The 113,284-nt window shown below is 70.1% G+C and carries 109 protein-coding genes and 1 pseudogene (3 of these 110 only partly in view); 50 read left to right on the top strand and 60 right to left on the bottom strand.

Annotated elements, in window-relative coordinates:
- A protein-coding gene (locus tag AW274_RS10885) for an FAD binding domain-containing protein (protein WP_062430914.1) crosses the window boundary here: on the top strand, window position 1 shows a 1-nt sliver of it. The gene continues 980 nt to the left of window position 1, outside the view; a 1-nt sliver of its 981-nt coding sequence is all that appears in the window; the start codon falls outside the window, past its left edge; its stop codon straddles the left edge of the window (only 1 of its three bases is visible, at window position 1).
- Window positions 1-2,205 carry the 3' portion of a xanthine dehydrogenase family protein molybdopterin-binding subunit gene (locus AW274_RS10880; protein WP_062430913.1) on the top strand. It extends 3 nt beyond the left edge of the window, so the window shows 2,205 of its 2,208 coding nt (coding positions 4-2,208); its start codon lies off the left edge, out of view; its stop codon occupies window positions 2,203-2,205. The genes AW274_RS10885 and AW274_RS10880 overlap by 4 nt, the downstream gene beginning before the upstream one ends.
- A gap of 57 nt (window positions 2,206-2,262) precedes the next feature.
- The gene (locus tag AW274_RS10875) at window positions 2,263-3,030 is read left to right on the top strand and encodes a hypothetical protein (RefSeq protein WP_062430912.1); all 768 of its coding nucleotides are present in this window, start codon (window positions 2,263-2,265) and stop codon (window positions 3,028-3,030) included.
- On the opposite strand, the gene AW274_RS10870 is transcribed toward AW274_RS10875, so the two are convergent.
- Entirely contained in the window at window positions 3,027-4,349 is a 1,323-nt protein-coding gene (locus AW274_RS10870; RefSeq protein ID WP_198169128.1) for a serine/threonine-protein kinase, read from the bottom strand. The two genes, AW274_RS10875 and AW274_RS10870, sit on opposite strands and share 4 nt — an antisense overlap.
- A gap of 80 nt (window positions 4,350-4,429) precedes the next feature.
- On the opposite strand from AW274_RS10870, the gene AW274_RS10865 reads away from it, so the two are divergent.
- Entirely contained in the window at window positions 4,430-5,032 is a 603-nt protein-coding gene (locus AW274_RS10865) for a TenA family protein (RefSeq protein ID WP_062430910.1), read from the top strand.
- On the opposite strand, the gene AW274_RS10860 is transcribed toward AW274_RS10865, so the two are convergent.
- From AW274_RS10860 to AW274_RS10835, 6 genes are all read right to left on the bottom strand, one after another.
- Window positions 5,029-5,532 carry a hypothetical protein gene (locus tag AW274_RS10860; RefSeq protein ID WP_232320067.1) on the bottom strand — a complete coding sequence of 168 codons (504 nt, stop codon included), beginning with the start codon at window positions 5,530-5,532 and terminating at the stop codon, window positions 5,029-5,031. The genes AW274_RS10865 and AW274_RS10860 overlap by 4 nt on opposite strands.
- A gap of 10 nt (window positions 5,533-5,542) precedes the next feature.
- Window positions 5,543-6,082: a hypothetical protein gene (locus tag AW274_RS10855; RefSeq protein WP_062430908.1), complete on the bottom strand. Its 540-nt coding sequence runs from the start codon at window positions 6,080-6,082 to the stop codon at window positions 5,543-5,545.
- Window positions 6,083-6,099: 17 nt separating this feature from the next.
- A complete protein-coding gene (locus AW274_RS10850) occupies window positions 6,100-6,942 on the bottom strand; it encodes a PhzF family phenazine biosynthesis protein (RefSeq protein ID WP_062430907.1) in 843 nt (280 codons plus the stop codon).
- An 8-nt stretch (window positions 6,943-6,950) separates the two neighbouring features.
- Window positions 6,951-7,400, bottom strand: coding sequence for a DUF3307 domain-containing protein (locus AW274_RS10845; protein ID WP_157520008.1), 450 nt, complete (start codon window positions 7,398-7,400; stop codon window positions 6,951-6,953).
- A gap of 84 nt (window positions 7,401-7,484) precedes the next feature.
- On the bottom strand, window positions 7,485-8,141 hold the full coding sequence (locus AW274_RS10840; RefSeq protein ID WP_062430905.1) for a Crp/Fnr family transcriptional regulator: 657 nt from the start codon (window positions 8,139-8,141) through the stop codon (window positions 7,485-7,487).
- The gene (locus AW274_RS10835) at window positions 8,138-9,019 is read right to left on the bottom strand and encodes an LLM class flavin-dependent oxidoreductase (RefSeq protein WP_062430904.1); all 882 of its coding nucleotides are present in this window, start codon (window positions 9,017-9,019) and stop codon (window positions 8,138-8,140) included. Before AW274_RS10835 ends, AW274_RS10840 begins: the two co-directional genes overlap by 4 nt.
- 82 nt (window positions 9,020-9,101) lie before the next feature.
- On the opposite strand from AW274_RS10835, the gene AW274_RS10830 reads away from it, so the two are divergent.
- Window positions 9,102-10,241, top strand: coding sequence for an MFS transporter (locus AW274_RS10830; RefSeq protein WP_062430903.1), 1,140 nt, complete (start codon window positions 9,102-9,104; stop codon window positions 10,239-10,241).
- A gap of 17 nt (window positions 10,242-10,258) precedes the next feature.
- Here AW274_RS10830 and AW274_RS10825 read toward each other — a convergent pair whose 3' ends face one another.
- The gene (locus AW274_RS10825; RefSeq protein WP_157520006.1) at window positions 10,259-11,164 is read right to left on the bottom strand and encodes a hypothetical protein; all 906 of its coding nucleotides are present in this window, start codon (window positions 11,162-11,164) and stop codon (window positions 10,259-10,261) included.
- 25 nt (window positions 11,165-11,189) lie between these two features.
- The gene (locus tag AW274_RS41900; protein ID WP_232320131.1) at window positions 11,190-11,471 is read right to left on the bottom strand and encodes a hypothetical protein; all 282 of its coding nucleotides are present in this window, start codon (window positions 11,469-11,471) and stop codon (window positions 11,190-11,192) included.
- On the opposite strand from AW274_RS41900, the gene AW274_RS10820 reads away from it, so the two are divergent.
- From AW274_RS10820 to AW274_RS10810, 3 genes are all read left to right on the top strand, one after another.
- Window positions 11,352-12,329: an NAD(P)-binding domain-containing protein gene (locus AW274_RS10820; protein ID WP_232320122.1), complete on the top strand. Its 978-nt coding sequence runs from the start codon at window positions 11,352-11,354 to the stop codon at window positions 12,327-12,329. The two genes, AW274_RS41900 and AW274_RS10820, sit on opposite strands and share 120 nt — an antisense overlap.
- Before the next feature lie 77 nt (window positions 12,330-12,406).
- Window positions 12,407-13,357 carry an ATP-binding cassette domain-containing protein gene (locus AW274_RS10815; protein ID WP_062430900.1) on the top strand — a complete coding sequence of 317 codons (951 nt, stop codon included), beginning with the start codon at window positions 12,407-12,409 and terminating at the stop codon, window positions 13,355-13,357.
- 13 nt (window positions 13,358-13,370) lie between these two features.
- Window positions 13,371-14,195, top strand: a complete 825-nt coding sequence (locus AW274_RS10810; protein WP_062430899.1) for an ABC transporter permease — start codon at window positions 13,371-13,373, stop codon at window positions 14,193-14,195.
- On the opposite strand, the gene AW274_RS10805 is transcribed toward AW274_RS10810, so the two are convergent.
- Window positions 14,177-17,164: an AfsR/SARP family transcriptional regulator gene (locus AW274_RS10805; protein ID WP_198169127.1), complete on the bottom strand. Its 2,988-nt coding sequence runs from the start codon at window positions 17,162-17,164 to the stop codon at window positions 14,177-14,179. The two genes, AW274_RS10810 and AW274_RS10805, sit on opposite strands and share 19 nt — an antisense overlap.
- Window positions 17,165-17,255: 91 nt before the next feature.
- Between AW274_RS10805 and AW274_RS10800 the strand changes: the two genes are divergently transcribed.
- Entirely contained in the window at window positions 17,256-18,116 is an 861-nt protein-coding gene (locus AW274_RS10800) for a DUF4429 domain-containing protein (protein WP_062430898.1), read from the top strand.
- A 10-nt stretch (window positions 18,117-18,126) separates the two neighbouring features.
- Complete coding sequence (locus AW274_RS10795) at window positions 18,127-18,993, top strand: aldo/keto reductase (protein WP_062430897.1); 867 nt, start codon at window positions 18,127-18,129, stop codon at window positions 18,991-18,993.
- On the opposite strand, the gene AW274_RS10790 is transcribed toward AW274_RS10795, so the two are convergent.
- Window positions 18,977-19,435, bottom strand: coding sequence for an NUDIX domain-containing protein (locus tag AW274_RS10790; RefSeq protein WP_062430896.1), 459 nt, complete (start codon window positions 19,433-19,435; stop codon window positions 18,977-18,979). The two genes, AW274_RS10795 and AW274_RS10790, sit on opposite strands and share 17 nt — an antisense overlap.
- Window positions 19,436-19,539: 104 nt before the next feature.
- Here AW274_RS10790 and AW274_RS10785 point away from each other — a divergent pair, with 104 nt between their 5' ends.
- Window positions 19,540-21,747 carry an MMPL family transporter gene (locus AW274_RS10785; RefSeq protein ID WP_062430895.1) on the top strand — a complete coding sequence of 736 codons (2,208 nt, stop codon included), beginning with the start codon at window positions 19,540-19,542 and terminating at the stop codon, window positions 21,745-21,747.
- Between the two features lie 49 nt (window positions 21,748-21,796).
- On the opposite strand, the gene AW274_RS10780 is transcribed toward AW274_RS10785, so the two are convergent.
- The gene (locus AW274_RS10780; RefSeq protein WP_062430894.1) at window positions 21,797-22,648 is read right to left on the bottom strand and encodes a PD40 domain-containing protein; all 852 of its coding nucleotides are present in this window, start codon (window positions 22,646-22,648) and stop codon (window positions 21,797-21,799) included.
- A 58-nt stretch (window positions 22,649-22,706) separates the two neighbouring features.
- Here AW274_RS10780 and AW274_RS10775 point away from each other — a divergent pair, with 58 nt between their 5' ends.
- Window positions 22,707-23,915 (top strand): MFS transporter, encoded by a 1,209-nt coding sequence (locus AW274_RS10775; RefSeq protein ID WP_062430893.1) that lies wholly within the window; start codon window positions 22,707-22,709, stop codon window positions 23,913-23,915.
- Here AW274_RS10775 and AW274_RS10770 read toward each other — a convergent pair.
- Both AW274_RS10770 and AW274_RS42605 read right to left on the bottom strand, forming a co-directional pair.
- Window positions 23,867-24,601, bottom strand: a complete 735-nt coding sequence (locus AW274_RS10770; protein ID WP_062430892.1) for an MBL fold metallo-hydrolase — start codon at window positions 24,599-24,601, stop codon at window positions 23,867-23,869. The genes AW274_RS10775 and AW274_RS10770 overlap by 49 nt on opposite strands.
- Before the next feature lie 37 nt (window positions 24,602-24,638).
- Window positions 24,639-24,770, bottom strand: a complete 132-nt coding sequence (locus AW274_RS42605) for a hypothetical protein (RefSeq protein WP_269750554.1) — start codon at window positions 24,768-24,770, stop codon at window positions 24,639-24,641.
- Window positions 24,771-24,823: 53 nt separating this feature from the next.
- Here AW274_RS42605 and AW274_RS10765 point away from each other — a divergent pair, with 53 nt between their 5' ends.
- The 3 genes from AW274_RS10765 to AW274_RS39060 all read left to right on the top strand — a co-directional run bounded on the left by AW274_RS10765 (window position 24,824) and on the right by AW274_RS39060 (window position 28,806).
- Window positions 24,824-25,603 carry a putative RNA methyltransferase gene (locus AW274_RS10765; protein WP_062430891.1) on the top strand — a complete coding sequence of 260 codons (780 nt, stop codon included), beginning with the start codon at window positions 24,824-24,826 and terminating at the stop codon, window positions 25,601-25,603.
- Window positions 25,604-25,741: 138 nt separating this feature from the next.
- Window positions 25,742-27,514 (top strand): S9 family peptidase, encoded by a 1,773-nt coding sequence (locus AW274_RS10760; protein ID WP_062430890.1) that lies wholly within the window; start codon window positions 25,742-25,744, stop codon window positions 27,512-27,514.
- Window positions 27,515-27,591: 77 nt separating this feature from the next.
- Window positions 27,592-28,806 (top strand): MFS transporter, encoded by a 1,215-nt coding sequence (locus tag AW274_RS39060; protein ID WP_083973998.1) that lies wholly within the window; start codon window positions 27,592-27,594, stop codon window positions 28,804-28,806.
- Here AW274_RS39060 and AW274_RS10755 read toward each other — a convergent pair.
- Window positions 28,693-30,231, bottom strand: coding sequence for a PP2C family protein-serine/threonine phosphatase (locus AW274_RS10755; protein WP_232320065.1), 1,539 nt, complete (start codon window positions 30,229-30,231; stop codon window positions 28,693-28,695). The two genes, AW274_RS39060 and AW274_RS10755, sit on opposite strands and share 114 nt — an antisense overlap.
- Window positions 30,232-30,333: 102 nt before the next feature.
- Between AW274_RS10755 and AW274_RS10750 the strand changes: the two genes are divergently transcribed.
- Window positions 30,334-34,530, top strand: coding sequence for a HAMP domain-containing protein (locus AW274_RS10750; protein ID WP_062430889.1), 4,197 nt, complete (start codon window positions 30,334-30,336; stop codon window positions 34,528-34,530).
- A gap of 3 nt (window positions 34,531-34,533) precedes the next feature.
- Window positions 34,534-35,160, top strand: a complete 627-nt coding sequence (locus AW274_RS10745; RefSeq protein ID WP_062341043.1) for a response regulator — start codon at window positions 34,534-34,536, stop codon at window positions 35,158-35,160.
- On the opposite strand, the gene AW274_RS10740 is transcribed toward AW274_RS10745, so the two are convergent.
- Both AW274_RS10740 and AW274_RS10735 read right to left on the bottom strand, forming a co-directional pair.
- Entirely contained in the window at window positions 35,157-36,326 is a 1,170-nt protein-coding gene (locus AW274_RS10740) for an NYN domain-containing protein (RefSeq protein ID WP_062430888.1), read from the bottom strand. The two genes, AW274_RS10745 and AW274_RS10740, sit on opposite strands and share 4 nt — an antisense overlap.
- 120 nt (window positions 36,327-36,446) lie before the next feature.
- Entirely contained in the window at window positions 36,447-36,986 is a 540-nt protein-coding gene (locus tag AW274_RS10735) for an RNA polymerase sigma factor (protein ID WP_232320064.1), read from the bottom strand.
- Between the two features lie 126 nt (window positions 36,987-37,112).
- Between AW274_RS10735 and pyrE the strand changes: the two genes are divergently transcribed.
- On the top strand, window positions 37,113-37,649 hold the full coding sequence (gene pyrE, locus AW274_RS10730) for an orotate phosphoribosyltransferase (protein ID WP_062430886.1): 537 nt from the start codon (window positions 37,113-37,115) through the stop codon (window positions 37,647-37,649).
- On the opposite strand, the gene AW274_RS10725 is transcribed toward pyrE, so the two are convergent.
- Window positions 37,621-38,013: a hypothetical protein gene (locus tag AW274_RS10725; protein ID WP_232320063.1), complete on the bottom strand. Its 393-nt coding sequence runs from the start codon at window positions 38,011-38,013 to the stop codon at window positions 37,621-37,623. The genes pyrE and AW274_RS10725 overlap by 29 nt on opposite strands.
- Before the next feature lie 121 nt (window positions 38,014-38,134).
- On the bottom strand, window positions 38,135-38,842 hold the full coding sequence (locus AW274_RS10720; protein ID WP_062431876.1) for a DedA family protein: 708 nt from the start codon (window positions 38,840-38,842) through the stop codon (window positions 38,135-38,137).
- 119 nt (window positions 38,843-38,961) lie between these two features.
- On the opposite strand from AW274_RS10720, the gene fbaA reads away from it, so the two are divergent.
- The 4 genes from fbaA (at window position 38,962) to AW274_RS10700 (ending at window position 42,938) form a co-directional block, all read left to right on the top strand.
- Window positions 38,962-39,984: a class II fructose-bisphosphate aldolase gene (fbaA, locus tag AW274_RS10715; RefSeq protein ID WP_062430884.1), complete on the top strand. Its 1,023-nt coding sequence runs from the start codon at window positions 38,962-38,964 to the stop codon at window positions 39,982-39,984.
- Window positions 39,985-40,170: 186 nt separating this feature from the next.
- The gene (locus AW274_RS10710) at window positions 40,171-40,587 is read left to right on the top strand and encodes a DUF3151 domain-containing protein (protein ID WP_062430883.1); all 417 of its coding nucleotides are present in this window, start codon (window positions 40,171-40,173) and stop codon (window positions 40,585-40,587) included.
- Window positions 40,588-40,686: 99 nt separating this feature from the next.
- On the top strand, window positions 40,687-41,970 hold the full coding sequence (locus AW274_RS10705; RefSeq protein WP_062430882.1) for an adenylosuccinate synthase: 1,284 nt from the start codon (window positions 40,687-40,689) through the stop codon (window positions 41,968-41,970).
- Window positions 41,971-42,038: 68 nt separating this feature from the next.
- Complete coding sequence (locus AW274_RS10700) at window positions 42,039-42,938, top strand: glycerophosphodiester phosphodiesterase family protein (protein ID WP_062430881.1); 900 nt, start codon at window positions 42,039-42,041, stop codon at window positions 42,936-42,938.
- Here the strand turns inward: AW274_RS10700 and corA are convergent.
- Window positions 42,935-44,038: a magnesium/cobalt transporter CorA gene (gene corA / locus AW274_RS10695; protein WP_062431874.1), complete on the bottom strand. Its 1,104-nt coding sequence runs from the start codon at window positions 44,036-44,038 to the stop codon at window positions 42,935-42,937. The genes AW274_RS10700 and corA overlap by 4 nt on opposite strands.
- A 260-nt stretch (window positions 44,039-44,298) precedes the next feature.
- On the opposite strand from corA, the gene purD reads away from it, so the two are divergent.
- From purD to AW274_RS10680, 3 genes are all read left to right on the top strand, one after another.
- A complete protein-coding gene (gene purD / locus AW274_RS10690; RefSeq protein WP_062430880.1) occupies window positions 44,299-45,516 on the top strand; it encodes a phosphoribosylamine--glycine ligase in 1,218 nt (405 codons plus the stop codon).
- 452 nt (window positions 45,517-45,968) lie between these two features.
- On the top strand, window positions 45,969-47,240 hold the full coding sequence (gene murA / locus AW274_RS10685) for a UDP-N-acetylglucosamine 1-carboxyvinyltransferase (RefSeq protein ID WP_062430879.1): 1,272 nt from the start codon (window positions 45,969-45,971) through the stop codon (window positions 47,238-47,240).
- 212 nt (window positions 47,241-47,452) lie between these two features.
- Window positions 47,453-48,745 (top strand): transcriptional regulator, encoded by a 1,293-nt coding sequence (locus AW274_RS10680; protein WP_030456307.1) that lies wholly within the window; start codon window positions 47,453-47,455, stop codon window positions 48,743-48,745.
- A 585-nt stretch (window positions 48,746-49,330) separates the two neighbouring features.
- Here AW274_RS10680 and AW274_RS10675 read toward each other — a convergent pair.
- Entirely contained in the window at window positions 49,331-49,933 is a 603-nt protein-coding gene (locus AW274_RS10675) for a TetR/AcrR family transcriptional regulator (RefSeq protein ID WP_062430878.1), read from the bottom strand.
- Window positions 49,934-50,005: 72 nt separating this feature from the next.
- Here AW274_RS10675 and AW274_RS10670 point away from each other — a divergent pair, with 72 nt between their 5' ends.
- Window positions 50,006-50,692 carry an SDR family NAD(P)-dependent oxidoreductase gene (locus tag AW274_RS10670; RefSeq protein ID WP_062430877.1) on the top strand — a complete coding sequence of 229 codons (687 nt, stop codon included), beginning with the start codon at window positions 50,006-50,008 and terminating at the stop codon, window positions 50,690-50,692.
- Between the two features lie 30 nt (window positions 50,693-50,722).
- On the opposite strand, the gene AW274_RS10665 is transcribed toward AW274_RS10670, so the two are convergent.
- Entirely contained in the window at window positions 50,723-51,529 is an 807-nt protein-coding gene (locus AW274_RS10665) for a hypothetical protein (RefSeq protein ID WP_062430876.1), read from the bottom strand.
- Window positions 51,530-51,815: 286 nt separating this feature from the next.
- Between AW274_RS10665 and AW274_RS10660 the strand changes: the two genes are divergently transcribed.
- The 3 genes from AW274_RS10660 to AW274_RS10650 are packed head-to-tail and all read left to right on the top strand — an operon-like array spanning window position 51,816 to window position 53,227.
- On the top strand, window positions 51,816-51,992 hold the full coding sequence (locus tag AW274_RS10660; protein WP_157520002.1) for a hypothetical protein: 177 nt from the start codon (window positions 51,816-51,818) through the stop codon (window positions 51,990-51,992).
- Window positions 51,989-52,273 carry a hypothetical protein gene (locus tag AW274_RS10655; protein WP_062430874.1) on the top strand — a complete coding sequence of 95 codons (285 nt, stop codon included), beginning with the start codon at window positions 51,989-51,991 and terminating at the stop codon, window positions 52,271-52,273. Before AW274_RS10660 ends, AW274_RS10655 begins: the two co-directional genes overlap by 4 nt.
- A 60-nt stretch (window positions 52,274-52,333) precedes the next feature.
- Complete coding sequence (locus tag AW274_RS10650; protein ID WP_062430873.1) at window positions 52,334-53,227, top strand: EamA family transporter; 894 nt, start codon at window positions 52,334-52,336, stop codon at window positions 53,225-53,227.
- Here the strand turns inward: AW274_RS10650 and hisC are convergent.
- A complete protein-coding gene (gene hisC, locus AW274_RS10645) occupies window positions 53,202-54,275 on the bottom strand; it encodes a histidinol-phosphate transaminase (RefSeq protein ID WP_062430872.1) in 1,074 nt (357 codons plus the stop codon). The two genes, AW274_RS10650 and hisC, sit on opposite strands and share 26 nt — an antisense overlap.
- Before the next feature lie 101 nt (window positions 54,276-54,376).
- On the opposite strand from hisC, the gene AW274_RS10640 reads away from it, so the two are divergent.
- Entirely contained in the window at window positions 54,377-55,087 is a 711-nt protein-coding gene (locus AW274_RS10640; protein ID WP_062430871.1) for a polysaccharide deacetylase family protein, read from the top strand.
- Between the two features lie 60 nt (window positions 55,088-55,147).
- On the opposite strand, the gene AW274_RS10635 is transcribed toward AW274_RS10640, so the two are convergent.
- From AW274_RS10635 to AW274_RS10610, 6 genes are all read right to left on the bottom strand, one after another.
- A complete protein-coding gene (locus AW274_RS10635; protein WP_063813219.1) occupies window positions 55,148-56,239 on the bottom strand; it encodes an acyltransferase family protein in 1,092 nt (363 codons plus the stop codon).
- Window positions 56,240-56,351: 112 nt separating this feature from the next.
- A complete protein-coding gene (locus tag AW274_RS10630) occupies window positions 56,352-57,008 on the bottom strand; it encodes an NUDIX hydrolase (RefSeq protein ID WP_062430869.1) in 657 nt (218 codons plus the stop codon).
- A 26-nt stretch (window positions 57,009-57,034) separates the two neighbouring features.
- Window positions 57,035-58,810 carry a DUF4434 domain-containing protein gene (locus tag AW274_RS10625; protein WP_232320062.1) on the bottom strand — a complete coding sequence of 592 codons (1,776 nt, stop codon included), beginning with the start codon at window positions 58,808-58,810 and terminating at the stop codon, window positions 57,035-57,037.
- Between the two features lie 79 nt (window positions 58,811-58,889).
- On the bottom strand, window positions 58,890-59,978 hold the full coding sequence (locus AW274_RS10620; RefSeq protein WP_198169126.1) for a glycosyltransferase: 1,089 nt from the start codon (window positions 59,976-59,978) through the stop codon (window positions 58,890-58,892).
- A gap of 13 nt (window positions 59,979-59,991) precedes the next feature.
- Window positions 59,992-61,254: a nucleotide sugar dehydrogenase gene (locus tag AW274_RS10615; RefSeq protein ID WP_062430867.1), complete on the bottom strand. Its 1,263-nt coding sequence runs from the start codon at window positions 61,252-61,254 to the stop codon at window positions 59,992-59,994.
- 105 nt (window positions 61,255-61,359) lie between these two features.
- Window positions 61,360-62,928, bottom strand: coding sequence for a glycosyltransferase family 4 protein (locus AW274_RS10610; protein WP_232320061.1), 1,569 nt, complete (start codon window positions 62,926-62,928; stop codon window positions 61,360-61,362).
- 143 nt (window positions 62,929-63,071) lie between these two features.
- Between AW274_RS10610 and wecB the strand changes: the two genes are divergently transcribed.
- Both wecB and AW274_RS10600 read left to right on the top strand, forming a co-directional pair.
- The gene (wecB, locus tag AW274_RS10605) at window positions 63,072-64,223 is read left to right on the top strand and encodes a non-hydrolyzing UDP-N-acetylglucosamine 2-epimerase (protein ID WP_062430865.1); all 1,152 of its coding nucleotides are present in this window, start codon (window positions 63,072-63,074) and stop codon (window positions 64,221-64,223) included.
- 76 nt (window positions 64,224-64,299) lie between these two features.
- Window positions 64,300-66,375 carry a glycosyltransferase family protein gene (locus AW274_RS10600; protein ID WP_062430864.1) on the top strand — a complete coding sequence of 692 codons (2,076 nt, stop codon included), beginning with the start codon at window positions 64,300-64,302 and terminating at the stop codon, window positions 66,373-66,375.
- A gap of 688 nt (window positions 66,376-67,063) precedes the next feature.
- Here the strand turns inward: AW274_RS10600 and AW274_RS10595 are convergent.
- The 6 genes from AW274_RS10595 to AW274_RS10575 all read right to left on the bottom strand — a co-directional run bounded on the left by AW274_RS10595 (window position 67,064) and on the right by AW274_RS10575 (window position 73,110).
- Window positions 67,064-68,380, bottom strand: a complete 1,317-nt coding sequence (locus AW274_RS10595) for an acyltransferase family protein (RefSeq protein ID WP_083973991.1) — start codon at window positions 68,378-68,380, stop codon at window positions 67,064-67,066.
- Between the two features lie 305 nt (window positions 68,381-68,685).
- On the bottom strand, window positions 68,686-68,844 hold the full coding sequence (locus AW274_RS41895) for a hypothetical protein (protein WP_232320060.1): 159 nt from the start codon (window positions 68,842-68,844) through the stop codon (window positions 68,686-68,688).
- A 278-nt stretch (window positions 68,845-69,122) separates the two neighbouring features.
- Complete coding sequence (locus AW274_RS10590) at window positions 69,123-70,442, bottom strand: alpha/beta hydrolase (protein WP_062430863.1); 1,320 nt, start codon at window positions 70,440-70,442, stop codon at window positions 69,123-69,125.
- Between the two features lie 80 nt (window positions 70,443-70,522).
- Window positions 70,523-70,987 (bottom strand): hypothetical protein, encoded by a 465-nt coding sequence (locus AW274_RS10585; RefSeq protein ID WP_062430862.1) that lies wholly within the window; start codon window positions 70,985-70,987, stop codon window positions 70,523-70,525.
- A complete protein-coding gene (locus AW274_RS10580) occupies window positions 70,984-72,285 on the bottom strand; it encodes an alpha/beta hydrolase (protein ID WP_157519998.1) in 1,302 nt (433 codons plus the stop codon). The genes AW274_RS10585 and AW274_RS10580 overlap by 4 nt, the downstream gene beginning before the upstream one ends.
- A 27-nt stretch (window positions 72,286-72,312) precedes the next feature.
- Window positions 72,313-73,110, bottom strand: a complete 798-nt coding sequence (locus AW274_RS10575; protein WP_062431870.1) for an SDR family NAD(P)-dependent oxidoreductase — start codon at window positions 73,108-73,110, stop codon at window positions 72,313-72,315.
- A gap of 177 nt (window positions 73,111-73,287) precedes the next feature.
- On the opposite strand from AW274_RS10575, the gene AW274_RS10570 reads away from it, so the two are divergent.
- The 4 genes from AW274_RS10570 to AW274_RS10555 are packed head-to-tail and all read left to right on the top strand — an operon-like array spanning window position 73,288 to window position 77,015.
- The gene (locus AW274_RS10570) at window positions 73,288-75,690 is read left to right on the top strand and encodes a sensor histidine kinase (protein WP_198169125.1); all 2,403 of its coding nucleotides are present in this window, start codon (window positions 73,288-73,290) and stop codon (window positions 75,688-75,690) included.
- Entirely contained in the window at window positions 75,687-76,094 is a 408-nt protein-coding gene (locus tag AW274_RS10565; protein ID WP_030456327.1) for a roadblock/LC7 domain-containing protein, read from the top strand. Before AW274_RS10570 ends, AW274_RS10565 begins: the two co-directional genes overlap by 4 nt.
- Complete coding sequence (locus tag AW274_RS10560) at window positions 76,091-76,459, top strand: DUF742 domain-containing protein (RefSeq protein WP_062341071.1); 369 nt, start codon at window positions 76,091-76,093, stop codon at window positions 76,457-76,459. Before AW274_RS10565 ends, AW274_RS10560 begins: the two co-directional genes overlap by 4 nt.
- The gene (locus AW274_RS10555; protein WP_061296721.1) at window positions 76,440-77,015 is read left to right on the top strand and encodes a GTP-binding protein; all 576 of its coding nucleotides are present in this window, start codon (window positions 76,440-76,442) and stop codon (window positions 77,013-77,015) included. The genes AW274_RS10560 and AW274_RS10555 overlap by 20 nt, the downstream gene beginning before the upstream one ends.
- A gap of 62 nt (window positions 77,016-77,077) precedes the next feature.
- Here AW274_RS10555 and AW274_RS10550 read toward each other — a convergent pair whose 3' ends face one another.
- The 5 genes from AW274_RS10550 to xylA all read right to left on the bottom strand — a co-directional run bounded on the left by AW274_RS10550 (window position 77,078) and on the right by xylA (window position 82,735).
- A complete protein-coding gene (locus tag AW274_RS10550; protein ID WP_062430860.1) occupies window positions 77,078-77,440 on the bottom strand; it encodes a DUF742 domain-containing protein in 363 nt (120 codons plus the stop codon).
- Entirely contained in the window at window positions 77,437-79,299 is a 1,863-nt protein-coding gene (locus AW274_RS10545; protein WP_198169124.1) for a sensor histidine kinase, read from the bottom strand. The genes AW274_RS10550 and AW274_RS10545 overlap by 4 nt, the downstream gene beginning before the upstream one ends.
- Window positions 79,300-79,421: 122 nt before the next feature.
- The gene (locus AW274_RS10540) at window positions 79,422-80,099 is read right to left on the bottom strand and encodes a DUF998 domain-containing protein (RefSeq protein ID WP_062430858.1); all 678 of its coding nucleotides are present in this window, start codon (window positions 80,097-80,099) and stop codon (window positions 79,422-79,424) included.
- A 132-nt stretch (window positions 80,100-80,231) separates the two neighbouring features.
- A complete protein-coding gene (gene xylB, locus AW274_RS10535) occupies window positions 80,232-81,593 on the bottom strand; it encodes a xylulokinase (protein WP_062430857.1) in 1,362 nt (453 codons plus the stop codon).
- The gene (gene xylA / locus AW274_RS10530; protein ID WP_062341077.1) at window positions 81,593-82,735 is read right to left on the bottom strand and encodes a xylose isomerase; all 1,143 of its coding nucleotides are present in this window, start codon (window positions 82,733-82,735) and stop codon (window positions 81,593-81,595) included. Before xylA ends, xylB begins: the two co-directional genes overlap by 1 nt.
- Before the next feature lie 119 nt (window positions 82,736-82,854).
- Between xylA and AW274_RS10525 the strand changes: the two genes are divergently transcribed.
- Window positions 82,855-84,057 carry an ROK family transcriptional regulator gene (locus AW274_RS10525; RefSeq protein WP_062430856.1) on the top strand — a complete coding sequence of 401 codons (1,203 nt, stop codon included), beginning with the start codon at window positions 82,855-82,857 and terminating at the stop codon, window positions 84,055-84,057.
- Here AW274_RS10525 and AW274_RS10520 read toward each other — a convergent pair.
- The gene (locus AW274_RS10520; protein WP_062341079.1) at window positions 84,026-84,238 is read right to left on the bottom strand and encodes a hypothetical protein; all 213 of its coding nucleotides are present in this window, start codon (window positions 84,236-84,238) and stop codon (window positions 84,026-84,028) included. The two genes, AW274_RS10525 and AW274_RS10520, sit on opposite strands and share 32 nt — an antisense overlap.
- Window positions 84,239-84,336: 98 nt before the next feature.
- On the opposite strand from AW274_RS10520, the gene AW274_RS10515 reads away from it, so the two are divergent.
- Complete coding sequence (locus AW274_RS10515) at window positions 84,337-84,840, top strand: VOC family protein (protein ID WP_062430855.1); 504 nt, start codon at window positions 84,337-84,339, stop codon at window positions 84,838-84,840.
- On the opposite strand, the gene AW274_RS41205 is transcribed toward AW274_RS10515, so the two are convergent.
- From AW274_RS41205 to AW274_RS40170, 6 genes and pseudogenes are all read right to left on the bottom strand, one after another.
- Window positions 84,832-85,593, bottom strand: coding sequence for an aldo/keto reductase (locus tag AW274_RS41205; RefSeq protein WP_062431868.1), 762 nt, complete (start codon window positions 85,591-85,593; stop codon window positions 84,832-84,834). The two genes, AW274_RS10515 and AW274_RS41205, sit on opposite strands and share 9 nt — an antisense overlap.
- Before the next feature lie 42 nt (window positions 85,594-85,635).
- Window positions 85,636-86,040: pseudogene (locus AW274_RS41200) on the bottom strand (GNAT family N-acetyltransferase); the annotation flags it as partial.
- 2 nt (window positions 86,041-86,042) lie between these two features.
- Complete coding sequence (locus AW274_RS10505; protein ID WP_062430854.1) at window positions 86,043-86,573, bottom strand: DUF305 domain-containing protein; 531 nt, start codon at window positions 86,571-86,573, stop codon at window positions 86,043-86,045.
- Between the two features lie 60 nt (window positions 86,574-86,633).
- Window positions 86,634-87,485 (bottom strand): lytic polysaccharide monooxygenase auxiliary activity family 9 protein, encoded by an 852-nt coding sequence (locus AW274_RS10500; RefSeq protein ID WP_232320059.1) that lies wholly within the window; start codon window positions 87,483-87,485, stop codon window positions 86,634-86,636.
- A 185-nt stretch (window positions 87,486-87,670) separates the two neighbouring features.
- On the bottom strand, window positions 87,671-88,150 hold the full coding sequence (locus AW274_RS10495; protein WP_062430852.1) for a hypothetical protein: 480 nt from the start codon (window positions 88,148-88,150) through the stop codon (window positions 87,671-87,673).
- A complete protein-coding gene (locus AW274_RS40170) occupies window positions 88,147-88,329 on the bottom strand; it encodes a hypothetical protein (RefSeq protein ID WP_157519994.1) in 183 nt (60 codons plus the stop codon). Before AW274_RS40170 ends, AW274_RS10495 begins: the two co-directional genes overlap by 4 nt.
- A 282-nt stretch (window positions 88,330-88,611) precedes the next feature.
- Here AW274_RS40170 and AW274_RS10490 point away from each other — a divergent pair, with 282 nt between their 5' ends.
- Complete coding sequence (locus tag AW274_RS10490; RefSeq protein WP_062430851.1) at window positions 88,612-89,499, top strand: helix-turn-helix domain-containing protein; 888 nt, start codon at window positions 88,612-88,614, stop codon at window positions 89,497-89,499.
- Between the two features lie 122 nt (window positions 89,500-89,621).
- Window positions 89,622-89,819: a DUF397 domain-containing protein gene (locus AW274_RS10485; RefSeq protein WP_062430850.1), complete on the top strand. Its 198-nt coding sequence runs from the start codon at window positions 89,622-89,624 to the stop codon at window positions 89,817-89,819.
- On the opposite strand, the gene AW274_RS10480 is transcribed toward AW274_RS10485, so the two are convergent.
- Window positions 89,816-91,045: a ferredoxin reductase family protein gene (locus AW274_RS10480; protein WP_198169123.1), complete on the bottom strand. Its 1,230-nt coding sequence runs from the start codon at window positions 91,043-91,045 to the stop codon at window positions 89,816-89,818. The two genes, AW274_RS10485 and AW274_RS10480, sit on opposite strands and share 4 nt — an antisense overlap.
- 287 nt (window positions 91,046-91,332) lie before the next feature.
- Entirely contained in the window at window positions 91,333-91,899 is a 567-nt protein-coding gene (locus tag AW274_RS10475; RefSeq protein WP_062430848.1) for a DUF305 domain-containing protein, read from the bottom strand.
- 151 nt (window positions 91,900-92,050) lie between these two features.
- Between AW274_RS10475 and AW274_RS10470 the strand changes: the two genes are divergently transcribed.
- Window positions 92,051-93,862: a sigma-70 family RNA polymerase sigma factor gene (locus AW274_RS10470; protein WP_062430847.1), complete on the top strand. Its 1,812-nt coding sequence runs from the start codon at window positions 92,051-92,053 to the stop codon at window positions 93,860-93,862.
- On the opposite strand, the gene AW274_RS10465 is transcribed toward AW274_RS10470, so the two are convergent.
- Window positions 93,859-95,466, bottom strand: a complete 1,608-nt coding sequence (locus AW274_RS10465) for a TROVE domain-containing protein (protein WP_062430846.1) — start codon at window positions 95,464-95,466, stop codon at window positions 93,859-93,861. The two genes, AW274_RS10470 and AW274_RS10465, sit on opposite strands and share 4 nt — an antisense overlap.
- Before the next feature lie 467 nt (window positions 95,467-95,933).
- On the opposite strand from AW274_RS10465, the gene AW274_RS10460 reads away from it, so the two are divergent.
- Both AW274_RS10460 and AW274_RS10455 read left to right on the top strand, forming a co-directional pair.
- Window positions 95,934-96,701 (top strand): putative protein N(5)-glutamine methyltransferase, encoded by a 768-nt coding sequence (locus AW274_RS10460; protein WP_062430845.1) that lies wholly within the window; start codon window positions 95,934-95,936, stop codon window positions 96,699-96,701.
- Between the two features lie 41 nt (window positions 96,702-96,742).
- Window positions 96,743-97,102: a PASTA domain-containing protein gene (locus tag AW274_RS10455; RefSeq protein ID WP_062430844.1), complete on the top strand. Its 360-nt coding sequence runs from the start codon at window positions 96,743-96,745 to the stop codon at window positions 97,100-97,102.
- On the opposite strand, the gene AW274_RS10450 is transcribed toward AW274_RS10455, so the two are convergent.
- Genes AW274_RS10450 through AW274_RS10440 form a run of 3 tightly spaced genes read right to left on the bottom strand, consistent with a single transcriptional unit; the run spans window position 97,099 to window position 99,132 of the window.
- Entirely contained in the window at window positions 97,099-97,722 is a 624-nt protein-coding gene (locus tag AW274_RS10450; protein ID WP_062430843.1) for a class I SAM-dependent methyltransferase, read from the bottom strand. The genes AW274_RS10455 and AW274_RS10450 overlap by 4 nt on opposite strands.
- 52 nt (window positions 97,723-97,774) lie before the next feature.
- Window positions 97,775-98,164 carry a DUF8820 family protein gene (locus AW274_RS10445; protein ID WP_062430842.1) on the bottom strand — a complete coding sequence of 130 codons (390 nt, stop codon included), beginning with the start codon at window positions 98,162-98,164 and terminating at the stop codon, window positions 97,775-97,777.
- Complete coding sequence (locus AW274_RS10440; protein WP_062430841.1) at window positions 98,161-99,132, bottom strand: DUF6745 domain-containing protein; 972 nt, start codon at window positions 99,130-99,132, stop codon at window positions 98,161-98,163. Before AW274_RS10440 ends, AW274_RS10445 begins: the two co-directional genes overlap by 4 nt.
- A gap of 58 nt (window positions 99,133-99,190) precedes the next feature.
- On the opposite strand from AW274_RS10440, the gene AW274_RS10435 reads away from it, so the two are divergent.
- The gene (locus AW274_RS10435) at window positions 99,191-99,619 is read left to right on the top strand and encodes a hypothetical protein (protein WP_062430840.1); all 429 of its coding nucleotides are present in this window, start codon (window positions 99,191-99,193) and stop codon (window positions 99,617-99,619) included.
- On the opposite strand, the gene AW274_RS40165 is transcribed toward AW274_RS10435, so the two are convergent.
- Complete coding sequence (locus tag AW274_RS40165; RefSeq protein WP_157519992.1) at window positions 99,604-99,810, bottom strand: hypothetical protein; 207 nt, start codon at window positions 99,808-99,810, stop codon at window positions 99,604-99,606. The genes AW274_RS10435 and AW274_RS40165 overlap by 16 nt on opposite strands.
- 309 nt (window positions 99,811-100,119) lie before the next feature.
- Between AW274_RS40165 and AW274_RS40160 the strand changes: the two genes are divergently transcribed.
- The 3 genes from AW274_RS40160 (at window position 100,120) to AW274_RS10425 (ending at window position 105,934) form a co-directional block, all read left to right on the top strand.
- Window positions 100,120-100,290, top strand: coding sequence for a helix-turn-helix domain-containing protein (locus AW274_RS40160; RefSeq protein WP_157519990.1), 171 nt, complete (start codon window positions 100,120-100,122; stop codon window positions 100,288-100,290).
- A gap of 179 nt (window positions 100,291-100,469) precedes the next feature.
- On the top strand, window positions 100,470-104,819 hold the full coding sequence (locus tag AW274_RS10430; RefSeq protein WP_062430839.1) for a galactose-binding domain-containing protein: 4,350 nt from the start codon (window positions 100,470-100,472) through the stop codon (window positions 104,817-104,819).
- A 56-nt stretch (window positions 104,820-104,875) separates the two neighbouring features.
- On the top strand, window positions 104,876-105,934 hold the full coding sequence (locus AW274_RS10425) for a threonine synthase (RefSeq protein ID WP_083973976.1): 1,059 nt from the start codon (window positions 104,876-104,878) through the stop codon (window positions 105,932-105,934).
- A gap of 3 nt (window positions 105,935-105,937) precedes the next feature.
- Here the strand turns inward: AW274_RS10425 and AW274_RS10420 are convergent, their stop codons facing one another.
- Both AW274_RS10420 and AW274_RS10415 read right to left on the bottom strand, forming a co-directional pair.
- Window positions 105,938-106,384 (bottom strand): ester cyclase, encoded by a 447-nt coding sequence (locus AW274_RS10420; RefSeq protein ID WP_062430837.1) that lies wholly within the window; start codon window positions 106,382-106,384, stop codon window positions 105,938-105,940.
- A 116-nt stretch (window positions 106,385-106,500) separates the two neighbouring features.
- Window positions 106,501-107,052, bottom strand: coding sequence for a TetR-like C-terminal domain-containing protein (locus AW274_RS10415; RefSeq protein WP_062430836.1), 552 nt, complete (start codon window positions 107,050-107,052; stop codon window positions 106,501-106,503).
- A 60-nt stretch (window positions 107,053-107,112) separates the two neighbouring features.
- Between AW274_RS10415 and AW274_RS10410 the strand changes: the two genes are divergently transcribed.
- Window positions 107,113-108,066: an NAD-dependent epimerase/dehydratase family protein gene (locus AW274_RS10410; RefSeq protein ID WP_062430835.1), complete on the top strand. Its 954-nt coding sequence runs from the start codon at window positions 107,113-107,115 to the stop codon at window positions 108,064-108,066.
- A gap of 43 nt (window positions 108,067-108,109) precedes the next feature.
- Here the strand turns inward: AW274_RS10410 and AW274_RS40155 are convergent, their stop codons facing one another.
- Entirely contained in the window at window positions 108,110-108,280 is a 171-nt protein-coding gene (locus AW274_RS40155; RefSeq protein ID WP_157519988.1) for a hypothetical protein, read from the bottom strand.
- A gap of 204 nt (window positions 108,281-108,484) precedes the next feature.
- Between AW274_RS40155 and AW274_RS10405 the strand changes: the two genes are divergently transcribed.
- Together AW274_RS10405 and AW274_RS10400 are read left to right on the top strand one after the other, a co-directional pair.
- Window positions 108,485-110,011, top strand: a complete 1,527-nt coding sequence (locus tag AW274_RS10405) for a glycosyl hydrolase family 18 protein (RefSeq protein ID WP_157519986.1) — start codon at window positions 108,485-108,487, stop codon at window positions 110,009-110,011.
- A gap of 17 nt (window positions 110,012-110,028) precedes the next feature.
- On the top strand, window positions 110,029-110,631 hold the full coding sequence (locus AW274_RS10400; RefSeq protein ID WP_062430833.1) for a DUF1275 family protein: 603 nt from the start codon (window positions 110,029-110,031) through the stop codon (window positions 110,629-110,631).
- Here the strand turns inward: AW274_RS10400 and AW274_RS10395 are convergent.
- The 3 genes from AW274_RS10395 to AW274_RS10385 all read right to left on the bottom strand — a co-directional run.
- Window positions 110,579-112,381, bottom strand: coding sequence for an elongation factor G (locus tag AW274_RS10395; RefSeq protein ID WP_062430832.1), 1,803 nt, complete (start codon window positions 112,379-112,381; stop codon window positions 110,579-110,581). The genes AW274_RS10400 and AW274_RS10395 overlap by 53 nt on opposite strands.
- Window positions 112,382-112,612: 231 nt before the next feature.
- A complete protein-coding gene (locus tag AW274_RS10390; RefSeq protein WP_062430831.1) occupies window positions 112,613-113,278 on the bottom strand; it encodes a response regulator in 666 nt (221 codons plus the stop codon).
- A protein-coding gene (locus AW274_RS10385) for an ATP-binding protein (RefSeq protein WP_063813211.1) crosses the window boundary here: on the bottom strand, window positions 113,275-113,284 show its end. Its footprint extends 1,553 nt past the window's final position; 10 of the gene's 1,563 nt are visible here — the last part of the coding sequence; the start codon falls outside the window, past its right edge; its stop codon occupies window positions 113,275-113,277. Before AW274_RS10385 ends, AW274_RS10390 begins: the two co-directional genes overlap by 4 nt.

The following is a 113,284-nucleotide window of genomic DNA, read 5'->3' as shown; positions in this document are numbered from 1 at the left end:
ACGACTATCCAGCAGCCGCGCATCCTGGGAGCGGGGGTCGACCGCGTCGACGGGCCGCTCAAGGTGACCGGCCAGGCCAGATACCCCAACGACTTCAACCTGCCCGGCATGGCCTACGCCGCCGTGGTGCGTTCGACCATCCCGTCGGGGCGGATCAGGCGCATCGACACGACGGCCGCCGTGAAGTCGCCCGGCGTGCTCGAAGTGATCACCCACGAGAACGCCGACCACCTGGGCGAGGCGCCCGCGACGTTCATCAAGAACCCGCAGCCCCCGCTCCAGGACGACCAGATCCGCTTCTACGGCCAGTACGTCGCCGTGGTCGTCGCCGACACACAGCAGAACGCGACCGCCGCCGCGCGGCTGATCGACGTCGAGTACGACAACCACGAGGCCATCCTCGACCCGCACGACCCCAGGGCCGAGCGCATCAAGGACCCGTGGGGCGAGGACACCGCCTGGGGCGACGTCAGGACGGCGCTCAAGCGGGCCCCGGTGATGATCGACCAGACGTACACGACCTCGGAGAACACCAACAACCCGCTGGGGTTGTTCACCACCCTCGCGTCGTGGGACGGCGACACGCTGACCCTGCACGACTCCAACCAGTGGCCGAACATGATCCAGCAGGTGGTGGCCGCGATGTTCGGCGTCCCGCGAGACGCCGTGCGGGTGCTGACGCCGTTCGTCGGCGGCGGGTTCGGCGCGGGCTTGCGGTGCTGGTCGCACATCCCGCTCGCGGTGATGGCCGCCCGGCACGTCGGCCGCCCGGTGAAGCTGGAGCTGACCCGGCCCGAGATGTTCACCGGCCTCGGCCACCGGACCAGCAGCATCAACTGGATCAGGCTCGGCGCGACCCGCGACGGCCGGCTGACCGCGATCGAGCACGAGAGCCTCACCACGCTCCCGCTCGACGGCGACGAGTACGAACCCTGCTCCTCGGTGTCGGCCTCGGCCTACGCCAGCCCCAGCGTCACCACCCGCGACCAGCAGGTCAGGCTGAACATCCCGTGGACGAACTTCATGCGCGCCCCCGGCGACGCGCAGGGCAACTTCGCGCTGGAGTCGGCCATCGACGAACTGGCCTGGGAGGTCGGGCTCGACCCGCTGGAGATACGGCTGCTGAACTACGCGGAGGTCGACCCGAAGACCGGGCGTCCGTGGTCGAGCAACGCGCTGCGCCAGTGCCTCGAAGTGGGCGCGCGGCGGTTCGGCTGGTCGAACCGGAACCCCGAGATCGGGTCGATGCGCGACGGGCACGAGCTCGTCGGCTACGGCGTGGCCGGGGTGAGCTTCTTCTGGTACCAGCAGCCGTGTTCGGCCAAGGTGATCGTCAGGAGCGACGGGTCGGCGTACATCCGCAGCGCCGTCACCGACATCGGGACCGGCACGTACACGATCATGTCGCAGCTGGCGGCCGGGCTGCTCGGGCTGGAGGTGAGCCAGGTCGAGATGCAGCTCGGCGACTCCTCGATGCCGGTGGGCACCGCCGCCGGCGGCTCCGGCCTGACGGCGGCGCTCGGCAGCGCCGTGCACGACGGGTGCGGGCGGCTGATCCAGAAGTTCGTCGACCTGGCCGGGACCGACCCGTTCTCGCCGCTGGCCGGCGTGCCGTTCGAGGACGTCGAGGTGTCGGAGGGCCGCCTGTTCCGCAAGGGCGAGCCGACGCGCGGGGAGTCGCTGGCGCGCATCCTGGCCGTCCACGGCCTGACCGAGCTGTCGGCCGACGGCAGCTCGACGCCGAACACGCCCGAGCAGATGGGCATGACCCCCGCCGGGGCGCGCGGCGCCCGGTTCGTGGAGGTGCGCGTCGACGAGGACCTCGGCCGGGTCAGGGTCGCCCGGATCGTCACGGTCAACGACGGCGGCCGGATCCTGAACGAGAAGCTGGCCCGCAGCCAGATCCTCGGCGGGACCGTCGGCGGGGTCGGCATGGCGCTGTTCGAGGACACGGTGACCGACAAGGACACCGGCCGCATCGCCAACGCGACCTTCGGCGACTACCTGATCCCGGTCAACGCCGACATCCCCGACGTGCACGTCGAGTTCGTGGGGGAACCCGACGCGTTCAACCCCATCGGGGTGAAGGGGGTCGGCGAGATCGGGCTGGTCGGAGTAGCCGCCGCCATCGCCAACGGCATCTTCCACGCGACCGGCAGGCGCATGAGGTCCCTGCCGATCACGATGGACGCCGTCATGGAATGAGCGCAGGGAGGGCGGCCGGAAAGCCGACTGCAAGCCGGATTGAGCACCATTGGTGACATGAAGGCCGCTCTCCCCCTCGCCGTCGTCTTCCTCGCACTGACCGGCTGCGCCGCCGTCTCCGGCGAACAGCCCGCCACCACCACCGTCGTCAGCACCGCCACGCCGGAACCCGCCTCCTCGCCCGAGGAGTCGGCCGCGCCCGATTCCCCGGCCGTCGTCGCCGACGGCGCCGAGATCTCCGCCGAGCTCACCCGCGCCGGACAGCGTGACAGCTACCCGCTCGACCTGGGCGAGGCCCGCGAGTTCTACGTGACCGACATGTCCGGCGACGGCATCGAGTTCCAGATCGTCTCCGAGGTCGACGGCGAACCGATCAGCCCCTCCGGCTTCGCCCTGTCGTGGGGCTCCACCGTCGTGAAGCTGACCAAGACCGGAACACACCGTCTTGAGGTGTACGGCCAGACGAACGTCGTCGGCCCCTACAGCTTCCGGATCGCCACGGTGAAGGTGCGCGACATCCCCACCACGATCGGCCTGAACATCAACGGCCAGCTCGACGTGCCCGGCCGGATCGACCGCTACGAGTTCGACTCCGACGGCGCGAAGGCGATCAAGCTCATCGGCGGCAACGGCGCGTGCCAGGCCATCGAGGTCGAACTCGTCGACGCCGCCGACAAGAGCATCGCGACCGCGCGCCAGCCGATCCCGCTGTGCGGCTACGAGGCGCCCATCCCGCTCGCCAACGGCGACGGCGCGTACGCGCTGGTGGTCAGGTCGGGAGCGGCCAAGACCGGCGGGTACACCTTCCAGCTCGCGCGGGCCTAGCCCTTCTGCAGAGCGCCCTTGTAGAGGGCGGAGCCGCCGCCCTCCTGGCCCTCGAACTTCATCATCGCCGGATCGGCCAGCACGAGGGTGATGTCGCCGCCCACGCACTGGCCGGCCTGCACGATGGACATCTCCAGGACGGCGCCGTTCTCGCGGGTCGAGCGGAGCCGCACGTCCTGCTCGCAGTCGGCCCGCCGCCAGGTGCCGCTCTGCTCTCCGCCGTCGAGCGTGAGGGTGACGGGGAACGTGGTGGACCCGTCGCGGACGACGTCGCCGCTCCAGGTCCCGGCGAACGACTCGGGGATGCCCTCGGCCGGGACCGGGGCCGGAGCCGGGCCGGTCTGGCTCTCGACGGCCGGTTCGGGGCCGGTCTGGGCGCCGGTCTGGGCGCCCGTCTCGGGGGAGCCGTTCAGGGCCGTCCAGAGGATGCCGGCCGTCACCGCGACGGCGAACCCGACACCCGCGGCGGCGGCCAGCCGCGACGCGGGGCGGCGGCGTTTCGGGGTCAGCACGGCCGTCTGCGGCCCGACGCCGATCAGCATCACCCACAACTCGTGGGCCGTCGGCCGCGCCTCGGGGTCTTTGGCCAGGCAGTGGGCCAGGGTCTCGCGCAGCGGCGACGGCACGCCGTCGAGGCGGGGGGCGGTGTTGAGGATGCGGCTGAACACGGCCGCGACGGTGTCGTTGCCGAACGGCGGCTCGCCGGTCGCGGCGTAGACGATGGTCGCCGCCCACGAGAACACGTCGGCGGCGGCCGACCCGTGGACGCCGCCCAGCTGCTCAGGGGCCATGTAGGGCGGCGTGCCGGAGATGGAGGTCGGCATCGTGCTCGCGTCGGCCAGCTGGGCGATGCCGAAGTCGACCACGCGCGGGCCGTCGGGCCCGAGCAGCACGTTGGCCGGCTTGAAGTCGCGGTGCACCACCCCGGCGCTGTGCACGGCCGCCAGGGCGGCGGCGGTGTTCACGGCCAGCCGGTCGAGCTCGCCGTCGCGCAGCGGCCCCCGCTCGCGCACCCGGTCGTAGAGCGACGGGCCGTCGATGAACTCGCTCACCACGAAGGGGGCGGCGGCGTCGAGCTCGGCGTGCAGGATCCGGGCGGTGCAGAAGTGCGCCACCCGCCGCGCCGAGTCGAGCTCGCGCGCCAGTCTCCGCCGGATGGCGGGGTCGCTGCCGCCGCGCACCAGCTTCACGGCGACGCGCTCACCCGCGGGGGAACGGGCGTCGTACACGATGCCCTGACCGCCCTCGCCGAGACGCCCCACGAGCTGGAAATCGCCCAGGACGTGCGGGTCTCCGGGCTGCAACGGGCCAGCGGGCATGCGTCCTCCCCCGGGCGCTCGTGACGTCCACACCATAGCGCCCGGCGGAATCGTCGGACGTGGCGGGTAAAAATGGGAGCGTGTCGCTTTCCACCGAACTTCACAGCCTCGGCCGTCCCCTCGTGGAGCGGCAGCTCGCCCATCCGACCGTCCGGGGGATCGCCGACGGCAGTCTGCCAGAGGCCGCCTTCCGGGCCTGGCTGGAACAGGACTACCTGTTCCTGCTCGACTACGTCCGGGTCTTCTCCCGGCTCGCCTGGCAGGCCCCCGACGCCCATCTGGGCGACCTGGTCGACCTCGCCTACTCGACCTTCCACGACGAACTCTCCCTGCACCGGTCGATGTCGGCCCGCTACGGCGCCGACCTCAACACGGCCGCCAAGGGCAAGGCGTGCGCCGCCTACACCGAGTTCCTCATCGACAGCGCCGCCCACTACGGCGAGGGCCTGGCGGCGCTCTACCCGTGCATGTGGGGCTACTCGACCCTGGGCCAGGCCCTGGCCGAGACCGCAGCGCCGCGCTACCGCGCCTGGGTCGAGACCTACGCCGACCCGGGCTTCGAGGCCCTCACCGAACGCATCGCCAAGATGATCGACGAAGCCGACGTCCATCCGGGGCGGGCCAGGGAGCTGTTCCTGCGCGGCATGGAACACGAGATCGCGTTCTGGGACGTCACGACCTAGTCCGCGAGCGGGTCGACGTTCCACGCCTCGGGGAGGTCGGCCTCGCAGAAGACGCAGACGAAGTCGTCCTCCCGCACGATGTTGAGCTCCCGGCACCGGGGACATCCGCGGAAGACGACGGCGTGCGTGAAACCGGGAGGGTGCGCCAGCCCGGCACGGTCCAGCGCCTCGGCGACGGCCGGCCACGAGCTCGTGTCAGGGCAGTAACCGGTCGACTGGTTGCTCACTTCGGCGACCACCCAGTGGCCCGCTTCGCGGCTGAACCTCATCTCGCCCGCGCTCAGCACCCGGCGGCCACCCGCGCACACCACGTGCTCACTGCGGCGGGACGCCACCCGCAGCAGCCCGTCGAGATCGACGACGAAGGTGACCGGCTCGGCCGGCTCACCGGCCCAGTCGTCGAGGTCGGCCACCGAGCGAATGAGTCGGCCCTCGGCGTCCGGCCTGACCAGGGCCGCGAGTTCGGGCGGCCCGACATATCGGTAGCTTCGGCGTCGCACGGTGGACAACCTAGAACGACTCCCACCAGCGTGGCGCTTCGTCGTCAGGCCTGTCAGGGCTGGCGAAGAAGAACGGCACACCGAGCCTGCGGGCCACCGCCTGGCCTTTGTCGACGGCTTCGGCGGCATGGTCGAACGCGGCCAGTTGCCGCTCGCCGAAGCTGCCCGGACGCCGGACGATCGCGAGCAACCGTACGAACCAGCCCTGTGTGTCGCCGTCCCACAGCGCCTCGATCGCGACCACGGGGTCGCTGATCGTGTTGGCCGCTTCGATCAGCCGCGGCGCCTGGACCGGCGGTTCTTCGGGATCGACCAGGCCCTGTTCGGCCAGCCACTCGAATCGTCGCCGCAGCATCTCCTGCGCGTCATGAAGGCCGGGCACGGGATCCAGCCCGCCTTCGCGACGCAACAGGCCGACGCCTGCGATCAGCCGCCGTCGCCGGAGGTGCTCGTCGAGCTGATCACGGACCCGGGCGGGCAGCGCCGCCCAGTCGGTCGTCGGCGACTGCCAGGGCCCCGCCGACCAGGGCCGCGACAGTGCCGGTTTCAAGAATGCCTCACTTCTTGTCAAATCTCCGTGAAGCGGACGGCGCGGCCGCTCACTCTGATGCGCTGGTCGTCTGGGAGCGGGGCGGCGGTCAGCAGGCTGGGGCGGCCCATGTCGGCGCCCTGGTGGATGGTGACGACGTCGTCTTCCTTGATCAGGGCCAGGTCGCGGAGGTAGCCCGTGAAGGCCGCGGCGGCGGCGCCGGTGGCCGGGTCTTCGACCACGCCGCCGGGCGGGAACGGGTTCCTGGCGTGGAAGATCACGGGTGACTCGGCCCAGAAGAGGTTGACGGTGATCCAGTCGCGGGCGGCCATCAGGGCGCCGAGGGCCTCGAAGTCGTAGTCGAGGGCGGCCAGGAGTTCGCGCGAGGCCAGGCCCACGACCAGGTGGTTCATGCCGGCGTTGGCGACGTGGACCGGGAAGGCCGGGTCGAGGTCGGCCGGGGTGTAGCCGAGGGCTCGCAGGGCCGCTTCGACGTCGGCGGGGTCGGCCGGGCGGGTGGTCGCGGGGGGCGAGGTGAGGGTGGCGGTGACGGGGCCGCCGTTCGGCTCGGCGACCACGTCGACGTCGACCGGGCCGGCCTTGGTCGTCAGGTGGATGGTGCCGGAGCCGGTGCGTTCGCCGATCGCGACCGAGGTGGCGATGGTGGCGTGGCCGCAGAAGGCGACTTCCGCCAGGGGGCTGAAGTAGCGGATCGTGTAGGCGTCGCCGCCCTCGGGGAACAGGAACGCGGTCTCGGAGTAGCCGACCTCGGCGGCGACGGCGAGCATCTCGGCGTCGGTGCTGCCCGTAGCGTCGAGGACGACCCCGGCCGGGTTGCCTCCTGACGGGTCGGCGGTGAAGGCCGCGTACCTGAGGATCATGACGCCCCCTAGACGATGATCAGTGCCGAGACGAAGAGCCAGGCGAGATGCCAGGTCTGGTCAAGAACATACGCCCCCGTCCCGATCGACGGGTTGTCGTCGTGGCCGGGGCGCGGCACGCCCAGCGTGGCGAAGCGGCCTCGGCCGGTCTTGGCGGCGAGCCACTGGATCGGCCAGCGGCGGTCGGCGATCCAGTGGGTGACGCCCGTGACGGCCAGGCCGATCGCGAGGTCGGCGGGGGCGAAGACCGCGCCCAGTTGCCAGACCAGCACCATCAGGCCGACGAAGGCGAGCACGACGTGCGTGAGCACGTGCCACGTGTTGGCCAGCCGGCCGGCCCAGCCGGGCTGGATCTTCGTGCAGGCCTGGTGGTCGGTCTGGATCCAGTGGTCCACCAGCATGTGGGTCGTGTAGAGCGTGACATAGACGGCGGCGAACTCCGCCAGGCGGTCGCTCATGTCCACATCCGTCCTTCCCGCACCAATCCGCAACATGATCGACAGTAGGGCGGGCTGCCGGGAAGTTCTGTGAACCAGTACTCACTACGACTGACGTGCGCGGCGCCGCAGTCCGTCCATGTCATTGATAAGTACGCGCCGGCGGCCCGTCTCGATCAGACCTCGGTCACGCAATCCGCGCAGCGCCTTGTTGACGGCCTCCCGGGAGGAGCCCACCCAGCTGGCCAGTTCGTCCTGCGAGAGCGGCAGTTCGAGGCTGACCCCGCCCGGCACCGGCTCCCCGTAGCGCTCGGCCAGCTCCACGAGCCGGTTGGCGACCCGGACGGCGGTGTCGAGCACGCCGTACTCGATGCGCTTGCGGTCGGCGTCGCGCAGGCGTTCGGTGACCGTGCGCATGATCAGCACCGCGACCCGCCCGTTTTCGCGGAGGAACCCGGCGAAGTCGCGGATGGCCAGGCCCTCGACCGGTTCGACCGCGGTGACGGTCGCCGAGCGGGGCTCGCCGTCGATGGAGGCCATCTCGCCGACGACCGCTCCGGGACCGCGTACGGCCAGCACCACGTCGGTGCCCGACTCGGACGCGGCCGAGATCTTCACCTTGCCCGACAGGACGAGCAGCACCCACGTCGAGGGGTCGCCCTGGGTGAAGACGATCTCGCCCCGGGCCCAGGTGCGGGTCCGGCCGCGGGTCCGCAGGTCGATCTGTTCCTGGGGGGTGAGCTTGTCGAACAGCTCGGTCATGACGCCCTTCTGAGTTCCGGCAGCACGTCTGCCGCCACCGCGTCGAGGACCGATTCGTCCCCGGCCCAGATTCCAGTCTCGCGCGGCCAGGGCGCGGCCATGTCGGTGTAACCGAGTTCGGCAGACCTTCCTACAAAATCGCGATAACACTCGACACTCGACAACGAATAGACAGGGGCGGAGTCCGACTGCAGGAACCGCCGCACCCCCTCGCGCGGACGCCCCGCGTCGGCCAGCGCGTCGTCGAACCGGCGCGCGGATTCGGCGACCGCGTCCCACCACGCGTCGAGCGTGTCGAGGCCGCGTCCGCCGAGGGTGACCCAGCCGTCGCCGAAGCGGGCGGCCAGCGCCATCGCCTTCGGCCCGTCGGCGGCCACCAGGAACGGCAGCCGGGGACGCTGCACGCACCCCGGCGCGTTGCGGGCCTCGACCGCCTCGTAGTAGTCGCCCGACCACGACACCCGCCCCTCGCGCAGCAGCAGGTCGAGCAGTTCGACGAACTCGGCGTAGCGGGCGTACCGGCTGGCGGGTTTCCAGCCCATGACGGCGTCATCGTAGCCGCCCCCGCCGCCCGCGCCGATCCCGAGCGTGAAGCGGCCCTGCGAGAGGTCGTCGAGGGCGGTGAGCTCGCGGGCGAACGGCACCGGGTGGCGGAAGTTGGGCGAGGCGACCAGCAGGCCGATCTCGATGGTCGAGGTCACCATCGCCGCGGCCGACAGGGTCGGCACCGAGCCGAACCACGGGCCGTCGATGAGGGTGCGCCAGCCGAGGTGGTCGAAGGTCCAGGCGTGGGCGAAGCCGTAGGCCTCGGCGGCTCGCCAGCGGCGTTCGAGCTCGGGGCGGCGGTGTTCGGGCAGGATCGTGATTCCGGCACGCATGTAACCATCGTGACATGCGGGCCAATTCCCCACATTTCCGATCGGTCTTCTAACCTGGCGGGACCGATCGAAAGGACCCCTGTTGGCCCCCGACCTGACCCGGGCCCGATTAGGAACGACGTCGTCCTTCGTGTTGTGCGGCATCATGTCCGGCACGCTGACGGTCCGCGTCCCGGCCATGACCGACACGATCAATCTCAGCAAATCCCAGCTCGGCATCGTGCTGCTCGCGTGGGCGGTCGGCGGCCTGCTGGCCATGCAGGGCTCCCGGCCGATGCTGCGCCGCCTGGGCAGCGGCCGGTCGCTCACCCTGGCGATGCCGCTCAGCGCGCTCACCCTCGCCGGGGTGGCGCTGGCGCCCGACTACCTCGCGCTGATCGTCGCGGCCGCCGCGTTCGGCGTGGCCGTGGGCCTGTTCGACATCTCGATGAACGCCCAGGGCGCGGTCGCGGAGAACGCCTCCGGCCGGTCGCTGATGAGCGGGTTCCACGCCGGGTGGTCCATCGGGGCCATCGCGTCGGGGGCCATCGGGATCGGCGCGATCAGGCTGGGCCTGTCGTTCCGCGACCACCTGATCGTGGTGGCGCTGGCCAGCCTGCCGGTCGCGGCGGCGCTGGCGCGCACGTACCTGCCCGACCCCGGCGCCGACGACGGCGGCGCGGCGGTACGCCGGCGGCTGCCGCCCGTGGTCTACGTGCTGGGCGTGGTGGTCTTCGCCGCGTTCATGATCGAGGGGATGGTGGGCGACTGGAACGGTCTCTACCTGCGCGACGTGCTCGGCGCGCCCGAGTCGCTGGCCGCCCTCGGCTATCCGCTGTTCGCCGGCGGCATGCTGGCCGCGCGGCTCGCCGGCGACCGGCTGCGCAGGCGTTACGGCGCCGCCGCGTGCCTGCGCTTCGGCGGGCTCGTGGTGGCATTGTCGTTCGGGGTGGTGATCAGCGCGCCGGTGGCCGAGGTCGCGCTGGTCGGGCTGCTGGTCGCCGGGGTGGCGATGGCCACCGTGATCCCGTTCGCGTTGTCGCTCGCGGGCGGGGCCGACCCGGCGCAGTCGGGGCCTGCCATCGCGCAGACGGCCGCCATCGGCTACGCCGGGCTGCTCCTCGGACCAGTCCTCATCGGGTTCCTCGCCGACGCGACGTCGCTTCGGCTGGCCCTTTCTGTGGGACTGGTCCTCGGAGCGGTGATCTGGTTGTCAACCCGCTATCTACCGGCCGACTCCTGAGAAATCAGGAGTGAATCTCAGGAGTGGGCCAGGCAGCTCGACGAGACCGTGACGACGGTCGGCAGGCTGCCGGTGTTCATGAACTGCATCTGCCACTGCGTGCCGCTGGCGGCACTGCGGATGGGCGCCATCGGGACGCCCTGGCTGAGCAGCGGAACGGTCCACGAACCGCCGACCAGCGTGCTACCCGCGGGGCAGCTGCCGCCGCTGACCTGAGCGTTCAGCTGCGGAAGCAGGGTCACCGGCTTGCCGGCGACGTGCACGACGCCGGTGATGGTGGTACCCGCGACGGCCGGACCGGCCGAGCCGCCGGTGGCGCCGCCACCGAACTCGTCGTCGAAGCCGTCTTCGTCGTCGAGGCCGTCATCGCCGGTCTCGTCGTAGAAGTGGCCCTCGACACAGTGACGGTCGTGGTGACCCGACGCACCGACAGCCAGACGCTGCGCCGACCCGGGGGCGACGTTCGCGCCCTCGAGGCCCTCGAAGCCGTTCATCGTCGGCGGCTCGAGCGGAACCAGCGGACGCTGGTGGTGGTGGTGCGGACGGTGGTGGTGCTTGCGCGGCTTCTTCAGGTGCTCGTGCTCGTGGTGGATGTGCTTGTTGAAGCAGCGGTCGTGGATGATGTGGTTGTCGTGCTTGTGGTGGTGGTGCCTGTGCACGAAGTGGCGCCTGTGGTGGTGGTGCTTGTGCAGCCAGTGCTTCGTGTGGAAGATCCGGTGGTAGTGGTGGATGTGGTGCCATTCAATCTTCGGGCGAATGCGGATGTGCCGCTTCTTCACCCGGTACTTGATCACCTTGACTCTCTTGGCTTTCTTGTACTGCTTAACCGGTGCGTGGCCCATGATCTGGGTGTCGGAGACCGGGGCAGCTTGCGCGGGAAGCGCGACGCCCATGAAACCGAGGCCCATGATTAGGGCGATCATGTACGTTCCGTACCTCATGTGCCGATCATGCAATATCCGGACGGATCTCCTTTAGCAGCACACACAAAGCCACGGGAAAGCTCGGCCAGTAAATGCCCGTTAAATCGGGAAGTTTCACGGGGTTGCCTTGGTTGAGTAGGTCGTGATCGATGTCGATGTTGTGGTGATCGGGGCTGGTCAGGCCGGATTGTCCGCTGCGTACCACCTGCGGCGGTTCGGTTTGTCGCAGGTCGTGCTCGACGCGGAGGACTCCCCCGGCGGGGCGTGGCGGCACCGATCCCCCACGCTGACAATGGATCGGGTGCACGGCATCTTCGATTTGCCGGGCATGGCGCGCCCTTCCGTCGACCCGGCGCGACCGGCGGCGGAGGCCGTACCGGAATATTTCGCCGCTTATGAAAGTCAAATGGGTTTGGACGTCATGCGGCCGTACAAAGTGGGAAAAGTCGAGCCCGGATTCACGGTCGACGGGAAATGGCGCGCCCGGGGAATCGTGAACGCCTCCGGCACGTGGACCCGCCCGCACTGGCCCTTCTATCCCGGGCGTTTCGACGGCAGGCAGCTCCACTACGCGTCCTATGATGGCCCGGCCGATTTCGCCGGCCGCAACGTCGTGGTCGTCGGCGGCGGGCATTCCGCGATGCACGTCCTGTCGGAGGTCGGCGCGGTGGCCGCCTCGACACTCTGGACGACACGCCGGGAACCCGACTTCCGCCCCGAGGGCTTCGACGGCCGCGACGCCGTGGCGCTCGTCGCCGACCGGGTGCGCGCCGGGCTGCCGCCGCAGAGCGTGGTGAGCGTGACCGGCCTGACCTACACGCCCGTCGTCCTTGCCGCCCTCGAACGCGGCGTGCTGACCCGCCGCCCGATGTTCACGCATCTCGTGCCCGGCGGCGTGTCGTGGGGCGAGGAGGTCTTCCCCGCCGACGTCATCGTCTGGGCCACCGGCTTCCGCGCCGACCTTCGCCACCTGGCCCCGCTGAAGTTGCGCGAACCCGGCGGCGGCATCCGCGTCGACGGCACGCGGGTCGTGCGCGAGCCGCTCGTCCACCTCGTCGGCTACGGCCCCTCGGCCAGCACGGTCGGCGCGAACCGGGCGGGTCGCGACGCGGCCCGCGACCTGGCCCGCCGGCTGGCTCCGCACACCTCGCTGAGAGCGGGCTGAGACGCCGCTGAGGCCCAGCTGAGGCGTGACAGCCCGCTGTGCGCGGGATGACAGCGGCGGGCTCCACCCTGGGAGGCATGGAATACGCATTCGAGGCCCGGGGCCTCGTGAAACGCTACGGGAAGACGACCGCCCTGGCCGGGCTCGATCTCTCCGCCCCGCAGGGGACCGTGCTCGGGGTGCTCGGCCCCAACGGGGCCGGCAAGACCACCGCCGTCCGCATCCTCGCCACGCTGCTGCGCCCCGATGAGGGCCGCGCGTTCGTGGGCGGCCTCGACGCCGTCAAGGACGCCGCCAAGGTCCGCCGCCTGATCGGCCTGACCGGCCAGTACGCCTCCGTCGACGAAGACCTGACGGGCATGCAGAACCTGGTCCTCATCGGCCAGCTGCTCGACCTGCGCAAGAGCGAGGCGATCGCCAGGGCCACCGAGCTGCTGGGCGAGTTCGGGCTGGCCGAGGCGGGGGCACGGCAGGCCAAGACCTACTCGGGCGGCATGCGCCGCCGGCTCGACCTGGCCGCCAGCCTCGTCGGCCGCCCCGACGTCATCTACCTCGACGAGCCCACCACCGGCCTCGACCCGTCGAAGCGCGACGACGTGTGGAACATCGTGCGCGGGCTGGTCAAGGACGGCGTGACCGTGCTGCTCACCACGCAGTATCTGGAGGAGGCCGACGCGCTGGCCGACGAGATCACCGTCGTCGACCACGGCCGGTCGATCGCCCACGGCACCCCGGCCCAGCTCAAGCAGATCGTCGGCGGCCAGACCATCCTCGCCCGCCCGGCCGACCCGGCGCGCCTCGCCGAGACCGAGGCCATCCTCACGGGCGTCTCCGGCCGTCCGGCCGAGTCGCCCAGCCGCGGCGTGGTCACCGTGCCCGTCGACGGCGACGCCCAGTTCACCGAGGCGGTGGCGCGGCTCGCCCAGGCCGGCGTGTCGGTCACCGAGCTCTCCCTGCGTCTGCCCAGCCTCGACGAGGTGTTCTTCACCCTCACCGGCCAGCGCGCCACCGACGAAGAAGCGGCCTGAGAAGGAGTCCCCCATGACCACGACCACGCTCTCCCCTGTACAGCCCCCCAAGCCCGCCCCCACCCGCGCGCAACCACGCCCTTTCGGGCTGGTCAGACATAGTCTCGCCCTCGCGCGGCGGAGCTTGATAAAGACGATCAGGACACCCGAGCAACTGCTCGACGTGACCCTCCAGCCGATCATCTTCGTGGTGCTGTTCGTGTTCCTGCTCGGCGGCGCCATCGCCGGCGACACGCACCAGTACCTGCAGTTCCTGCTGCCGGCGATCCTCGTGCAGACCGTCGTGTTCGCCTCGGTCGCGACCGGCGTGAGCCTCAACACCGACCTCAAGAAGGGGGTCTTCGACCGGTTCCGCAGCCTCCCGATCGGCCGGTCGGCGCCGCTGATCGGGTCGGTGCTCGGCGACCTGATCCGCTACGTCGTCGCCACGCTCTCCCTCGCGATCTGCGGGCTGGTGCTCGGCTTCGACCTGGTCAACGGCATCGTGCCCGCGCTCGCGGCGGTCGTCATGACCATCGCGTTCGCGTTCTGCCTGAGCTGGGCGTTCGTCCTGCTCGGGATGGTGCTGCGGGAGCCGGGCGCGGTGCAGGGCGTCGCGTTCCTGACCATGTTCCCGCTGACGTTCGGCACCGGCATGATGGCCCCGGTCGACACCCTGCCCGGCTGGCTCCAGTCGTGGGTGCAGATCAACCCGGTCGCCCACGCGATGGAGGCCGCCCGCGGCCTCATGATCGGCGGGCCGGTGGCCTCCCACGTCGTGTGGGTCGCGGCCTGGGGCGTCGGCCTGCTGGCGGTCTTCGCGCCGCTGGCGGTGCGGGCCTACCGGCGCAGGACCTGATCGATCGCGGCCGCCCGGTCGAGGGCCGCGCCCTTGCCGTAAGCCTGCTGATAGGCCTCGTCTCCGAGGGCCTCCCGCAACTGCACGGAGATCCGGAAGACGTCGGGGTTGTACGCGTCGGGGGCGCCCCGGAGCTGCTCGCTCGCGCCGAGCATCCGGGCCGCCCCTTCGGCGTTCCCGCGGACGCCCTCCACCTCGGCGGCCAGCACCCCCACCCGGGCCAGCACCGGCCGGTCGCGTACCGAGTCGGCCAGCACGGCGGCCTCGGCGGCGGCGGAGGCGGCGGCCTCCAGGTCGCCCTCGGCGACGGCCAGGTGGCCCAGGCACGTCAGCACCAGCGCCCGGAACTGCGGCGAGACGATCCCCGACTCGTCGACGGCGACGGCCGCCTCTTCGTACTGGAAGCGCGCCTCGGCCAGGTCGCCCACCTCGCGGGCGAGGTCGCCGAGCCCGATGCGGGAGAACGCGGCGTCCCTGATCGACCACTCGTTGCGGCTCGACTCGGCCATCAGCCGCAGTTCATGGCGGGCGCCGTCGACGTCGCCCTGGCGGCTGCGGGCGGTGGCCAGGTACATGCGCTGGTGCCCGGCGTCGTCGTCGGGGTTGAGCAGCCGGGTCAGTTCGATGGCCTCCTCCAGCGACTTCACCACCAGGTCGAAGTCGCCGAACAACATGGCCGCGTCGGCGATGAACGTCAGCGCCTGGGCCAGCCCCCAGCGGTCGCCGACCTCGCGGAACCCGGCGGCGGCCTCGCGCAGGTCGGCCAGCATGCCGTTGGGGTCGCCCTCGTTCTCCAGCATGAACGCCCGGAACATCTGCAGCATGGCCCTGCTCCACGGCTCGGCCACGGCGAGAGCGCGGTCGATCGCGGCCAGGCCCCCGTCGGTGTCGTCCTGGAACAGGTGGTAGATCGGGGTGATCAGGCAGAGCAGCGGGTCGTCGTCGATCTCGGCCTGCCGGGAGATCTCGCCGAACCGGGCGATCAGGCCCTCGACGTCTTCGACCGGCTGGCTCATCAGCGAGTTCAGCAGGTACATCATCGTGGTGATCAGCCACGCGTTCCGGTCGATCTCGCCGTCGAGGTCGAGCGCCGACTTGAGCCAGGGCACCGACTCCGACCGGCGGCCGGTGATCATCCAGAACGTGCCGAGCGCGGCGGTCATCCGGGTCGCGGTGGCGGCGTCACGGCGCTCGATGGCGTAGTGGAAGGCGGCCAAGAGGTTGTCGTGGTCGGTGCCGAGGACGCGGATCCAGGTCAGCTGCCCGTGGCCGCGCATCTGGTCGGCGCCCTGTTCGGCCAGGTCGAGGAAGTAGCGCGTGTGGGCGCCGCGCACCGCGTCGACCTCGCCGCGTTCGGCCAGGCGTTCGAGGCCGTATTCGCGGATGGTCTCCAGCATCCGGTAGCGGGGGCCGTCGATGAGCTGGAGCAGCGACCGGTCGACCAGGCCGGCCAGCAGGTCGAGCGAGCCGCCCACCGCCTCGGCCGCCTCGGCGGTGAAGCCGCCGGGGAACACCGCGAGCCGTTCGGCCAGGTCGCGCTCGTCGTCGCCGAGCAGGTCCCAGCTCCAGGCCACCACCGCGCGGAGCGTCTGGTGCCGGGCCATCGCGGTCCGGCTGCCGCCCGTCAGCAGCCGGAACCGGTCGTCGAGCCGGGCGGCCACCTGCTCGACGGTGAGCGAGCGCAACCGGGCCGCGGCCAGCTCGATCGCCAGCGGCAGGCCGTCGAGGCGGCGGCAGATCTCCCGTACGACCGGCGTGTTGGCCTCGGTGAGGGCGAACCCGGGACGCACCGCCTCGGCGCGATCGAGGAACAGCCGGACCGCCGGTTCGTCGGCCAGCGGCGGCACCGGCCAGAGCGACTCGCCGAAGATCCCGAGGGCCTCGCGGCTGGTGGCCAGCACGGTCAGCCTGGGGCACAGGCCGAGCAGTTCGTCGGCCAGCCGGGCGGCGGCGTCGATGAGGTGCTCGCAGTTGTCGAGCAGCAGCAGGCCCTCGACGCCCGACAGCACCTCGACGATGCGGGCGACGGTGCCCTCCTGCGCCTTGGTCTGGCCCGCGCCCACGGCGGCCAGCACCGCCTGCGGCACGTCGTCGGGGTTGGTGACGGGGGCCAGCTCGACCAGCCAGACCGGCCGGTCGAGGCCGGCGGCGACCGTGCTGGCGAGCCGGGTCTTGCCGGCGCCGCCGGGGCCGACCAGGGTGACCAGGCGGCTGTCGGCCAGCCGCCGGGCGATCTCGGCCATGTCGTGGTCGCGGCCGACGAAGCTGGTCAGCGGGGCGCGCAGCACCGGCCGTCCCCGGCGCGGCGCGGGCTCCTCGCGCAGCACGGCCAGGTGGGCCTCGCGCAGTTCGGCGCCGGGGTCGACGCCGAGTTCGTCGGCCAGGGAGTGGCGCACCTCCTCGAAGACGCTCAGCGCCTCGGCCCGCCGTCCCGAGGCGGCCAGCGCCCGCATCAGCAGGGCGTGCACCCGTTCGCGCAGCGGATGGCGGGCCGCCAGGTCGCGCAGCTCCGAGACGACCGGCTCGGCTTCGAGGCGGTCTTCGGTGGCGGTCAGCCAGGCCTCGTCGAGACCGGCCACGGCGGCGTCGGCGAACGGCGCGTCGGCGACGTCGGCCAGCGGACGGCCCCGCCAGAGCGCGGCGGCCTCGCCCAGGAGCCCGGCCGCCCGCCGGTGGTCGCCGGCGGCCAGCGCGGCGCGCCCGCCCGAGGCCAGGGCGGCGAAACGGTGGGCGTCGACGTTCTCCTTCGGGAGCGTCAGCCGGTAGCCGCCGGGTTCCGATCGCAGCGCCGCCGGGTCGGGCAGCACCCGGCGCAGCCGCGACACGAGCGATTGGAGGGCGTTGGCCCGGTCGGCCGGGGGCGCCGCGCCCCAGAGGGCTTCGGCCAGCTCGTCGTGGGTGATCAGACGGCCGGGGTCGAGCGCGAGCCGTACCAGCAGAGCACGGAGGCGGGCTCCGCCGATCGTCACGGCTTCGCCCCTGTCGGACCGCACTTCGAGCGGTCCGAGAATCCCCACGTGCATATCACCCACTGTGCCACCAGATGCGTAAGATCCGGCCATGACCGAGGTGTTGGTACGGGACGGCACGTGGACCTTCAACGGCGACATGATCCGGATCGTGCCGGCCAGGGACCGCAGCGTGAACAAGCTTCGCCAGGCCCTCGGCGAGCTCGTGGTGCCGCTGGCGGCGGTGGCCGGAATCGCCTACCAGCCCGGCCGCAAGGGCGGCCTGCTGAAGTTACGCATGCGTGAGGGCGCCGACCCGTTCACCCAGGCCACCGGCGGACGCCTCCCCGAGGCCGCCGACCCCTACCGGCTCACGATCGACGCCAACCGGTCGGGCGCGGCCGAGTACTTCGCCGACGAGGTCCGCGCCGCGCTGCTGGCCGAGGGGGTGCCCGACGGCCCCTGCGTCCGCTACCTGATGGCCGGGCCGCCGGTGCCGCTGACCGCGAACGCCTCCGACGGATTGATCACCTTCGACGGCGACGTGATCATGATCGAGCGCAACTGGGCGGCCGACGGCACCAAGCAGAAGGCCGGGCCGCAGCGGATCCCGCTGGCCGACGTCGCCGGCGTCGAGTGGATCCCCAACAGCGGCGTGGAGAACGGCTGGCTCAGGTTCGCCCGCAAGAGCGAACCGGCGGCCCGGCCGCCGATCAAGCACGACCCGTCGGCCCTCACCCTCTGGGGCATCAGCAGCAAGAAGACCGGCACCGTCGCCCTGCTGGTGACCGCCGTGCTGGCCCGGCTGCCCCATCCGCTGGCCGAACCGCCCGCGATCGAGCCCGCGCCCGCGGAGGACGACCACGACGTCGTGCTGCGCCGCCTGCGGGAACTGGGCGCGCTGCACCGCGACGGCGTGCTGACCGACGAGGAGTTCGCGACCGCCAAGCAGGCGCTGCTGAAGCGTCTGTAAAGCTGGACTCATGAATACCCGTCGCATCGGAAGCCGTCAGGTCAGCGCCCTCGGGCTTGGCGCGATGCCCATGTCCACCGCCGGCCACATGCCCGACGAGGCCCAGTCGATCCGCACCATCCACGCGGCCCTCGACGCCGGGGTCACCCTCATCGACACGGCCGACGCCTACACGCCCTCGCACACCGACGTCGGCCACAACGAGCGCCTGGTCGCCAAGGCCCTGCACAGCTGGGGCGGCGACGCCGGGTCGGTCCTGGTCTCCACCAAGGGCGGGCACACCCGTACGCCCGGCGGCGGCTGGGGCAGGGACAGCCGCCCCGAATACCTGTTCCAGGCGTGCGACCGTTCGCTGAAGGCCCTCGGGGTCGACTCGATCGGCCTGTACTTCCACCACCGGCCCGACCCGCAGGTGCCCTACGAGGTGGCGATCGGCGCGATCAAGGACCTCGTCCAGGCCGGGAAGGTCCAGATGGCGGGCGTCTCCAACGCCAATCCCGAGCAGCTGCGGGTGGCGCGGGAGATCCTCGGCGACGACCTGGTGGCCGTGCAGAACGAGTTCTCACCCCGGTTCCGCACCAGCGAGCCCGAGATCGACGTCGCCGACGAGATCGACATCGCGTTCCTGTCGTGGTCGCCGCTGGGCGGCATGGGCTCGGCGTCGGAGCTGGGCAGCCACCACGCCGCGTTCGGCGAGATCGCCGCCGCCCACGGCGTGTCGCCGCAGCAGGTCTCGCTGGCCTGGCAGCTGGCGCGCAGCCCGCGCATCGTGCCGATCCCGGGGGCCAGCCGCCCCGAGAGCATCCTCGACTCGCTGAAGGCGCTCGACCTGGAGTTGTCGGCCGACGAGCTCGACCGCCTCAACTCAGATAAGTGAACCCGCCCGACGCGCGCGCGGCGACGGAGGCGTGCAGCCGCCGGGCCTGCCACTCGGGCAGGATCTTGTCGGCCTCGGCCGGGGTGAAGAACCCCCAGTCGTCGAGCTCCTCCTCCTGGATGGTGATCCGCGCGCCGTCGGGCAGGGCCCCGCAGTCGAAGGTGAAGTGCACGAGCGGGAAGGGCCGCTCGTCCATCTCCGGCACCCAATGGACGACGAGCAGCCGCCCCACCGGGAGCGTCAACCCGACCTCCTCCCTGAGTTCCCGGGCGCAGGCCTCCTCAGGGGTCTCGCTCTCGTCGACGTGCCCCCCGGGCCAGCCCCACAGGTCGCGGTAGTTGGGTTTCACGAGCAGCACCCGGTCGTCGGCGTCGGTGACGAACCCGGCGGCGGCGGGGATCACGCGGTGGAGCCGGGCGTAGAACACGTCTGCGGGGATCACAGCCCTGAGGTTAGCCGGGGTTGTCCCCTAGCTCTCCGGAAGGAGGGCCGATCTCCCATCCACGCAGGAGGTTCCGGCGCCGATCGATTTCTACGGTCGTAGGCATGGTTCGGAATCGGAACATCGCCGCCCGGGTGGGCGGCTGGAGCGCACGCCACCGCTGGTGGGCGCTGTTGATCTGGGTGGCGTTCGTGGCCGGGGCCACGTTCGTCGGGGGCGCCGTCGGCACGGCGGAGATGAAGTCCTACGAGAGCGCCAACGGCGACTCGCGCGCCGCCGGGCAGATCCTCGACGGCGCCGGGTTCGTCGACCCGGCCAGTGAGGTCGTGCTGGTGCAGAGCACCAGGGTGACCACCGACGACCCCGCCTTCCAGCGGGCGATCGACGACGTGAAGCGCTCGATCACCGCGACCGGCCAGGTCGGCGAGATCACCTCCCCGGGGCCGGTGACGCCCGACGGCCGCACCACCCTGATCCAGTTCACCATGAAGGGCGACGCCGACACCGCCGCCGACCGGGTGAAGCCGCTGCTCGACGCGGTCGACGGCGTCCAGGCCCGCCACCCCGACCTGCGGATCGAGCAGGCCGGCGGGGCCAGCGCCGACAAGCTGATCGGCGAGGCCATCGACGCCGACTTCGTCCGGGCCGAGCAGCTCTCGCTGCCGATCACGCTGGGCATCCTGCTGGCCGCGTTCGGCGCGATCCTGGCCGCGATCATCCCGGTGGCGCTCGCGCTGACCGCCATCGTCGCCGCGACCGGCCTGCTCGCCCTGACCAGCCAGCTCCTGGCCGTCGACGCCGCCACCAGCAACGTCATGCTGCTGATCGGCCTGGCCGTGGGCGTCGACTACTCGCTCTTCTACATCATGAGAGAGCGGGAGGAACGGGCGAAGGGCCGCAGCAAGCAGCGGGCCATCGAGATCGCCGCCGGCACCTCCGGCCGCGCGGTGCTGATCTCGGGCATCACCGTGATCGTCGCCATGGCGGGCATGTTCCTGACCGGCAACGGCATCTTCATGGGCTTCGCCGAGGGCACCATCCTGGTCGTGCTGACCGCCGTGGTCGGCTCGCTGACCGCGCTGCCCGCGCTGCTGTCGCTGATCGGCGACAAGGTCGACGCCCGCGCGTTCCACGGCACCGTCCGGGTGCTGACCCGGGGGCGGGTCACCTGGCGGCGCATCCTGGGCGTGCGGGGCGGCGAGAGCCGCGTGTGGGGGGCGATCCTGCGGCCCGTGCTGCGCCACCCGATCATCTCGGTCGTGATCGCGGGCGGCTTGATGATCGCGCTGGCGGTGCCCGGCCTGAGCCTCAAGCCCGGTCCGCAGACGATCGACGAGCTCCAGGGCGACTACAAGATCGCCGAGACCTTCAAGGCGATCGACAAGGCCTTCCCCGGCGGCAACGAGCCGGCCGTGGTGGTCGTCAGGAACCCCGACACCGCGGCGATCGAGCGCCTCAAGGAGCGGGCGCTGACGTCCGGCCACTTCAACGAGCCGTTCACCGTCGACGTCAACCCGCGCGGCGACGTCGCCCGCATCAGCATCGGCATCAAGGGCACCGGCACCGACGCGGTCTCGGAGAACGCGATCCACGAGCTGCGCGACACGATCATCCCGGCGACCCTGCCGGGCGCGCACGTCACCGGGTCGACCGCCGGGTCGATGGACTTCAACGACCAGATGTCGGCCACCCGGCCGCTGGTCTTCGGGTTCGTGCTGCTGCTCGCGTTCCTGCTGCTGCTGGTCTCCTTCCGTTCCCTGGTGGTCGCGGTCAAGGCGATCCTGCTCAACCTGCTGTCGGTCGCGGCGGCCTACGGCGTGCTCGTGCTGGTCTTCCAGTGGGGGTACGGCGAGGGCGTGATCGGCTTCCAGTCGACGGGCACCATCACCGACTGGTTGCCGATGTTCCTGTTCGTCATCCTGTTCGGCCTGTCGATGGACTACCACGTGTTCATCCTGAGCCGGATCAGGGAGGCGTACGACAAGGGCATGCGCACCGAGGACGCGGTCGCCCACGGGATCCGCTCGACGGCCGGGGTGGTCACCAGCGCCGCCCTGATCATGGTGGCCGTGTTCGCGGTCTTCGCCACCCTGTCCCTGCTGACGTTCATGCAGATGGGCGTGGGTCTCGCGGCGGCGATCCTGATCGACGCGACGATCGTCCGCGCGGTGCTGCTGCCGGCCACGATGCGCCTGCTGGGCGAGTGGAACTGGTACCTGCCGCGCTGGCTGGACTGGCTGCCGACGTTGTCGCACGGCGACGACGACGATGACGAGCTGCCCGCTCCGGTCAAGGAGCCCGCGCTCGTCTAGGCAGGCCGCGGAACGGCCCGGCTCCGAGGGGGAGCCGGGCCGTTTTCCGTCAGAGCACCCGCAGCAGCGCGTACTTCCGGTACTGGAACGGCTCGGAGATCTTCCTGACGACCTTGAAGCCGGGGGAGAGGATCACCACCGTGTTGCGGGTCGCGCCCTTGACCCTGACGGCGAGGTTGCCGTCGTTCAGGTACATGGCCCCGATCAGGGTGCCCTTGACCGGCGGCGTCACCCGCTTGCCCGTCACGGTGTCGACGATGCGCGGGGTGTGCCAGAGCGGCCAGGTGCCGTCGCCGCCCTCGGTGTTGCGGCCCAGCGCGCGGTAGACCACCTTGCGCCCGTCGGGCGACAACGACTGCACGTGGTTGGCCCGGCCGACGCCCCTGGCCTTGCGCGATTTGCCGGTCGTGACGTCGAGCACGTGCACGCCGTCGGTGGTGCCGGTGTAGCCCGCCAGATAGCGGCCGTTGCCCGACCAGGCCAGGTGGCAGACGCCGTAAGTCCGGCCGACCGTCTTTCGGCCCCTGCCGTCGGCGCCGACGACGGCGATCGGGGCGGTGCCCTCGGTCGACATGACCGCGTAGGCGACCTTCGTGCCGTCGGGCGACCAGGCCGGGGTGGCGCACGGCGTGCCCGCCACCGCGCCCGACGCGACGACCTTGTCGGCCGAGCCGACCTTCACGTGCACCTTGCCGTCGATGTCGACGTAGGCCACCTTGCGGCCGTCCTGCGAGACCGAGAACTGGCCGTTCGGGTCGATGGTGTGCCTGGCGTAGGGCGTGTGGATGGTCACCCCTTGCTCGTACCGGTAGAACACCAGCCCCGACGGGAGAGCGGCCGCGGCGGGCGCGGCGGGAATGATCGCGACCAGGGCGGCGGCGACGGCGAGCAGTCTCTTCATGGCATGCGATCTTCGCACCGCTTCAAGGGCGAAAACGGTCCAAAGGTAAAATCCACCCATGCCGGGGACGCGGAAGGCCTACCTCTACTGGGGCGCCGGAGTCGTCGCCTACCTCGTCGCGGTCTTCCACCGCCAGACCCTCGGCGTCACCGGCCTGGAGGCCGCCGCCCGCTTCGACCTGGGCGCCGCCGGCCTGTCGGCGCTCGCGATGCTCCAACTGCTCGTGTACGCCGCCCTCCAGGTCCCCGTCGGCATCCTCGTCGACCGCCTGGGCTCCAAGAAGATGCTGCTCGCCGGGGCGCTCGTGCTGGCGGCCGGCAACCTGGTCTTCGCCTTCGCGGGCGGCGCGGCCGGGGCGGTCGCCGCGCGGATGCTGATCGGCGCGGGCGACGCGGCGACGTTCATCAGCGTGATCCGCATCGTGAACCTGTGGTTCCCGCCCGGCCGCAACCCTCTGATGGTGCAGACCACGGGGCTGCTGGGGGCGCTGGGGGGCATCCTGGCGGCCGTACCGCTGATCTCGGCCCTGCACGCCTTCGGCTGGCGCGACACCTTCCTCGGCGCGGCGGGCCTGAGCGCGGTCGCCTTCGCCGTGGTGGTCGTGCTGCTGCGCGAGGCCCGCCCGGGGAGGAACGCGGAGGCGCGCGGGCTGCGGGCCGCCTGGGCCGAGCCCGGCACCCAGCTCGGCCTGTGGTCGCACGCCGCCACCCAGTCGTCGATGGCGGCGTTCCTGCTGCTCTGGGGCTACCCGTTCCTGATCCAGGACCAGCGCCTGTCGCCGAACGCGGCCGGGGCGCTGCTGACCACGGTCACCGTCGTGTCGCTGGCCTGCAACCCGCTCTTCGGCTGGGTCGCCGGCCGCCGGCCGCACCGCCGCTCATGGTTGATCCTCGGCATCGTCGGCACGACCGCGGTCGTCTGGACGGCCGTGCTGCTCTGGCCTGGCCCGGCACCGTGGTGGCTGATCGTGCTGCTCATGGTGGTGCTGGCGACCAACGGGCCCGGCTCGGTGATCGGGCTCGACTTCGCCCGCACGTTCAACCCGGCCGAACGCATCGGCGTGGCGACCGGCATCGTCAACGGCGGCGGCTTCCTGGCCACGGTCTCGCTGCTCGGGCTGATCGGCGTCGGCCTCGACCTGCACGGCGACTTCCGGTGGGCGCTGGCCGCGCAGTATCCGATCTGGGCCCTCGGCGCGTTCCAGGTGCTGCGTTACCGTCAGCGCACCTTCGTGAAGGGCTCGGCCAAGTGGGAGGTCGCCAGGTAGGTCGCCCGGCCGAGCACGACCTGGCGGCTGGTCAGCGCCCGCTCGGCGTCGTCGTCGTAGTGGTAGCCGATCGTCGGGTCGGCCAGCTGCGCAGAGTGGTGCAGCACGTCGCCAGAGACGATCAGGTCGCCGACCAGGACGACCTGGTGGCCGGGGGTGTGCCCGGGGGTGTGCGCGACCCGGACGTTCTCGAAGAGGTCCCGCGAACCGTGGATGATCTGGAGCTGGTCGCCGAGCGGCTTGACGATGCGGTCGCGCATGAGCCCGCCGCCGGGCCAGTCGAGCTCGGCCTCCTGGAGCACGTGGCGCGCGTTGGCGAACACCGGCGCGCCGTCGGCGACGCAGCCGCTCACGTGGTCGCTGTGCAGGTGGGTGAGGATCACCGTGTCGACGTCGGCCGGGGCCACGCCCACCGCGTCGAGTTCCTGGAGCAGCCGGCCCGGGATGGGCGCCCAGCCCGCCGCGGGGCCGGTAAGGTCGCCGACGCCGGTGTCGACCAGGATGGTGTGCTCGTCGGTGCGCAGCAGGAAGCAGTGGAAGTGGAGAATCCACTCCTCGCCGTCGGCGAACGACCCACCGGGGAACAGTTCGGGCAGCGGCCGGGCGATGCTCGGCCCCATGGGCCCGACGGCATCACACAGCGGCGTGACCTCGACCCCGGCGAAGGTCATCGGTTCGTACGGCATTACCGCACTTTATTCTCCTACATGCTGTCATCGTGCATCATCGCGCCGAATAATCGAAGTTCACGTCGGCGGCGTACACGGCGCGCTGGCACTTGGCGCAGCGGTAGACGATCGGGCCTTCGTCCAGAACGGTCCGACAACTCGGGCAGTTGCGTCTCTTCTTCGTCATACGGACAGTTCACCCCAGACCGGTTGCAGACGACTTGACGGGATACTGGTCGGATGCTTGGAGACGTCATCGACCTGCTGGTCTGCCCCGTCTGCCGCGACGACCTGGCCCTCGCGGAGGCCGCCGCCCGCTGCCCGCGCGGCCACTCCTTCGACGTCGCCCGGCAGGGTTACCTCAACCTGCTGAGCACCCCGGTGAAGGGCGACACCCCGGAGATGGTCTCGGCACGTGAGACGTTCCTCGCGAGCGGCGCCTTCGCCCCGATCGCCGAGACGGTGGCCGCGCATGCGAAGGGCGTCGTCGGCGACGCCGGCGCCGGGACCGGCTACTACCTGGCGCGGGCGGTCGGCGAGCGGGGCCTGGCCCTCGACGTCTCCAAGCACGCGCTGAAAAGGGCCGCGAAGGCCCACCCGAGGATCGGCGCGGTCGTCGCCGACGTGTGGAAACCGCTTCCGGTCCGCGATGCGGCGTTTGACACGCTTCTCAACGTGTTCGCCCCCAGGAACGCCCAGGAGTTTCACCGTGTCCTGAAACCAACGGGAACGCTGATAACGGTCACGCCGAACCCCGACCACCTGGCGCCGATCGTCGAGCGTTTCGGTCTGTTGTCGGTCGACGACGAAAAGGAACGGCGGCTGTCCGACACCCTCGGCGACCGCTTCGCACGCGACGTGACCGAGCCGGTGGCCGGCTGGCTCGACCTGACGGCGGCCGAGGTCATGTCGGTGATCGCGATGGGTCCGAGCGCCTGGCACGGACGCGCCGGCGGCGTGTCGGAAGGGGCCCGTGTGCGGATGTCGGTGCAGGTCACGGTGTGGCGTCCGAAAAGCTGAAAATGGTGCCCGCAGCACTAGTGACCAATGGGGTTTTTCACCGTAAATTCCCACCTGAGATCCCCTGTTTGTCGGCCATTCCGGGGGCTGACGGGACATACTTGACCGCGACCGACGGCGGACCCGGGAGGAAAGCCGATGAAGGCCGAGGAACGCTGGCAGACCAGGTTCCGTTCCCCGCGTATGACGCTGCCCACCTGGGCGCGTCAGGCCCCGCACCACGCGGTCTACCGCAGTAACGCCTCAGGCACCTGGGAGATCTACGCCTGGGACCGCGCCACCGGCCAGAGCCGCCAGGTGACCGACCGGCCCAACGGCACCGCCCACGGCGACATCGACCCGACCGGCCAGTGGATCTGGTGGTTCGCCGACACCGACGGCGACGAATACGGCGTCTGGATCCGCCAGCACTTCCACGGCGGCGCGGCCCGCCCGCTCGACATCTCCCCCGGCCACCCGGCCGGTCTCGCGCTGGCCGCCAACGGCACCGCCGCCATAGGGCGTTCGTGCCGGCTCGGCTTCCAGATCCTGCTGATGGGCGAGGACTCCGAGCCCACCGTGCTCTACCAGCACAAGGAGTCGGCCTCCGTGGCCGGCATCTCCCTCGACGGCTCCCTCATCGCCGTCGACCACAGCGAGCACGGCGACGCCCGCCACCCGGCCCTGCGTGTGGTGAAGAAGAACGGCTCGGTCGTCGGCGACCTCTACGACGGCCCCGGCAAGGGCGTGCGCGGCATCCGCTTCTCCCCCGTTTTGGGCGACCGCCGCCTGCTGGTCCTGCACGAGCGCAGGGGCCGCCACGAGCCGCTGGTCTGGGACCCGCTGACCGGCGAGCAGCGCGAGATCTACCTCCGCGACCCCGGCGAGGTCACCGCCGACTGGTACGACGACGGCCGCGCCCTGCTGATCGTCAACCACCACCGGGGCCGCACCCAGCTGTTCCGCTACGACCTCGTCGGCGGCGCGATGACCCCGATCGAGACGCCCCACGGCGTGATCGAGTCGGCCGCCACCCGCCCCGACGGCACGGTCGAGTACTCCTGGTCGAGCGCCGCCCACGCGCCCGTGATCCGGTCGAGTCACGGCCACGTGGTGATGAGCCCCGGCCCGACCGCGCCCCCGTCGGTCCCGGTCGAGGACGTCGACGTCGAGGGCCCCGGCGGCTGGATCCACGCGATGATCTCCCGCCCCACCGGCCAGGCGGCCCCCTACCCGACCGTGTTCCTGCTGCACGGCGGCCCGTCGGCGCAGGACAACGACTCGTTCCTGCCCCACGTGGCGGCCTGGGTCGACAGCGGCTTCGCGGTCGTCCGGGTCAACTACCGGGGCTCGATCGGCTACGGCTCGGCCTGGCGCGACGCCCTCCACGGCGAGATCGGCCACATCGAGCTGGCCGACGTGTCGGCGGTGCGCGACTGGGTGGTCAACCGGGGCATCGCCGACCCCGACCGGCTGATCCTGGCGGGCGGCTCGTGGGGCGGCTACCTGACCCTGCTCGGCCTCGGCACCCAGCCCAAGGTGTGGAGCGCCGGCATCGCGGCGGTCCCGATCGCCGACCACCGCGCGGCCTACGAGGACGAGTCGGAGGGCCTGCGCTCCCTCCACCGCGCCCTGCTCGGCGGCTCCCCCGAGGAGGTCCCGGAACGTTACGCGGCCTCCTCCCCGATCACCTACGCCGACATGGTCGAGGCCCCGCTGCTGATCCTCGCGGGCGAGAACGACCCCCGCTGCCCGATCAGGCAGATCGAGAGCTTCATCGAGGCGGTGCCCGGCCCGTGCCAGGTCTACCGCTACGACGCGGGCCACGCCTCCCTGGTCGTCGAGGAGCGCATCCGCCAGATGCGCACCCAGATCGAGTTCGCCACCCGCGTCATGGACGGCAGGAAACAACCGGCGACCCCCGGCCTCTGAGCCTTCGGAACAGCGCGCGAGGAAATCCGGGCGCAGCGGGTGAAATAGCCGCATATGCCCGCGACGCTGTTCCGCTCATGCACATCGCTCTTCTCGCCCTGGCGATCAGCGCGTTCGGGATCGGGGTCTCCGAGTTCGTGATCATGGGCCTGCTGCCCGTGGTCGCGGCCGACCTGGACACCTCCGTGCCCGTCGCCGGGAACCTCGTCGCCGCCTACGCCATCGGCGTGGTGGTGGGCGCGCCCCTGCTCGCCGCCGCGGGCGTGCGGCTGTCGCGCAAGCGGCTGCTCATGGCCCTGATGGCGTTCTTCGTGGTGGGCAACCTGCTCTCGGCGCTCGCGCCGGGCTTCGGGTGGCTGGTCGCCGGGCGGTTCGTCGCCGGGTTGCCGCACGGCGCGTTCTTCGGCGTCGCCTCGGTCGTGGCCGCGCGGCTCGCCCGCAAGGGCCGCGAGGGCCGGGCGGTGGCGAGCATCCTGCTCGGCCTGACCCTGGCGAACATCGTCGGCGTGCCCGGCGCGACGCTGCTCGGGCAGCATCTCGGCTGGCGGGTCACCTTCCTGGTCGTCACCGCCATCGGGCTGCTCGCGCTGGTCGCGCTGGTGCTCCTGATTCCGTACACGCCGCCCGAACCGCACCAGAGCCTGCGGCGTGAGCTGCGGGCCTTCCGGAACCGCAAGGTCCTGCTCTTCCTCGGCACCGCGATCTTCGGCTTCGGCGGGGTCTTCGCCTCCTACGCCTATCTGGCGTCGATCACCACCGAGGTCATGGGCCTGCCCGAGAGCTCGGTCATGTGGATCCTGGCCCTGGCCGGCGTCGGCATGACCATCGGCGTGGCCGCCGCCGGGCCGCTGACCGACCTGGCCGCCCGCCCGACCGCCTACGCGAGCCTCGCCGGGCTGGCCGCCGTCTTGGTGATCTTCGCGGTCTGGCCCGCGCCGGTGATGGTGGTCGTGATCCTCGCCGTCGGGTTCCTGATGACCGCGCCGCTCCAGACCATGGTCATCCGGTACGCCGACGACGCCCCCACCCTGGCCGCCGCGTCGAACCACTCGGCCTTCAACCTCGCCAACGCGGGCGGGGTTTACCTCGGCGGCCTGGCCATCGCGGCGGGCTGGGGCTGGATGTCCTCGGCCCTGGTGGGCGCGGCCCTGGCCGTGGTCGGCCTGGGGGTGATGCTGCTAGAGCGGCTCGACCGGCGCCCGGAGCACGAGGATGGCCAGGTCGTCGGCGCTGGGCTCGGGCGCGAAGTCCTGGACGGCGCGCCTGATGCGCTCGGCGACCGCGCGGGCTGACAGGTCGACGCACTCGGCCAGCAGCTTGGCCAGCCCGCTCTCGTCGTCGAGCAGGCGCGACCCCTGCCGCCGCTCGGTCACCCCGTCGGTCACCCCCAGGAGCACGTCTCCCGGCTCCAGGTGGATCGAGTCGGCCTCGAACTCGACCTCGGGGAACACTCCCAGCAGCGACTGCGGCGAGCCGACCACGTCGACGACCCCGCTGGGCCGCAGCCGCAGCGCCTCGGGGTGGCCGGCCGACACCAGCCGCATGTCGAGGCCGTCGGCGGCGATGGTGATCTCGCCGTGCAGCAGGGTCAGGAACCGGGCCCGTTCGCCCTCTTCGAGGATCGCCTGGTTCAGCCGCTCGACCACGGCCGCGACGCCGTAGCCCTCGCGGGCCAGCAGCCGGATGGTGTGCCGGGCCAGGCCGGTCACGGCGGCGGCGACGGGGCCGGTGCCGCAGACGTCGCCGATGGCGAAGCGCCAGACGCCGTCGCCGATCGGGAACAGGTCGTAGAAGTCGCCGCCGACCTCGTTGGTCTCGCCCGCCGGTTCGTAGATCACATAGGAGTCGAGGCCGGGGGTGCGGGGCTCCTCGGGCGGCAGCAGGCTGCGTTGGAGCGCCCGGTTGGCCGCCGCCTGCTGGGCGTAGAGGCGGGCGTTGTCGAGCGCCAGCGCGGCCCGCCGGGCCAGGTCTTCGGCCAGTTGCAGGCTCTCGTCGGGGAACCGGTCGCGGCGCCCCAGGCACATCACGCCCAGCCGCCGCCCTCGCGCGGTCAGCGGGAACCCGAGGGCCTGGGTGCCGTCGACGCTGAGCACGGCCGGCCCGTCGGCCGACGGCAGCACCACGTCGGCCAGCCGCGCCCGCAGCGCGTCGCTCTGGGCCTCGTCGGCGTGCCAGAGATAGTCGAGCCGCAGCGGCCCGGTGCCCTGGTCGGCCGTGTAGACCGCGCACCAGGAGGCCAGCCGGGGCACCACCATCTGGGCGATGATCGCCGGCACCATGCCGGGGTCGAGCGTGCCGGCGAGCAGGTCGCTCGCGTCGGCCAGGAACCCCAGCCAGCCGGGGCTGGGCGTGGGTTCGGTCCAGGCCTCCTCCTCTGGTACGCCGCCACCCCCCGGCAGGTCGAGCCGCGCCCAGCGGACCCGGGAGTTGCCGGAGAACGAGACCCCCCAGTCGGCCGCGTCGAGCGGCGGACCGTAGTCATGACCGCGCTCGATGACCTCAAGCTGGATAGAGTCGCCTTGGTGGAGCCATCTCACCTCGAACGACTCGCCGGAGACCCCTTCGACGAGCGCCCTGGTGAGCCGCTCGGCCTCGGCGCCGACGGGCATGGCGGCCCACGCGGTCATCACCTCTTGGGTGAACCGCTTCGCCGCTGGAACGGCCGTCTCACCCGTCGTGAACGACGCCGCGAGCACGGCACGTGGAGAATTCGCCACTGCACACGTGCTTACCACAATTCGCTCTGACGCGCGGTCAATCAACGGCCGGTAGAGCTACCACGGAACGTGACAGACTGGGCAGACACGTAAGGAGGCCCCATGACGCGTGCGGACGTCGAACCGGCCCGGACCGAACGCAGCTACACCGAGTCTGATCTGAAGCCGCTCCTGGACACGCTGACCGTGTGGCGAGACGGAGACTTCCGCCGGAGAGTCCCGCACGCCCCGCCCGGCATCCTGAGCGAGATCAGGCTGCTGCTCAACGAGGTGGCCGACCGCCGGGAACACCTGGCCAACGAGCTGGCCCGGGTCCGCCGCGAGGTGATCAAGGAGGGCCGCTTCGGCGAGCGCCTGACCCCCGGGCCCGGCGTGGGCTCCTGGGCCGAGAGCGTTGAATCGGTGAACGGGCTGATCGACGCCCTGGTCACGCCGGTGACCGGCGCCGCCGACGTGATCGACGCCGTGGCCAAGGGCGACCTGTCGCAGCGCATCGACCTCGACCGGGCCGCCCGGGGCGAGGTGCGCCGCCTGGGCAAGGCGATCAACGGCATGGTCGACCAGCTGGCCCTGTTCACCGGCGAGGTGACCCGGGTGGCCCGCGAGGTCGGCACCGAGGGCAAACTCGGCGGCCGGGCCAACCTGCGCGGCATGTCGGGCAGCTGGCGCGATCTGACCGAGGCCGTGAACACGATGTCCAGCCGCGTCTCCGCACAGGTGCGCGACATCGGTGAGGTCACCACGGCCGTCGCCAACGGCGACCTGTCACGCAAGGTGACCGTCGACGCCGTCGGCGAGATGTTCGAGCTCAAGATCACTGTCAACACGATGGTGGACCAGCTTTCCGCCTTCGCCGAAGAGGTGACCCGCGTGGCCCGCGAGGTCGGCACCGAGGGCAAGCTCGGCGGCCAGGCCCAGGTGCGCGGCGTGTCGGGGGTCTGGAAGGACCTCACCGACAACGTCAACTTCATGGCCAACAACCTGACCAGCCAGGTCCGCCAGATCGCCGCCGTCTCCACCGCCGTCGCCCAGGGCAACCTCACCAAGAAGATCACGGTCGACGCCCAGGGCGAGATCCTGGAGCTGAAGGAGACCCTCAACACGATGGTCGACCAGCTCTCGGGCTTCGCCGACGAGGTCACCCGCGTGGCCCGCGAGGTCGGCACCGAGGGCCGCTTGGGCGGCCGCGCCGAGGTGAAGGGCGTGTCGGGGGTCTGGAAGGACCTCACCGACAACGTCAACTCGATGGCCAAGAACCTGACCTACCAGGTCCGCAACATCGCCCAGGTCACCACGGCCGTCGCGGGCGGCGACCTGACCCGCAAGATCGACGTCGACGCCCAGGGCGAGATCCTCGAACTCAAGTCGACCATGAACACGATGGTCGACCAGCTCTCGTCGTTCGCGGCCGAGGTCACCCGCGTCGCCCGCGAGGTCGGCACCGAGGGCCGGCTGGGCGGCCAGGCGCAGGTGCGCGGCGTGTCGGGCGTCTGGAAGGACCTCACCGACAACGTCAACTTCATGGCCAACAACCTGACCAGCCAGGTCCGCCAGATCGCCGCCGTCTCCACCGCCGTCGCCCAGGGCAACCTGACCAAGAAGATCACCGTGGACGCCCAGGGCGAGATCCTGGAGCTCAAGGACACGATGAACACGATGGTCGACCAGCTCTCGTCGTTCGCCGACGAGGTCACCCGCGTCGGCCGCGAGGTCGGTACCGAGGGCAAGCTGGGCGGCCAGGCCCGCGTACCGGGCGTGTCGGGGGTCTGGAAGGACCTCACCGACAACATCAACTCGATGGCGACCAACCTGACCTACCAGGTCCGCAACATCGGCGAGGTGACGACGGCGGTCGCCGGCGGCGACCTGACCCGCAAGATCGACGTCGACGCCCAGGGCGAGATGCTGGTCATGAAGACCACGATCAACACGATGGTCGACCAGCTCAGCTCGTTCGCCTCCGAGGTGACCCGAGTCGCCCGCGAGGTGGGCTCCGAGGGCCAGCTGGGCGGTCAGGCGCGCGTCGAGGGCGTCGAGGGCTCCTGGAAGCGGCTCACCGAGAACGTCAACGAGCTGGCCGGGAACCTGACCACGCAGGTGCGCGCCATCGCCGAGGTGACCAGCGCGGTCGCCCGGGGCGACCTGACCCGGTCGATCACCGTCGAGGCGCCGGGCGAGCTGGCGCAGCTGAAGGACAACATCAACACGATGGTGTCCAACCTCCGCGACACCACCAACGCCAACCAGCAGCAAGACTGGCTGAAGTCGAACCTGGCCCGGATCTCCCGCCTGATGCAGGGCCACCGCGACATGATCGAGGTCGCCCGCCTGATCATGAGCGAGCTGACCCCGCTCGTGTCGGCCAGCTACGGCGCCTGCTACCTGGTCGTCGACGGCGAGCTGACGCTGATCGCCGGTTACGGCATCCAGCCCGGCCGCAGCCCCCGGCAGCGCTTCGCCCTCGGCGAGGGCATCGTCGGGCAGGCCGCCCTGGAGGCCAAGCAGATCATCATCCACCAGGTGCCGCCCAACTCGTTCACCATCGACACGGCGCTGACCTCGTCGCGGCCGGCCCAGATCGTGGTGGTGCCGATCCTGTTCGAGAGCCACGTGCTGGGCGTGCTGGAGATGGCCTCGTTCGCCAGGTTCTCCGACGTGCACCTCGACCTGCTGACCCAGCTCGTGGAGTCGATCGGGGTCACGATCAACACGATCATCGCGAACTCGCGTACAGAGGATCTGCTGAAGGAGAGCCAGCGGCTCGCGACCGAGCTCCAGGAGCGGTCCGACGAGCTCCAGCGGCAGCAGGAGGAGCTGCGGCGCTCCAACGCCGAGCTGGAGGACAAGGCGGCGCTGCTGGCCAAGCAGAACCGTGCGATCGAGATCCAGAACTTCCAGATCGAGCAGGCCCGCCGCACGCTGGAGGAGCGCGCCGAGCAGCTGGCCGTCTCCAGCCGCTACAAGAGCGAGTTCCTGGCGAACATGTCCCACGAGCTGCGCACCCCGCTGAACAGCCTGCTCGTGCTGGCCAAGCTGCTGACCGAGAACTCCGAGGGCAACCTGACCGACCAGCAGGTCGAGTTCGCCAAGACCATCCACGGCGCGGGTTCGGCCCTGCTCCAGCTGATCAACGACATCCTCGACCTGTCGAAGGTCGAGGCCGGCCGGATGGACATCCACCCGGCCGAGTTGTCGCTGCCGAAGCTCTACGACTACGTCGACGCCGCCTTCGCCCCGCTGGCCCAGGACAAGGGCCTGTCGTTCGCGATCGACGTCGACGACGCGGTGCCGACCGAGATGCGCACCGACGAGCAGCGCCTCCAGCAGGTGCTGCGCAACCTGCTCTCCAACGCGGTCAAGTTCACCCCGCGCGGCGAGGTGCGGCTGCGGGTCGGCCCGGCGGGCGACGTCGCCTTCGTCGACGAGACCCTGCAGACCAGCGACAACATCCTGGCCTTCTCGGTCGTCGACACCGGCATCGGCATCGCCCCCGACAAGCTCGACGTGATCTTCGAGGCGTTCCGCCAGGCCGACGGCACCACCAGCCGCAAGTACGGCGGCACCGGCCTCGGCCTGTCGATCTGCCGCGACATCGCCCGCCTGCTCGGCGGCGAGATCCACGTCGACAGCGAACCGGGCCACGGCAGCGCCTTCACGCTCTACCTGCCCACCACCTACGCGGGCCCCCTGTCGGCCCGCGACGGCGGCGCGGCCACCTCCCTGGCGGGCGTCGAACGCCCCGAGCAGACGCTCCAGGTGACCACCGACGAGGTGCTCCCGGAGCTGCCGCTCCCGGCCAGCCTGCCCGCGGCCCGGCCGGCCGAAGACGTCAACGGCCGCGACTGGGTCGGCGACGACCCGCTGACCGGCGCCAAGATCCTCATCGTCGACGACGACATCCGCAACGTCTTCGCGCTGACGAGCGTCCTGGAGCGCCACGGCACGACCGTGGTCTACGGCGAGAACGGCCGCGAGGGCATCGAGCAGCTCGAACGCAACGAAGACGTCGCTCTGGTCTTGATGGACATCATGATGCCCGAGATGGACGGTTGGGCCACCACGTCCGCGATCAGAAGGATGCCCCAGTTCGCCGACCTCCCGATCATCGCGCTGACCGCTAAGGTCATGCGGGGCGACCGCGAGAAGAGCATCGCGTCGGGCGCCTCCGACTACGTGCCCAAGCCGGTCGACGTCGACCGTCTTCTCGAACGTCTGCGCGGCTGGCTCATGCGAGGGCGTGTATCGGGTAGTTCTGGTCGGGCAGACTCGGATGTGACGGATTCCACTGAAGGTGCGTGATCGATGCCAGACCGGGCGAAGATCCTCATGGTCGACGACCGCGAGGAGAACCTCATCGCACTCGAGGCCATCCTCAGCTCCCTCGACCTGACCCCCGTGCGCGCCCGCTCCGGGGAAGAGGCCCTCAAAGCCCTGCTCAGCACCGAGTTCGCGTTGATCCTCCTCGACGTCCGCATGCCCGGCATGGACGGCTTCGAGACGGCCGCCCACATCAAGCGCCGCGAACGCACGAGGAACATCCCGATCATCTTCCTGACGGTCGTCGACAGCGCCCCCGACTACGCCTTCCGCGGCTACCAGGCGGGCGCGGTCGACTACCTGACCAAGCCTTTCGACCCGTGGGTGCTCCGGGCCAAGGTGGCGGTCTTCGTCGAGCTCTACAACATGAACCGCCGCCTGACCGAGCAGGCGACGCTGCTGCGCGAACGCCTCGCCACCGAGCTGCCCGGCAACGGCGACCAGCCCGCTGTTCTGCCGGAGCTCTCCCGCCGTCTCACCGCGGTCGAGGAAGAACTGGGCCGCGTACGCGACCTCGCGCGCAAGAACGGCGACTCACCCCTGAGCGGCCCCCTGTCCGACCTGGGGCAGCGCATCGCCAACCTGAGGGCTGGCTTCGACGCCCTGAGCTAGCGGCGGGCGCGTTCGAGCGCGTCCCAGAAGCCGCGCCGCAGGGCGTGGCGCACCTCGTCGTGGAGCAGGAAGTCGATCGGGAGCGACGAGCCCTGGAGGAGCCGCGCCTCCAGGTCGGAGGGCATGCGGGGCTTGCGGGCCAGCACCGCCTCCAGCCACAACGCGGGCGCGTCACGCGCTATCGAGTCGCCGAAGTCGTGGCCTTCTTTGTGGGCCGCCTTGACCGCGTCGGCCAGGGTGGTCGTCGCGCCGCTGTGGGCGGCGACCGGGGCGGCCTGGGGGCCCGTGTAGGGGCCGAGCTGGGCGGCGGGGAAGCCGCCCGTGCTGGTGTCGCGGTAGCCGCTGTCTCTGCTGCCGTGGGAGCCCTGATATTGCGGCTGCGGCTGGGGCGGCGCGGCCGGAGGCGGCGGGGCGGGCTGCGGCGGCGGCTCGGGGTTGGGGTTGTAGGTGTAGGTCGGCGTCGGCTGCCTGGGCGGCGGGGCCGCGTGGGAGCCCTTCGACTGCGGCTGGGCCATCGGCGGCGGCGGAGCGGGCGCGGGGGCCGGGGCGGGGGGCGGCAGGGCCGCCTGGGCGCCGTTGAGGGCCGGGAGGGCGCCGGTGGTGCGGGTGCCGTTCTGGGCGGCTTCGGCGCCGGTCGACAGGGCCACGAAGGGGCGCAGGTGGCCGCCGCTCATCTCGACCAGGTCGTCGCACTCCTGGCGGAGGGTGCGCGAGGCGGCCCAGTTGCCGTCGGCGGCGATGGAGATCACGGTGACCCGGACGCCGAGGTCCTGCGCGTCGCTGACCACCTGGGCCAGGTCTTCGTCGCCGCTGACCACGACCGCGTCGCAGACGGCGTTGTTGCGGGCCAGGGTCATCAGGTCGCGGTGGACCTGGGCGTCGACGCCCTCGCGGCGGCCCGGCCGGATGCGGGCCAGGCGGAGCTTGAGGCCGGGGATGTCGGCCAGCACGTCGTGTTCGGGGGTGCGCCGGCCCTCGACCGTGGCCTCGTACCAGTAGCAGCGCAGCAGCGGCAGGCCGGTGCGCTCGCGGGCGAGGTTGGTCAGCAGTTGGAGCAGGCCGGGATAGTCCCAGGTGACGGCCTCACGGTGGCGGGTCCCGTGAACGGCCATCGCCCCATCGGCCAGCAGATAACCGGCGTCGACGAAGAGCGCGCAGCGATCCACGCGACACCGCCTTCCTTAACGTGGCCATCTCAGGGTAATCGGGTGGCTGATGGCGCGAGGATGAATCCCGCCGATTCTCTCCTCCGCGACCGTACCAGTTTGTCCCGTTATTGCCTCCTGTCACGTGCGCAGGTAGGCGTCTCGCAGACCCCTTCTGGCCCGGTAGGCGAGCGCCGCCACGCCGTTGGCCGTCAGCCCCATGAGCGGGGCGATCTCGGCCGCCTGATGGTCTTCGACGGCGGTGTGCCACAGGACCATGCGCCACCTTTCCGGCAGCGACCGGAACGCGCGGGCGACGTCGGCCCGCTCGCAGCGCGCCAGCGCCGGATCGACGAAGGGCTCGCCGGGGTCGTACCGCTCGATCTCGTGGGTCGGGACGTCGCGGCGGTCGGCGCGGTCGTAGACGGCGCGGCGGACGGCGACGAGGAGATAGGGGCGGAACTCCCCCCTCGGGCCGCCGCCCCGGCGGATCAGGTCGAGGATGCGGGTGAAGGTCTCGGCGACGATGTCGTCGGCGTCGTCGATCGCCCCGTGGCGGAGCAGGTGGCGCGCGACGGCGCGGGCGGCGGGGCGGTGGCGTTCGTAGAGGGCGCCGTAGGCGGCGGAGTCGCCGGCCCGGAGGGCGTCGAGCAATTGCGCGTCGCTTTGCCCGATTTGCACACTCAATGTTACCTCTCGATTACCTGGGGTTGACCGCCTGATGATTCCGCGTCCAGGGCGTCTCCTAACACGACTGAGCCGAGTCAGGAAAACTGACTTACCCAGAGGGTCAATACGCTGGGCCCCATGACTGACCGAGAGCTTCTGCTGGACGAGATCAAGAACAAGGCCGTCGTGCACGGCCGGGTGACCCTTTCCTCGGGCAAGGAGGCCGACTACTACGTCGACCTGCGCCGCGTGACCCTCGACGGCACGGCGGCGCCGCTGGTGGGCCGGGTGATGCTCGACCTGACCCGCGACCTCGGCTTCGACGCGGTCGGCGGGCTGACCCTGGGCGCCGACCCGGTGGCGACCGCGATGGTGCACGCCGCCGCCGCGCGGGGCGAGCGCCTCGACGCCTTCGTGGTGCGCAAGGAGGGCAAGGCCCACGGCCTCCAGCGCCGCATCGAGGGCCCCGAGGTGGCCGGACGCCGGGTGCTGGCCGTGGAGGACACCACCACGACCGGGGGGTCGGTGCTGACCGCCGTACAGGCGTTGAACGAGGCGGGGGCGGTGGTCGTCGGCATCGCGACGATCGTGCACCGGGGTGGCGACGAGAACCTGGCGGCGGCCGGGGTGCCCTACCGGTCGGCGTTCAGCTTGGCTGACCTTGGCCTCGGGTGACGGTGAAGGAGGCGGGCTCCCCGGCTTGCACCGGGGGGCGCGGCTTCCCGTTCTCCCAGATCTTCACGAGTGAGGCGTCGTCGAGCACGACGTCGAGTTTGCCGTCGAAGTAGGCGACCTGCTCCCCCTTGGAGAGCTGCCCGTTGATCAGCACGTCGCCGCCCGGGATCCGGACGAAGACCGGGCAGTGGTCGGCCTGGCAGGTGATCTGGAGGGTCGCGGGGGCGGTCCGGGCGGCCTGGGCGGAGGCGGCCGGGGGGACCGGGGTGTCGGGGGCCTCGATGGGGTCGGTGGCGGTGAGCAACCCTACGACCCCCACCACGATCAACGACAGCAGTGCGCCCACCGCGAGCACGATGAGCACGATCCGAGCGATCCCCAACGGATCGGACCTATGTCGTCCCACTCTTCTGACGGTAACCGGTTAGGAAGACCGAGCTGTCCCAAAAAGTAAGATTATTACGATCGGCTATCGGCCGGAGGTGTCAGGCCGTCTCGCGGTGGTGCTTGCCCTTGGGGCCGGGCGGCGGCGGCACCGGGAGCCCCAGAGCGGCGGCCTTGGCCGCCTTACGGTTCTTCATGACCTCGCGGATGATCGGGATCACCGACAGCAGGATGATCACCGCCGCGCCGGGCAGGATGTAGCGGTCGACGTTGGGCACCAGCTTGCCGACGTAGTAGCCGAACAGCAGCAGGCCGTCGGTCCACAGGACGCCGCCGACGATGTTCCAGATCAGGAACCGGCGCGGCTTCATGCCGAGCATGCCGGCGACCGGGTTCAGGAAGGTCCGGACGATCGGGATGAACCGGGCCAGCACGACGGCCTTCTCCGGGCCGAACTTCTCGAAGTAGTACTGCGCCTTCTCGACGTACTCCTGCTTGAACAGGCGCGAGTCGGGCCGGGCGAACAGGCGGGGACCCGCCTTCGCGCCGATGTAGTGGCCCAGTTGCGCGCCCGCGATGGCGCAGACCGGCGCGCCGACGAGCAGGACCGGCAGCGGGAACGGCGTGTCGAGCCCGACCGCCGAGGCCACCTCGGCCGACGCGCCCATGCCGGCGACCACCAGCAGCGAGTCGCCGGGCAGGAAGAAGCCGATCAGAAGCCCGGTCTCGGCGAAGATGATGGTGAGAATGCCGATGAGCCCGAAGGTGACGATCCACCATTCGGCGCTGAGAAGATTCGTGACGTCCATCGCGAGAAGAGCGTACCCCGGCATGATGAAGACCGGCGGCAACCCGGGGCGCTTCACACATCCGGGCACGCTTCGGAATACTGGTCTACACCAATCCCCATCATTGGAGCTGACTTTCGATGCCTATCGCAACCCCAGAGGTCTACGCCGAGATGCTCGACCGGGCCAAGGCCGGCGGGTTCGCCTACCCGGCGATCAACGTGACGTCGTCGCAGACGCTGAACGCTGCGCTGCGCGGCTTCGCCGAGGCGGAGAGCGACGGCATCATCCAGGTCTCCACCGGCGGCGCCGAGTTCGCCTCCGGCACCACCGTCAAGGACATGGTGATCGGCGCCACCGCCCTTGCCGAGTACGCCCGCGTGGTGGCCGCGAAGTACAACGTGACCGTGGCCCTGCACACCGACCACTGCCCGGCTGACAAGCTCGACGGGTTCATGCGCCCGCTGATCGAGATCTCGCGCGAGCGGGTCGCCCGCGGCCAGGAGCCGCTGTTCCAGTCGCACATGTGGGACGGCTCGGCCGTGCCCATGAAGGAGAACCTCGACATCGCCTCCGAGCTCATCGACAAGTGCGCCGAGGCGCGCGTCGTCATGGAGATGGAGATCGGCGTCGTCGGCGGCGAGGAGGACGGCGTCTCCCACGAGATCAACGACAAGCTCTACACGACCCCCGAAGACGCCATCGCCACCGCCGAGGCCGTCGGCCTGGGCGAGCGCGGCCGCTACCTGCTCGCCGCCACCTTCGGCAACGTCCACGGCGTCTACAAGCCCGGCGCGGTCAAGCTGCGCCCGTCGGTGCTGAAGGACCTCCAGGACGCCGTCGGCGCCAAGTACGGCAAGGACAAGCCGTTCGACCTGGTCTTCCACGGCGGCTCGGGCTCGCTGCTCGAGGAGATCCACGAGGCGATCTCGTACGGCGTCATCAAGATGAACATCGACACCGACACCCAGTACGCCTTCACCCGCCCGGTCGCCGACCACTTCTTCAAGAACTACGACGGCGTGCTGAAGGTCGACGGCGAGGTCGGCAACAAGAAGGCCTACGACCCGCGCGCCTACGGCAAGCTGGCCGAGGCCGGCATGGCCAAGCGCATCGTCGAGGCCTGCCAGCACCTCAAGTCGGCCGGCACGAAGCTGAGCTAAGCGAGACGCGGACGGCCGAAGGCCGGCCGTGGCTCGCGCTCGGAACCTGCCTCGGAGAACACACCCACGTGCGAAGGCCCGGATCGCGGAGATTCGGGCCTTTGGCATAGGCGGGAGTAAATGATTACGGTTTGCCGCTACTGGTAAGACAGTGTTCAAAGACCGATCACGAGAACGGGAGCCGCTGTGGAAACGCACGAGAACCTGCTGGCCGGCCCACCCCCCACGCAGCTTCCCGACAACGCCGAGGCGCGCAAGATGATGGAGAGCGGGATCAAGGCGGCCGACGTCGCGGCCCGGTTCCCCACCTACTCCGCGGCCTGGGCCACCCTGGCCGACGACTACTTCGCGGCGGGGCACGCCATCACGTCGTACGCCTTCGCCCGCACCGGCTACCACCGGGGCCTCGACCAGTTGCGCCGTGCCGGGTGGAAGGGCCATGGCCCGATCCCCTGGGACCACGCGCCCAACCGGGGGTTCCTGCGCTGCCTCAACGCCCTGGCCCGCGCGGCCAACGCGATCGGTGAGAAGGACGAGGCCGAACGGTGCCAGCAGTTCCTGCGTGACTCGTCCCCAGAAGCGGCCGACGCGCTGTCGAACTGACCGGAGATCCCTTTTTTCCGGCAGCTCAGGTAGTCTCGGTTTGCAAGAGCCCCTGTCGCTTGCGTCAGGGGCTTTGGTTTTTGTTCCGGGAGATTGACCATGCCGGCTGTCGTTCTCGTGGGCGCCCAGTGGGGCGATGAGGGCAAAGGGAAGGCCACCGACATCCTCGGTGGCGTCGTCGACTACGTCGTCCGTTACCAGGGCGGCAACAACGCGGGTCACACCGTCGTCATCGGCGACCAGAAATACGCCTTGCATCTGCTGCCCACGGGAGTGCTGTCCCCCAACGTCACACCCGTGATCGGAAACGGCGTCGTGATCGACCCGGGCGTGCTGCTCGGCGAGATCGACGGGCTGGCCGCACGGGGCATCGACTGTTCACGGCTGCTGATCTCGTCGAACGCGCATTTGATCATGCCCCACCACAAGGCCCTCGACAAGGTCACCGAGCGCTACCTCGGCAAGGCCAAGATCGGCACCACCGGGCGGGGCATCGGGCCGGCGTACGGCGACAAGATCTACCGGATGGGCATCCGGGTGCAGGACCTGCTCGACCCGGGCATCCTGCAGAAGAAGATCGAGGCCGCGCTCAACGAGAAGAACCAGATCCTCACCAAGATCTACAACCGCCGCGGCCTCGACCCGGCGAAGGTCCTGGAGGAGTACCTCGGCTACGCCGAGCGGCTGCGCCCCCACATCGCCGACACCGCGCTCATCCTGAGCAAGGCCCTCGACGACGACAAGTTCGTGCTGCTCGAAGGCGGCCAGGGCACCCTGCTCGACATCGACCACGGCACCTACCCGTTCGTCACCTCGTCGTCGCCGACGAGCGGCGGCGCGTGCGCCGGTTCCGGCATCCCGCCGACCCGCCTCAACCGGGTGATCGGCATCGTGAAGGCGTACACGACCCGGGTGGGTTCGGGCCCGTTCCCGACCGAACTGCTCGACGAGACCGGCGAGTGGCTGCGCAAGACCGGCCACGAATACGGCACCACCACCGGCCGCAACCGCCGTTGCGGCTGGTACGACGCCGTGATCGCCCGCTACGCCTCGCGTGTCAACGGCGTGACCGACTTCTTCCTCACCAAGCTCGACGTGCTGTCGGGCCTGGAGAAGATCCCGGTCTGCGTCGCCTACGACGTCAACGGCGTGCGCCACGACGAGATCCCGATGACCCAGACCGACTTCCACCACGCGAAGCCGATCTACGAGGAGTTCCCGGGCTGGGAGGAGGACATCACCTCCGCCAAGACCCTCGACGACCTGCCGCCCAACGCGCAGGCCTACGTCAAGGCGCTCGAAGACATCTCGGGCGCGCCGATCTCCGCGATCGGCGTCGGCCCCGGCCGAACCCAGACGTTGCAGATCAGGTCCCTGGTCTGATTTCGAGGCACGCCGATCGGAGCCCCAATACAAGGGACCGGTCGGCGTGCCTTGTAGGGTTCGCGGTTGTGCACCGACCTGTTGAGTTGCACGGGCACCGGGGCGCCCGCGGCCTGCGGCCCGAGAACACCCTGCCCGGTCTCGCCTACGCGCTGGAGATCGGCGTCGACGCCATCGAGTTCGACGTCGTGCTGACCGCCGACCACCAGCTGGTCCTGAGTCACGACCTGACCGTCTCCGCGGTGACGAGCCGCGACACCGGCGCCGAGCAACTGGTCGGCCGGCCGATCAACCAGCTCACCCTGGCGCAGCTGCGCACCCTCGACGTGGGGGTGCGCCGGCCCGTCCGCGACGACGACCCGTTCATGCGCACCCAGGTCGGCCGGCCCGACACCCGCATGCCCACGCTGGGCGCGGTGCTCGGGCTCGTCAGCGCCTACGGCGCCGACCACGTGCGGCTGAACGTCGAACTCAAGTCAGACCCGACCCGGCCCGAGTTGTCGGCCGACCCGAAGGTCTTCACGAACCTGGTCTTGGACGAACTGGCGCGGCACCGCCGGATCGACAACTCGGCCATCCTGAGTTTCGACTGGCGCATCCTGGCGGCGGCGCGAGACGCCGTGCCGCAGCGATACGCGCTGGTCGAGGCGGCGACCATCGACCCGGTGTGGATGGCGGGCTTCGACATCCGCGACTTCGAGGTCGACATCGCGGGCGCGGCCGAGGCCGTCGGGGCGACCGTGTTGTCGCCCGACCGGGTGCTGGTCGACAAGCAGCTGATGACGGGCGCGGCCCGGCGCGGCCTGCCCGTGGTGGTCTGGACGGTCAACGACCCCGTCGAGGCGGCCGAACTGCTCGACCTCGGCGTGGCCGCCATCGTCACCGACTACCCCGACCGCATGCGGGAGTTGTGGAGCGCTCGCGGCATTCCGCTGCCGCGTTCGGTGAAGGCCGTCGCCGCCGTCTAGAGCCAGCCGTTGCGCCGGAACGCCCGGTGGAGCAGGGCGCAGGCGACCACCATGACGCCGACCACCACCGGGTAGCCCCAGACGGCGTCGAGCGCGGGCATGTGCTCGAAGTTCATGCCGTAGATGCCCGCGATCATGGTCGGCACGGCCAGGATCGCCACCCACGAGGAGATCTTGCGCATGTCCTCGTTGGCCAGGGCGTTGGTGCGGGCGAGCGCGGCCTGCAGGATCGAGTCGGAGAGCTCGTTGCTCGACTGCACCTGCTCGCACACGCGCGACAGGTGGTCGGAGACGTCGCGGAAGTACTCCCGCATGTCGGAGGGGATGATGCGGCGCTGCGGCAGCTGGGAGAACGGGGTGTGCAGCGGCGCGACGGCCCGCTTGAGCTCCAGCATCTCCCGCTTGAGGTGGTAGATCCGGTTGATGTCGCGCGAGCTGACCTCGGCGAACACGGCGGCCTCGACCTCTTCGAGCTCGGCCTGCATCTGGTCGGCGACGTAGAGGTACTTGTCGACGACGTGGTCGGCGATGGCGTGGAGCACGCCGGTCGGGCCCCGGTTGAGCAGCTTGGGCTTGTCTTCGAGCTTCTCGCGCACGTCGCTGAGCGGGCTGTGGGCGCCGTGGCGCACGGTGACGACGAAGTCGGGGCCGACGAACACCATGATCTCGCCGGTGGCGATGATCTCGGCCGACTCGGTCAGCACCTCGTGGTCGAGGAAGGCGACCGTCTTCAGCACCACGAACAGGGAGTCGCCGTAACGTTCCACCTTGGGCCGCTGGTGGGCCTTGACCGCGTCTTCGACGGCGAGGGGGTGCAGGCCGAACGTCTCGGCCAGCCACTCGACCTCGGGCGCCTCGGGCTCGAAGAGCCCCACCCAGACGTAGGCGTCGGGCTTGGCGGCGTCTTCGTTGTGCTGCCGGACCAGCTGGACGGCCTGCGCGATCCCGTCGGCCGCGACCTTCCGGCCGCCGATGTAGGCGCCGAAGGTGATGAGCGAGTCGCTCGACGGAACGCAGGGGAACTTCTTGTGCTCGCGCACCGGGGAGACCGCGGTGGCGGAGCGGGTGTAACGACGGGGGAAAAGCGTGGCGGAGCGCATGTCGGTCCCTTCGAAGGCCGAGCTCACATGCTCCACGCGAACAGCGGAGTCACCCCTTACACGGGCGCGGGCATGCGGGCGGCGTGCATCTGGAAATGGAGAGGGATGTCGCGCACGTCAGACGTGCGCGTGCACGTACTGACGGGATCGCCAGAAGACACCCGTACCACCTCCAATCGCCACTTGACACCGCAAAGCCAACCCAAAATATCACAGGGTCCCAGGATAACCGTGGTTGCCGGGCCTGAGAGAATGCGTGGGTGCGAGTTCTGGTGATCGGTTCAGGAGGCCGTGAGCACGCGATCTGCCGTGCTCTCCGACCCGCCGAGGTGCACTGCGCGCCCGGCAACGCGGGCATCGCGGAGGTGGCGCGGCTCCACGACGTGTCGCCGCTCGACGGCTCGGCCGTCGCGGCGCTGGCCCTCGACCTCGCGGTCGACCTGGTGGTCGTCGGGCCCGAGGCGCCGCTGGTCGCCGGGGTGGCCGACGCCGTGCGCGCGGTCGGCGTGCCGTGCTTCGGCCCGTCGCGCGAGCCCGCCGCGATCGAGGGCTCCAAGAGCTTCGCCAAGTCGGTGATGGAGTCGGCCGGCGTGCCGACCGCCCGCGCCTTCACCTGTACGACCCCAGAAGAGGCCCTCGACGCCCTCGACACCTTCGGCCCGCCCTACGTGGTCAAGGACGACGGCCTGGCCGCCGGCAAGGGCGTCGTCGTGACGTCCGACCGCTCGGCCGCGCTGGCCCACGCCGCGGCGTGCGGGCGCGTGGTGATCGAGGAGTACCTCGACGGCCCCGAGGTGTCGCTGTTCGCCCTCTGCGACGGCAAGACCGCCGTCGCCCTCCAGCCCGCGCAGGACTTCAAGCGCGCCCACGACGGCGACGAGGGCCCCAACACGGGCGGCATGGGCGCCTACACCCCGCTGACGTGGGCCCCCGAGGGCCTGGTCGACGAGCTCATGACCACCGTGGTCACCCCGACGGTCAACGAGCTGGCCCGCCGGGGCATGCCCTACACCGGCGTCCTCTACGCCGGTCTGGCCCTCACCAGCAAGGGCCCTAAGGTCATCGAGTTCAACGCGCGTTTCGGCGACCCCGAGACCCAGGTCGTGCTCGACCGCCTGGAGACCCCCCTCGCCGACCTGCTGCTGGCCTGCGCGACCGGCGAGCTCGCCGCGCAGCCTCCCGTGTCCTTCCGTTCGGGCGCGGCCGTCACCGTGGTGATCGCGGCCGAGAACTACCCCGACACCCCGGTGAAGGGCGACGCCATCGAGGGCCTGGCCGAAGAGGTCGAGGGCGCCTACGTCCTGCACGCCGGAACCGCGCTGAACGACGGCCGGGTCGTCTCCAACGGCGGGCGGGTGCTCAACGTGGTCGGCACCGGCGAGACGGTGGCCGAGGCGCGGGAGCGGGCGTACGAACTCGTGGGGCGCATCGAGATGCGCGGTTCCTTCCACCGGAACGACATCGCCGCGGGGCGTTAGTCACAGGAGTCACTGTTTTCCCTGTTCCGGGCGCTGTCTCCTGACAAAATGGGACAAGTGCAAGGGTGCTATTCCGGTAAGGCGCGCCGTGGCCATGGGGTCGCGGCGTGTCTGATTTCGGGCGTTGAAGGGCGTACATAAGACCGGAAATCTCGTTCTACCAGCTGGGGGAACACGCCCTCGACCAGCGTGGACGCCGGTTTTGGGATGGATTTCACAGCGTTTCGGGCGCTTTTGGTCGATTGACCGATCTCGGCAGGTTCGGTGTGGAACTTCGCATTCCAGACCAGATCTCCAAGGCGGTTGGCGGAGCCCTTTAACGGCCTTACGGGCCGCACTTTCCGGGGGTGGTTTCGCCGCGAATGACCCCGGCTAACGGCTACTGTGGGCCGATACCCGGCTACCGCACCTGCCGCACCATCCTCTCCACCCCCAACCGAGGAGACTCATTCATGGTTCGTTACCGCGTGCGCGGTGGCAATGCGCTGCGTGGAACCGCGTTCGTCCAGGGCGCGAAGAACGCCGTGCTGCCCATGATCGGGGCGGCCCTGCTGGCGGCAGAAGGCCGGACCGTCCTCCGCAACGTCCCCCTCATCGAGGACGTACGGCGGGCGATCGAGCTCGCCGAGGCCGTCGGCGCCCGGGTGCAGTTCCACGAGGCGGAGCGCACGCTCGTCATCGACGCCTCCGGGGTGACCAGCCCCGTGCTGCCCGAGGAGATCGCGTCGCGGTTCCGCGGCGTGATCCTGTTCGTGCCGGCGCTGCTCCACCGGGTCGGCGAGGTCATCGTCGAGGGCGTCGGCGGGTGCAATCTGGGCGCCCGCAACCTCGACTTCCACTACAACGGCTACAAGCGGCTCGGCGCCCTGGTCGACGAGCAGGAGAGCACGATCCACATCAAGGCCGCCGGGCTGACCGGGGCCACGCTCTACCTCGACCGGCCCTCCCACACGGGCACCGAGAACCTCATCATGGCCGCCGCGCTGGCCCAGGGCACGACGGTCATCGAGAACGCGGCGCTGGAGCCCGAGGTCCTCGACGTCATCGAGATGCTGCGCAAGATGGGCGCCGACATCCGCGGCGAGGGCACCGGCTTCATCACCGTCGAGGGCGTACGCGAGCTCAAGGCCGTCGAGCACACCGTCATGGCCGACCGGCTCGACGCCGGGGCGTTCATGATGGCCGCGGCGATCACCGGCGGCGAGGTGACCCTGCTCGGCACCTCGCTCGAGCACCTCGGCGTCGTGCGGTGGAAGCTGGAGCAGATGGGCGTGGAGTTCTTCCAGGAGGGCGCCGTCGTGCACGCGCGCCGCGACGGGCAGCTGCGGCCGATCAACGTGATCACCGACACCTACCCGGGCTTCGCGACCGACCTGCAGCCGCAGCTGATGGCGATGGCGGCGCTCGCCGACGGGCCGAGCTACATCCACGAGCGCATCTTCGACGGCCGCTTCGCGCTGGCCGGCGAGCTCAACAAGATGGGCGCGCGGGTCGAGGTGAACGGCAGCCGGGCGGTCGTCCACGGGCCCACTCCGCTGCGCGGCGCGACCGTCGAGGCGCACGATCTGCGGTCGGGCATCGCGCTCGTGCTGGCGGGTCTGGCGGCCGAGGGCGAGACGGTGATCGAGTCGGGCTACCGCGTCGACCGGGGCCACGCCGACATCGCGCAGCGCCTCCGGGCCCTCGGCGCCGATGTGGAACGCGAGATTTCCCCTTTTGCCTAGTTCGACGTCCATAATGGCATTGACCAGCCACAACATAATGGGAAAGGACCGTGCCGCCCTTCTCAGAACGGTATTCCGGAAAATCCGGGCGTGACATTACGGCCTCCGGGAGCGATCGTTCCAAAGAGAAGTCAATCGAGAAGGCGCGCGGGATGGGACGAACATTGGTCGAGCGCACTGAAGACTCACCGCGCGGCCGCGTGGGGGGCGGAATGGGCGCTGGAACGCCGGACCTCACCATCGGTGTGGTGGGGCCCCATGACCTCGTCGAGCGGGTCATGCTCATGGGACACGCCGCCGCTCCGGTGCCGTGCCGCCTCGTGGCGGCCGCGTACCGGGACGAGCAGGAGGCATCCGACAAGGTCACGCGGCTGGGCGGCGTAGACGCCTGCCTATTCGCCAGCCCGATCCCCTACGAGCTGGCGCGACGGGCCGGGGTGCTGACGATGCCGGCGACCCACGTCCAGCTGGGCGGTGCGGCCCTGACGGCCGCGATCGCACGGGCGGCCCTCGACGATCGCATCGACCCCAGGAGGGTCAGCGTCGACGTGCTGAGCCGGGGCGAGGTCGACGAGGCGTTCGCGGACCTGGGCATATCCACGGCAGAGGTACACAGCCGCGACGAGCCGGGAGCGACCGGCACGATCGCGGCCTATCACGAGCGGCTGGTCCGCCAGGGCGCCACCACCGGCGCCTTGACCTGCATACCGGGCGTGGCCGACCGATTAACGGCCGCGGGCATCCCCACGGTCCGCATTCGGCCGACCTCGGCGGCGGTCCGCACCGCTCTCCACACGGCGGCCCTGCTCGGGGCGCACCACCGGCTGGAGGAATCCCAGCTGACGGTGATCCTCGTCGAGGTGCCGACGCTGCGGGAGCCGATAAGGCGGGCGGCCCCGCGCTACTGGCGTGACGAGCTGCGGCTCTCCCTGCACCGCCTGCTGGTGCAGGAGGCCAACCGCATCAACGCCAGCGTGTGGCCGATCGACGACCACAGCTACCTGGTGGTCGCGACCCGCGGATCGATCGCCGGCGCGACCGACGGCTTCCGGGTGCTGCCCTTCGCGGCGAGGATCCGCGACGAGCTGGGCCTGGCGGTCGAGGTGGGCGTCGGCATGGGCCGGACCACCCACGACGCGGAGACCCACGCACGGGCCGCGCTGGCCCGCACCCAGGCGGGCAAGCAGGCCCAGGGCTTCGCGGTCGACCGGGAGGGACGCACCCTGGTGCCCCCGCCCCGGATGCCCCCGCAGTCGGCGGGCCCGGCCAAGCCGAAGGGCGTCGAGGTGCTGGCCAGACTGGCGGCCAAGCTCGAAGGCGGCGACACCGTCGTCGACGCCGAGGGCGCGGGCAAGATGCTGGGGGTGACACCGAGAACGGCGCGGAGACTGCTGCGCACGCTGGTCGACGAGGGACTCGCGTGGCCGCTCCCACCCAACCGGACACCCCAACCGGGGCGACCCCGGCAGCTCTACCGGCTGATCGTGGAGAAACTGAACCGCTGAGGCGGCTTGAGCGCCCGGCATCCCCTTTACGGGGTGCCGGGCGCTCTTTTTTGTGTACGGATAGATCCGGATAAATCCGGATGTGGAATTCACTTCACCGGATTCGAGAAAGTGCGGGGCTGACGGGGCGGGAGTTGCGCAATATTGCGCAAACTCACTGAAAGCCATGAAATTCCATGACGTGTACGAGCGCGGGGCCGCCTGCGAGGCGGCGTTTATGTTGGACCGCCCGGTGAAAGCAGTCGGAGGCGCCCGGGTTTTCCACAAGGCGGCCCGTTCGCCGGGGAAAACGTCGGTCGCCGGAGCGACGATCACCACAACCCAGGGCGGGCGGGCCCGACCCGCCGCCCAAGTCCCCGCCACCCAGGTCGGCCCCTACACGGGCCCCAGGCCGACCGCGACGAGGCCGCGAGGATGGCCGGGCGCTCGTTTCTCCCAGGCCGACCGCGACGAGGCGGCGAGGATAGCCGGGCGCTCGTTTCTCCCGGGGCCGACCGCGACTCTCCCGGGCCAACCACGACGAGGCGGCGAGGATGGCCGGGCGCTCGTTACTGCTCTCCGGCGGTGTGAGCCGGGCCGTTCAGGTCACCATGTGACGGCGCGCAGGGCGATGTCGAGCGAGGCCTGCAAATCCTCGCGGGTCGCTCCCGCCGCGGCGTGGACGGCGTTGCCCTCGCTGAGGGTCATCACGAACCGGGCCAGGGCCCGTGCGTCGACGCCCTCGGGGAGGTCGCCCTCTGCTGCCGCGCGTGTCATCCGTTCTTCGAGGGCCGCCTCGGTGGCGGCGCGGCCGGCGGCCAGGATGGCGGAGATCTGGGCGTTCTCCGGTGAGCAGGCCAGGCCTCCCTGGATGGACAGGCAGCCCGGCGGGTGGTCGCCGGTGGTGAGCGCGTCGGCGCTGGAGCGCAGGAAGGCCTCGATCGCGGCCGACGCCGTTGGCTGGTCGAGCGCGGTGCGGGCGGCGGCGACCTTGGTCTCGTGGTAGCGGGCGAAGGCGCGCCGGAAGAGCTGTTCCTTGCTGCCGAAGGTGGCGTACAGGCTCGGGCGGTTGAGGCCCATCGCGCCGGTGAGGGCGCTGAGCGACGCGCCCTCGTAGCCGTGCTGCCAGAAGACCTCGATGGCCCGGTCGAGGACCGTCTCCTCGTCGAAGGCCCTCGGTCGTCCGACGGTCGGCGTGTCAGCGCTCATGAGGTCACTCTACCGCTCGGTACAAAACCTGGTACGTTGAATTTAGAACCGAGCGGTACAAAAAGGAGACCCATGACCGTCACACTGATCACCGGAGCCAACAAGGGCATCGGCTTCGAGACGGCCCGGCAGCTTCTCGACCTGGGCCACACCGTCTACGTCGGCGCCCGCGACCCCGAACGGGGCGAGAAGGCGGCGGCGACGCTGGGCGCGAAGTTCGTGCAACTGGACGTCACCGACGACGCCTCGGTGCGCGACGCGCTGGCGGCGATCGACGCGGCCGAGGGGCGGCTCGACGTGCTCGTCAACAACGCGGGCGTCCTCGGCGACGGGCCGATCGACGGGCCGAAGGCCCTGTGGGTGTTCGACACCAACGCCGTGGGGATCGTCCGCGTCACCGAGGCGGCGCTGCCGCTGCTGGGCAGGTCCGCGAATCCGACGGTGGTCAACGTGTCGAGCAGCGTCGGGTCGTTCTGGGTGGTGAACAACCCCGACCGGCCGGAGTACGGCATGCCGCTCGCGCTCTACGCGGCGTCCAAGGCGGCGGCCACCATGCTGACCGTGCAGTACGCCAAGGCCCACCCCGGCATCAGGTTCAACGCGCTCGAACCCGGCACCACCGCCACCGACATGACCGCCGCGTTCGGCATCGGCAGGCCGGTTGAGGAGAGCGCCGCGATCGTCGTCCGCCTGGCCACCCTCGGCCCGGACGGCCCGACCGGAACCCTCCAGGACGAGAACGGGGTGCTGCCCTGGTAGGCCGTCTTCCGAAGGTCGTGACGGGGGGTGTCAGCGGGCCCGGCCGGCGGTGAGTGCGGCCTTCTGGGTGGCGGCTTCCGCGTGGAGGAAGGCCTGGATGAAGATGACGTTGCGTTTGGCCGGGTGAGGGCGGCGGAAGGCCAGGTCCCCGGCGGCCCGGAGCAGGCCGGGGCCGTGTAAGCGGAGGGTCATCGCCTCGGCGATCGTCCCCGTGGCCTCCTGCTGCCATTCGGCCGCCGCCTCCAGGAGCAGGCGGCGGTAGGCGGGGGTCACCTCCTCGCGGGTGGCCTCGCAGGCGAGCAGGACCGCCGCCTGGTAGGCGGCGCCGGCGTCGCCCTGGCCGGCCCGGCGGAGGATGGCGGCGCCCACGCGGCCCCAGGCGATCGGCATGCGGAAGGCCGTCGACTTCACGGGGGCCAACACGAGCTCTTTCGGGGTCTGTTCGAGGATGTCCCCCGGCACGTAGGGCATCAGCGGTCTGGCCGGGGCGTCGCGGGTCTCGACGGCGTCCCAGACCTCGGCGAACTCCTGGGTCAGGGCGCTGATCGCCTGGGGGGAGGCGGCCATCCGGCCGTTCATGGTGCCGGACTTGTAGAGGACCGTGACGATGGTGCGGATGAGGGGCCAGCCCGGCAGCCGGGTGAACCGGCCCTTCATGATGTTGGACAGGTGCGAGGTGGAGAGAGCGCGCCACTCCTCTCCGGTGTCCGCCCTGATCATGGTCTCCGCCAGCTCCACCATCCGGCCGTAGCTGGGCCGTCCCGCCTTGCGGTAGAGGGCGTCGAGCTTGGCCAGGAGGACATCGCAGTCGATCCGCTCCCCACGTGCATCACCCATGAGCGAGTTCCGTTTCTCGAAACAGTCAAAGACAGCCGCGTGGGCCGGAAGGGCGTGACCGGTGATGGTGGCGAGATTAGTGGGTTCGCAGGGGCTACGCCCCATATTTCCAAAACGTCGCGAGCGCGAGGATTAACCAAGTCATCCGGTTACGTCCAGAGTCGTCCACAGGCGTCCAGACCTGCGGAAAGACGTACAGGAACAGATGATCTTCGGGTCGCGGGCGGCCCGCGCTGATATCTGTCTGGGGTCACCCACTATGCGCTATCGGAAAGAAAGTCAGGAAATGTCGCCCGTCGTTTCTTTGATCATCGCGGCTCTCGTTTCCGCCGTCGTCGCACTGATCTGCTACATCGTCAGTCTCCGGTCGGGAAAGACCGCGCCGACCGCGTTCATGACGTCGGGAGGGGCCTATCTCGGGGCGGCCACGTTGTGCCTGCTGGTGCTGGAGTACCTCCGGTGAGCCGGCTCCGGCTGAAGGAGGTGCATCCCCGGCTCACGGCGGCGATCGTCGACCTGCTCGGGGGCGACCCCCTCGCGACCACCGTCGACGAACTGCCCTATTTCGGGGTCTGCGCGTGCTCGCGGGGGTGCCGGAACCTGCTGACCTCGCCGCCGGGGTCGGCGAGCCCCCGGTCGCTGCCGCTGCTGCTGGCCGGGACGGAGGTCATCGGGCTCAGCCTCGATCCGACCGGGACCGCGATCACCGACATCGAAGTGCTTGATCCGGCCTTGTACGGCTGATGCCCGATTTCGGGCCCCGCCCTGGAGGGCTTTGCCCACGTTTGGCTATTGTCAGGAGTCATGCAGCGGGACGGTCGTGACATTCGCGTGTGGGTCCTCCTGACGACCGTCTACATCGTCTGGGGATCGACCTATCTGGGCATCGGGATCGTCATCGAGACCATGCCGCCCTTCGTCTCCGGCGCTCTCCGGTTCATCGTGGCCGCCGCGATCCTCGGCGTGTTCCTGCTGATCAAGAGCGGGCCGCAGGCGTTCCGGATGAGCCGCCGGGAGTTCCTCGACGCGGCGGCGGTCGGGCTGCTGCTCCTCACGGGCGGCAACGGGATGGTCGCCGTGGCCGAGCAGCACATCTCGACCGGGCTGGCCGCGCTGCTGGTCGCCTCGACGCCGCTCTGGCTCGTCATCATGCGCACGGTCTTCCGCGACCGGCCCCACGTCCTGACGCTGACCGGCGTGCTCGTCGGGTTCCTCGGCGTGGCCGGGATCTCGTTGACCGGCGGGATGTCGGGCGGCACGGTCGGCGTGGTGGTGATCCTGCTGGCGTCGTTCTCGTGGGCCGTGGGGTCGTTCATGTCGGGGCGGGCGCCGATGCCGAAGAACCCCTTCGCCGCGTCGACGGTGGAGATGGTCGTCGGCGGGGCCGGGCTGCTGGCGTGCAGCGGGCTGGCCGGGGAGCACCTCGTGTGGTCGCAGGTGTCGGGGGCGTCGTGGGCGGCGCTGGCCTACCTGATCCTCGTGGGGTCGCTGGTGGGGTTCACCTCGTACGTGTGGCTGCTCGGCAACGCGCCGATCTCGCTCGTCTCCACCTACGCCTACGTGAACCCCGTCGTCGCGGTCGCCCTCGGCATGATCATCCTGGGCGAGACCGTGACGGCCATGATGGTGGCCGCCGGTCTCGTCATCGTCGCCGGGGTCGCGCTGGTGGTCTCTACCGAGCGGAGACGTGTGTCCTGAAGGCCTGCGCGGCCCTCAGGAAGACGTCGTTGGCCTCACGGTCACCAATGGACACACGGGCACCCTCCGTGCCGAAAGGCCGCACAGCGACGCCCTCAGCGGCGCACGCGGCGGCGAACGCGGGGGTGTCGTCGCCCAGCCGGAGCCAGACGAAGTTGGCCTGCGACTCGGGGACCGTCCACCCCTGGATGATCAGCGCCTCGCGGACGCGGGCGCGCTCGGCGACGACCCGCTCGACGCGCTCCAGCAGCTCCTCCTCGGCGGCCAGCGACGCGACGGCGGCGGCCTGGGCGAGGTGGTTGACCGCGAAGGGGACCATCGTCTTGCGGACCGCCGCGGCGATCGGCTCGGGACCGATCAGGTAGCCGACGCGCAGGCCGGCCAGGCCGTAGGCCTTGGAGAAGGTGCGCAGCACGGCGACGTTGGGGCGGTCGCGGTAGATGGTCAGGCCGTCGGGGATCGCCTCGTCGCGCACGTATTCGCGGTAGGCCTCGTCGAGGATGACGAGCACGTCCGACGGGACGGCGTCGAGGAACGCGGTCAGCTCGGCCGCGCGGTTGGCGGTGCCCGTCGGGTTGTTGGGGTTGCAGACCAGGATCATGCGGGTGGCCGGGGTGATCGCGGCGCGCATCGCGTCGAGGTCGTGGGTCTCACCGGCCAGCGGGACCTGCACGGAGACGACCCCCGCCAGGTCGGCGAGCAGCGGGTAGGCCTCGAACGAACGCCAGGCGTAGATCACCTCGGCGCCCGGGTCGCCGACCGTCTCGAAGAGCTGCTGGGCGACGGTGACCGAGCCCGCGCCGAGCGCGACGTTCTCGGGCGGCACGCCGTAACGGGCCGCGAGCGCCTCGGTCAGCCGGACCGCCGCCGGGTCGGGGTAACGGTGCACGTTCGCGGCGGCCTCGGCGATGGCGGCGACGACGCTGGGGAGCGGCGGCTCGGGGGACTCGTTCGAGGACAGCTTGTACGACCGCCCGTCGGCCGACACCACCGCCTTGCCCGGCGTGTATGCCGTCATGGTGTCGAGCACGGCCCTGAACTGCGGCATCTATTCCACCCCTCCGTTGCGGCGATGTGCCCACACCCTACTTGAGGTCATTCGTGACGATCTCAGAGTCGTCCCAGGAACACCCCTTAGGATGCGGCACCATGCGCGTGATCGTCCGGGGGGCACTCGCCCTCGCCTTAACCACGTCCCTGCTCGCCCCGGCCGCACCGGCGAACGCGAAGCCCAAGCCCTACTGCGAGCTCCACAAGTGCATAGCGCTCACCTTCGACGACGGGCCCTGGCCCTACACCCCGGCCCTGCTCGACACGCTGAAGAAGCACAAGGCCAAGGCCACCTTCTTCGTGCTGGGACGGAAGGTCGAGAGCCGCGCCGACATGATGAAGCGCATGGTCGACGAGGGTCACGAGATCGGGAACCACACCTGGGACCACCCCGACCTGACCAAGCTCACCGACGAGGAGATCCTCTCCGAGATCTCCAGCACCCAGCAGGTCATCCAGGACGTCGCCGGGATCACCCCGACGTTCATGCGCCCCCCGAACGGCGCCACCAACACCCGCGTCGGCTCGCTGATGAAGTCGTTCGGCCTGCCCCAGATCCTCTGGACGGGCTCGACCCTCGACTGGCAGGCCCGCAACACCAAGGTCATCAGGGATCGCACCCTCAAGTACGCCAAGCGGAACGCCGTCATCCTGCTGCACGACATCGTGCCGGAGACCGTCACCGCCATGTCGACCGTCGTCGACACCCTGACGAAGAAGGGCTACAAGCTCGTCACCGTCTCGACCCTCCTCGGCGACCGCGAACTCAAGCCCGGCGAGGCGTGGCCGAAGCCGGAGAAGAAGAAGTGAGCCGCGGACGGCCGAAGGCCGGCCGTGGCTCACGCCCCGGAATCTGCCTGGAAGACAGGGCTAGTCGGCGATCTTGAGTGAGCGTGACAGCGCCGCTTTCAACCGTGGCTGGGCGGGCACCTCGACGAACCGGTAGACCGCCCACGCCACGACCAGCACGATCCCGATGACCACCGGCAAAGTGACCCGGTGGCCCAAGACCGGGTTGAGCCACTGGATCATCAGGAATCCGACGTGGTGGTGGAACAGGTAGAGCGGGTAGGTCAGCGCGCCCAGCAGCGTCAGCCCGCGCCAGTCGAGGCCGTCGAGCCGCCCGAGCGCGACCAGGATCATCACCAGGAACATCAGCGAGATCACGCCGACGACGAGCGCGGTGCCCAGCGGCTCGCCGAACCGCTTCACGGCCGAGGGGCCCTCGCCGAGCAGCTGCACCATGCCGAAGGCGTAGGAAAGGCCGACGAACAACCACGGCAGCAGCGAGCCGCCGAACCGGTAGATCAGGTAGAGGGACATGCCCGCGATGAAGTAGGGCGCCCCGAACTGGGCCAGACCGACCTTCAGCAACGAGATGTCGAGCCGCTCGGCCAGCGCGAGCAGGAAGATCCAGCCGCCCATGAAGCCGAGCACCCTCCGGTACGTGATCCCGACCGCCGCGAAGCAGGCGATCATCACGTAGAAGACGAGTTCGTGCCAGAGCGTCCAGTAGACGATCTCCAGGTCGCGGATGCGCAGGCCGTGCTGGAACATCGTCAGGTTGGCGAGCAGTTCGCTCAGGGTGGGCCGGTGGTCGGTGATGAACCCGAGCAGCGCGAGCGCGCCCAGGATGATCACGCTGGCCCAGTAGGCCGGGTAGAGGCGCGCGATCCGGGAGGCCACGAACTCGCCGGGGGTGCGCCCCCAGGCGCTCATCAGGATCACGAAGCCGCTGATCATGAAGAACAGCCGGACCCCGTAGGCGCCGAACATCGTCACGCCGCTCAGCGCCGGGAACGCGTTGACCGTCCCCCAGGCGCGCGTCTCCCCGAAGTGGAACAGCACCACCGCCATGGCCGCGACGAATCGCAGCAGGTCGAGCACCCGTAAGCGGGACTGGACGAAGGGGGGGTCAACGGGGGCCGCCGCCGGCACAGTGCGCGGCTCCGATATCAGCACAGGGGGAGAATATCCCCAATCCCCCTGATAACAGTGGCCTCAATCACGCCAGAGGCACCGGGAAACGCCTCTATCCCCGCCGCAGGAGGCCGAACATGCGGGCCTCACGACGCTAGACCCGCAGCATCGGCGGGTGGAGGGCCTCGGCCGGTCCTCTCCGGTAGAGCATCGCCGGGCGGCCGCCGTCGCGGGTGGTCGTCCGGCCCGAGGGCACCAGGAAGCCCTCGGTCTTGGTCACCTTGCGGTGGAAGTTGCGGGGGTCGAGCGGGCGGCCCCACACGATCTCGTACACCCTGCGCAGTTCGGCGACGGTGAACTCGGTCGGGCAGAAGGCGGCGCCGAGCGAGGTGTATTCGAGCTTCGAGCGGGCTCGCTCAAGGCCGTCGATCATGATGCGGCGGTGGTCGAAGGCCATCGCGGTCAGCTCGCTCAGCGGCTGCCAGCTCATGTGGGCCTCGGTGGACGCCGGCAGGTCAGGGGCCAAGCCCAGGTAGGCGACCGAGACGACCCGCTGGCGCGGGTCGCGGTCGGGGTAGCCGTAGGTCCGGAGCTGCTCCAGGTGGACCGGCGCCCCGGCCATGCCGGCCCGTTCGGCCAGCACGCGGCCCGCCGCCGCCGGGAGGTCTTCGTCGAGGTGGATGAAGCCGCCCGACAACGCCCACAGATCGGGGTAGGGCGGCCGGTCGCGCCGCCAGACGAGCGCGCACAGGGCGCTCGACCTCACTGTCAGCACGACGAGATCCACGCTGACGGGGATGCGCGGGACCATGTCAGGCACGTTACACGCTGTCGCGATCAATCGTTGTTGTGGTAGTAGACCGGCTCGGCGGCCTTGCGGCCGTCGGCGGAGGTCACCTCGACCCTGACCCACGTGCCCGGCGGCACGCTCGCCCAGTCGACCGGGATCCACACCTGGCCGACGGCGGGTGGTAAGTCGGTGATCGGCTTGCCGTCGAACCAGCCCACCGACTGCGAGTCGACCACGCGCGGGGTCTCCAGGCCGGTCCAGCTCAGCGTGACCCGCACGTTCTCCAGGTGGTAGCCGCGGATCTGCAGCCCCTCCTGGATCTGCCGCTTCTCCCTGATGGCCTGGATGGCGATCGGGCGTTCCCAGTCGGTCGCGAGGTCTTCGGACAACGACGGGCTGCCGCAGGTGAAGAAGTCGCTCCACATGTACGAGATGATCTTCGACACGTACGGCCCGACCAGCGTGACCGCCGTGTCGAGGCGGGGCTTGTCGGTGCGTCCGCGCGTGCCCTGCGTGCCGCACTTCTCGGTCGCCGACGGCTCGAACGCCTCGACGTTGGCCCACAACTGCACGTCGATGTCCTCCTCGTCGCGCAGTTCGAGGCGGGACTCGTACATGGCCCGGTAGTAGTCGCGGGTCGCGCCGTAGTAGGCGGTGCTGTACGTGCTCTCCCCCACCACCGGCTTCAGCCGTTCGTCCACGGGCTGGTTCTTCCAGTTCGGCCAGAACAGGCCGACCTTGCCGGTGCCGCGCGAGTCCTGCGGCGCGATGATGCCGACGCCCGTGCGGGCCAGCGCCTTGAAGCCCTCGCCGACCTGCGCGGGGGTCGAGGTGTAGTCGACCCGCTTGCGGGCGTCGAGGTAGGGGCTGACCAGGATCGGCTTGCCGGGGAGCACCTGTTCGACGATGCGGTGCTGTTCGGCGTACACCTGGAGGGTTGGCACGTTCTCAGGGTCGGCCCAGTCTCTGATGACGAGCTCGAAGGGCTGGTAGACGCCGCCGAGCGACTCGCGGCCCGCGAAGCGGGTGCCGTAGTCCTGCAGGATGCGGCGGGTCAGCGTGGTGAGGGTGCCGATGTGGCGCGGGTTGGCGCGGGTGACGCCGGTCGGGTCGCGCGGGGCCAGCGGCAACGACGGGAAGACCTTGATGCCGAACCGGTCGCCCAGGTCGAGCAGCTCGGTGAGGCTGTCGGTCGCGCCGGCCGACACCAGGATCAGGTGGTAGCCCTTGCCCTTGCTGCTGAAGTCGCAGGTGGCGTCGTCGGAGCCGTCTTCGTCGGCGATCAGGCGGAAGAACACCCGGTCGCCGACGACGATCTTCTTCTCCATCTGCGGGCAGCGGAAGACGCCGTCGCCGTACTGCTCGTCGGTGCGGAAGACGAACGACCACGACACGCGGTTGCCAGGGTTGGCCGCCTTCAGGTCGCGCTCGGCCGCCTGGTAGCAGGTCAGGCCGTCTTCGACGCAGTAGCCGTAGCGGTCGTCGGGCTTGGCCTCGCTGCCGTCGTCGGGCGCGGTCTCCAGGATGCGGCCCTGGTCGTCGACGCCGCGCGGCTGCAGGCCGAAGCCGATGCGGACCACGGTGTCGCCGCCGACCTTGTGGATCTCCTCCAGCTGGCGGCGCCAGTTGCAGCGGTCGGCCGACGGCATGATCCAGTAGCCGGTGATCGCGTAGGGGGTGCGCATGTTCGTGTCGAACGTGCCACACGGGTCGGTGAAACCGGTGGTGGACGGCGTCGGGGTGGGCGTGGACGGAGAGGTGCTGCCGATGCGCGCGGCGTGTGGCGTCTCGGGCTCCTGGAGGGCGATCACCACGGTGGCCACGCCACCGAGGATCGCGATCCCTAGGAGCAGAGCAAGCCAGCGCAAACCGTCACCTCATCCGATAGACGCACGGGGCTGATTACGGCTTGACGCCGTTCCAGGCTTCGAGCTGGGAGACGAACCGACGCGCGGAGTTGGGCCAGTGGTGGTTGCCCCGGGCGGCGGCGTAGCCGCGGGCCCCGGCGCCGCGGCGCTCCTCGGGGTTGTCGCGCAGCGCGAGCACGGCCTTCGCGACGGCCTGTGGGTCGCTCCATGGGACCACCACGCCGCTGCGGTAACGCTCGATCAGCTCCACCGCGCGGGGCGAGGGGGTGGTGATGACCGGGATGCCGTGGGCCATGTACTCCACGATCTTCGTGGGCATCGAATGGCGGTAGTTGGGCTCGTCGTGCAGCAGCGACAACCCGGCCAGGGCGCCGTCGAGCCGCTTGAGCGCCTCGTCGTTGGGCATGAAGTCGCGCCATTCGAGCGCGCCCTCTTCGACGGCCGCCGCGAGCATGCGCCGCGACTGCGGGTCGGCGTAGCCGATGAGCTCGACGACCACCCGGTGGGGCCGCAGCAGGCGGCCGACCTCGATGGCCTCGCGTACACCCCGGGCCTCGGACAACCAGCCGAGGTAGACCACCCGGTCGTCGCCGGGCGGCGAGACCGTGTCGGGCACCCAGGTCTCGTTCGGTACGACCAGATGCGCCTGCCGGAACCGGCCCGCGTAGGCGGTCTCGGCGAGCAGCAGGTGGAAGTTGCGCTCGGCCCAGCTTTCGAGCATGCGGGCCACGAACCGGGTCGGCGGCCGCAGTAACGCGGGCAGCCAGGGCTTGAGCGACAACGTCGCGGGGGTGTCCTCGTGGACGTCCCACACGACCGTCGGCCGGTTGCGCACCCCGGCGACCGCGAACAGCAGCTCGGGGTCGTGGATGAGCGCCATGTCGACCTTGCCGCGCATGCTCTTGAACACCTTGCGCGCGGCCCGCACGGCGGTCATCCGCCGCCGCTCGGCCGCCCGGGGCAGGTCGACCCCGTTCACCCACGAGCGGGGCACCACCCCGCGCGCCGAATACGGCGCGGCGTACGTGACCTCATGACCGGCGTCCACGAGCGCGCGGATCTGCCGGTGCAGGATCCGGGCGTCCTCGGGGTGATGCACCACCGTCATGACGAGCACGTGCACGCGCCAGGCCCCCTTACAGCCGCTCGACGCGTTCGCCGGTCGCCAGCACGCCGCGGGTGTCGAGCACCAGGCGGCCCTGCTGTTCGATCAGCTCCAGGTCGAACATCGAGTGCTGCTGGAGCAGCACCGTGACGTCTGCCTCCCGGACCGCCTTCGCGAGGTCTTCCTCGCGGGGCACCGGGCTCCCCTCGACCGACCACTCCTTGACGTAGGGGTCGGCGTAGCTGACGACGGCGCCGAGCTCCATGAGCGCTTCGGCGACCGGTATCGCGGGCGTCTCCCGCTCGTCGGCGATGTCGGGCTTGTAGGTCACCCCGAGCAGCAGCACCTTCGAGCCGTTGACGGCCTTCTTGTCGCGGTTCAGCAGCCGCTGCACGCGGGTCACCACGTAGGACGGCATCCGCTCGTTGATCTCCTGCGCCAGCTCCACGAACCGGAACGGGAAGCCCAGCTTGCGCACGGCGTACGACAGGTACGACGGGTCGACGGGGATGCAGTGACCGCCGACGCCGGGACCCGGGAGGAACTTCTGGAACCCGAACGGCTTGGTCGCGGCCGCCTCGATCGACTCCCAGAGGTTCACCCCGAGCTCGTCGCAGAAGATCGCCATCTCGTTGACGAGCGCGATGTTCACGTGGCGGTAGGTGTTCTCCAGGAGCTTGGCCATCTCGGCCTCGCGCGTTCCGGAGACGGGCACGACCCGCTCGACGAACCGCGCGTAGAACTCGGTCGCCCGGTCGCGGCAGGCGGTGGTGTAGCCGCCGACCACCTTCGGGGTGTTGCGCAGGCCGAACTTGGGGTTGCCGGGGTCGATGCGCTCCGGCGAGAACGCCAGGTGGAAGTCGGCGCCCGCGACGAGGCCCGACTTCTCGAGGATCGGCCGCGCGACCTCGTCGGTGGTGCCGGGCCAGGTGGTCGACTCGAGCACCACGAGGGTGCCGGCGGTGAGCTGCTCGGCGACGGCGCGGGTGGCGCCCTCGACGGCGGACAGGTCGGGACGGTGGTCTTCGTCGAGCGGGGTGGGCACGCAGATGACGATGGCCGCGGAACGGGCCAGCACCGTCGGGTCGAGCGTCGCGGTGAAACCGTTCGCGAGCATGCTGTCGAGGTCGGCGTCCGTCAGGTCGTCGATGTAGGAACGTCCCTCGTTGAGCGCGTCCACCTTGCGCGCGTCAACGTCGAGGCCGACGACTTTCAGACCTGCCGCCACAGCCTCCTTGGCCAGCGGCATGCCGACGTAGCCCAGCCCGATGACCGTGAGATCGATCTCGCTCACGACATGGCCTGGGGGTGGAGAGAACACTTCATGGTCGCAAAGGCTATCTCAAGTCGGCACCAATGATGCCTGATGCTGCACATCCGGCGTCCTTGGTGGATATCTCTAGCGGGCGAGGGATTCGTAAATTTCCCGATAAGTGTTGGCAAGGCTGCTCCAGGTTCGCTTCGCGGCAACCTCCTCCTTGCCCGCCGCGCCCATCTTGCGGCGGCGTTCGGGGTCGTCGCGGAGCTCCGCCACCGCGTTGGCCAGCGCCTGCGGGTCGCCGGCGGGCACCAGAATCCCCGGCTCGCCGTCGCCGATGAGCTCGGCCAGGGCGGGCAGGTCGCTCAGGATGACCGGCTTGCCCAGCGCCATCGCCTCGACCGGCTTCAGCGGCGTCACCAGACGGCAGACGCGCAGGTCCTCGCGGGGGCAGATGAAGATGTCGATGGCCGCCTGGGCCTGCAGGGCCTCGTCGGGCCCGACGCGCCCCGGCACGATCGCGATGTCACCTATACCGAGTTTGTTCACCTGCGCGAGCAGGTTGTCGCGCTCGGTGCCGTCGCCGACGAGCAGCACCTTCACGGGAGCGCCCGACTGCTTGAGCAGCGCGGCCGCCGACAACATCGTCGCGAAGCCCTCGTAGGCCACGATCGACGACACCGAGCCGATGACGATCTCGTGGTCGCCGATGCCGTACTGGCGGCGCAGCGACGTGCCGTCGTACTCGGCGGTCAGCAGCGACGCGTCGACGGCGTTGGGCGCGAGGAAGATGCGCTCACGCGGCACACCGCGCTCGACGATCTCGCCGACCATCGTCTCGGCCAGCGTCACCACGGCGTCGGCCGAGTTCATGATGGTGGCCTCGCGCTCGCGCATGAGCTTGTGGCGCTCGGTGCCGACGCGGGCGGGGTCGCGGCTGGCCCAGGTCTCCTCCAGGAAGCCGCGGACCTCGTACACGAACGGGGTGTTGGTCCGTTCGCGCACGGCCATCGCGACCGAACCGTTGCGGTGGTCGGTGGCGGCGTGAAGGACCTGCGGGCGCAGCTGGCGGACCAGCTCGGTGATGTCTTCTGCGCCGCGGGTGATGCGGCCGCGGGTCTCCATCGGGATGTCGCCGCTCGGCAGCAGACGGCGGTAGGGGATGCCGTCGATCTCCTCGTACGGCTCCACGTCGGGGAAGCCCTGGAGCGCGGGCCAGCCCCAGCTCGTCACCACGTGGGGGTCGAGCCCGGCGGCCTTCTGCGCGGTCACGATGCGGTGGGTGCGCACGGTGTAGCCGGCCTGCGTGAACGGCAGCGCGTTGGTCACGATGTGCAGCGCCCGGCCCGGCACCCGCTCGCCCATGATGACCTTGGGCTTCGGCGGGATCGGGTTGGGGAGCAGCGCGCCGCGCTCGCCTTCGTACAGGGACAGCCGCTTCTTGATGAAGACCCAGCGCTCGTGCGGCTTGAGCATGTCGATGGCCTGGGTCATGTGCCCCGCGTCGAACACGGCCCGGGAGTCGTTGAGGGGCGCCCTGGCCATCCGCCGCCACATCTTGCGGATCGTGACCTTGGCGACCCGCGCGACCGGCCACGCCACCTTGCCCACGAGCGGGCGAAGCGGTTTCGGCACGGTCTCCGCGGCTGCGTGCGCCACCCGTAGCGGGTCCTGCACGACCTTCCCCACGAAGATCCGGGAAGTCACCATCGGGTTCCTGACGAACCCCTTCATGAACCTTCGGGCACTGGCCTTCGCGGCCTTTGCCGGAATGGGCTTGTTGGCCTCAGCTACCACGGCGTGACCGTACCATAGGCAACGTTTGCCCCCATCATGGATGAAAGGCAAGGTCAGTGAGGGATTCGCGTCTCCAGGACACCCTCGTCCTGCACGTCCTGCACGTCCTGGGCGCCCGGCCCAACTTCCCCAAGGCCGCTCCGGTGGTCAACGGACTGGCCGACCTGGGCATCCGTCAGGGCATCGTCCACACCGGGCAGCACTACGACGCCCTGATGTCCGACGTGTTCTTCGCCGACCTCGGACTGCCCGAACCCATCGCGAATCTCGGTGTCGGCAGCGGCTCCCACGCGAAGCAGACCGCGGCCCTCCTCGTCGGCCTCGAAGAGGTCGTCGAGCGGGAGAAGCCCTCTCTGGTGGTCGTGTACGGCGACGTCAACTCCACCCTCGCCGCGATCCTGGTCTGCGCGAAGCTGGGTGTGCCGACGGCCCACGTCGAGGCGGGCCTGCGTTCGTTCGACCGGACGATGCCCGAAGAGGTCAACCGCATCGTGGTCGACAGCCTCTCCGAGCTGCTGTTCGCCACCTCGCCGGAGGCGCTGTCCTACCTGGCGAACGAGGGCGTCCCCTCGTCCAAGGTGCATCTGGTGGGCAACCCGATGATCGACAGCCTGTTCTCCGCGCTGCCCAAGCTCGACCCGGCCCCGGTGCAGGAGCGTCTGGGCGTCTCGGGCGCCTACGCGGTCGCCACGCTCCACCGCCCCGCCAACGTCGACGACCCCGCCGCCGCCAAGGAGCTCGTGGACGCGGTTCTCGGCGTCGCCGAGCAGGTGCCGGTGATCGTGCCGCTGCACCCGCGCGGCCGCACCCGCCTGGCGGAGGCCGGCCTGGTCGACGGCCCCCGGCTGCGCATCATCGACCCGCTGGGCTACGTCGACTTCCTGTCGCTGGTCCGGGGCGCGGCGCTGGTCGTGACCGACTCGGGCGGCGTGCAGGAGGAGACCACCATGCTGGAGGTGCCGTGCCTGACCGTGCGGATGAACACCGAACGGCCGATCACGGTGACCCACGGGACCAACCGCCTGGTGACCCCTTCGGGGTTGCCCGAAGCCGCCGCCAAGGCGCTGCGGGATGGCGCGACGACGCCGTCGGGTGACCTGCCGATGTTGTGGGACGGCAAGGCCGGTCCGCGCATCGCCCGGGTGATCGCGGCCTGGCTGCAGGGCGAGAACCTCTCGCCGGCCGCCCGGAGCACCGTCGGGGACTAACTCCGACAAACACACCAAACGACCACGGCCTGCGCCGTACGATATCGACCCTTGAGACGACGAGCAGGGACGAGGCATGTCTGAGACCGACGAGACCCCCGACGAGCCGAGATTCCAGCGCCTCGGCCCGGTCAACTGGCTGCCCGAGGACCGTCGCACCGTCGAGTTCTACGAGGAGACGATCCGCGAGCTGGAGACCCGGCTCGCCTACCAGGAGGCGCGCGCCGAGTACGCCCTCTGGAAGGCCAAGGCCACCCAGACCGGCCGCCAGTACCGGGTCGGCGAGGCCATCACCAAGGCCGGGTCGAACCCCAAGAAGATCGTCAAGCTGCCGGGCGACCTGCGCAAGGCGTGGCGGGGCAACAAGGCCCCCAAGGCGCCGCCGTCGGCGTTCGACGTCCAGGCCGAGGCCGAGAAGCGCGGCCCGACGGTCAGGATCCCGAACCTGAAGTGGCCCGAGCCCGAGGGCGCCCAGAACCGCCCCGACCTCAAGGTCGCGGTCATCCTCGACGACTTCTCCCGGCTCGCGTTCAAATACGAGTGGGACCAGATCGAGTTCGGCCTGCACGACTGGCGCGAGATCTTCGCCGAGAAGCGCCCCGACATCCTCTTCTGCGAGTCGGCCTGGCACGGCAACCAGGGCCGCTGGCGCTACCAGATGACCGGCACCAACGCGCCCAAGCAGGAGCTGCGCGACCTGGTCGAATGGTGCCGCGCCGAGGGCATCCCGACGGTCTTCTGGAACAAGGAGGACCCGCCGAACTTCGACTTCTTCATCGACACGGCCAAGCTGTTCGACCAGGTGTACACCTGCGACGGCGACATGATCCCGAAATATCGCGAGATCCTGGGCCACGACCGGGTCGGCGTGCTGCAGTTCGCCGCGCAGCCGCGCATCCACAACCCGATCATGACCCGCTGGGGCCGCAAGTACGACGTCGTCTTCGGCGGCATGTACTTCCGCGACAAGCACCCCGAGCGCCGGGAGCAGATGGAGACCGTCATCGCCCCCACGCGCGAGCTCGGCCTGCACATCTTCGCCCGCAACGCCTCCGTCGCCGACAAGTACGCCTGGCCCGAGGAGTACCGCCCCCACATCGTGGGCGAACTGCCCTACGAGCAGATGCTGGCGGCGTACAAGATGTACAAGGTCTTCCTCAACGTGAACTCGGTGATCGACTCACCGACCATGTGCGCCCGCCGCGTCTTCGAACTCTCCGCCTGCGGCACGACCGTCCTGTCGGGCTGGTCGCGCGCCATCGAGGAGACCTTCGGCCCGCTGATCCCGATCGCGCACTCGCAGGAGGAGGCGTACAACCGGGCGCTGTACTACATCAACAGCCCCGAACTGCGCGCCCGCCAGGGCCACCTGGCCATGCGCGAGGTCTTCGACAAGCACCTGTTCTCCCACCGCGTCGACCAGATCCTCGGCGACCTCGGCCGCCCCGTCTCCGAACGCTCCCGGAGCGTCTCGGTGGTCCTCCCGACGAACCGCGCCGGCCAGCTCGAACACGCCATCTCCCAGGTCGCCCGCCAGCGCCACCGCAACCTGGAACTGATCCTCGTCCTGCACGGGCTGTCGGAAGACGCCGACGTGGTGCGCGACAAGGCCCTCGCGGCCGGGATCCCGGCGGTGAAGGTGTTGCACGCGCCGCCTCATTTCACCCTGGGCGAGGTGCTGAACCTGGGGATCGCACAGGCCGAGGGCGAACTCATCTCCAAGATGGACGACGACAACCTCTACGGGCCCGACTACCTGTGGGACCTGGTGCGGGTTTTCGACTACGCCGACTGCGAGCTGACCGGGAAGGGCGCGCACTACACGTACTTCCCCGACTCGAACACGACCGTGTTCCGGCTGCCGGGGCTGGAGAACCGGTACACGCACCTGGTGCAGGGGGCGACCATCCTGGCGCGGGCTTCTCTGCTGCGGACGTATCCCTTCGAGGCGGTCAACGCGGGCGAGGACACGCGGCTGGTGCGGCGGCTCAAGGAGGAAGGGGTCCGGATCTACTCTTCGGACCGGTTCAACTTCGTTTACATGCGGGGGTCGGACGCTTCGCAGCACACGTGGCAGGCGGCGGACTACAAACTGACCCGCAACGCGGTGTTCTCGTTCGTGGCCCACCCGGATGAGCACGTGATGATCTGAGCCCTGTACGTTGTTGCCTGGCGGCGCTTTCCTTTTGGGGGCGCCGTTTGGCGTTTCGGGAGGTGTGGCCGGCTGACCGGGCAAGCGGTTGTCTGGTGCGTCGACTTGCTGCGGCGGGTTCCGATCCGGGCGGATGGCGACATGCGCTCGTCTGACCCGGGCGCTGTTTGACGGCCAGCCGGTTTACTACGGCGGGCCCTCGCTAGGCCGAGTTAGGGCATTTGCTCGTCTGGCCACAAGCAGGACGCACCGCCATGTGGCCGGTCGGCGTGCGGCGACGGGTTCCGGTTCTGCCAGGCCGGCGAGGTTGACGGCGACGCGCGCTCGTCTGGCCAGGTCTTCGACGCGCCGCCCTATGACCCTTGCTGCGGTGGGGTCGGTCGGTCAGGCGGAGGCGCGCGCTCGTCCGACCACGAGTAGGGCGTGCCGCCGTGTAGTTAGCCGGAAGAGAACTCGTCTGGCTAGGCCCCTGGCCTCTGCCGCAGTGCGCCCTCGCTCGGCCAAGCCGATTGGGCACGTGGAGGCGTGTGCTCGTCCGACCAAGTTCCGACATGCCTCGCGGTAGCTGGTCGGCTTGCTGCGATGTGCTCTGGTTCCGCTGGACGGGTGGAGGCATGTGGGCATCTGGCCAGGCCTAGGATGCGCCGCCCTGCGGCCGGTCAGCGTGCTGGGCCTGATTCGGCCAGGTCTAGGACGCGCGGCCGTCTGGACGGTCAGCTTGCTGCGATGTGCTCTGGTTCGGCTGCATGGGTGGAGGCATGTGCGCATCTGACCAGACCTGGGATGCGCCGCCATGTGTCTGGTCGACGCGCTGAACCTGGTTCGGCCAGGTCGGCTCGGCGGGCGGAGACATGTACTCGTCTGACCAAGCCTGAGACGCGCCGCCCTGTGTTTGATCGGCCCGCTGAGCTTGATTCGGCCAGGTCGGCTGGGCAGGCGGAGACGTGTGCTCGTTTGGCCAGGTCTCGGGCGTGCTGCTGGCTGGGGGCGATTGGCGTCCGGGATCGGATTTGAAGGCCCACCTCAGGTTGGGCTCGATCGCCCATTTGAAGAGTCGGCGGAACGGTGGTGTGCACAGGACGGCGGTGAGGGCGATGCCGAAGAGGATGACGGCGGCGACGCCGATGGGGTTGTTGAGGTCGTCGTGGAAACGGTCGAGGACCTTCACTACGAAGCCGTGCAGCAGATAGGCGTAGATCGTCAGGCCGCCGAGGGCGGTGAACCACGTCTTCCTGGACGTGATGATCGACAGGAACGCCGCCACCAGGATCGCCCCGATGACCAGCATCAGCAATCGAATGCCCGCACCGGTGAAGTTGTCGACGCCGATCTTCGTGTAGGCGTGCCGCCAGCGGATCCACTCGGTCGGCACGTCGTAGTGGACCAGGAACGTGATCCCGAGCCCTGCCGCCAGCACGAGCGCTCCCGTGAGCCTGACCCACCTCTTCTTCAGCAGCTGGAAGTGCTGCGGGGTCAGCACCAGGCCGAGGACGTAGAAGGGGAGCAGGCCCAGAGTGCGGTTCATCGACAGTTCGTCGGGGAGCGCCGAGGCGCCGCTGATCAGCGAGATCCCCACCGCGACGGCCAGCGGCCACTTGACCTGGAACCAGACCGGCGTCGAGAGCCGCCAGATGAACAGCGACAGCAGGAACCACGTCAGGAAGTAGGGGTCGAGCAGGGTGAGCTGGAACTTGCCGTAGAGGATCCATCGCGGCAGCGAGTAGGCGATCTCGAAGATGACGTACGGGACCAACAGCGTCGAGACGAGCTTCTGGGCCCTCAGCCGGGTGAAGTTGCGCGACAGGTAGCCGCTGATCGTGATGAACAGCGGCATGTGGAACGTGTAGACGAAGAGGTAGAGCGCGTGCGCGTACGGTACGTCGCGCAGATCCTCCACCAGGTGCCCGCACACGACCAGGACGATCGCCCAGAACTTGGCGTTGTCGAGGAAGGGGTCGCGCTGCGAGACAACCGGGGGGCTGGAAGAAGTCACTGCCGCTGCCACCTGGGGACGCTATCGGGCCGAAAGAGAACACATCACGGAGCTGACGAAAACGGTAGGAGAACACTTGCTGGGAGGCGTTTGGGGGTGTTGGCGGATGTGAATCACCCTCGGTTCTGCTGTGGGGGTGAAGGGTGGCGAGGTGGGTGGTTCGCTGCCCTTAGGGCTGACACCGGTCCGCACCTCACCTTCGCTGCTCATGGGCGCTGACACCGGTCCGCGCCTTACTTTCGCCGCTTGAGCGATAGCCGCGTCATGCTGCAACCCCTTTGGTTGGCAATGTGCCGGGCGAGGGTGGTGGTAGCGCATCACACATCCCGCCAGGCTTCAGGAACCTCCCCCTCTAGACAGGCGGTGTTGCCGGCGATCCAGACGGTGCCGCGCTCAGGGAAGCCGTGCACTGACATCTCGATCAGTCGCCCCCGCACGACAACTTCGGGACGGTTGGGGTGCTGGGTGCGGTCCATTTGGATGGTGAGTCCCTCCCGACGCCAGAGCTCGCCAACGGCGACAACTGTCGCCCGCGGATCTCGGGCAGCGGCGGTGAATCCGAGCTGGAATGCCTGCCCCTCCCCCGGCTTGCACCACCACTTGCCGGGAGTGCGTTTGGGGGTCTCGGTGAGCGCACCGACGTGAAGTGCCCGAGCAAGAGCCGCGTCGAGATCTCTAAGTGCGTCGGATATCGGCGGCCGAGGCTCAGACGCGCATCCGACAACCAGAAGAAGGAGTGCGACCAGGATCCGCTTCACAGAGCGGCCCTCGCTTCCTCATACGTCTCGTAATCGTCCCCGACGATCACTCTGGCTAGGTTCAGTCCCGCAAGACGACCTGCCTCGCTGCCGCCGAAATAGTCGGAGTGGGCATCCATGTCGATGCCGATGACGAGGTGGGCCTCCGATCCTGACGACAGCCGCTCCACGCCAGACATGTAGACGGGGTCTTCTCCATGGCCCGCGACGCTGTCGGGCAATGGAACGAGTATGCCGAGGGTGTCCTCAGCCGTCGGGACGATCTTGATGATGTCGCCCTGGTGCCGCATGGCGAACAGCTTCGTCGCAGGAGCCTTGAGCTCGTCGGCGGAATCGACACCCCATCCCGGACTCGCGACCGCGATCAGGTTGTCGGGGTGGAGGCCCGCCTTGACCGCATGCCCTGTGACGACGCTCCCGTAAGAGTGGCCGATCAAGGTGGTGTGCACCCCGGGCGCGAGGCGCAGGTTGTCGACGAAGTCCCGCAACTCCGGCGCACCACGATCGGCCTGCAGATCGAACGCCGCTCCGAGGCTCTGCGGGAGCGGGGAGCCCATCCACAGAATCGTGGCGGTGCGCGCAGAGAGACCGGCGGCTGCTCCGTGGATGGTCTGCAGGGTGCCTTCGGCACGACCGAGATAGTTGGCCAGATTGTTTCCGGTGCCCGGCACGAAGACGGCTACATGTTCTGCGGTGCTGAGGTCGCCCTTGACCTCAGCGATCTTGCCCAGATCTCTTGGGTCGAAGAGCAGAAGTTGCCGATCAGGGTCGAGGAGTCTGGTGTATCTGGTCGCCGCCGCCTTGTCGCCCACTCGCACAGCCTCTGCGAGTGCCTGGCGTACCAGCTGGCGGTTCGCCGCGAAGCGGAGCTCGAACGGGACCCCCGCCCTGGCACCCACCTGCGCCGCCCGTGCCAGCGCCACGCCGAGCGCCTGACCAGGCGCGAGCCCGGCGAAGAACGTCGCCATGTCACCGTTCGCGCCAAGTGCGTCGAAAGCGGCGAGTTGCTCGTCCAGTTCGCCCGCCGCTGCCATCGTCAGGGCGTCGTAGGCGGCGTTCTCGCCCGATGGGCTCCAGCCGATGAGGTCGGCCTGCGCGGCGACGGCCGCTCTTCGGCGGATCTCGGCGGCCGACGAGTGGCACCACTCGACCAGGTTGCGCAGTGGTCCTTCGTAGTGGGCCAGCTCGGGGGCAGCGGTTATCGGAAGCCCTACGGCCACCGAAGCACCCTGGAGGCGGGTGATCTCCTCGGCCGCTTCGTCGAGGCGGGCGGCCAGGAGGCGCATCGAGGTGGCATCTGCGAGACAGAAGGTCACCAGCAGATGGTAAACGAACGATCACTGAAAGTTATCTGCCATGTTCACATCTGGGTATGTCGCAAGCACTCGTGATCCGTTCAGACGACGTCGTGCCAGTTCTCCGGGATCGGGCCTGGGAGGCACACGGTGTTGCCCTCGATGTAGATCGTGTTCCGATCAGGGAAGCCGTGGATCGACAACTCGATGAGCGGCCCGCCGGCGATGACCTCCGGGCGGTCGGTGTCGGTCGAGCGATCGAGTTCGATGCGGAGCCCTTCACTCCGCCACAGCTCCAGGACGGCTGCCACGGCGCCACGTGGGTCTGCCACTTTGAGGTCATGACCGAGGACGACGCCTTTGCGATCGGGATCCTCGCAGGGCCACGGATCCCGGGTGATCTTCGGATCGGCTTCGGGACGCGCCACCTGGAGCACCCGCGACATGGCGGCTTCGAGGTCACGGACTCCCTCGGAGAGTTCCGCTTCGGGCGAGGACCACATGGTGCATCCGCCAATCGACACGAAGAGCAGCAGGGACAGCAGGGCGAGGCGGACGCGGTTCATCGAGCGGCTCGCGCGGCCTCGAAGGTGGTGGGGCAACCACCCGCGACGATCACGGCGATGTTGTGCGTCGCGACACGAGATCGTCCGGCGCCCGCGAAGTAGTCGGAATGGGCGTCCAGGTTCACGCCCACGGGGAGCAGTTGATCGTCGTTACCTGAGGCCATCCGGGTCACGCCGTCCATGAAGACCGGGTCTGCGCCATGGCCGAGGGACGACAGCGGCGGTGCCAGGCCGTCGATGGGGGGAACGACGCTGATGAAGTCGTCGGGGTGGCGGACGGCGTAGAGCCTGGTCGTCGGGGCTTTCAGGTCTGCCGCTTCATCGACGCCCCAGCCGGGGCTGGCCACGGCGACCAGGTTGTCGACCTTCAGGCCGGCGCGGACGGCGTGGCCGGTGACGGTACTGCCGTAGGAGTGGCCGATCGCCGTGGTGTTCACGGAGTCGGCGAGGTCGAGCCCCTCCATGAACTCCCGCAGCTTCGGGCCGCCTCGTTCCGCGTAGAGCCGAGTGGCCGCGGCGGGCACGTTCGGCGGCAGGTCGGTTCCGAGCCACATGATCGTGGCGGTCTTTCCGCGGGAGAAACGATCGGCCAGCCTGTGCACCGCGAGCAGCGCGCCCAGTGGGCTGCGGTCGTAGGTGGAGAGGTCGTTTCCGGTGCCCGGGACCATGACGGTGACCGAGGTCGCCGACGACAGGTCGCCTTTGACCTCGGCGATCCGGCCCGCGCCGCGTGGGTCGAACAGCAGGAGTCGCCGGCCGGGTTCCAGCAGCCGCTTGTACCTGTCTGCCGCCGCCTTGTCCCCCACTCGCACCGCCTCCGCGTGCGCGAGACGTACAAGATGGCGGTTCGCGGCGAAGCGCAGCTCGAACGGCGCCCCACCCCGGCCCCCCACCTCCCCCGCCCGGGCCAACGCCACTGCGAGGGCCCGGCCGGGGGTCAGCCCCGCGAAGAAGTCGGCGACGTCGGCTCCCAGCATGTCGAAGGCCGCGAGTTCGGCGTCGATCCCACCGGCCGCCGCCGTCTTCAGGGCCTCGTGCAGGTTCGCGCCCTCGGAGGAGGGGATGAGGTCGGCCTGGGCGGCGACGGCCGCTCGCCGTCTGAGGTCGGCGGCCGAGGAGTGGCACCATTCGACCAGGTCGCGTAGTGGCCGCTCGTAGTGGGCCAGTTCGCGGGGGGCGGTGATCGGCAGGCCGACGGCCACCGAACCGCCCTGGAGGCGGGTGATCTCTCCGGCCGCCTCGTCAAGGCGGGTGGCCAGCAGGCGCATCGACTCGGCATCCGCCAGACAGAATGTCACCAGCAGATGGTAAACGAATCGTCACGCTCAGTTAGTCAATCCGACCGCTTCCGCGCTTGCCGCCCACAGGCGTTCGGCCAGGTCAGGGTCTTTCATTCGGGCGGGCACCTTGTCGGGGCGGTTGTCGCGGAAGTAGGTGCCGGGCAGGTTCTCGCCGGCTTCCGACGTCGCCAGATAGGTCAGTCGTGCGGCCGCCTTCTCCACCGGCTCGTGGAGGCCCGGGAGGGTGACGAGTTTCATGAACAAGGTGCCGCCCGCGAATGACGTCTTGATGACGCCGGGATGGAAACAGGTCGCTTTAGCGCCGCGGGCCGCCAGGCCCACCGTGAATAAAGCGTTCGCTTGTTTGGTTTCGCCATACTGCAGCCACCCGTTCCACCGCCGGCGTTCACGCGAGAGGTCGTCGGGGTCGAGGCGGGCGGTCTTCGCGGCGCGGGAACTCGTCGTCACGACACGCCCGACGCGATCTAGAAGAATATTCGTCAACAGGAACGGCGAGAGGTGGTTGACCTGGATCATGAGTTCGTGACCGTCCGCAGTCGTGCGGCGGTCGGGGACCATCATGCCGGCGTTGTTCGCCAGAACGTCGATCCGGTCGTACTTCGCACGGATTCGGGAGGCCAGATCACGGACGTCGTCGAGGCGCGCGAAGTCCGAAACCTCTACCGCCACCTTGCGCTTGGTGACGGATCGGACACGGGACGCGGTCGACTCTAAGCGGGCGCGATCCCTCCCAACCAACACAAGTTGGTATCCCTTTTGGGCAAGATCCAGCGCCGCAGCAGCACCAACGCCCGAACTGGCCCCGGTGATCACGCTAATCATCAATTCCTCCACTGCGCTCGAACTGTATCGGTGCTAGTCTCCTGTGCGATCTTCCGGAGGTGCATTTCCCCCCAAATGCGGCGCGAGCCTCCACGCACTGCAGGAGTGGCCATGGGTTCAAGAAACCGGTCGATTCGGTTCAAGATCTTTCTCTTGTTGCTTCTGCCTCTTCTGACGTTGAGCGCACTATGGGGATTCGTCCTCAACCTCACCGTCGGTGACGGGCTGGCCCTGTTACGCACCGGCCAGCTGTACGACTCCGTCGGCGTCAGTTCCACCGACCTCGGGCTGCGGCTCCAGGCCGAGCGCGCCATGGTGGCGGAGCTGCTGAGCGAGAGCCGGACGTCGTCGCCCGAGCTCAACGCGCTCCAGGCGCAGACGACGTCGACCGTGAGCTCCTTCGTCAAGGTCGCCACCCTGCCGGAGAACCGGTCGATCATGTCCGAGAACCTCCAGCGGTCCATGGACGACCTGCTCGGCGCGCTCGACGAACTGTCGACCATCCGCGACGCGGTCTCCATCGGCAAGTACAACGTGCTGGACGCGATCATCGCGTACAACACGATCTTGGACGACCTGTTCGACGTCTACGAGCAGATGGTCCAGATCCCCGACGTGGCCATGTTCCAGCAGGCCAGTGCCCTGGTGACGATGGGCACCGCGCACGAGATGCTGGCCCGTGAGGACGCCCTCGTGAAGGGCTCGCTGGCGCAGAACCAGATGTCGGCCGAGTCGCACAAGGCGTTCGCCGAGTTCGTGGCGCTGCGCAAGCACTACTACGCGAAGAACCTGCCGACGCTGCTGCCCGACGTGCGCGGCCCGTACGAGCGGGTGCTCGAGTCCGACCTCTACGCGCGCTTCTCCGAGATCGAGAACCTGATCCTCTCGCAGCAGCGGCTGGGGGGCGCGCTGCCCGCCGACGTGATGCGCTGGCAGCCCACCATCAACAGCCTGGTCGGCGAGCTCGACCGGGCGCGCGGGCCGGCCACCGAGGCGCTCAACGCCCACTCGGCCGAGCTGGCGACCGGCATCCTCGGGCGGATCGCCATCGCGGGCGGCGTCGGCCTGATCGCCGTCGTGGCGACCATCGTCTTCTCGGTGCGGTTCGGCCGCCGGCTCGTCGCCGACCTCGCCGACCTGCGCAACGCCGCGCTCGAACTGGCCGACCAGCGGCTGCCCCACGTCGTCGACCGCCTCAAGAAGGGCGAGGACGTCGACGTCGAGCACGAGGCGCCGCCCATCGACGCCGGCGGTTCGATGGAGGTCGAGGACGTCGGCCACGCGTTCAGCTCCGTGCAGCGCACCGCCATCGAGGCGGCCGTCGGGCAGGCCGCCCTGCGGCGCGGCGTCGGCCACGTGTTCCTCAACCTGGCCCGCCGCAACCAGAGCCTGCTGCACCGCCAGCTCACCCTGCTCGACTCGATGCAGCGCCGGTCGAAGGACCCGGAGTCGCTGGAGGACCTGTTCCGCCTCGACCACCTGACGACCCGCATGCGCCGCCACGCCGAGGGCCTCATCATCCTCTCGGGCGCCGCACCCGGCCGGTCGTGGCGCAAGCCCGTTCCGGTCGTGGACGTCATGCGCGCCGCCGTCGCCGAGGTCGAGGACTTCACCCGGGTGACCGTGCTGCCGATGCCGGGCGCCTCGCTGACCGGCGCGGCCGTCGCCGACGTCGTCCACCTGCTGGCCGAGCTGATCGAGAACGCCACGATCTTCTCGCCGCCGCAGACCAAGGTGCAGGTCCGGGCCGAACTGGTGGCCAACGGGCTGGTGCTGGAGGTCGAGGACCGCGGCCTCGGGCTGACGCCCGAGGAGTACGCCGAGATCAACACCAAGCTCGCCGCGCCGCCCGAGTTCGACCTGGCCGACTCCGACCGGCTCGGCCTGTTCGTGGTCGGCCAGCTCGCGGCCCGCTACGGCATCGGCGTGGTGCTGCGCTCCTCCCCCTACGGCGGCACCACCGCCATCGTGCTCATCCCGCGCAGTCTCGTCTCCGACGGGACGCCGGGAGGGGCCGTACCGTCGCGGAACGGCGCGCACGCCGTGCTGACCGCGGCCGAGAACGACGACCAGAGCGACTCGGGCGACCTGAGCGACCACGAGCCGCGGCACAAGAAGCAGGAGCCCGAGGAGCAGCCCGCTCTCGAGGCCGAGAAGGCGCCCGAGGAAGAGCTGGAGCCCTCCCCCTACTTCACGCCGTCGGAGCGGCGCATCGAGGCGGTCCCGCCCGTCGAGCTGGTGCCGCCGATGGAGCCCGAGGAGGAGAAGCCCGTGCTCTCCCCGCGCGGCCTGCCCACCCGGACCCGCACCACGGCCGCCCGGCCGTCGACTCTGCCGAACAACGTGCCGACGTCGGTCGCCAGCGGCACCCACAACGGGCTGCCCCGCCGCGTCCGGCAGGCGAACATGGCACCGCAGCTCACCGACACCCCCTTGACCGCGCCCGTCGCCGAGACGACGGAGGAACGGTCGCCGGAACAGGCGCGCGCGATGTTCTCCGCCTTCCAGCAGGGAGCGCGCAGGGGTCGTGAGGATGCAGACTACGCAGATAACGCGAACGGCGAGAAGGGTGAGGAATGACCGGGAAAGTCTCGGGGTCCGGCGAACTGAACTGGTTGCTCGATGACCTCATCAGCCGGGTGGGGGCCGTCCGTCAGGCGGTGATCCTCTCCACCGACGGTCTGGTCGTGGGTGCATCCCAGGGACTCTCACGTGAAGACAGCGAGCACCTGTCGGCGGTGGCCGCCGGGTTCCAGAGCTTGGCCAGGGGGGCCGGACGCCACTTCGGCGGCGGGGAGGTGCGCCAGACCATCGTCGAGATGGAGGCCGCGTTCCTGTTCGTGACGGCCGCCGGGCAGGGCACCTGCCTGGCCGTGCTGGCCGCGTCGGACGCCGACGTCGGTCACATCGCCTACGAGATGGCGATGCTGGTCAAGAGGGTGGGGCAACATATCTCGACCAATCCGCGGAGGGCCACACCGTGACGCGCAAGGAGTGGCTGGACGACGACGCCGGGCCCGTCGTCCGTCCCTTCGCGCTCATCGGCGGCCGGGCTCGTTCCTCCGGCGACGACCTCGACCTGATCGCGCTGATCACCACCACCGGTGTCAGCCCGCGCGACCGGGCCGACATCACACCGGAACAGGCCACCATCCTGGAGCTGGCGGCCGACACCGCCTCGGTCGCCGACATCGCGTCGGATCTGAACCTCGCCCTCGGGGTGGTGCGGGTGCTCCTCGGTGATCTGCAAGACCAGGGGCTGGTGCGGGTGCGCCCACCGGCTCAGGTTGCGCCGCTGCCAAGCGCGCGCATTCTCAAGGAAGTGATCAATGGCCTTCGCGCCCTCTGACGAGCCGGTCGCTCTCAAGATCCTCGTCGCCGGCGGCTTCGGCGTCGGCAAGACCACGCTGGTCGGGGCGATCAGCGAGATCCGCCCGCTGCGGACCGAAGAAGTGCTGTCCGACCGCGGCGTGGGCGTGGACGACCTCGACGGCGTCGAGACGAAGACGACCACCACGGTCGCCATGGACTTCGGCCGGATCACGATCCGCGAGGGGCTCGTCGTCTACCTGTTCGGCACGCCCGGCCAGGAGCGTTTCTGGTTCATGTGGGACGAGCTGTCGTACGGCGCGCTGGGCGCGGTCGTGCTGGCCGACACCCGCAGGCTGACCGACTGCTTCCCGTCGATCGACTACTTCGAGCAGCGGGGTACCCCGTTCATCGTCGCGGTCAACTGCTTCGACGGCGCCGAGCGCTACGAGCCCGACGACGTCCGCATCGCCCTCGACCTCGACCCGGAGATCCCGGTCATGCTCTGCGACGTGCGTCGCCGGGCCTCGGCCAAGGTCGTCCTGGTGACCCTGGTCGAGCACGCGCTGAAGACCCTGACAGCCACCCAGCGCTGAAAAGCGCGCCTCGTGCGGTGAGCGACAGGCCGGATGACCCTGACCGCACCTGTCGCCAAGCGTTAAAGAGCGCGCAGGCCGTTGATGACCTCGCGGAGGATGTTCTCCGCGGGGGGCTTCGCCGTGTTCGCGGGGCGGACCAGGATCAGGCCGTGGTCGAGCAGGTCGCCCAGCAGGATCCGGACCACGCCCAGAGGCAGGTCGGCGTCGGAGGCGACGTCGGCCACCTGGCGCGAGCGCGGGATGAGGGCCAGCAGCCGCTGGTGTTCGCGGCCGAGGTCGACCCCCGGCTGGATCCTGGCCCCGGTGGCGGCGACCACCGACATGAGGTCGAGGGGCGCGTCGGTGGTGGCCCGCCCCCTGGTGAGCGCGTAGGACCGGACGACCGGCCCGTCGTCGACCCACTCCTCCGACGACGCGGTCATGCGCGGACCCCTTCCAGCACCGGCTCCGGCGCGAGCGCCGTGGACGGGATCAGCACGATGGCGGTGGTTCCGCCGAACGGCGACTGCCGCAGTTCCACACGTACTCCCAGTCGGGTGGCCAGCCGTCCGACGACGACCAGGCCGAGCCGGTCGGTGTCGGCCAGATCGAACTCCGGCGGGCTGGCCAGTCGTGAATTGATCTTTTCGAGCTCGGCCGGGCCGAGCCCCAGTCCCCGGTCCTCGATCTCGACCGCGAACCCCTTGGCGACCGTCTCGCCCCGGACCGACACCTCGGTCTGCGGCGGCGAGTAGGCCGTGGCGTTCTCGATGAGCTCGGCGAACAGGTGGATGTAGTCGGCGACGGAGGCGCCCTGGACGGCCACCTCCGGCATCGGGTAGATGCGGACCCGCACGTAGTCCTCCACCTCGGCCACCGCGCCCTGGAGCATCTCGGCGACGGCCACGGCCTGCCGGTAGGTCCGGCCCGGCGTGCCGCCGGAGAGCACGATGAGGCCCTCGGCGTGCCGCCGCATGCGGGTGGTGAGGTGGTCGAGCCGGAAGAGCTCCTCCAGAGAACCCGGGTCCTCGGTACGGCGCTGCATCCCGTCGAGCAGTTTGAGCTGCCGTTGCAGCAGTCCCTGGCTCCGCCGGGCGAGGTTGCGCAGCGCGAGGCCGACGCTCTCGCGCAGCCGGGCCTGGTCGACGGCCGCGTCGACCGCGGTGTGCTGCACGGCGCTGAAGGCGTGCGCCACGTCGGCGACCTCGCCGGTGGTGCCCGGGGGTTCCAGCGGCGGCGCCTCGGCGGCCACGTCGACCTTCTCGCCGCGCCGCAGGCGCTCCACCACCCGGGGCAGCCTGACCTCGGCCAGTTGCCGGGCCGCGTTGCGCAGGGCGGCGAGTTCCCGGGTCAGGGCGCGCCCGAGGCGTACCGACACGAACAGGGTCAGTGCGACGGCGACCAGCCCGAGCAGCCCGGCGGCGCCGGTGCGCACGAACGTGGCGACCGCCACCGGTTCGGCCCGCACCGACAGGCGCTGCTCGCTCGACAGGAGGGCGTCGCGGAACGCCTTCTCGGTGCCGTCGACGGCCCGGCGCCAGGCCGTGTGGCCGACCGGGGTGGCGCTGACGAGGCGGGTCTCCAGCCGGATGTAGGACCGGTAGGCGTCGGAGACCAGCATGTCCTCGAACGGCTTGCGCAGTTCGGGGTCGAGCTCCTTCATGCCCTGGAGGAACAGGAAGTCGCGGGTGCCGGAGTAGCGGATGAACGCCCGGCTCTCCTCGACGGAGAACGGCCGCTCGTTGATGAGCACGCCGGCGCCCAGCGCGCTCTCGCGGGCCAGGAAGTCCTTGGCGAAGGAGAGCAGGCCCAGGCTGCGCGACTGCTGGTAGAGCGGCACGTCGTTGTTGAGCGTGATGGTGTGGTCGAGCGCCTGCATCGCGGTCGGCAGCAGGCCGAACCGGTCGCCGAGGGCGGTCAGCCCGACCGCCTTGGTGTCGATGTCGTTGCGCAGGTCGTCGAGTTCGTCGACGGCCGCCATCACGTCGCTGAAGCGCCCGGCCATGGCCGGGGTCAGGGCGTCCTGTACGTCGGCGCTCGCCGCCGCGCGGCGCAGGCTCTTGCGGGCCTGGTCGGTGACGAGGCGCTGCTCCACCAGGGTGTCGAAGGCGGCGCGGGTGCCGGTGGCGGCGTACTCGGCCGACAGCAGGTGTTCCCGCTGGAGGGCGAGCACGAGCGTGTCGCCGGGCCGGCCGAGGCCGTCGTAGAGGCGTTCGACCTTGAGCAGGTCGAGCGATTCCCGGGTCGTGATCGCCGCCGCGAAACCCCAAAGGCCCACCAGGGAGACCAGTGGAATGATCAACAGCGTGGAAATCTTGAACCGGATGGATCTGCTCGAAGCCATGGCACCTCATCGGCCGTACGTAGCCGATGAGGTTAGCAGTTTGCCCCGGTTTGATTCATTCGTGGATCACGTTTGTCTGATCACGCGGCGTGAGCGTGCCGGCTCACGGCCTCGGACGTGGCGTTTTGTGTCGTCTCGGCAACAGGCTGACGGACGACTCCCGGAACTGTAGTGGTCGCGGTCATGAGCCCGACTCGCAGCAGCTGCCAGGTGACCGAGGCCACCAGGGCGAACTCCACGATCAGCAGGCCGCGCTCGGCGACGCCGATCAGCACGCCCCGGCCGGGCAGCGCCGCGTAGGTCACGGCGGCCAGGCCGATGCCCGCGAGCAGGGTCAGCCATTCGAGCGTGCGGGCCACCGGCCGCCACTCGTCGTGGTCGCTGAACCGGCCGGCGAGCTGAGCGGTGGCGACGGGCAGCGCCAGGAACGCGACCGCCACCAGATAGTCCTGCGCACGCGCCCACGGGATCACGGCGACGCCCAGCAGGGTGAGGGACCAGAGGAGGATCAGCCGCTCGGGCCAGCCGTCGATCGGCGCCGATGCGGCCTTGAGCCCGGCGAGCAGGGCCAGTGAGGCCAGGCCCAGCATCGCGAGGGCGAACTCGGTCAGCACGCCGCGCTCTTGGGCGGCGTACTCGCTGATCGACAGCGCGACCGGGTCGAGGTGGGGGGAGGGATCAAGCTGACCGGCCACGACGGCGGCCATCGCGAGCACCAGACCGGAGATCGCGATCACGGGAGAGAGCCTCTTGACCATACTTCGAGAGTGCCTCTTCGGCCGCCGGATATGCATCCGGTTAAGACCCCATTCACCCCTGATGGATACCCCCTAGGGGGGATCAGGGTCGCCCCAGGGCCGGGGGTGGGGCTGAGCCCACCCCCGGCGGGGTCACGCGGCGGCTTCCCTGTACCGGTCGCGCAGGCCCTCGATGGGGTCGCCCTCGAAGACGGTGACCTCACCCGAGGCCCACTCCGGGGGCTCCTCGCCACCGGCGAGCAGCCAGGCGGCCTGGCGGGCGGCGCCGTCGGCGACGTACTCCCCGGGCGGGGGCACGTGCACCGGCACGCCGAACACGCTGGGCGCGATGGTGCGCACGGCTTCCGAACGCGCGCCGCCGCCGATCAGCAGCACCCGGTTGGGCGCCAGGCCGAGGGCGTCGAGCGCGTCGGCCAGCCCGCAGAGCATGCCCTCGACGGCCGCGCGGGCGAAGTGCCCCGGCGTCGCGTTGGCCAGCCGCAGGCCGTGGAACGACCCGGTCGCGTCGGGCCGGTTCGGGGTCCGCTCGCCCTCCAGGTACGGCACCAGCGTCAGCCCTCCGGCCCCGGGAGGCGCCCCCAGGGCCAGATCGCTGAGCTCGGCCGGACCCACGCCCAGCACCCTGCCGACCGCGTCGAGCGTGCGGGCGGCGTTCATCGTGGCGACGAGCGGCAGGAACCGCCCGGTGGCGTCGGCGAAACCGGCGACGCCGCCCGAGGAGTCGGCCGACGCGTGCTCGGCGACGGCGAAGGCCGTGCCGGACGTGCCGATGGAGACGATCACGTCGCCGGGACGGGCGCCGACGCCGAGGGCGGCGGCCATGTTGTCACCGGTGCCGGGCGCGAGCCGGGCCTGGTTGTACGTCCCGGCCTGCTCCCTCGGCCCGAGGACCGTGGGGACCTGCGGGGTGTGGCCGATGGCCATCTTCAGCAGGTCGAGCCGGTAGGCCCCGGTGGCCGGGGACCAGTAGCCGGTCCCCGACGCCTCCCCGCGGTCGGTGGTGACGGTCGCGGGGGTGCCGCCGAGCTTCCAGGTCAGCCAGTCGTGCGGGAGGCAGACCGACGCGGTGCGCGCGGCGTTCTCCGGCTCGTGCTGGGCCAGCCAGCGCAGCTTGGTGACGGTGAACGACGCGACGGGCACGCTGCCCACCGCCTCCGCCCACTTCTCCGGGCCGCCCAGCTCCGCGATCAGGTCGCGGGCCGCCTGGGCCGACCGGGTGTCGTTCCACAGCAGCGCCGGGCGGACCACCTCGCCGTTCTCGTCGAGGCAGACCATGCCGTGCTGCTGGCCGCCCACCGAGACCGCCGCGACGTCGTCGAGGCCGCCCGCCATGGCGATGGCCTCCTGCAACGCCGTCCACCAGTGGCTGGGGTGGACCTCGGTGCCTTCGGGGTGCCTGGCCCGCCCTTCGCGGACCAGCGCGCCGGTCTCGGCGTCGCGCACCACGACCTTGCAACTCTGGGTCGACGAGTCGACCCCCGCGACGAGAGTCATTACCGCACGCCGAGCAGGTGCTCGAGGGCGAGCTGCGACAGACGGGTGAAGTGGAAGCCCTGGGCCGCCACGGCGTCGAGGTCGAACTCGTCGTTCAGCAGGTCCTGCAGGGTCTCGCCCTCGCCCAGGGTGCGGGCGCCCAGCTCGTCGACCTTGCTGGCGGCCAGCGCCTCCTGGACCTCCGGGTCGGCCCGGTAGGCCTTCGCCTTCTCCTTGAGGATCAGGTAGGTGCGCATGTTCGCCGCGATCGAGTCCCAGGCGTCGTTCTTGTCGTCGGTCCGGACCGGCTTGTAGTCGAAGTGGCGGGGGCCCTCGTAGCCGCCGTGCTCCAGCAGGTCGACCAGGAAGAACGCGTTCTGGACGTCGCCGTGACCGAAGATGAGGTCCTGGTCGTACTTGATGCCGCGCTGCCCGTTGAGGTCGAGGTGGAACAGCTTGCCGTGCCACATCGCCTGGGAGATGGCGTGGTAGTAGTTCAGGCCCGCCATCTGCTCGTGACCGGTCTCGGGGTTGAGGCCGACCATCTCGGGGCGCTCGAGCTCGTTGATGAACGCCAGCGCGTGGCCGACGGTCGGGAGCAGGATGTCGCCGCGGGGCTCGTTCGGCTTCGGCTCGATCGCGAAGCGGATGTCGTAGCCCTTGTCGACGACGTACTGGCTCAGGATGTCCATGGCCTCCTTGTAACGGGAGAGCGCGGCGCGGATGTCCTTGGCGGCGTCGGACTCGGCGCCCTCGCGGCCGCCCCAGCAGACGTAGGTCTTGGCGCCCAGCTCGGCCGCGAGGTCGAGGTTGCGGATCACCTTGCGGATCGCGTAGCGGCGGATCTCGCGGTTGTTGCTGGTGAAGCCGCCGTCCTTGAACACCGGGTGGGTGAACAGGTTGGTGGTCGCCATGGGCACCTTGAGGCCGGTGTCGGCCAGGGCCTTCTTGAAGTTCTCGATCGCCTTGTCGCGGTCGGGCTCCACGGCGAGCAGGTCGTCGTCGTGGAAGGTCACGCCATAGGCCCCGAGCTCGGCCAGCTTGTGCACGGTCTCGACCGGGTCGAGCGGGGCGCGCGTCGCGTCACCGAACTGGTCGCGTGCCTGCCAGCCGACGGTCCACAGACCGAATGTGAACTTGTCCTCGGGAGAGGGGGTGTACACGGGGCGCCTCCGAATTAGTCTACGTTGTGGACTAAATATGGAACGGGGACTCGTGCCGGTCAAGTAGGCGTGTCTAGGATTTCGTCCAGATTTCTGGACCGGCAGTCAGGAAGGTGCGAATGGCGCAGGCCGTACGGCACGACGCGATGCGGGCGCGCAACCTCTCCCTCGTGCTGCGGGAGGTCCGGACGCACGGGTCGCTCACGCGCGCGTCCCTGGCCGAGGTCACCGGGCTGACCAAGACGACCGTGTCCAAGCTGGTCGCAGACCTGCTCGATGCCGGGCTCGTGGTGGAGACCGGGGCCGTCAGGGGCGGCGAGCGCGGGCGTCCGGGGGTCGAGGTGCGGGTCAGCGGAGACCGCGTCGCGGCGCTCGGCCTGGAGCTCAACGTCGACTATCTGGCCGTCAGAGTCGTCGATCTGGCCCGCCGGGTGAGGCTGCGGCTGACCCAGACTGTCGACAACCGTTTGTCAGAACCGCTCGACGTCATCGGCGACCTCCGGCGCCTGGCGCTGTCGGCGCTCGCCCAGGCGGAGGGCACCGGACTGCGGGTGGTCGGCGCCGGTCTGGCCGTGCCCGGACCGGTCGACGCCGAGTCGGGCGAGATCCACAACGCCCCCAACCTCGGCTGGCGGAACGTGCCCGTGGGCGCCGCCCTCGACCTCGGGGTGCCGATCAGGGTCGAGAACGAGGCGAACCTGGCCGCCCTCGGCGAACTCTGGTTCGGCGTCGGCCGGGCCGACTTCCTGTACGTCTCGGGTGAGATCGGCATCGGCGCCGGCCTGGTCGTCAACGGCGCGCTGTTCCGCGGCGCGCGCGGCTTCGCCGGCGAGCTCGGCCACGTGGTCGTGACGCCCGAGGGCCCGCAGTGCCGCTGCGGGGCCCGCGGCTGCCTGGAGCAATACGCCGGCCAGGACGCCTTCTTCGACGCCGTCGGCGACCGCAGCCCCTACGCCCCCGGCATCGACGCCATCGTCGCCCGGCTGGAACAGGGCGACGCCGCCACCCTGGCGGCCTGCGACAAGGCGGGCTGGGCGCTCGGGGTGGCGCTGTCGTCGGCGATCAACCTGGTCGACCCGCACACGATCGTCCTGGGCGGCATCTACGCCCCGCTGTTCCCGTGGATCGGCGGCGTGGTCGCCGAGACGATGGGCGCCCGCCTGGCCCAGCTGCGCGCCCAGGCCCCGCCCGTCGAGGTCTCGCAACTCGGCTCGGAGGCGGCGGCGCTCGGCGCGGCCGGTCAGGTGCTGGAGACCGTCGTCGCCGACCCCGCCGCCCTCTCGGAGCGGCTCACAGACCGGAGGGATCCCGCCCCACGCTGATCTGCTCGGCGATGCGGCGCACCTCGTCGCCCGACAACCTGGGCGCCGGAGGGAGGTTGCGCAGCAGCGCCGCGACCACGTCGTCGACCGCGCCCCCGGCATGGTCGCGCGCGACCTCGTGGACTGCCTGGAACAGCATCTGGTTCTCCGCGCGCTCCCGCGCCACGCGGTCGACGATCATCGTTCACGTCCCCCTTAGGAATGGCCGCCGACCACCCTAGGACCTGGCACCGACAGTTTCCCGGGAACAAGCGGAGATCCCCGGTTGCTGCTGCAGGCATGCCGGTTCAGCGACTCAACCACGCCGTGCTGTACGTCCGCGACGTCGCACGCAGCGTCGACTTCTACGAGAAGGCCCTCGGCTTCCGAGTGGTCATGGGCTTCCCCGGAGCCGCGTTCCTCCAGGCCGAGGGCTCGAACAACGACCACGACCTCGGCCTGTTCGAGGTCGGCGCCGACGCCGGCCCCACGACGGCCGGGCGTGGCGCGGTCGGGCTCTACCACCTGGCCTGGGAGGTCGACACGCTGGCCGAACTGGAGCGCATCCAGACCCGCCTGCTCGAACTGGGGGCGCTCGTCGGCGCCTCCGACCACTCGACCACCAAGGCCCTCTACGCGAAGGACCCCGACGGGCTGGAGTTCGAGGTGTCGTGGCTGGTCCCGGCCGACCTCATCACCGAGGCCATCGCGGGCGGGAAGGCGTCGGTCCTGCCGCTGGACCTGGCGAGGGAGATCGAGCGGTTCGGCGCGACCACGCCGGGCGGCATCGGCGTCTCACGCTAGCTTCCGGAGCTGGGCCTCGGTGAGCCTGATCGCCCCGGCGGCGACGTTCTCCTCCAGGTGCGCGATCTTGGACGTACCGGGGATCGGCAGGATGACCGGCGAGCGGGCCAGCAACCAGGCGAGGCCCAGCTGGGCCGGGGTGGCGCCGGAGTCGGCCGCGAGCCCGGCGACCGCCGGAAGCACCGGCCGCCACGGCAGGAAGGCGATGCCGGCCGCCTCGCAGGCGGCCAGCACGGCCTCGTGCTCGCGGTCGAGCAGGCTGTAGCGGTTCTGCACGCTCGCCACCTCGACGATCCCGCGCGCCTCGGCGAGCTGCTCCACGGTGACCTCGGAGAGCCCGATATGCCCGATCTTGCCCTGGTCGCGCAGCTCCTTCAGGGTGCCGACCTGGTCGGCGAGCGGCACCTCGGGGTCGACCCGGTGCAGCTGGAGCAGGTCGAGCCGGTCCATGCGCAGGCGCTGGAGAGCCGCGTCGACCTGGGCGCGCAGCGCCTCGGGCCGCCCGTCGAGCCGGCCCGGCCGCGCGACCCCCACCTTGGTGGTCACCAGCACTTCTTTCCGGTACGGCCACAGGGTGCGGGCCAGCAGCTCCTCGTTGGCGCCCCAGCCGTAGAGGTACGCGGTGTCGATGAGCGTGACGCCGAGGTCGACCGCGCGCCTGACCACGTCGCCGTCGTTCTCGGACAGGTGCATCGCGCCGAAGCCCAGCCGCCGGACCCGGAGTTCGCCGCCGATCAGGAACTCGTCGTCCAGGTTGCGCCAGAACGAGGTCTCGCCGGTCTGGACGAACCCGGCGCGCTGCAACACCCGCCGTGAACCCCGGTTCGTCACGCCGGCGCCGGCCCGCAGGCTGCTCAGGCCGTAGCGCTTGGCCAGGTCGCACAGTTCCCGGACCGCGGCGGTCGCCACGCCCCGGCCGGTCGCCTTCTCGGCCAGGCGGAAGCCGACTTCGGCGGTGCCGTTCCTCAGGTCGTACAGGTTGAAGCGGCCCAGGATCTCGCCGTCGTCGGCGACCAGGACGTGGAAGCGCAGCTCGCCGTCGGCCTGCGCGTCGAGCACGCCCTGGTGGTGGTAGGCGAACGTGGTGAAGTAGTCGTCGCCCCGGTCGTCGATGGTGCGGGCGAAGAAGGCGCGGTTGTCGGTCTCGAAGGTCAGGAGCCGGCCGGCGTGGTCGGCCCGCAGAAGCTGGAGTTCCGGCATGCCTACGAGTCAAGCAGGTCCAGCATGTAGGTGATCTGCGCCGACCGGGCGGTGTCGATCTGGTCGGCCAGGCCGAGCGCGCCCGGGTTGGCGCCGCTGCCCTTCTCGTACCGGGCGAACTGGATGGCGTCGTCCTGGTGGGCGATGAGGGCGTTCAGGAGCTCGCGGGGGAAGTCGGCGTCGTCGGCCTTGCGCAGGCGGGCCAGGTCCTTGCGCGCGTCGATGGCGGTGCCGCCGTGGGCGTGGTGGGCGTCCTGGTCCATGGTCAGCGGCTGTTCCCACTGGAGGAGCCAGGTCGTCATCGTGCTCGTCTCGGTCTCCTGGGTGACCCGCATGGCCGAGGCCAGCTGCTCGACCTTCGCGGGCAGCTCACGGTTCTCGGCGAGCCGGGCCAGCTCGTGGCCCTGTTTGTTGTGCGCGACCATCATCTGCAGGAACATGACGTCGGCCGCGTTGACCGGGGCTTCTTCCTGTACGCCGGGCGCGGCGCAGGCCGTACAGGCAAGAAAGAGAACGATGAGCAGCCGGCGCATGCCCGCCTCCTTCGACGGCGGGCCGCGCCCACTGGACGCGGCCCGCGTTCACTCACGAGATCAGACGCGCAGCCACAGGGCCGGCACGTTCGGGGGCTCCCAGCCGACGAGCGAGGTGTGCGGCTGGCGGCACTGGTAGGTCACGCCGCCGTAGGTCACCCGGTTGCCGGTCTGGTACGACACGCCGGCGGCCCAGGTGCCGCCCGGGTTCTGGGTCGGCGTGACCGTCGGGGTCGGCGTGGGCGTGGGGGTCGGGGTGACCGTGGGCGTGGGGGTCGGCGTCGGGTTGGGGTTGTTCCCGCCGCTGAAGACCACGTCGGAGCAGGTGTAGAACGCCTCGTTGGAGCCGACCACCCGCTGCCAGATGGAGAAGAGGATGTGGCGGCCGGTCCGCTGCGGGATGTTGATGGTCCAGTTGGTGAACGTGACCGGGTTGAAGTTGTTGAACGTCTGGATGTGCACCAGGTCCGACCACTTCAGCGGCATCGACGGGTTCCAGCCCTCGCGGGTGATGTAGAACTCGAAGTTGCTGTTCGAGTGCGGCGCCGTCGCGTGGTAGGTGATGGTGCGCGGCCCGGCGGAGAAGGGCGTCGCCGGCCAGTCGGTGCGCTGGAGGTCCAGCCCCCGGTACTTGTCACGCCCCGCGCTGCACAACTTCCCGTCGGGGATGATCTGACGGTGGCGGCCACCCGCTTCGAGCAGGCTGACCTCGTTCCAGTCGTAGAAGGCCTGGGTGCCTCCCGCCGCGACGGCGGCGGCGCAGGCGGCCGAGTCGGGCGACTCGGGCCCCTCGTTCTTGCACTGGTAGACCCGGCTCGGGGGGTTCGACATGGTGCCGTGGGCGCTGGCGGGAGCGGACGGCAGGATCACGAGCAGCGAGCCGGCCATCAGGCCGGCGGCGGCTGCAGCCACCTTGTTACGTAACACTGGCTCTCCTCCGTGGAGCGGATACGCGAACTCCGGCCACCTCATGAGGAGAGCCGGAGCCCATGGCGGAAGGATCAGCGGGGGAACGCGGGGTGACGGCCGCGCACTTCAGCTTTCTATAAAGAAACCTTCCTAAGAGAAGGATCACTCAGACTTCCTGACTCCGCAAGTCATCTGATGACATCAACTCGGATGACCGCAGGATGCCGCTCCGAGGTTGTTACCCTCACCTCCCGCGCCCAGCAGGCGGAGGCGATGAGCGGCGCGGTGCCGGCGAAGTCGGCCTCGACGATCCCGGCCCGGCAGTAGACCCAGACCCTCTCCCCCTCACGGGTGGGCCGGGTCCAGAGGACCACCGGCAACCTGCCGCGCCGGGTCACGATGAGGGCTTCGGCGCAGGCCGTGCGGATGCGGTGGGGCGTGACCACACACCAGAGCCGGGCGAGGGAGTACCGGCGGGCGAACGGCGAGACCGAGACGAGGGCCGTGATCAGCCCGGCGACGGTGACCGTCAACTGCCAGCCGACGACCGATACGAGAAACGGCCCCCCGATGAGGAGAGCCGCCTCGTAACGCCAGCGCCAGACGACCACGAAGGGACCGGGCGGCGCGACCCTGCTTTCCAGGGGCCGGACGAGGTTCCTGGTCATCTGCGGCTCGCCTCGGACTGAGCTTGCCGAGCTGCCCGGAGTTGGTCGAAGCGGGGGTCGCGGTACGTGCGGCGGTTCCATTTCCGGTCGATCTCCCAGCCGACGACGAACGCGAAAGCGTCGGGCTCGGCGAAGAGATCGTCGGTGCGACGTTTGACGATGGCGGCGATTCGCGCCAATAAGCCACGAGGGGGCGACAATTCCCTACCTCTTGGGTTAATCTGCATTGTGGATCGTCCTTTACTGAGCGGTGATCGGCGGTCTCCAGCTCCGGGGCCTGATGCGCCAACATCGGGCCCCGTTTTATTTAGGGCGCAGATGGCCCCAGTTCACACCCTCCCGGTAGCGTTCCTGATCCGTTTATAACGCCATTCGACCGGAAACATACCTAGGTGACCCTCACTGGCAATTACCACTTGGGCCGGCCCCAGTAACGGGATTTTCGATCACCTGGACGTGCCATGGCTGGGACCAACCTGACGCTTCGGCGACGACAACTCGCCGCTCGGCTGAAGCAGCTCCGGCAGGAGTCGGGGCTGACCCTCGAAGAGGTATGCACGCCGATGCATGCTTCGACGGCCAAACTCTCCCGGCTCGAAACCGGGCAGCGCGGAGCGAGCCCTCGTGACGTCGAAATCCTCACGGCCATCTACGGAATCAGCGACCCCTCGGTCATCGCCGAGTTGATCGCCATGGCGGCCGATTCACGCACCCAGTTGCTGCGCCGCGAGTATGGCAGCCTCGGCAACCGCGCCATTTACAGCTACATCGACATGGAAGCGGCGGCGAGCGCGATTACGGAATTCCAGACTGCGGTGATTCCGGGCCTGCTGCAAATCGAGGACTACGCCAGAACGGTCATCCGACACACCAGCCTCGATCATGTACCCGAGAGGGTCGAGAAGTGGACCCGGGCCCGAATGTTACGGCAGCGGCTCCTGACATCGAATCATCCGCCGAAGTACGAGGCTCTCGTCGACGAGGCGGTCTTGTGGCGAGTGGTCGGCGAGCCCGACATCATGTGCCGCCAGATCGAGCACATCATTCCGCTAGCCGAGGCCGGCCGGGTGACGTTGCGAATCCTGCCCTTTCAGGCAGGACCGTATCCCGCCGACGACAGCCCCTTCGTCTTGTTCGACATCGCGGATCTCCCGACCAGAGTCGTCTGGCGAGAGAGCTTTTCGTCGCTCGATATCATCGAAGGCCCATCAGAAGTGGCGGCCTATCGCCGCGTGATCGATCACCTGACAGGGATCGCGCTCTCTCCTGCGGCGAGTATCGATTTCCTGTGCGAGATGCGTGACCACTACGCGAACGGCGGTCCGGACTTCCTGCGGGCGGTGCCCTGAAGATCCACGGCCGGCAAAGGCCAGGGAGCGGTTTCCCCTTCAGTGCGCGCGACCCGCGAGCGGTGCACCTCTCAGGCTGGTAAGTTCCCGGAATCACCATGATCTCGAGAGGGAACCAACTGATGTGCGCGACACCGATCAGCGAGGACCTCTGGATCCGGGCCTGCAGCAACAACGACTGTGTTGAGGTCTCTCTGGCGGGTGATCGCGTCAAGGTGCGCGACAGCAAGCGTGGTGACGGCGGGGCCGTTCTCGACTTCACGCCCGAGGAGTGGCGGGCCTTCGTCGACGGGGTGCGGCGGGGCGTCTTCGACGTCTAGAAGTCGAAGTTCTCCAGGTGGATCTGCTGTTTCGGCACGCCCGCCCGTCGCAATGCGTTGAGCGCCTTCTGGGTCATCCCGCGCGGTCCGCACACGAACACGTCGTAGTCCGCCAGGTCGGGGAAGGCGCGTGACAACGAGCGGCCCGTCAGCGGGACCGTCAGGTCTTCGTTCACCGTGTAGTGCACGCGTGCGCCCCGGGCCGCCGCGATGGCGTCCAGTTCTCCTCGCAGCACCAGGTCCTCGACCGTCCGGGCCAAATACAGCAGCGTCACGTCGCCCGGCATCGACTCGAACAGCGCGCGTAGCGGGCTGATGCCCACGCCGCCCGCGATCAGCAGGATGCGGTCGGATCGGCTGCGGGCGGCGGTCAGGGCGCCGTAGGGGCCCTCGGCCCAGACTCGGGTGCCCGGGGTCAGGGAGAAGAGGGCTCGGCTGTGGGTGCCGGCCGCTTTGACGGTGATGCGCAGGTGGCGGCCGCTCGGTACGGCTGAGAGGGAGTAGGGGTTGGCCGCCCACCACATGCCCTTGGTCAGGAAACGCCAGCGGAAGAACTGGCCGGGTTCGGCGGCCAGGCGGTCGAGGTCGTCGCCCGAGATGTAGACGGACACCACGTCGGGCGACTCCCGCCGGATGCCCGCCACGCACAGGCGGTGGCGCCGGGAGCGGATCACCGGGAGGGCGAAGCGGTACCAGAGGAGGAGGGCGGCCACGCCCAGGTAGAGGGCCCGCCATGCCCATGCGCCGACGCCTCCGAAGGACGGGCCGGTGAGCTGGTGGGCGAAGCCCAGGTAGATGGCCACGTAGGTGAGGAAGTGGGCGTAGTGCCAGGCTTCGTACGACATCCGCGACCGGATCGCCGGGGCCGAGATCAGGCCCACTGCCAGCAGGAACGCCAGTGAGACGGTCGCCTCGAGGATGCCGGGGGCGTACAGGACGAGACCGAACGTGCCCTCCCACACGCCTGACCTGACCACCCGCGCCGACATGGCGAAGACCATGTGCGCGACCGACAACGCCAGGGTGCCTCGGCCGCCGAGGGCGTGCCAGCGGGAGAGGCGGTCGGAGCCGATCGTGCGGTCGAGGTAGGGGATGCGGGCCATGAGGGCCACCAGGATCGCCGCGCCGTAGCCTGCCAGCAGGCCGGTCAGCCGGCCCAGCCAGGCCAGGCCGTCGGCGGTGGAGGCCACTTCCGCCAGGTCGGTCCAGCAGCCGACCGTCGCCACCACCGCACCGGCCCAGAGCAGGGCCCCGACGAAACCTCCCGGCCGACGTGACCTCTCCTGAGCGGCGGTCCGGGCGCCCCGATTCCGTGACCGGCCGCGGTCGGGCTCCGGCGGAACGGGATACAAGGCCCCCGTCGTCGGGCCGTCGACGCTCGACCGTCGGCGCCTACCGGGCTTCGGGTCCGGCGGGATCGGGTGGAGGTTTCCCGTTGCCGGGCCCTGTTCGTCCAGCAAGGACACCCAGTGGGCTTCCGACGGGGGCCGTAGCAGGGATTCCCAGTGGGTCGTCATCTCAGGTCGGCCAGCGTCGTGGAGCGGGCGGCCGACAGGGCCTTGGCGTACTGTTTCGTCGCCTCGTTCGCGCCGGATGTCTGTTCGCCTTTCGCGACCAGCAGGGACTGGGTCAGGAAGTCCTTCAGGTGTTTGCGGAACAGCTTGTCGAACGGCTCCGCGTTGAGACGTTGCGCTATCAACAGGTCGCTCTTCGTCACCATACCGGGCATGTCATGACCCTCGTGGACGTTTGTCGGCGGAAGCCCCGCTTCGTGCAACAGGCCACGTAGTCCCGCAAGTTGCTGCTGCTGTTCGGCCGCGATCTGGGACGCCAGGGCCAGCACTGACGGGTTCGCTGTGCGTTCAGGCGCCAGGTCCGTCAGTGCCAGCACCGACTCGGTCATGGGGATCTCGAGCTGGATCCAGGCCACGTCCGTGGGGTTGAACGCGGCCGACGGCTGCGTCACGACCGTGGGCGGCGCCGCCGCCGCAGCAGGAGCGTCAACCTGCGGGGCGGCGCAGCCCGACACCAGGAGGGCGGCGAGCGCGACCGCCCAGGGTGCGCCAGATGTCAGTCGCACGTCACATCCCTCCCCAGTGGGTCTTCCTGTTACCGGAGACGCCCACGTCACAGCAGAACAACAAAAATCCACCGAAAAGGTCAGTAGATTTCTGTAACCCCAGCCACAGACGAGGGGTCTCCGAAGCACGGCCCTCAGAAGGGGATGCAGCATGCCAGCGAGGAGCGGACCCGACACGGCGATGGTCGCGGCGGCACGCGACGGGGATCAGGCTGCCCTCGACCGCCTGGTCGCCGACTCCCTGCCGCTCGTCTACAACATCGTCGGACGGGCGCTGAACGGGCACAACGACACCGACGACGTCGTCCAGGAGACCCTGATCCGGATGGTCCGCGGGCTGCCGGGGCTGCGGGATCTCGACGCCTACCGCTCGTGGCTGGTGGCGATCGCGGTCCGGCAGGTACGCGACCACGAAGCCGAGAAGCGCACCGCCCACCACCGCCGGACCGACCTCGACACGGCGACCGAGGTGGCCGACCCCGCCTCCGACTTCGCCGGGCTGACCATCCTCCAGCTGGGGCTGACCGACCAGCGGCGCGAGGTCGCCGAGGCGACCCGCTGGCTCGACCCCGACGACCGGGCGCTGTTGTCGCTCTGGTGGCTAGAGGAGACCGGGGAACTCGGGCGCGCCGACCTCGCCTCGTCGCTCGGGTTGTCGGCCAAGCACGCGGCCGTGCGGGTGCAGCGCATGAAGGAGCAGATCCAGATCGCGCAGTCGGTCGTGCGCTGCCTGAACGCGCAGGCCCAGTGCCCCGAGCTCCGGGGCATGTTCCTCGGCTGGGACGGGGTGCCGTCGCCGCTGTGGCGCAAACGGTTCGCCCGGCACATCAGGGGGTGTACGTTCTGCGGCCGCCGCACCCAGGGCATGGTGCCCCTGGAGCGGCTGCTGCTCGGGCTGCCCCTGGTGGCGGTGCCGGCCGGGTTCCTGCTCAGCAAGCTCGTACCGGTGACGATCAAGACGACCGCCGTGGCGGCCAAGAACCTCTGGATCCCGCTCACGGCCGCCGGCGCCGCGGCGGTGACGGCGGGGGTGTTCGTCCTGCAGCCCTGGACGAGCCCCGCGCCGCCCAAACCCGTCGCCGTGCCCCCGCCCGTGGTGGTCGCCGAGAGCCCGACGCCGTCGAAGACGCCCGTGCGCAAGCCGAGCCCGAGCCCGAAACCGTCGAAGAAGCCCTCGCCGAAGCCGTCGAAGTCGCCCGAGGCGCCGCCTCCGCCGCCCGCCGCCCCGGCGGTGAAGAAGGGCGTCGGGGTGTGGCCGATGAACGGGGTCAGCAACTCGCTGGCCAAGTCGGGGGCGCGCTGGTACTACACCTGGGCGACCCACCAGAACGGCGTACAGACCCCCAGGAACGTCGAGTTCGTGCCGATGATCTGGGGCGCCGACAGCGTCACGCCGAAGGCGCTGGCGGAGGCCAAGAAGGCGGGTCCGTACCTGCTGAGCTTCAACGAGCCCGACCTGGCCCAGCAGTCGAACATGACGGTCGAACGCGCCCTGGAGTTGTGGCCGCAGCTGGAGAAGGCCGGGAAGATCCTCGGCTCCCCCGGCGTGGCCTTCGGCGGCGACACCCCGGGCGGCTGGCTCGACCGTTTCATGAAGGGCGCCAAGGCGAACGGCTACCGCGTCGACTTCGTCACGCTGCACTGGTACGGCGGCGACTTCCGCGCCTCGGCCGCGACGCAGCAGCTCAAGAGCTATCTCCAGAACGTCTACCAGCGGTACAAGAAGCCGATCTGGCTGACCGAGTACGCCCTGATCGACTTCTCCGACGGCGCCCAGTACGCCTCCGACGAAGAGCAGGCCGCCTTCCTGGCCGCCTCGTCGAAGATGCTCGCGTCACTGCCCTACGTGCACCGGTACGCGTGGTTCGGCCTCCCCGCCAAGGAGGCCGAACCGAACAGCGGGCTGTTCACCGAGGACGGCGTCGCGACCCGGGCCGGCAAGGCGTTCCAGCGGGCCCGTTAGCGGACGAAACCGTTCACGATCATCGGCAGCGACGCGTCGAGGCCGACGACGTTGAGCGAGTTCGGGTCGGTGTGGTCGGCGATCGAGTAGCCGGCCGCCGTCATCGCCGCGACGACGAGCCGCGTCTGCGGGTTGACCGTCTTGCGGTAGCGGTCGAACTGGTCCGCGGGCTCGCCCCGGCCCGCCCACGTCTCGTTGTCGGTGAAGACGACGACGCCGTCGACGTTCATCCGCTCCCGGAGCAGGTGCCGGAACGGCATCGACAGGTCGGTGCCGCCGCCCGACGCCCGCCACGTGGCGATGTCGCGCAGGTTGGTGCGCGCGCTCACCTTCGAGCGGTGCACCGCGGTGTCGACCTCGATGGCGTGCACGTTGCCCTTCTCGATGCGCGCCAGCATGACGGCCATGGCCGAGCCGACCTCGTACGGCGTGCCGATGGGCGAGCCGCCGACCACGCACCGCGCGTACGTCATCGAGCCCGACGAGTCGACCGCGAGCAGCAGCTTCTTGCCAGTCGGCTTGACGACGCCGAAGGACTTCTCGTACGCCTCCTCCAGCGCGTCGAGGATCGCCGGGACCGGCGTCCACGTCGTGCCGCCCCGACCCTGGCCCGAGGCGTAGACGCGCATCGCGAGCCACACGTCGAGCGGGTGGACACGCGCCTTGCGGAGCTGGTGGAAGGCGGTGAGCCGGGCGGCCGCGCGCCGGGTGGCGTCGCCGAGCGGCACGAGCGTGCCGATGCGGGTCATCCGGGCGAGGTTGCGCAGCAGCGCGGTCAGGCCGATCGTGTCGACGAGGTGGTCCCAGACCTTCGGCTCGGTCAGCATCGCGTCGGGCAGGAACTCCCACGGCACGTCGAGCCGGGTCGCCTCCTCGACCGTGGTGACGGCCTTGGCGGTGAGGAACCGGTCGACCGAGGGCAGCACCGCGCGGGCGGCGTCGTCGCCGACGTTGCCGGCGATCCAGCCGAACAGCACCTTGCGCTGCTCGCTGTCGCCCGCCGGGTGGGCCATCCGCAGCACGTCGCGCAGCGCGAACGACTCGCCCGAGGGCGTCTTGCGCTGACCCGCCTTGCAGACCTTGAACGCCACGTCGTCGGGCTCGCCCTGCAGGAACCACGAGCCGAGGGCGGTCCGCAGCGAGCGGCCCATCACGGGGCTGGTGCCCCGCGAGGTCCGCTTGCCGCCGAGGTTCTTGTAGTAGCCGAAGAAGGTCGCGAGGTGGTCGGTGGTGCGGGCGACCTTCGGCAGCGCCGACTTGGCGGCCCGGCGGGTCGCCTCGTCGCCGCGCGCGTAGGCGGCCGCGAGCGCGAAGAGGGCGGGCTGGTTCTTGGGCGCGCGGGGCGGCCGGGAGGTGGAGATCTCGGTGAGCATCTCGACCACCCGCGGGCCGTCGGTGTGCAGCGCCTTGTAGAGGACGCCGACGTTGATCTCGGTCAGCTTGCCGCCGTCGACGTAGTAGGTGCCCCCGGTCGTGCCGAGGATGAGGAAGTCCTCGACCCGCTGCCACAGGTCCTTCTCGAAGACGACGCCGCCGGCGGCGTTCTCCACCTTCTTCGCGCCGATCTCGGAAACGTCGGCGAGGGGGTCACGAATGTCGTTCACGGCGATTCCTCCGTTATCAAGAGTGGACGGATATGCAATGCCGACCGATGTCGCGGTGCTCTGCCATTTGAACTAGAGCTCGATTCACCGAGCCCGCGGGATTCGAACCCGCAACCGCCGCGTTGGGATAACCGAACGACTTCGACCCGTCCAGTGCCGGTGCGAGAATGGCGCGGATATGGTGTGACGACCGGTGTAAGTGCTCTAACCGCTGAGCTACCGGGGCAGGTGGCACCCCGGGCGGGATTCGAACCCGCGACCTCTCGATCCGGAGTCGATAACCGATTGTCTTCGACCCGCGCCATCCGCGAACCGACGTTAAAGACGGTACAGATCACCGTTCAATTCGCCCACCCGTTTTCGGCGCCTTGTCGGGCGTGCGGTAGGGTGATGGCGTTTCGTAGTGAGCTTCGACTTGAGGAGGTGAGACCCATTCCCGCCCAGTTCCGCCCAGGAAGGCAGGTCTCGTGTCCCTCTCCTCAGTCGTCTCCGAACTCCGCTCCGCCGGATGCGTCTTCGCCGAAGACGAAGCACGGCTGATCGTCTCCACCGCCGGCTCCCCCGACGAACTGCGCCGCATGATCGGCCAGCGGGTGGCGGGTCTCCCCCTCGAACAGGTGCTGGGCTGGGCCCGGTTCCGTGATCTCCGTGTCGCCGTCGACCCTGGGGTCTTCGTGCCCCGGCGGCGTACCGAGTTCCTGGCCGGTGAGGCCATCGCGCGGGCCCGGCCGGGCTCGGTCGTGGTCGATCTCTGCTGCGGGACGGGGGCCGTGGGGGCCGCCGTCGCCGCCGAGGTGCCCGGCGTGATCCTGCACGTCTCCGACATCGACCCGGCGGCCGTCGCATGCGCCCGGCGCAACGTGCCCCAGGCGCTGATCCACCAGGGCGACCTCTACCAGGCGCTGCCGCTGCTCCTCCGGGGGCGCATCGACGTGCTGGTGGCGAACGCCCCCTACGTGCCGACCGACGAGGTCGACTACCTGCCGCCCGAGGCGCGGCTGCACGAGCCCTTGGTCGCCCTCGACGGGGGCGAAGACGGGCTGGCGCTGATCAGGAGGGTGTTCCGGCTGGCGCCCGAGTGGCTGGCGCCGGGAGGCTGCGTCCTCGTCGAGACCTCGGAGGAGCAGGCGGCCGGCGCCTGCGCGGCGGTGCTGAAAGCCGGGTTGGAGCCCCTCATCACCTCTTCCGCCGACCTTGACGCGACTGTCATCGTCGGGCAAATGCCGATTCGGTAACAGGTATTTCGGCCCGTGCCCAACAACGTCAGATTGTCTGCATGAACGACACCGCCCCGCCGCTCCGCGAGCGCGACCGCTCATCCGTGATCATGGCCGTGGTGCTCGCGACCCTCATCCTGGGCGGCGGGTGCGGTGTGCTGATCGGTTCCGTCGACGGCTACTACGCCAGCCGGGCCGACGCCCGGGAACAGCTGGTCAAGAAGGGCGGCACGCTGCCCGACGTGACCGGACTGAGGTGGCCGGAGGCCGTCGCCAAGCTCCAGGAGTCGGGCTACTGGCTGCTCGACCGGAGCGAGGTGACCTTCGACGACGAGTCGCGGTTCGTCACCCGGCAGGACCCGTCGGCGGGCAGCGAGGTGCCCTTCTCGTCGAGGATCACCCTGCACACCGACAATTAACCGAGCACCGCTTGGCCGGCCCTGACCAGTTGCCAGGCCTGCGGCACCTTCTCCGACTCGCGCGGCTCCCTGATCCCCTGGGCGACCGGCGCGAACCCGGCCTCGGCGAGCAGCCCCGCGATCACGGCCGGGTCGAGGCGGCGGAAGTCGATGTCCCGGACCCGCAGGATCTCGTCACCGGCCTGAAAGGCGACCATGAGCAGGCCGCCGGGCGCCAGCACCCGCCGGAACTCGGCGAGCACCCCGGGCAGGAACTCGGCCGGGATGTGGATGATCGAATACCAGGCGACCAGGCCGCTCAGCGACGCGTCGGGCAGGTCGAGGGAGCGCATGTCGCCCTCGGTGAAGACGAGGTCGGGGAAGGTCGCCCGCGCGTGGGCGAGCATGCCGGGCGACAGGTCGACGCCCGAGACGTCGAGGCCGCGCCGGTGCAGCCACGAGGTCACCCGCCCCGGCCCGCATCCGACCTCCAGCACACGGCCGGGCGGGACGAGGTCGGCGAACAACCCCAGCGCCGATCGGTCGAACGGGTTGGTCTCCAGGTCGTCCATGAACAGGTCGACGTATTCGGCGACGAGGGCGTCGTATCCGGCGCGGGTCTCGGTGAGGAAGTCGGGCACACCGGCACCCTAAGGGCGGACCGGCCACTTGAGGGCGGCCCGCCCCGGGTGGTCAGTCGAAGACCGGCGACCAGTCCGTCTCCCGCCATTCGCGCTGGCGGTGGGTCACGTAGTGGCCCGGCGCGAACCCCGTCGCCCCGTGCTCGGGATGCAGTAGATAGACGGGAGCGGTGGCGGCGAACGCCGGGCCGTCGGGACCGTCGGTCCAGCGGCAGGTGCCCGGGTCGGCCACCAGCACGTGCGGGTGGACGCCGTCGAGCAGGACCAGCCCCTCCGGCGGCACCGGCCGCCAGTCGGAGGCCCCCAGCAACACGGCCGGCATGACCAGGAGGTCTCCCTGGGCCTGGATTCCGTCGAGGACCGGGATGGTCAGGCTCCGGTCGAGGTGGTCGTCGAAGGTTCGTCCGGTACGCGCGGACAGGGCGTCGAGTGTGATCATCATGTCCTCCTCACGAGCTGCTTGTAGAGCGGGGCGGTGATTCCGTAGGTCCAGGCGGCGGCCTCGACCGGGTCGGCGCTGTCGTCGGGGACGACCAGCCCGTAGCGGCGGCGGGTGCCGTCGCGTTCGACGGTCCCGTTGACGACCACCAGGACCCGGTGGTCGCGGGTGTCGTAGAGGCGCAGCTCGGCGTCGTTGCCCGGGTCGGGGGCGGCGCCGATGAGCCGCGCGGCGGTCTGGTCGAGATACTCGGGCCAGCCCATGTGCTGGATCGCGGCGAGCCGGATCTCCGGCTCGGGTTCGGCCGCGATCCGGTCGGCCGCCGGACGCTCGATCACCCAGGGCGGCACGGCCGTGCCGCGCCAGGCGTAGGCGCCGGAGCCGTCGCGGTAGACGACGGCCGGTCCGTCCTCCCGGTGGACGACCACCTGGCCGTCCGCCGGTCCCGGCTGGGTGTGGACGACCCGCGGCCGGTCCACCACCACGCACACGTCGCGGTAGGGCACCCACCAGCCGCCCGCGCGGGCGGCCCGTTCCCACAGGTCGATGCCCTCGACCCCGGGCACCCAGGGCAGGCAGTCGAATTCGGCCAGCCAGGACACGTCGTGGACGTCTCGCCACTCGGGGTCGTGGTCGTACACGACCAGCCTGAAAGGCAGCCGGCTACCGGCCAGCGGCCAGCGGACGAGCCGGAGGACCTGCTCCCTCCGCTTCCAGGTCACCGCCAGACCGGCGCGGAGGTCGCGCGTCATGCTCCGGCGCCGGGCGTCGAACAGGCGCGTCAGCGCCCCGGGAGGGAACTCGGGAGGCGAGGAGACCCAGTGGAAACCGGGCGGGGGAAGCCCGTTCAGCCGGTAGAGGCCGGCGATGGCCGCTTCGGCTTCGGGACGGTCGGCGGGCTCGGTCGACAGGGCGACCCTGAGCCATTCTTCGCGGATGGAGGCGGCGTCTCGCCGCGTCGGGACACTCACCAGATGAAGGTGGTGTCGTCCTTTCCAACGATCATGTTCCCGATCATAACCTGATCGAATGCGCTCGAACTTAACGATTTACCTCATCCTCGGGCTCGTCGTCGTCGCCGGGGTCATCTCGTTCGGCACGCTGACGTCGCAGACGATGACGTCGTTCGGGGTCGGCTCGGGTGTGGTGACCTCGATGAGCGCCCTCATCTCCTCCCTGGCGGCGGGCATCTCCGCCATCGCGGCCTGGCGGACCAGCCTGCGCCCGCCCGCCGAGGACGACGAGGCCGTCGTGCGGCTTCTCGACATCGCCGAACGGTCCGACGGCGAGATCCGCACACTCGCGCTAGCCGAACTGAACCGGGCGATCCCGCCGCTGCTGCGCAAGCGCCTGGCCGGCCGCGACCGGGCCCCCGTGGTCGCCATGCTCGACACGCTGCTCACGCAGGAGGACGTACCGCGCCTGCGGCTCTTCCTGGCGATCTACGGCATCGCCTGACGAACCACTCGGCCACGACCAGGTTCGGTGCCCAGCAGAGGAACGGCACCAGGATGTACGCCGCCTCGAACGACCCCAGCGCGGACGTCGCCCGCCAGCCCCGACTCGCCTGTCCTGATGGGCGCGAAGGCCATGACGGCGACCGCGACGGCCGCCGCCGTCAGCAGGAACCAGTACGCGGTCGTCTTCACGGAGGAGAGACGAAGGACGAGTCGGAGGAGGCGGTCTCCCTCTGCGGAGGGAGGTGCGGCGGCGACGGTCCTCGGAGAATGAATCCGGAAATGTCGCCACATGCCGACGGCGCGCGGGCACCCGGCGGGGCTGCCCGGCGCCCGCGCGCCGTCACCAGAGGGGCGTCCTCGACGCGACCGACGCGAGGCGACGTGCTGCCGGCGGCCCCGGCCACGCGATGGGCATCCTCGCGGCCCGGCCCGCCTCGGTGGAGCACGGCCTGACCGAGCGGGAGGCCGAGGTGCTCACCGCACTCGCCCACGGCCGCCGTGAACGGCTCGGTGGAGCACGGCCTGACCGAGCAGGAGGCCGAGGTGCTCACCGCGCTCGCCGTGGACGTCTCGGTGGAGACCGTCAAGACCCATATCACCAAGCTGGGCGGGCGCGGCCGGACCCAGGCGGTCGGGTGGGCCTACCGCAGCGGCTTCAGCCGCAGGTGACCGGAACATTGACGGCCCCGTAGCACATATGTAACATTCGACCAGCACTACGCAAGAATCTTGCAATTTGTCGTCTAATTTCTTTCTGTTTCTCGCAACTCTTCAGGGACTGCACTGCGTCCGTGCGCCCGCCCCCATCCGTGTCTCCACCTGTCGACCCTGACGAGAGAAGAACGCGAATGAGAAAGCTGCACGGACCTTTGAGGCTGGTGGCGACCGTCGTCGCCGCCGGCCTTGTCGCGTCTGGGCTCCTCGCCCCGCCCGCGTCCGCCGCCGGCGGACCCAACCTGTCTCTGGGCAAGGCCACCGCGGTCTCCAGCTCCACCGCAGGTCAGGCCGCCTCCAACCTCAACGACGGCAACCAGTCGAGCTACTGGGAGAGCGTCAACAACAGCTTCCCGCAGTGGGCCCGCATCGACCTCGGCAGTGCCACCGCCGTGGACCAGATCGTGCTCAAGGTGCCCGGCGCCTCCGCCTGGCAGACCCGCACCCAGACGCTGACCGTCCAGGGCAGTTCTGACGGCAACTCCTTCTCCACCGTCGTGGCCTCGGCGAACTACACGTTCAACCCGGCCACGGGGAACGCCGTCACGATCAACTTCGGCTCGGCGACGCACCGCTACTGGCGGGTCAACGTCACCGCCAACACCGGCTGGCCGGCCGCCCAGATCTCGGAGTTCGAGATCTATGCCACCGACGGCGGCGGCAACACCGGCGGCAATCTTGCTTCCGGCCGTACGATGACCGGCAGCTCGGTGTCGCAGAATTACGTCGCCTCGAACGCGAACGACAACAACCAGGCCACCTACTGGGAGAGCAACAACAACGTCTTCCCCGAGTGGCTCCAGGTCGACCTGGGCGCGTCCACCTCGGTCAACCGGGTGGTGCTGAAGCTGCCCGCCTCCGGCTGGGCGACGCGGATGCAGACCCTGGCCGTCCAGGGCAGCACGAACGGCTCCAGCTTCTCCGACATCGTCGGGTCGGCGGGCTACACGTTCAACCCGGCCAGCGGGAACACGGTGACGATCAACTTCACCGCGACCTCGACCCGGTACGTGCGCCTGAACATCACCGCCAACACCGGCTGGGCCGCCGGGCAGATCTCCGAGTTCGAGGTCTACGGGCCCACCACCCCCGGTGACACCCAGGCGCCGTCCACCCCGGGCACCTTGAGCTTCACCGAGCCGGCGAGCAACCAGATCAGGCTCGCCTGGGGCGCCTCGACCGACAACGTCGCGGTGACCGGCTACGAGGTCTTCCGTGGCGGCTCGCTCGTCACGACGGTCGCGGGCAACGTGCTGACGTACACCGACACCCAGCCCTCGACGGCCACGGTGACCTATCACGTGCGCGCCCGGGACGCCGCCGGCAACACCTCGGGCAACAGCAACTCGGTGACCCGCCAGGGGCAGTCGGGCGGCGACACGCAGGCGCCCTCCGCGCCGGGCACCCTCAGCTACACCGAGCCCGCGTCGGGCCAGATCCGCCTGGCGTGGGGCGCGGCGACCGACAACGTCGGCGTGATCGGCTACGAGATCCTCCGCGACGGCAACTACATCGCGCAGGTCGGCACCGGTTCGCTCGTCTACACCGACAACCAGTCAGCGACCGTCACGGTGTCCTACCAGGTCAGGGCCAAGGACGCGGCCGGCAACCTCGGCCCGCTGAGCAACACGGTGACCCGGACCGGCTCCAACCCGCCCACGGGCACCAACCTGGCCCAGGGCAAGGAGATCACCGAGTCGGGCCACGTGCACTCGTTCGTGGCGGCCAACGCCAACGACAACAACCTCGACACCTACTGGGAGGGCGCGTCCGGCGTCTGGCCCAGCGTGCTGACGGTGAAGCTCGGGTCGAACGCGAACATCACCTCGGTGGTGCTGAAGCTGAACCCGTCGTCGGCGTGGGGCTCGCGTACCCAGAACATCCAGGTGTTCGGCCGTGACCAGGCCGCGACGACCTACACCAGCCTGGTCGGCGCGACCGGCTACACCTTCAACCCGGCCGCGCAGAACACGGTGACCATCCCGGTCACCGCGTCCACGGCCGACGTGCAGCTCCGGATCACCAGCAACACCGGCGCACCGGCGGGCCAGATCGCCGAGTTCCAGGTGTTCGGCACCCCGGCGCCCAATCCCGACCTCCAGGTCACCGCGCTGAGCTGGTCGCCCACCTCGCCCAACGAGACGCAGGCGATCACGGTCACCGGCACGGTGCGCAACAACGGCACCTCGGCCTCCCCGGCCGACAGCGTGAACGTCACCGTCGGCGGCACCCTCGTCGGCACGGTGAGCATCCCGGCCCTGGCGGCCGGCGCCCAGGCCACGTTCACCCAGAACGTCGGCGCCCGCCCGCAGGGCACCTACGCGGTCGCCGCGACGGTCGACCCCGACGGCACCGTGTTCGAGCAGAACGAGGCCAACAACACCTTCACCGCGCCGACCCAGCTCACGGTCGCCCAGGCCCCCGGCCCCGACCTGCAGGTCACCGGCGTGACGTCCAACCCGGCGAACCCGGCCGTCGGCCAGGCCGTCAGCTTCACCGTCTCGGTCAACAACCGGGGCATCGACGCGGCCGGCGCGAGCACCACCCGCGTCACGGTCGGCTCGACCACCCTGAACGGCGCCACCGGCACGATCGCGGCGGGGGCCACGGCCACCGTCTCGATCAGCGGGACGTGGACGGCCACCAGCGGCGGCGCGACCATCACCGCCACGGCCGACGCCACCGGCGCGGTCTCCGAGACCAACGAGTCGAACAACACCTTCACGCAGGCCATCGTGGTCGGGCGCGGCGCCGCGGTGCCGTACACCGAGTACGAGGCCGAGGCCGCTCAGCACAACGGGACGGTCCTGACCGCCGACGCGCTGCGCACCTTCGGGCACACGAACTTCGCCTCGGAGTCGAGCGGCCGCAGCTCGGTACGCCTGAACAGCACCGGCCAGTACGTCGAGTTCACCTCGACCGTGCCGTCGAACTCGATCGTCATCCGCAACTCCATCCCCGACGCGGCGGGCGGCGGCGGCCAGGACAAGACGATCAGCCTCTACATCAACGGCACGTTCAACCGCAAGATCACGCTGAGCTCGAAGCACTCGTGGTTGTACGGCTCCACCGACGACCCCGAGGGCCTCGGGCAGACCCCCGGCGGCGACGCCCGCCGCCTGTTCGACGAGTCGAACGCCCTGCTCAGCCAGAGCTACCCGGTCGGCACCAAGTTCCGCCTCCAGCGGGACGCCAGTGACGACGCCGCGTTCTACATCATCGACCTGATCGACCTGGAGCAGGTCGCCGCCCCGCTGAGCCAGCCCTCGGGCTGCACCAGCATCACCCAGTACGGCGCGGTCCCGAACGACGGCCAGGACGACACCCAGGCCATCCAGCGCGCGGTGACCGACGACCAGAACGGCGTCATCAGCTGCGTGTGGATCCCGGCGGGCCAGTGGCGGCAGGAGCAGAAGATCCTGACCGACGACCCGCTGAACCGCGGCACCCACAACCAGGTCGGCATCAGCAACGTGACGATCCGCGGCGCCGGCATGTGGCACTCGCAGCTCTACACGACCGTCGAGCCGCACCTCGTCCAGGGCGGCATCAACCACCCGCACGAGGGCAACTTCGGCTTCGACATCGACAACAACACCCAGATCTCGGACATCGCGATCTTCGGTTCGGGCCGCATCCGCGGCGGACCCGGCGGCGCCGAGGGCGGCGTGGGCCTCAACGGCCGGTTCGGCGTGGGCACCAAGATCACCAACGTCTGGATCGAGCACGCCAACGTGGGCGTCTGGGCCGGTCGCGACTACTCGAACATCCCCGAGCTCTGGGGCCCCGGCAACGGCGTCGAGTTCAGCGGCATGCGCATCCGCAACACCTACGCCGACGGCATCAACTTCGCCAACGGCACCCGCAACTCCAAGGTGTTCAACAGCTCGTTCCGGACCACCGGTGACGACGCGCTGGCCGTGTGGGCGTCCAAGTACGTCAAGGACGTCTCGGTCGACATCGGCTCCAACAACCAGTTCATCAACAACACGATCCAGCTGCCCTGGCGCGCCAACGGCATCGCCGTCTACGGCGGCTTCGGCAACAAGATCGAGAACAACCTGATCTACGACACCGCGAACTACCCCGGCATCATGCTGGCGACCGACCACGACCCGATCCCCTTCAGCGGGACGACGCTGATCGCCAACAACGGCCTCTACCGGACCGGCGGGGCGTTCTGGAACGAAGACCAGGAGTTCGGCGCGATCACCCTGTTCGCCCAGTCGACCGGCATCCCGGGCGTGACCATCCGGGACACCGACATCGTCGACTCGACCTACGACGGCATCCAGTTCAAGACGGGCGGCGGCGAGGTCACCGCCCAGATCACCAACGTGAAGATCGACAAGTCGAACAACGGCGCGGGCATCCTGGCGATGTCCGGGGCCCGCGGCACGGCGACCCTCACGAACGTGACCATCACCAACTCGGCCGACGGCGACATCGTCCGCCAGCCGGGCACGCAGTTCATCATCAACTGACCTTCCTCTGAACGGAACCAGCCGTGGGCCCGGGGGGCTCACGGCTGGTTTCCGTTATGTACGTTGATGCGATGGACCTGCGCTGCTCCTCCTGCGACGTGGCCGCCGACCCCCTCGCCTGGGCCTGCCCCTCCTGCGGAGGCCCGCTCGACGTGCCCTCGATCCCGCTCGCCGGGTCGCCCGCCGGAGAGGGGGTGTGGCGCTACCGCGACTGGTTGCCGGCCGTCGACGGCGTCTCGCTCGGCGAGCCGACGACCCCGCTGGTGCGCATGCCCTGGGACGGGCTCGACCTGACCCTCAAACTGGAGGGCGCGTTGCCGACGGGCTCCTTCAAGGACCGCGGCACCGCCGTGCTGGTGTCCTGGCTGGCGGCCCACGGCGCGTCGTCGGTCGTGATCGACTCCTCGGGGAACGCGGGGGCGGCGCTGGCGGCGTACAGTGCGCGAGCCGGGTTGACGTGCCACGTCTACGCGCCCGCCTCGGCCTCACCCGGGAAGCTGCGGCAGATCGCCGCCTACGGGGCCGAACTGCACGCCGTTCCCGGCACCCGCCAGGCGGTGGCCGACGCGGCCGTCGAACACGCCCGCGCCACCGGAGACGTCTACGCCTCGCACGCCTGGCACGCCATGTTCATCGCCGGGACCAGGACCTTCGCGTTCGAGGCATGGGAACAGATGGGGGTGCCCGACGCGGTCGTGCTGCCGGTCGGAGCGGGCACGCTGATGCTCGGCCTCGCCCACGGCTTCGCCGACCTGCGGGCGGCGGGCCTGACCGACCGGGTGCCGGAGATCTACGCGATCCAGTCGACGGCCTGCGCGCCGCTGGTGACCGACGGGCCCGAGCCGGTCGAGGTCGTCGTGGGAGACACGGCGGCCGAGGGCGTCAAGATCGCCCACCCACCCCGGGGCCGGGCCATCATCGCGCACGCGACCGACGTCCTGGCCGTCGACGACGCGGCCCTGTGGACGGCCCACGAACGCTTCCGCCGCGCGGGCGTCTACACCGAACCGACGTCGGCGCTCGCCCCGGCCGGACTGACGCGACTGACCGGCCGCCTGACGGGTAAGGCCGTGCTGATGCCGATCACGGCGACCGGTCTCAAGTCGCCGGCCTGAGGGTCAGGCGACGGCCGACTCGTCCACCGCCAGGTGCAGGCCGAGCTGGGAGAAGAGTTCCAGCTGGTCGAAGTACTCGCGGTGGGTGGCGATCTTCCCGTCGTCGTCGACGAACGAGGCGCAGGTGCCGCGCAGGGTGATGCGGCGGCCGGTCGCTTCCAGGTCGCGGCCGTCGGGCAGCAGGAAGGGGCCGGTGTGGGTGCCGGTGGCCGTCCACTCGACGATCAGGGGGTTGTCGGTGTCGATCGCCTCGTACCAGACCGTGAGGCGCAGGTCTGGGAACCCTCTGAAGAACTGCTCGAAGAGCCAGACGATCTGGTCGCGTCCCTCCGCCAGTCCCGCCGGCGAGACGTAGGCGGCGTCTTCGGTGAAGAGATCGAGCATGCGCGCGATGTCATGGTCGTTGATCGCGTCGGCGAGCGCACGCTTGACTTTCCACTTGTCGACCATGGACGTTCCCCTCCTTGGTCACGACATCAACACACAAGTCACATTACCTACGGGTAGGCAGACCACGTCCCACGTGGCCGTCGGGGGGACCCCACGGAATGCCCGCCAAGGCAAACTCAGACCTTTCTGGTCAGCAGCGGCAGCACCACCTCGTCGACGAGCCGCTCGGCCAGGCCCGGAGTGTCGCCGAGCCACAACGCCTCCGCCACCAGCGGGCCGATGAGCAGCCGGTCGACCATGGCCAGGACCGGGTTGGCGGGGTCGATCTCGCCCGCCGCGACGTGCCGCTCCAGGGCCCGGCGCAACACCGCGAGCTCCGGTTCGATCATCAGCTCGTGGAAGGCGGCCCGCAGTTCCTCGTCGACCAGAACCGCCTGGGCCAGGCCGGTCAGCGGGCGGGGCACGGTCCCCCGGCCGGTCGCCTCCAGCAGGTCTCCGCGCAGGCTCCCGGTGTCGATCTCCTCGGGGCGGGCGGGCTTGCTGACCTTCACGGCGGTGATGACCATCTTCGCCTTGCCGCCCCACCGCCGGTAGAGCGTCGCGGTGCTCGCGCGGGCGGCTCTGGCGATGTCGTCGATGGTCACCTCGTCGTAGCCCTTCTCGCGGACGAGGGCCAGGGCGATGCCGAGCAGTTCGCGTTCGCGCTCCTCGGTGAGGCGGCTGCGCATGAGGGCTCCTTATCGAAAACGCGTTGTCGACTGTCCGTTTTCTATCGTATCGTCACAGGTATGGAAACAGTTCTGATCACCGGCGGGACCGGCTTCCTCGCCACCCGCGTCATCGCCGCCGCCCAAGAGGCCGGATACGACGTGCGGACCACCGTCCGCCACACCCCCGTCGACGGCGTGCCCTCGTTCGTCGCCGACCTGACGTCCGACGAAGGGTGGGACGAGGCCGTGGCGGGCTGCGACTACGTCCTGCACGTCGCCTCCCCCCTGCCGGCCGCCCAGCCCGACCACGAGGACGAGGTGATCATCCCAGCCCGTGACGGCACCCTGCGCGTCCTGCGCGCGGCGCGCGACGCGGGGGTCCGCCGGACGGTCGTGACCTCGTCGTTCGCCGCCATCGGCTACGGTCACCCGGAGACCGGCCGGCCCTTCACCGAGGACGTCTGGACCCGCCCCGACGCCGACATCGCGGCCTACCCGAAGTCGAAGGTGATCGCCGAACGCGCGGCCTGGGACTTCGACCGGGGAGCCATGGAACTCGCCGTCGTCAACCCGACCGGCATCTTCGGCCCGGTCACCGGACCGCGCTACGCCAGCTCGATCAGGATCCTGGCCGGGCTGCTCGACGGCAGCATGCCGGCCATCCCGAACATGTGGTTCGGCATGGTGGACGTCCGCGACGCCGCCGACCTCCACCTGCGCGCGATGACCTCGCCGAAGGCGGCGGGCGAGCGTTTCCTCGGCTCGTCGGGCGACGCGGTGTCGATGGCGTACATCGCCCAGGTCCTGCGTGAGCGCCTGGGCGCGACGACCCCGACCGAGCTCCTCCCGGACGACGTGGTCAGGAAGCTGGCCGAGACCGACGACCGCATGGCCGAACTGGCCAAGAACGTCGGCCGCATCCGGCACCTGTCGAACACGAAGGCCCGGTCAGTGCTCGGCTGGAACCCGCGCCCGGTCGAGGACGTCATCGCCGACACGGGCCGCAGCCTCATCGAAGGCGGCTACGTCTGACCCGGACTGTGCGTGAAGTGACCGTGCGACCGGTCGTGCCGCATCACCGAGACGGCCTCCCCGCCGTCGCCGTCACCTCGTTCAGCTCGCCGTCGAACGCGAACCACCAGCCGCCCACCTGCAGGGCCACCACCCGGTCACCGGCGGCCGCGACCACGACGAGGTCGCGCTTGTACAGGTCAGGGCCGCCACGTCGGTCTCGTGTACGTCCCATCCGCGCACCCAGGTGACGGTGAAGATCGGGCGGGTGCTGTGATCATGGCGGGCAGTCTGGCAGCCGGGTCCGACAAATCACCCTATGGACGTATCACGATCATCGTCAGATAATTCGACTGCTGTTGCTCGCGAGCCCCAGTCACCGTGGCCCGCATCCCACCCCCGGTGATCTGCGCTGCCCGGGCGACAGAAGGGTTTCCTCGTGAAACGTGCTGTGTTCTTGGCGTTGGCCCTGGTGGCCGCGCTGTTCATCCCCTCGCAGGCCAACGCGGCCAACCTGCTCGCCAACCCCGGGCTCGAATCGGGTTCGCTCTCTCCCTGGACGTGTACGGGTGGCCTCGGGTCGGCGGCGACCTCCCCTGTTCGTACCGGAACCAGAGCTCTCGCGGGTGCGGCCAGCGCGTCGGACAACGCCCGGTGCAGCCAGAACGTGTCGGTGCGCCCGAACACGGCCTACGTGCTGACGGCGTGGGTCCGGGGCAACTACGTCTACCTGGGCGTGCAGGGCGGCAGCTCGGTCTGGACGTCGTCGGCCGACTGGAAGCTCTTGACCCTGAACTTCACCACGGCGTCCGGGCAGACCACGGCACAGGTCTACCTGCACGGCTGGTACGGCCAGGGCACCTACTACGCCGACGACATCAGCTTCGACGGTCCGGGCGGCAGCAACCCCAGCCCATCACCGTCGCCCAGCCCGTCTCCGTCGCCATCACCGTCGCCGTCGCCTTCAGCCAGTCCTTCGCCCACCCCGACGGTCACCCCCACCAACGGCCCGACCTGCGCGGTCAAGAGCAAGCCCTCCGGAAAGGTGCTCCAGGGCTACTGGGAGAACTGGGACGGCGCGGTCAACGGCGTGCACCCGCCGCTCGGCTGGATCCCGATCACCGACTCACGGATCAAACAGCACGGCTACAACGTCATCAACGCCGCCTTCCCGGTGATCCGCTCTGACGGGACGGTCCTGTGGGAGGACGGCATGGACGCGACCGTGAAGGTCGCCACCCCGGCCGAGATGTGCGCCGCCAAGGCGGCGGGCGCGACGATCCTGATGTCGATCGGCGGGGCCACGGCGGGCATCGACCTGTCGTCGGCCACGGTGGCCGACCGGTTCGTCGCGACGATCGTGCCGATCCTCAAGCGGTACAACTTCGACGGCATCGACATCGACATCGAGACCGGCCTGACCGGCAGCGGCAACATCAACCAGCTCTCGACCTCGCAGGCCAACCTGATCAGGATCATCGACGGCGTGCTCGCGCAGATGCCGTCGAACTTCGGCCTGACCATGGCCCCGGAGACCGCCTACGTCACCGGCGGCAGCGTGGTCTACGGCTCGATCTGGGGCGCGTACCTGCCGATCATCAAGAAGTACGCCGACAACGGCCGCCTGTGGTGGCTGAACCAGCAGTACTACAACGGGTCGATGTACGGCTGCTCCGGCGACTCCTACTCGGCCGGGACCGTCCAGGGCTTCGTCGCCCAGACGACCTGCCTCAACAACGGCCTGGTGATCCAGGGCGTGACGATCCGGGTGCCGTATGACAAGCAGGTCCCCGGCCTGCCGGCCCAGGTCGGCGCGGGCGGCGGCCACATGTCGACGTCGCTGGTGTCGCAGGCGTGGAACAGCTTCAACGGCCAGCTCAAGGGCCTGATGACCTGGTCGATCAACTGGGACGGCTCCCGCAACTGGACCTTCGGCGACAACGTGAAGGCGCTGCAGGGCCGTTAGGGGGTACGTCCCCTGACATGCGGATCATGTGGGGTACGACCGCGCTGGCCTGCTGCGCCGGCGCGGTCGACCTCTTCACCTTCCTCGAACTGGGCGGCGCCTTCGCCGGCATCATCACGGGCAACGTGGTGACGGCGGCGTCGGGCAGGTGGCTCGCCGCCCTGACGGCCGTGGCCGGTTTCGGCGCCGGCGCCTACGCCTGGGCGGTGACCTTCCGTTCGAGACGCACCCTGGGCCTGATCGCCGAGTTGGTCCTCCTCGTCGTCGTGGCCGTCGGCTGGATCGGCACCGGCACCCGCCCCGACCTGTCAGGACAGCTGGTCCTGCTGGCCCTGGCGGGCATCGCGATGGGCGGCCAGAGCGCGATGATGCTGGGGCTGCACCCGAACACGACGTACATGACCGGCGTGCTGACCACCTCCCTCCACGACCTGGCGACCGGCCGGAGGGACACGTTCGTGACGGCCCTCCGGCAGATCGCCGCACTGGCGATCGGCGCGGCGGCGACGGCCATGCTGCTGGTCGTCAGCCGCCCGTTCGCCCCGGTCCTCGCGGTCCTCCTCCTGATCACCGCGATCTTCCTGCTGCCGCCAGGGCGTACCCCGCCGGTCTCGTCGTGAAGGCTCCTCGGCCCTGGGTGCGGCTGCGGAGCCGGGTCGCGTAGCCGAAGACCTCGGCCAGCGGGACCGTCGCCGTGATGACGACCGTGCCCGGTCTGGCCTCCGTCCCGGAGACCTGGCCCTTTCTCGCGGCCAGGTCGCCGAGCACGCCGCCTGCCAAATCGTCGGGGACCGTCACGGTCACCTCGGTGACGGGTTCCAGGACCGCCATCTCGCACGAGCGCAGCGCCTCGCGCAGGGCGAGGCGGCCGGCCGTGCGGAAGGCCAGTTCCGAGGAGTCCTTCACGTGCGTCGCGCCGTCGGTCAGGGTCACCCGCAGGCCCATGACCGGGTGCCCGCCGAGGGGTCCTTCGGCCAGGGCGTCGCGGCACCCCTGTTCGACCGCTTTCACGTACTCCTTCGGCACCCGGCCGCCGACGACCGTGCTGGCGAAGGCGAACGGCTCGGCGCACGGTTCGACGTCGAGGCGGACGTGGGCGTACTGGCCCGCGCCGCCGTCCTGTTTGACGTGCCGGTAGAGGACGCCGGTCACGCCCGTCACGACGGTCTCCCGCAGGGCGACCTGCGGGGCGCCGACACGGATGGTGAGGCCGCGGTCGCGGCGGATCTTCTCCACGGCCACCTCCAAGTGGAGTTCTCCCAGGCCGGACAGGATGGTCTGGCCGGTCTCCGGGTCGGTTCGTACACGAATGGATGGGTCTTCGTCGGCCAGGCGGGCCAGCGCGACGGCGAGCTTCTGGTGCTCCGCCCCGGTCGCGGCCTCGACCGCGACCGACACGACCGGTTCGGTCGTCGACGGGGGCTCCAGCACGAGCGGCGCGGCCGGGTCGGTCAGCGTCGTGCCCGTTCGCACGGACTTGGGTCCGGTGACGGCCACGATGTCGCCCGCCTCGGCGCGGTCGAGGTCACTGTGCCGGTCGGCCTGGATCCGCAGGATGCGCGACACCCGCTCGGTCTTCCCGGTCGTCGCGTCGAGGACGGTGTCGCCCTTGCGCAACGTGCCCGAGTAGACCCGCAGGAACGCGGTGCGTTCGGCCACCTTGAACACCAGCCCCGAGAACGGCCGCTCCTCGACGCGCGGCTCCGGCAGGTAGGCCACCACGGCGTCGAGCAGCGCCTCGATGCCCTGGTTCCGGTAGGCCGACCCGCTGAGCACGACGACCGCCTCGCCCGAGAGGGTCAGCTCGCGCAACGCCCGCTGGAGCGTCGCCGGGGAGACGTTCGGGTATTCGTCCAGGACGTCGGGATGTCGCTCCGCCACCTGTTCGACCAGGCCGGGACGCCCGAGCACCAGCGGCACCGGATGCAGCCGCCGCCGGATCGCCTCGACCGTCGCGTCGAGATCGGCCCCGGGCCGGTCCATCTTGTTGACGAACACGATCCGCGGCACGCCGTAGCGGTCGGCCCGCCGCCAGACCGCCTCGCTCTGCGGCTCCACCCCCGCCACCGCGTCGAACACCGCGACCGCCCCGTCGAGCACCCGCAACGACCGCTCGACCTCGTCGGAGAAGTCGACGTGCCCGGGGGTGTCGATCAGGTTGATCTGCGCGCCCCGCCAGTGACAGGTCACCGCCGCCGCGAAGATCGTGATCCCGCGATCCCGCTCCTGCGGGTCGAAATCCGTGACGGTGGTGCCATGGTGCACTTCACCCTGCTTGTACGTCGCCCCGGTCGCGAACAGGACACGCTCGGTGACGGTGGTCTTGCCGGCGTCCACGTGGGCGAGGATGCCGATGTTGCGGAGAGTCATGGCCGTTTCTCTTTCGAGAGGTGAATCCGGAAAGGACGGCGCGATGAAGCCCTCTACGAAGAGAGAGCCAGCCGGAATCGGGCGCGCAGCCGAAGCCGGGCACCGGAAGACACGCGGATCACCTGGAAGGTACGGAGGGGCACGGCGGCATACCGCATGACGTCCCCTCCCGTTGATCGGCCTGACTGGCAGGGCGACGGTAGCAAAGAGGGCCCACCGGCATAAAGCGATTTATGTGGCCCAGCGGTAGCGGTGTTCCGGGCGGCCCGCCGTGCCGTACCTCGGCCGGAGCTCCGCCTGCCCCGTCGCGCACAGGTACTCCAGGTACCGCCGTGCGCTCACTCGTGACAACCCCGTCGCCGCCGCCGTTTCCGCCGCCGACAGGTCGCCGCCGTTGGTGCGCAGGGCGTCGGCCACCAGGGCGCACGTGGCCGTCGACAGGCCCTTGGGCAGGGCGGCGCCCCGGTTGGTGCCGCCGAAGAGGCGGTCGATGTCCTCCTGCATGGCCGGGCCTGCTGCGGCCAGGCGGCGGCGTGACTGGGCGTACTGGTCGAGGCGTTCGGTCAGTTCCGCTGCGGTGAAGGGTTTGACCAGGTAGTTGACCACGCCGGCGCGTAGGGCGGCCCTCACGGTGTCCATGTCGTTCGCGGCGGTGATCATCAGGATGTCGACGGGATGGGCCAGGCCGCGCAGGTGGTGGAGGACGTCCAGGCCCGACATGTCGGCCATGTAGACGTCGAGCAGGACCAGGTCGGGGCGCAGGTCCTCGACCGCCGTGATGGCGGCGCGGCCGCCGTGGGCGGTGCCGACGACGGAGAAGCCGGGGACCCGGCCGACGTAGCCCACGTGGATGCGGGCCACCATGAAGTCGTCGTCGACGACGAGAACCTTGATCATCCTGAC

The sequence above is a fragment of the Herbidospora daliensis genome, assembly GCF_001570585.1.
GTDB lineage: Bacteria > Actinomycetota > Actinomycetes > Streptosporangiales > Streptosporangiaceae > Herbidospora > Herbidospora daliensis.
Note: the sequence above shows the minus strand (reverse complement) of the source record. Positions and strands in the feature narration are given on the sequence as shown.

Bases quoted from the DNA above. Each gene is read 5' to 3' on its own strand.
- corA (WP_062431874.1), bottom strand. From the start codon at position 44,038: ATGCGCTCCGCCACGCTTTTCCCCCGTCGTTACACCCGCTCCGCCACC.
- AW274_RS10555 (WP_061296721.1), top strand. From the start codon at position 76,440: ATGGCCTTCGCGCCCTCTGACGAGCCGGTCGCTCTCAAGATCCTCGTC.
- AW274_RS10520 (WP_062341079.1), bottom strand. From the start codon at position 84,238: ATGATCGTCGACCGCGTGGCGCGGGAGCGCGCGGAGAACCAGATGCTG.
- AW274_RS10410 (WP_062430835.1), top strand. From the start codon at position 107,113: ATGGAAACAGTTCTGATCACCGGCGGGACCGGCTTCCTCGCCACCCGC.
- xylB (WP_062430857.1), bottom strand. From the start codon at position 81,593: ATGACTCTCGTCGCGGGGGTCGACTCGTCGACCCAGAGTTGCAAGGTC.
- AW274_RS10435 (WP_062430840.1), top strand. From the start codon at position 99,191: ATGCGCTCGAACTTAACGATTTACCTCATCCTCGGGCTCGTCGTCGTC.
- AW274_RS10525 (WP_062430856.1), top strand. From the start codon at position 82,855: ATGGCGCAGGCCGTACGGCACGACGCGATGCGGGCGCGCAACCTCTCC.
- AW274_RS41895 (WP_232320060.1), bottom strand. From the start codon at position 68,844: ATGGACCGCACCCAGCACCCCAACCGTCCCGAAGTTGTCGTGCGGGGG.
- AW274_RS10785 (WP_062430895.1), top strand. From the start codon at position 19,540: ATGGTTCGGAATCGGAACATCGCCGCCCGGGTGGGCGGCTGGAGCGCA.
- AW274_RS10585 (WP_062430862.1), bottom strand. From the start codon at position 70,987: ATGAACCGCGTCCGCCTCGCCCTGCTGTCCCTGCTGCTCTTCGTGTCG.
- AW274_RS10660 (WP_157520002.1), top strand. From the start codon at position 51,816: ATGTCGCCCGTCGTTTCTTTGATCATCGCGGCTCTCGTTTCCGCCGTC.
- AW274_RS10705 (WP_062430882.1), top strand. From the start codon at position 40,687: ATGCCGGCTGTCGTTCTCGTGGGCGCCCAGTGGGGCGATGAGGGCAAA.
- AW274_RS10400 (WP_062430833.1), top strand. From the start codon at position 110,029: ATGCGGATCATGTGGGGTACGACCGCGCTGGCCTGCTGCGCCGGCGCG.
- AW274_RS10470 (WP_062430847.1), top strand. From the start codon at position 92,051: ATGCCAGCGAGGAGCGGACCCGACACGGCGATGGTCGCGGCGGCACGC.
- AW274_RS10770 (WP_062430892.1), bottom strand. From the start codon at position 24,601: ATGCCGTACGAACCGATGACCTTCGCCGGGGTCGAGGTCACGCCGCTG.
- AW274_RS10420 (WP_062430837.1), bottom strand. From the start codon at position 106,384: ATGGTCGACAAGTGGAAAGTCAAGCGTGCGCTCGCCGACGCGATCAAC.
- AW274_RS10610 (WP_232320061.1), bottom strand. From the start codon at position 62,928: ATGGTGACTTCCCGGATCTTCGTGGGGAAGGTCGTGCAGGACCCGCTA.
- AW274_RS10850 (WP_062430907.1), bottom strand. From the start codon at position 6,942: ATGATCCTCAGGTACGCGGCCTTCACCGCCGACCCGTCAGGAGGCAAC.
- AW274_RS10720 (WP_062431876.1), bottom strand. From the start codon at position 38,842: ATGGACGTCACGAATCTTCTCAGCGCCGAATGGTGGATCGTCACCTTC.
- AW274_RS10515 (WP_062430855.1), top strand. From the start codon at position 84,337: ATGCCGGTTCAGCGACTCAACCACGCCGTGCTGTACGTCCGCGACGTC.
- AW274_RS10425 (WP_083973976.1), top strand. From the start codon at position 104,876: ATGTACGTTGATGCGATGGACCTGCGCTGCTCCTCCTGCGACGTGGCC.
- fbaA (WP_062430884.1), top strand. From the start codon at position 38,962: ATGCCTATCGCAACCCCAGAGGTCTACGCCGAGATGCTCGACCGGGCC.
- AW274_RS10640 (WP_062430871.1), top strand. From the start codon at position 54,377: ATGCGCGTGATCGTCCGGGGGGCACTCGCCCTCGCCTTAACCACGTCC.
- AW274_RS10490 (WP_062430851.1), top strand. From the start codon at position 88,612: ATGGCTGGGACCAACCTGACGCTTCGGCGACGACAACTCGCCGCTCGG.
- AW274_RS10650 (WP_062430873.1), top strand. From the start codon at position 52,334: ATGCAGCGGGACGGTCGTGACATTCGCGTGTGGGTCCTCCTGACGACC.
- AW274_RS10795 (WP_062430897.1), top strand. From the start codon at position 18,127: ATGAATACCCGTCGCATCGGAAGCCGTCAGGTCAGCGCCCTCGGGCTT.
- AW274_RS10430 (WP_062430839.1), top strand. From the start codon at position 100,470: ATGAGAAAGCTGCACGGACCTTTGAGGCTGGTGGCGACCGTCGTCGCC.
- AW274_RS10835 (WP_062430904.1), bottom strand. From the start codon at position 9,019: ATGCGTGCCGGAATCACGATCCTGCCCGAACACCGCCGCCCCGAGCTC.
- murA (WP_062430879.1), top strand. From the start codon at position 45,969: ATGGTTCGTTACCGCGTGCGCGGTGGCAATGCGCTGCGTGGAACCGCG.
- AW274_RS10745 (WP_062341043.1), top strand. From the start codon at position 34,534: ATGCCAGACCGGGCGAAGATCCTCATGGTCGACGACCGCGAGGAGAAC.
- AW274_RS10540 (WP_062430858.1), bottom strand. From the start codon at position 80,099: ATGGTCAAGAGGCTCTCTCCCGTGATCGCGATCTCCGGTCTGGTGCTC.
- AW274_RS10630 (WP_062430869.1), bottom strand. From the start codon at position 57,008: ATGGTCCCGCGCATCCCCGTCAGCGTGGATCTCGTCGTGCTGACAGTG.
- AW274_RS10505 (WP_062430854.1), bottom strand. From the start codon at position 86,573: ATGCGCCGGCTGCTCATCGTTCTCTTTCTTGCCTGTACGGCCTGCGCC.
- pyrE (WP_062430886.1), top strand. From the start codon at position 37,113: ATGACTGACCGAGAGCTTCTGCTGGACGAGATCAAGAACAAGGCCGTC.
- AW274_RS10775 (WP_062430893.1), top strand. From the start codon at position 22,707: ATGCCGGGGACGCGGAAGGCCTACCTCTACTGGGGCGCCGGAGTCGTC.
- AW274_RS10455 (WP_062430844.1), top strand. From the start codon at position 96,743: ATGAACGACACCGCCCCGCCGCTCCGCGAGCGCGACCGCTCATCCGTG.
- AW274_RS10675 (WP_062430878.1), bottom strand. From the start codon at position 49,933: ATGAGCGCTGACACGCCGACCGTCGGACGACCGAGGGCCTTCGACGAG.
- AW274_RS10600 (WP_062430864.1), top strand. From the start codon at position 64,300: ATGTCTGAGACCGACGAGACCCCCGACGAGCCGAGATTCCAGCGCCTC.
- AW274_RS10680 (WP_030456307.1), top strand. From the start codon at position 47,453: ATGGGCGCTGGAACGCCGGACCTCACCATCGGTGTGGTGGGGCCCCAT.
- AW274_RS10750 (WP_062430889.1), top strand. From the start codon at position 30,334: ATGACGCGTGCGGACGTCGAACCGGCCCGGACCGAACGCAGCTACACC.
- AW274_RS40155 (WP_157519988.1), bottom strand. From the start codon at position 108,280: ATGGGACGTACACGAGACCGACGTGGCGGCCCTGACCTGTACAAGCGC.
- AW274_RS10840 (WP_062430905.1), bottom strand. From the start codon at position 8,141: ATGACCGAGCTGTTCGACAAGCTCACCCCCCAGGAACAGATCGACCTG.
- AW274_RS10670 (WP_062430877.1), top strand. From the start codon at position 50,006: ATGACCGTCACACTGATCACCGGAGCCAACAAGGGCATCGGCTTCGAG.
- hisC (WP_062430872.1), bottom strand. From the start codon at position 54,275: ATGCCGCAGTTCAGGGCCGTGCTCGACACCATGACGGCATACACGCCG.
- AW274_RS10870 (WP_198169128.1), bottom strand. From the start codon at position 4,349: ATGCCCGCTGGCCCGTTGCAGCCCGGAGACCCGCACGTCCTGGGCGAT.
- AW274_RS10485 (WP_062430850.1), top strand. From the start codon at position 89,622: ATGTGCGCGACACCGATCAGCGAGGACCTCTGGATCCGGGCCTGCAGC.
- AW274_RS42605 (WP_269750554.1), bottom strand. From the start codon at position 24,770: ATGACGAAGAAGAGACGCAACTGCCCGAGTTGTCGGACCGTTCTGGAC.
- AW274_RS10760 (WP_062430890.1), top strand. From the start codon at position 25,742: ATGAAGGCCGAGGAACGCTGGCAGACCAGGTTCCGTTCCCCGCGTATG.
- AW274_RS10495 (WP_062430852.1), bottom strand. From the start codon at position 88,150: ATGACCAGGAACCTCGTCCGGCCCCTGGAAAGCAGGGTCGCGCCGCCC.
- AW274_RS10815 (WP_062430900.1), top strand. From the start codon at position 12,407: ATGGAATACGCATTCGAGGCCCGGGGCCTCGTGAAACGCTACGGGAAG.
- AW274_RS10390 (WP_062430831.1), bottom strand. From the start codon at position 113,278: ATGATCAAGGTTCTCGTCGTCGACGACGACTTCATGGTGGCCCGCATC.
- AW274_RS10665 (WP_062430876.1), bottom strand. From the start codon at position 51,529: ATGGGTGATGCACGTGGGGAGCGGATCGACTGCGATGTCCTCCTGGCC.
- AW274_RS10875 (WP_062430912.1), top strand. From the start codon at position 2,263: ATGAAGGCCGCTCTCCCCCTCGCCGTCGTCTTCCTCGCACTGACCGGC.
- AW274_RS10445 (WP_062430842.1), bottom strand. From the start codon at position 98,164: ATGATGATCACACTCGACGCCCTGTCCGCGCGTACCGGACGAACCTTC.
- AW274_RS10550 (WP_062430860.1), bottom strand. From the start codon at position 77,440: ATGACCGCGTCGTCGGAGGAGTGGGTCGACGACGGGCCGGTCGTCCGG.
- AW274_RS10800 (WP_062430898.1), top strand. From the start codon at position 17,256: ATGACCGAGGTGTTGGTACGGGACGGCACGTGGACCTTCAACGGCGAC.
- AW274_RS10810 (WP_062430899.1), top strand. From the start codon at position 13,371: ATGACCACGACCACGCTCTCCCCTGTACAGCCCCCCAAGCCCGCCCCC.
- AW274_RS10780 (WP_062430894.1), bottom strand. From the start codon at position 22,648: ATGAAGAGACTGCTCGCCGTCGCCGCCGCCCTGGTCGCGATCATTCCC.
- AW274_RS10845 (WP_157520008.1), bottom strand. From the start codon at position 7,400: ATGAGCGACCGCCTGGCGGAGTTCGCCGCCGTCTATGTCACGCTCTAC.
- AW274_RS10825 (WP_157520006.1), bottom strand. From the start codon at position 11,164: ATGATCGCCCTAATCATGGGCCTCGGTTTCATGGGCGTCGCGCTTCCC.
- AW274_RS10395 (WP_062430832.1), bottom strand. From the start codon at position 112,381: ATGACTCTCCGCAACATCGGCATCCTCGCCCACGTGGACGCCGGCAAG.
- AW274_RS10565 (WP_030456327.1), top strand. From the start codon at position 75,687: ATGACCGGGAAAGTCTCGGGGTCCGGCGAACTGAACTGGTTGCTCGAT.
- AW274_RS10575 (WP_062431870.1), bottom strand. From the start codon at position 73,110: ATGATTAGCGTGATCACCGGGGCCAGTTCGGGCGTTGGTGCTGCTGCG.
- AW274_RS10765 (WP_062430891.1), top strand. From the start codon at position 24,824: ATGCTTGGAGACGTCATCGACCTGCTGGTCTGCCCCGTCTGCCGCGAC.
- AW274_RS10415 (WP_062430836.1), bottom strand. From the start codon at position 107,052: ATGCGCAGCCGCCTCACCGAGGAGCGCGAACGCGAACTGCTCGGCATC.
- AW274_RS39060 (WP_083973998.1), top strand. From the start codon at position 27,592: ATGCACATCGCTCTTCTCGCCCTGGCGATCAGCGCGTTCGGGATCGGG.